Raw genomic sequence first — 111,946 nt, forward strand, 5'->3', positions numbered from 1 at the left:
CGCGACCTGTCCGCCGTGCGTGTGGCCGGCGAAGACGATGTCCGCGCCCTGGGTGACGAACGCGTCCAACACGCGTCGGTACGGAGCGTGGGTGACGCCGATGGACACGGGGGAAGGGCCGCACTCGTCCTCGGACCAGGGGACCTCGGAGCGCATCTCGTCGACGTTCGCGGGCAGCAGGTCGAGTCGGTCCCAGTCGCGGTGCGCGTCCGAGGTGCCGAAGAGCTCGAAGCGCGACCCGCGGACTTCGATGGCGCGTGCATGGTCGTTGAGGTCGAGCCATCCGAGTGACTCGAAGAAGGTCGTCTGCCGGTCCACGTCGAGCCGGGTGGGCTGGGTCTCGGGTCGCATCGAACTCGGGCCGGTCAGGTACTTCGCCGGGTTGCGCGGGGACGGCGCGAAGACGTCGTTCGAGCCGTAGACGAAGGCACCGGGGATGCCACGGAACGGCTCCAGCGCGTACTCGACCGCGGCGTTCGCCGTCTCGTGCCCCAGGTTGTCGCCGGTGTTCACGATGAAGTCCGGCTCGACCAGGCTGAGGTCGCGGATCCACTGCTGCTTGTCCGCCTGCCACGGGGCCATGTGGATGTCGGAGAGGTGGAGCACGGTGACGTCCCGGGAGCCGACGGGCAGGACCGGGACGGTCTCCCACCGGATGCCGAACCGTCGGCGCTCGACCAGTGCGCCCCACGCGGCCGAGGCGACCCCGACCGCGGCACCCGCGGCGAGGACGCCGAGCGTGCCGCGGCCTCGGGTCACTTGCAGCCCTTCGGCGACTTGCCGTTCTTGTTGCCGTAGACCGAGAGGGTGACGGCGGTGTCCTTGCCGACAGCCGTCCCCGGCCCGGGGTTGACGGCGGCGACGAGGCACTCGTTGTCGCCGTTGCCCTTCGGGTAGTCCTTCGAGACCGCCACGTTGGTGAACCCGGCGTCGGCGAGCTCTGACCGGGCGGCGCCGACCTGCTTGCCGGTCACCTCGGGCACGGTCGTCTGCGAGCCGTCGGTGGTGAAGACCGTCACGGTCGACCCCTTGGACAGCTGGGAACCGGCACCCGGTGAGGTCGAGGCCACGGTGCCCGGCGTTCCACCGCCCGCCTGGACGCCGCCGTCGACGTAGGTGAAGCCGGCGTTCGCGAGCGTGGCACGGGCTGCTTCCGCGGACTGCCCCTGCAGGTTCGGCACGGTGATGCTGTTGCCACGGATGGCTGCGGGTGACGGGTCGGCGAACGCTCCACCGGCGTACTGGGTGTTCACGACCGACTGGGCCTGGCGCCACAGTGCGGTACGCGAGCCGGCGTAGGCGCCGTTCGGGCCGTAGATGAAGCGGAGGTTCTGCTTGCCGACCGTGTTGCCCAGCCAGGCTGCCGTGGCGACCTTCGTCGTCGCGCCGACGATCCAGATCTGGTCGGCGTCGTCCGTCGTACCGGTCTTCGCGAACTCGTCGAACCCGTCCGGGGTGCGGCCGCCACCGGCCGTACCGATCGTCAGGACCTTCTTCAGCGCGTAGATCGCGGTCGAGGCGACCTGCGGGTCGACCGCCTGCGTGCACTCCTTGGGCTGGCCGCCGAGCGACTTCCCCTCGGCGTTCGTCACGTTGTCGATGGCGATCGGTCGGCAGAAGTTGCCGTTGTTGGCGATGCCGGCGTACGCGGCCGCCATCGTCAGCGGGGCGATGTAGTTGGTGCCGAGCACGAACGAGGCGTTCGTGCGGACGTCCGACGTGGTCGGCTTCGACGTGTCGTCCGCGTACTCCGTCGAGGTCTCACGCGGCTTCGCCAGGTGCACGCCCAGGCTCTCCGCGGTCTTGCGGATGTCGCAGAAGTCGAGCTTCTGGGCCATCTGCACGTAGGAGTTGTTGATCGAACGGTAGGTGGCGTTCTCGACGGTCATGTTGCCGCCCTCGCCGGGTGCGTCGTTCGACACCGGGTAGGAGACGTTGAGCGGCGCGCCACACTGGGTGAAGTTCGTGAACGTGCGCGGCGTCCCGTTGACGATCTCCTGGAGACCGTGTCCGTTCTGCAGCCAGTTCAACAGGGTGAAGGGCTTGAACGTCGAACCGGTCTGGAAGCCCTCACCGCCGCCGTACTTCTGGTCGACGCTGTAGTTGATCCCGGTGTCCGTGGCGGGAGCACAGGCGTTCGGGTCCGCGCCCTCGGTGCCGCAGCCCGCGAGCTGGTTGTAGTTCTTGTTCTGCACCATCGTCAGCACACGACCGGTGTCGGCCTCGACCGAGTTGAGCACGCCACCCAGTGCGAAGCGCGCCTCGGTGTTCGGCGCGTACGCGTTGATCAGGTCCTTCTGCGCGTTGTTCAGGTCGAGGTTGAGCGTGGTCTGGATCGTGTAGCCACCGTTGCGCCACGCGGCGTCGCGGGCCTTCTGGGTCGCGCCGAGCTGCGACATCTCCTTGACGACCTGCACCGCGTAGTCACAGAAGAACTGCGCGCCGTTGCCCGCGGCGGCCTTGCAGCCCTGCGTCGGGTCGGTCAGGTGCACGTAGTCGGCCGGCTTCGACGCGATGGCCTCGTCGAACTGCTTCTTGTCGATGTGCTTCTGCGCGTACATCGACTTGAGGATGACGTCGCGACGGGCGACGTTGGCGTCGTAGAACTTCGGGTCGGACAGGTTGCGGGTGTTCGGGGACTGCACGATCGCGAGGATCGACGCGCCCTCTGCCGGGGTCAGGTCCGTCGCGCTCTTGCCGAAGTAGTGCTGCGCCGCGGCCTGCACGCCGTAGGTCTGGTCGCCGAAGAACGCGATGTTGAGGTACCCGGTGAGGATGTCCTTCTTGGAGTACTTCTTCGCGAGCCCGATGGCGAGCTTCATCTCCTCGAGCTTGCGGGAGACCGAGACCTTCGTGGCCTCGTTGTAGGCCTTGAGCCGCTCTTCCGGCGTCGGGAGCTCGAGCGCCTGCTGCATCTTGATGTTGCGGACGAGCTGCATGGTGAGCGTCGAACCACCGCCGGAGTCGCCGAGTCCGCCGCCGGCCACCGTGCCCACACCCGCGCGGACGAGCGAGGTCATGTCGACACCGCCGTGCTCCCAGAAGCGCTTGTCCTCGCCGTCGATGGCAGCGTTCTTCAGGTTCTCGCTGATCTGGTCGTACTTCAGTTCCTGGCGGTTCTGGTCGTAGACCGTCGCCAGGTGCACCGGCTTGCCGCCCGAGTAGGCCAGGACCTCGTTGCGCTGGGGCAGGTCACCGAGCTCGATGTACTCCGGCAGGGACTCGAACACACCGATCGTCGAGGTCGTGGTGACACCGGCGACGGCGATGGCCGGCGTGACACCGATCGTGACGAGCAGACCGGCGAGCGCGCTGAAGCCGACGAAACCGATGAAGGCGCCGACTGCGGAGACGGGCTTGGTCCGACGGGCAGACGTCTTCTGGGCAGACATAGGATGCAGCCTAAACGACACCTCGGACTGGAAGGCTGGCAAGGAACCGCATGCGCCGCTGGGAATACCTCACGACTCCGTTGATCATCCACAACACCACTGCCATCCTCAACAACTTCGGGGACGAGGGCTGGGAGCTCGTCCAGGTCGTCACCGGGCCCGAGGGCGGCCTCGTCGCCTACCTGAAGCGTCCGAAGGCCGACGCGTGAGCGTCGCCGACCGCCTCGTCGATCTCGGCCTGACGATCCCGGCGGTCGCCGCCCCGGTCGCCGCGTACGTCCCGGCGGTCGTCTCGGGCCGTCACGTCTTCACGGCGGGTCAACTGCCCTTCGTCGACGGCGCACTCCCGGTCACCGGCAAGGTCGGCGCCACGGTCGACGCCGACACCGCGACGGCGCAGGCACGTCAGGCGGCGCTCAACGGCCTCGCCGCCGTGCAGAGCGTCGTCGGCTCGCTCGACCGGGTGGCGAAGGTCGTGAAGGTGACGGTCTTCGTGGCCTCCGACCCGTCCTTCACCGGGCAGCCCGGGGTCGCCAACGGGGCCTCGCAACTCGTCGGCGACGTGTTCGGCGAGGCCGGTATCCACGCCCGCAGCGCGGTCGGCGTCGCCGTGCTGCCGCTCGACGCCCCCGTCGAGGTGGAGCTGATCGTCGAGCTGACGGACTGAACCACCTGCGGACGTGACCCGTCCGCGGACGGCAGGAGGGCCTCCAGTCCGAGATGGACGGGAGGCCCTCCGCTCGTCGGGCGGTCTACATGAGTTCCGCGATGGTCGCCATGATCGTCGGGTCGGCGAGCGTCGTCGTGTCACCGATGCGGCGGCCCTCGGCCGCGTCGCGGAGCAGGCGCCGCATGATCTTGCCGGAGCGCGTCTTCGGCAGCTCGGGGACGATGACCACCTGGCGCGGTTTCGCGATCGCACCGATCCGCTTGCCGACCCAGTTGCGGAGCTCCGTGGCCGCGGACACGCGGTCGACGCCCTCGGACGCCTCGGTCGTGAGGATGACGAACGCGACGACGGCTTGACCGGTCGTCTCGTCGGCGGCTCCCACGACGGCGGCCTCGGCGACGCCCTCGTGTCCGACCAGGGCCGACTCGATCTCGGCCGTGGACAGGCGGTGCCCGGAGACGTTCATCACGTCGTCGACACGCCCCTGGACCCAGATGTCGCCCTCGCCGTCCAGCCGTGCGCCGTCGCCGGCGAAGTACCGGCCGGGGAACCGGGACCAGTAGGTCTCGACGAACCGGTCGGGGTCGCCCCAGATGCCGCGGGCCATCGCGGGCCACGGTTCGGTGATCGTGAGGTAGCCGCTGCCGCCCGGGTCGACGCGGTGGCCGTCGTCGTCGACGATCTCGGCGACGATGCCGGGCAGCGGCGTCTGTGCCGCGCCGGGCTTGAGCTTCGTGACGCCCGGCAGGGCGGAGATCATGATGCCGCCGGTCTCGGTCTGCCACCACGTGTCGACGATCGGCGTGCGGTCGTGGCCGATGACCTGCCGGTACCACTGCCAGGCCTCGGGGTTGATCGGTTCGCCGACGCTGCCGAGCAGGCGCAGGCTCTCGAGGCTCCGGGCCTCGGGGATCTGGCGCCCGGCCTTCATCGCGGCACGCACCGCGGTCGGGGCCGTGTAGAGGACGGTGACGCCGTAGCTGTCCACGAGGTCCCACCACCGACCGGGCTGCGGCTCGTCCGGGGTGCCCTCGTAGAGGACCTGCGTCACGCCGTTGGCGAGCGGCCCGTAGACGACGTACGTGTGTCCGGTGATCCAGCCGATGTCGGCGGTGCACCAGTACACGTCCTTCTCCGGGTGCATGTCGAAGACGTTCTTGTGCGTGTACGCCGCCTGCGTGAGGTAGCCGCCCGAGGTGTGCACGATGCCCTTGGGCTTCCCGGTCGTGCCCGAGGTGTAGAGGATGAAGAGCGGGGTCTCGGCGGGGAAGGCCTGCGCCTCGTGCTCCGGCTCGGCGGCGGCGAACTCGTCGTGCCACCAGCGGTCCCGTTCGGTCCATGCGACGTCGTTGCCGCCGCGCTGGACGACCAGCACGTGCTCGACGCTCTCGGTGCCCTCGCCCTGCAGGGCCTCGTCGACCGCGGGCTTCAGCGGTGACACGGCGCCGCGACGCCAGCCGCCGTCCGCCGTGACGACGACCTTGGCGCCGGCGTCCTCGATGCGGGCGCGGAGGCTCTCGGCGCTGAAGCCACCGAAGACGACGGAGTGGATCGCGCCGAGACGGGCGATCGCCAGCATGGTGACCACGGCTTCCGGGATGAGCGGCAGGTACACGACCACGCGGTCGCCCTGCCCGACGCCGAGGCCCGCGAGCATGTTCGCCGCGCGCTGCACGTCAGCGGTGAGCTGTGCGTAGGTGATGGTGCGGGTGTCGCCGTTCGCGCCTTCGAAGTGGATGGCGACCCGGTCACCGTTGCCGGCGCGGACGTGCCGGTCGAGGCAGTTCTCGGCGACGTTGAGCTCGCCGTCCGCGAACCAGCGGGCGAACGGGGCGTCGGACCAGTCGAGCGTGCTCGTGAACGGCGTCCGCCACTCGAGCAGCGCCCGGGACTGCTCGGCCCAGAACGCCACGCGATCGGCACTGGCGGCGTCGTGCAGGCCGCTGTCGGCGATCGCGTCCGCGATGAACTCCGGGGACGGCGGGAACGTCGTCTCGGCGGTGTGCTCGCGGGTGTCCTCGGCACGGGTCTGGTCCTGCTGCGGAATCGTCATCGATGTCCTCTCGTCTCGTCCGCCCGGGGCGCGGTCGGACCACCGAGGCAGTCGACGACCGGGCGCCTTCGGAGACTACTCCGAGCGCCACGGTCGTCGAGGTGCCTGTGGACAACTCGGTCACCGGGAGTGCTCGGGTGTCCTCGCGCCCGGCTCTCGGGAGCGCTCCCGCGCAGCAGGAGGGTCGATCCGCGCGCCCGATCGCGTTCTCCGGTCAGAGGTGTCGGCGCATCCCGTTCCTGGGGTACAGTTGTCTGTGCCGGGCTCGTTCCCGGTGGCACCGGTTCAGATTCCCCCCAATCCGCCGGTGTCCTGGCGGCACCCGTTCCCCCCAACAGGTGCCGCCTCTTCTTTTTCCCGTGGTTTCCTCACCTGGCGGTCTGGCCGAGCGTCTGTCCCGGTCCCGCTCGATCCCCGCAGGGACGCGGAAGCATGGACAGAACGGTCCACCGGTGGCGCTCGGCCCGACGTCGTCCGGGATGCATCGACACCGCGCCCGGCCTGGTCCGTGTCCCCCTCTTGGCCGACCGACGGGACGTCTGCGTCGGCCGACTCGCGACGGGGTACGGACCGCGACAACGGGGTACAAAACCTGCACAGGATGCTCGTTCTGCTGCACTTTCCACCTGTCCGCAGGGAGGCCGCGCCACCGTCGACCACGTCCGTACCGTCCTCGACATGCACCGGCATTGCGCACCGTTCCTGCCCGGCACCCCGCGGACCGACCACCATCGCCACGCGGCGTCGCTCATCGACTTCGAGGAGCTCGCGCCCCTCGTCGCGGACGCCCTCGTCACCGACGTGCTCGTCCTCGGCGGGCGGGGCGTCTGGGTGGACCGCGGGACCGGCCTCACCCCCGTCGGCGGACTGGTCCTGTCCGAGCCGCGGGCTCGCGACCTGGCCCGGGCCCTCGTCGCGCGGGGCGGCCGACACATCGACGAGACCACTCCCTGCGCGGACGTCCGACACGGCGACGGCATCCGCGTCCACGCGGTCCTCTCGCCGGTGAGCGTCCTCGGCACGGCGATCTCGATCCGCCTGCCACAGACCCAGCGCCCGACGATCGCCCGGCTCGTCCAGGCCGGGTTCTTCCACCACGTCCCGCGGTCGGTCGTCGACCGTGCCGTGCACGAGCGACGGAACGTCCTGGTCACGGGCGCGACCGGGAGCGGCAAGACCACCCTGCTCGCCGCGATGCTCGCACTGGTCCCACCGGACGAACGGATCATCACGGTGGAGGACGTCGCGGAACTCCGGATCGACCACCCGCACGTCGTCGCCCTCGAAACCCGGCAGGCCAACGCCGAGGGGGCCGGAGCGCTCGGGACGCAGCGACTCCTGCAGGAAGCGCTGCGGATGCGGCCGGACCGGATCGTCGTCGGCGAGTGCCGCGGCCCCGAGATCCGCGAACTCACCTCCGCACTCAACACGGGGCACGACGGGGGAGCGGGGACCGTGCACGCGAACGGGGTGCGTGACGTCGCGAGCCGGCTCGAGGCGCTCGGTGCACTCGCCGGGCTCGGAGCGGAGTCCGTGGCACGACAGGCGGCGAGCGCGTTCGACCTCGTGCTGCACGTCGATCGACGGAACGGCGTGCGACGCCTGGCCGAGGTGGGGTGCTTCGGTGTGGACCGACACGGGCGACTCGAGGTGGTGCCGGTCGAGCCGACCGGGCGGCGGACCTCCGGCGGCTCCGGCGGTCCCGGCCCCCGCTCTGCAGCACACACGGCGGACGGGGCGACGGGCGTCAGCGCCGGCGGCGGAACCGGTGCGGATGCCGCTCCCGGTACCGGCGGCGCGGGCGGCGCTCAGCCGGTGGGTCGGGCTCCGCGTGGCGCGGGCGGGGCGCATCGCCGGACGCGTGGCCGGTGAGACCGCCCGGCCTGCCGGCAGTGCGGCACCTCGGTCCGACCGCACCGCCGCGCCCCGCTCGGACACCCCGGGAGTCGCGTCGGCGGCGCAGCGCTCCGGGTGACCAGGCGCTGGCCACGGCACGGGTGCTCGACCGGGTCGCGGTGCTCGTCGCCGCCGGGGTGCCGCCGCCCCGGGCCCTCCAGCTCGTGGGTCCGGACCCAGGCCCGGACGGGGGCCGACCGGCTGCCGGTGCTGGTGCGGGTCGGGGAGCGGAGGCCGGTCGCGATCCGGATGCGGGTGCTCGTGCCGAGGCCGAGGGGGTGCTCGCCGTCGCATCCCGCACCGGGGCACCCGTGGTCCCGGCGCTCCGGGCGCTCGCCGCGTCGTTGCGGGACCGGGCGGCAGCGGAGCGTGCCGTGCGCACCGCCCTGGCCGGCCCCCGCGCGAGCACCCGGGTCGTCCTGACACTGCCCGTGTTCGGCGTGGTGCTCGGGTGGTCGTGGGGAGTCGACAGCGTCGGGATCCTCGTCCGGACACCCGTCGGATGGGCCTGCCTCACCGCCGCGGTGGTGCTCGTGGCGATCGCCGGACGGTGGTCCCGACACCTCACCGCCGTCGCCGGGGACGGTGGACCTGCGCCGGGGCTGCTCCTGGACGTGTGGGCGGTCGCACTGTCCGGCGGTGGGGCCTGGACCGACGCGGCGGGCACGGTCGATGCCGTCTTCGGCGACCGCGACTGGCCCGGTGACGACCGGCGGCGACTGGAAGCGACGCTCGCGCTGGCGGAACGAGCCGGGGTCCCGGCGGCCGGGCTGCTCCGGGCGGACGCTGCCGACCGGCGCGCGGATGCCGCTGCCGAGGGCCTGGTGCGGGCCGAGCGACTGGCGGTCCGACTGGTCCTGCCGCTCGGGGTGTGCGTGTTGCCGGCGTTCGTCTGCGTCGGCGTGGTGCCCGTGGTGCTCGGCATCCTCTCCTCCACATCCGGGGGGCTCCGCTGATCGGTGCACGGACCGGTGCCGGTGCCCACGGTCAGGCGTCCCCACGGCCGAAGGTGGGGTGGTGGTCACGGCGCGGGACTCGCCGTCAGCGGCCACTCACCAGCAGCGGATCGACCGGTGCACAGAGAGAGAGGAACGAACCATGCAGGAAGGACACCCGGACACGGTTCCGGACCCACGGCGGGCAGCGCTCGCCGATCGGATGCAGCACCGACACCGGGCCTGGCGGTCATCGCTGTCCGCGCGACTGTCGGAGGACCGGGGATCCGCGACGGCCGAGTACGCGGTCGTCATCCTCGCGGCGGTGGCCTTCGCCGGGGTGCTCGTCGCCGTCATGCGGTCGGGCGAGGTGCAGGCGATCCTCACCGACCTGGTCCGGACGGCGCTGACGCCGTGAGCAACCGGTCACGGCAGGGGCCGTCGGAGCGCGGGTCGGTCACGGTCGAGTTCGCCGTGGCGCTGCCGATCGTCGCGGTGGTCCTGGCCGCCGGGATCGCCGGTGTCGTGGCGGTCGATCTGCAGGGGCGGCTGCAGACGGCCACCGCGGTCGCCGCACGGGCTGTCGCACGCGGTGACGACGCGGCAGCACGTCGGGTCCTCGGGCAGGCGGGCGCGGGTCCGATCCGGGTCGAGCGCGCGTCCGGTCTCGTGTGTGTCGAGGTCGGCCGTCCCGCCGGCGGCGGACCGTTCGCGAACGTGGTCCTGCGAGGGAGCAGCTGCGCGGTGGACGAGCTCGATGTGCACGTTCCCTCCTGACGTCGCCCGAGCCCGCGTTCCGGGCCGCGGGGACGGGATCGGTGACCGAGGATCGGCGGCGGTCGTGCTCGTCGCGGTGGTCGCGGTGGTCGTCCTCGTCATCAGCGCGGTCCTCGCGGCGGCCGGTCATCGGTCTGGCGCTGCTCGCGCTCGGGGTGCGGCCGACGCGGCAGCGCTCGCGGCGGCGGCAGCGGCGATCGGTCTCGTGGCCGACGAACCCTGTGCCGCTGCCGGGCGACTCGCCCGTGCTGACGACGTCGTCCTCATCACCTGCGAGATCGACGGGTCGGTCGCTCACGTCGAGGTGTCCGCCGGGTCGGGTCCGGCAGCCGCACGAGCGGTCGCAACCGCCGGTCCAGGGCCCGGATCGGCGGTCGCGGGCCGACGCGCCGGGCGTGTGCCGGCGTTCCAGCCGAGTGCGGCGGACTGGCTCCGGCTCCACCGGCCATCCCCACCGGAGTGTGTATGGTGTGCCTGTCGGCCCGCCGGTCACCGAATTCCCGGTCGACCCGGACGCTTCCACGACGTCCGTCGGCCGATCAGCACCATCGATCAAGGAGACACGTGCCAGGCACGAAGAAGCTCGTGATCGTCGAGAGCCCCGCGAAGGCGAAGACGATCGCGCAATACCTCGGTGACGGATACGAGGTCCAGGCCTCGGTCGGACACATCCGTGACCTCGTCGAGCCCAAGAACCTGCCGGCCGAGCTCAAGAAGGGCTCCCTCGGCAAGTTCTCGGTCGACGTCGACAACGGGTTCGAGCCGTACTACGTCGTCTCCGATGCGAAGAAGAAGACCGTCGCGGACCTCAAGCGTGCGCTCAAGGACGCCGACGAGCTCTACCTCGCAACAGATGAAGACCGCGAAGGCGAAGCCATCGCATGGCACCTCCTCCAGGTGCTGAAGCCCAAGGTCCCCGTCAAGCGCATGGTGTTCCACGAGATCACCAAGGAAGCCATCCAGCGCGCCCAGGAAGCCACGCGCGAGCTCGACACGGCGCTGGTCGATGCCCAGGAGACCCGCCGCATCCTCGACCGTCTCTACGGGTACGAGGTGTCTCCCGTGCTGTGGCGCAAGGTCGGACCGGGCCTCTCCGCCGGTCGCGTGCAGTCCGCTGCCACCCGCCTCGTGGTGGACCGGGAGCGCGAGCGTCTCGCCTTCGTCTCCGCCAACTACTGGGACCTCACGGCACGGTTCGAGAAGTCCGGAGAGGGCGCCTTCACGGCTCGCCTCGCCCGGATCCACGGCAAGCGCGTCGCTTCCGGTCGTGACTTCGACGACCGCGGTCAGACCACCTCCGACGTCGTGCGCCTCGACGAGACGTCGGCGGGCTCACTGTCGGCGGTCCTCGACCGTGCCGGCGACGCCGTCGTCCGCAGTGTCGAGTCGAAGCCGTACACCCGGCGTCCGGCCGCTCCGTTCACCACGTCGACGCTGCAGCAGGAAGCGGCACGCAAGCTCCGTTTCTCGGCTCGCCAGACGATGAGCGTCGCGCAGTCGCTGTACGAGAACGGCCACATCACCTACATGCGTACCGACTCGGCGTCGCTGTCGCAGCAGGCGGTCACCGCGGCCCGCAAGCAGGCGACCGCGCTGTACGGTGCGGACTCGATCCCCGAGAAGCCCCGTTCGTACGCCGGCAAGAGCAAGAACGCGCAGGAGGCCCACGAGGCGATCCGCCCCGCTGGCGACACGTTCAAGACGCCGTCGCAGATGGAGGGTGTCCTCCGCGGCAACGACCTGCGGCTCTACGACCTCATCTGGAAGCGCACCGTCGCATCGCAGATGGCCGACGCCAAGGGCTCGACGGCGTCGGTCGTGCTCGGGATCGCCTCGACCGAGCCGGTCGAGGGTCTCGCGAGCACCGCGACGGGCACCGACGTCGAGTTCACCGCGTCCGGCACCGTCATCACCTTCCGCGGGTTCCTCAACGCCTACGAAGAGGGCCGCGACGAAGAGCGCGCCTCGGGCGACTCCGCGGACGACGCCAAGCTGCCGCAGATGGCGGAGGGTGACCACCTCGGCGTCTCCGACGTGGCGGCGAAGGGCCACGACACCTCCGCTCCGCCGCGCTACACCGAAGCCAGCCTGGTCAAGACCCTCGAAGAGCTCGGGATCGGGCGCCCGTCGACCTACGCCGCCATCCTCTCCACGATCGTGGACCGTGGGTACGTGACACAGCGCGGCACCGCTCTGGTGCCGAACTGGATCGCGTTCAGTGTCGTGCGGCTGCTCGAGGACTACTTCGGTGACCTCGTGCAGTACGACTTCACGGCGGAGATGGAGAACGACCTCGACCGGATCGCCAGCGGTGAGGAAGACCGCGTCGACTGGCTCAAGGAGTTCTACTTCGGCGGTGGCGACCAGCGCGGTCTCCGCACCGTCATCGACAACCTCGGTGAGATCGACGCCCGCGAGATCAACTCGGTCGAGCTCGCGCCGGGGCTGACCCTCCGGATCGGCCGCTACGGCCCCTACATCGAGACCCCGAGCGACGACCCGGAGAAGCCGCGCCGCGTCAACGTGCCCGAGGACATCGCGCCGGACGAGTTGACCCTCGACAAGGCCCGCGAGCTCGTCGAGGCCCCCGTCGTCAGCGACCGCGTGGTCGGCATCAACCCGGAGACCGGGAAAGAGGTCCTCGCGAAGGACGGTCGCTTCGGTCCGTACGTGACTGAGCGCACCCCGGAGCCCGAGCCGACCGTCGACCCGACCACGGGTGAGGTCCTCGCGGCCGAACCCGAGCCGGCCGCAGTCGCCGAAGCAGCGACCAGCACGGCGACGGGCGCGAAGACCGCCACCAAGACCGCCGCCGCGAAGAAGGCCCCAGCCAAGAAGGCAACCGCCAAGAAGGCTGCCGCTCCGAAGGAGCGCACCGCGTCGCTCTTCAAGTCGATGGACCCGGGGTCGGTCGACCTCGAGACCGCGCTGAAGCTCCTGGACCTGCCCCGCACCGTCGGGAAGGACCCGGAGTCGGGCGACGAGATCACGGCGCAGAACGGGCGCTACGGGCCCTACCTCAAGAAGGGCACGGACACCCGGACCCTGCCGAGCGAGGACGCGATCTTCGACGTCGACCTGCCCGGCGCCCTCGAGCTGTTCGCGCAGCCGAAGTACGGCGCCAAGCGTGCGGCGAGTGCAGCGCTCAAGGAGTTCGACGCCGACCCGGTGTCCGGCAAGCCGATCAAGGTCAAGGACGGCCGCTTCGGCCCCTACGTCACCGACGGTGAGACGAACGCGACGATCCCGCGCGGCGAAGAGGTCGAGACAGTCGACTTCGAACGAGCGGTCCAGCTCCTCGCCGACAAGCGTGCGAAGGGCCCGGTCAAGAAGAAGGCACCGGCCCGCCGCGCCCCCGCCAAGAAGAAGTGAGCACGAACGACGCAGTGCACACGGACGACGCAGCGACCACGGCACGCGCAGTGACCGCTGACCACGTCGGCCGCGGCTGGTTCATCACCCTCGAGGGTGGTGACGGCGCCGGCAAGACCACCCAGGCCGAGCGCCTCGAGCAGTGGCTCGGGGCGCACGGTCGTCGGGTCGTCCGGACCCGCGAGCCCGGCGGCACGGACCTCGGGCAGCGCATCCGCGACATCGTCCTGCACGACCGCGGCCACGTCACCCCCCGGGCCGAGGCGCTGCTCTACGCCGCCGACCGCGCGCACCACGTCGAGACGGTCGTCCGTCCGGCTGTGGCCCGCGGCGACGTCGTGCTGCAGGACCGGTACATCGACTCGTCCGTCGCGTACCAGGGCGTTGCCCGCGGCCTCGGTGCCGACCAGATCAGGTCGGTCTCGGACTGGGCTGCCGACGGCATGACGCCGGACCTCACGGTGCTGCTCGACCTCGACGTCAGCACCGGCCGGGCTCGGGTCGCCGCCGCCCGTGGCGACGTGTTCGACCGTCTCGAGTCCGAGGCAGCCGCCTTCCACGAGTCCGTCCGGCAGGCGTTCCTCGCCATGGCGCGCGCCGAGCCGGAGCGGTTCCTCGTGGTGGACGCCGCCGAACCGGCCGACGTCGTGCAGGAGCGGATCCGCTCGGCGGTCGCACGCCTCGTCGGGGTCGGTTGATGCCGCGGGCCGTGACGACCGGGCGGTCGGTGGCACCTGGGAAGATCGTCCCGTGAGCGTGTGGGAAGGCCTGACCGGTCAGGAAGAGTCCGTGGCCGCGCTGCGGAGCGCCGCCGAGTCGACCGACGGTACCGGGGGCATGACGCACTCGTGGCTGATCACCGGGCCTCCCGGTTCCGGCCGGTCGAACGTCGCCGCGGCGTTCGCGGCAGCGCTGGTCGGCAACGGCCCGGACGACGACCACACCCTCCGTCTCATCACTGCCGGCACCCATCCGGACGTCGCCCGGCTCACCACGCAGCGGGTCATCATCACGATCGACGAGATCCGGCAGCTCGTGACGTCGTCGCACTTCTCGCCGTCCGTCGGCCGGTACCGCGTGATGATCGTCGAAGACGCCGACCGGATGACGGAGCGGACCTCGAACCTCCTGCTCAAGGCCCTCGAAGAACCGCCGGAGCGGACGGTCTGGATCCTCTGCGCCCCGAGTGAGGCCGATCTGCTGCCGACCATCCGGTCCCGTGTCCGCTCGGTCCGACTCCGCGTGCCCGGCATCGAGTCCGTCGCGGACCTCATCGTCGCGCGGACCGGTGTCGACCGTGTCCTCGCCACCGACGCTGCCCGCCAGGCGCAGAGCCACATCGGCATGGCCCAGCGTCTCGCGACGAGCGAGGACGCCCGCGACCGACGGCGCCGGACCCTGACCACCGTCCTCGCGATCCGCAGTGTCGGTGACGCGGTGAACGCGGCGGCCGCGCTGTTGGCCGTGGCGGACGAGGACGCGAAGGCGATCACACTCGAACGTGATGCCGAGGAGCGCGACGCCGCACTCCGCTCCCTGGGCGTGCAGCCGGGCGGGACGGTCCCGCCGGCCCTGCGCTCGCAGCTCCGGGTGCTGGAAGAGGACCAGAAGCGCCGGGCGACCCGCAGCCTCCGCGACGGCCTGGACCGCATCCTGGTGGACGTGTCCTCGCTCTACCGCGACCTGCTGCTGCTCGGCCTCGGGGCGCCCACCGAACCGGTGAACCTCGCGATCCGACACGAACTCGACCGGGCGCTGCCCTCGGTGCCACCGGCGGCCGCGCTCGAGGTCCTCGACGCGATCGCCACGGCCCGCCAGCGGATCGGCGCGAACGTCGCCGCGCTCCTGGCACTCGAAGCGCTGCTCGTCACGATCGCCCGGGCCGTCCGCTGACGACGGGGCCACCGAGACGGCCACGGCGGAACCTCGTCGGAGCCTGGTGATCCCGACAGGGTTCTCATGCTGTCCACGATGCTCGGCATGGGAGGATCCCCCCATGACCGACGTCGCACCGGGCCTCCGCGAACGGAAGCGCCGCGCCACCCGCCTGGCGATCCAGCAGGCTGCGCTCCGCATCGCGATCGAGCACGGTCTGTCCGCGGTCACGGTCGACGAGGTCTCGCGGCGCGCGGACGTGTCGCCGCGGACGTTCTTCAACTACTTCCCGAGCAAGGAGCAGGCGATCCTCGGGGACGACCCGACCCTGCCGCAGGGGAAGGACGTCGAGACCTTCGTGGCTGGCGGCCCGTCGGGGGAGTTGCTGGCCGACCTCGGCACACTGCTCGTGCACTCGGCGCACGAGCTCATCGACGAACGTGGCCTCATCGGTGAACGACAGCAGGTCCTCCGGGCGAACCCGGAGCTCTTCAGCCAGCGCATGGCGTCCATGAAGGAGTTCCAGGCCGGGATCCAAACGGTCGTCGAGCAGCGGTTGCGGCGCGAGGACGGGCTGCCCGGATCGGCCGCGTCGGCGCCGTCGGTCGAGGACGACGAGGTCCGACGCCGTGCCCGCCTGGCGTCACTGGTCGGTATGGCGGCGCTGCGGCACGCCTGGTGGGAGTGGTCCGAGTCGGACGCGGACGCGCACCTCGTCGACGAACTCGAACGGTCCTTCGCGGACCTCGGCGCGCTCGTTTCGCGCTCACTCGTCTGATCCTGTACAGTGATTTCTCGTGCCGCTCCGGATCACCGGGGCGTCCGCCGCCTTAGCTCAGTCGGTAGAGCGATTCACTCGTAATGAATAGGTCGTCGGTTCGATTCCGACAGGCGGCTCCGAAGAAAAGCCCCGATCAGACTTAGCGCCAGTCGCAGGTTGATTGAGGCTTTTCGTTTGCCTGGTGCACACAGCAGTGCACACAGCGCGCTCGCCAACGAAAGTCAGTCTCAGCGTCAGCGGTGTCCGGCATCATCCCCGTATGGCCGAGCACCAGTGGGCACCACCCGAGCACCCCGACGTCACCCTGCACCGACCCTTGGGGTTCAGCGCCCAGCTCGCCGGCCCGCTCACCATCATCGATCCGCCGCAGCCGGTATGGGCCGACATCGCGTTCGAGCAGATGCCTGGGAAGCTGCACCTGAAGTGCTTCGCGATCGCCAGCAGCGACGTCGCCGTCCTCGTACAGACCGCATGGCAGGGACGCCGGCAGGAAATCCTCGTCGACCGCGACTACGTGTTCCGTCGGGCACTCGATCCACGCGCCCGCTGATGGCTCGCCGCCGCCGGGACCGGTGGGCGCTCGGCCCCGCGCTCTCCCTGCCAGAAGCGGCGTACGGCGGCCCCGTCTACGACCTACCGACACCGGACCCGGTCCTGGTCTGGTTGCAGTTCCCCGACCGCGCACTCGAGGTTGAGGCGCACGTCGTCGCGTGGACCGACCGGGCCGTCCTCGTCGATTGGGGTTTCGGCCAGGCTGCCGAGTCCGCGTGGGTGTGGCGCGACGCGGTCCGGGCACACCCCCGCGCCCTGCCTCGCCCTGAAGCTAACCGTGCTGCCGCCGGGGTCGGTGGCGCACGGTAGAACTGTTCTTGACAGCCACAACGAGAGGATCACTCATGGCAGATGGAACGATCAACCAGGGAAGCAACGTCACCGTGAAGACCACGGGCGAGAACGGGGTAGTCGTTGCTCCGAGCAGCGGCGGCCCGTACAAGTTCCTCCATGGCGGGAACGACCAGCTGAACATCCCGGTGTTCAGTGTCCTGCTCGGCACCGGTGAGGTGCGCCAGTACACCGGTTCAGCGATCGAGCTTTCCGAGTAGTCCCGCGACGGGCAACGACTACTCGCTGGGCGCGGAGCGCAACGGCTGGACCGACCCACGGCAGAGCGGCCCTCACAGACACGCGAGGCCCCCTCGAACTCCTGATGGAGCCCGAGGGGGTCTCTGCGTTGGAGGTTGCGCCTCAGTCCACGGGTCCGGGATTGCTGGTGCAGAGGATGCGGGCGGCTGGGAAAGCCGGCCGTGAAGCACTGTCCGTGATTGCCAGCACGGTCAGACGCAGCCGGAAGGCTCCTTGGATGCTGAAGGTCTTACTCGCAGTCTGTCCGAGTCCCAGTTCCGTACTGAAGCGCGTGCTTCCATCCGTGCTGACCGAGAGAACCGACCTGCCCCCGGCACTGGAGTCGTCACCGATACCGAACTTTGAGTCGAACGATGAGCAGTGGTAACCGAGGTTCCATTCCGACCAGGAGGTGTTATCTGCTTGGGCGGGTCCGCGGAGGGCAATGGCAGAGTCGTAACGCTTCCCCGCTACCGACACGTTCTGTTCCACGTCCGGATGGCGGATGAAGCTCTCGTCCGACCTGTAGTCCACGATTTCCTGCTCCGTAAGTGGGAACCACTGCGCCACCGTCACTGACTTGAAGGCGCTGGCCTTCTGGACCGTGCTGGTCCCACCGAACCGGAGCGAGTACTTCACCGTCCCAGCGTTCACGTTCACGGGCACCGACGCGGAGAATCGGCTCGCTGCTGACACGCGCGTCGAGATGTTCAGCTTCGACGTCGCACGGCCCCGCGTCACGTACACACTCAGGTATCGCTTCCGGAGACTTGTCGATGTCTTGCCGCCGATGGTGATCTTGCCCCCCTTGACGATCTGGTCGCCGCGCGAGCTTTTCAAGCTGGTGATGCTGATCGACGCTTTGGCTGGTGCGGCTTGCGCCGGCGCGGCGATGCCGACGAGCCCGGCGAACATAAACGCCGTGGCGGTCAGAGTCAGCGCCGCAACGTTGCGGCGTCGGCGGTTCGAGTGCATGGGCATCCTGCTGTCCTTCGGGTGAACGTCAGTGCAGAGCGAGCGCCGCTACACGGCCGCGAGGGCGACTTGGCGACAACGTAGTAGCGGGGTCACAACTTGACAACCCCTCGAAACCGGAGAGCCCGTGCCACGAACGGGGGCCAGCGAAACGATAGCTTCGGGCAACTGGTTCGCTACCGTTGCAGCATGCGATTGTGGGGGATCCTCAGTGCCGTGGCAGCTGCCGGCGTTCTTGTCCTGTCGACTCCGGTGGCAGCGGATGCTGCCTCACTGGATCGTCGGCCCGACATCCCGACTACGCCTGTCTTCGACGCGCCCCAGGGGAACCTGGCCCTCAGCAGTAAGGGTACTGTCACGTTCTCGGGCACCGCGACGCCGAACAGCAAGATCTTCATCGGCACCGGCGATCCTCGCGACGTGCACCTAAAGCGCACGTACGACGACTGCCGGAACGATCTTCCAGTCTCCGGACGGACAATGCAGCCAGAACAAGATGTCTGCCTTGAGGACCTTGTCGCGTCCGGCGAGCTGCCCGCCGATACCAAGACCACTGGTTCGACCATCGTCATGCCGTTCAAGGACCCGAACGTTTGGATTTGGACAGACGACGACGGGCAATTCTCGTTGGCCGCTACTTACACGCCGGGTAGATACACCATGGTTGCCTACGCAGAGAGCTGCAAACAGGTCGACATGACGGCCGGACGGATGCTCGACACTGATTTTACCGGCGAAGCTCCCGCGGGCGTGGGCTATACGTGTAGTCAGTCCGCAGTGACGAAGCCCGCTTCATTCACGCTAGAGCCAGCTGCCACTCGGCCGTCCGTTGCAGCCTCCGCCAGTCCAGCAGCAGCGCTCCCTGCAAGCAAGCAGCAGCAGGAGGGGGAAGCCGACACTCCCTCGGCGGTCCCTGCAATCGCACTGGGGGCTGTCCTTGCGGCTGTCGCTGCCGGAGCCGCCGTGGTCGTTGTCACCCGCCGCCGTAGTAAGGCGAAGGCCACCGTTCAGTAGACCCGTTCTGCAGCTCCAGGCACTTCAAGTGGAGGGGCCCGAACAGGGGAGCGTGAAACCAGCGACGCGTCGGGCATGATGAGCGCATGGGGACATTGACATCTACACATGAGCCGAACCGCGCGCGGAACCTGATGCGAGTCCTGCTCGCACTCTTTGTGGGGTGTGGCGTCGTGTTCGGCACCGCGACCACCGCCCAGGCTGCTGACGGTGTGAAGATGCCGAACGTGGTCGGGGTGTCGGCAAAGACAGTCCGGAACCTGCTGGCGGAAGAGGGCTTCGTCGTGAAGCTCAAGCCCGAAGCGCACGGACCAGTCATCATGCCGTCGCACTGGAAGGTCACGGGCCAGAACGTCAAGGCTGGCGAGCAGATCGAGGTCGGAGACAAGATCAAGCTGACCGTGAAACTCAAGAAGAAGTACGCACCGCAGAGTTCTAAGAAGGCGAGCGCGACGCCTACCGCCGATCCCGAGGTGACCAGCGCCGGCCTCGATCGCGCTCATGCGGGCACCGCGTGTGACCAGTACGGCAAGCAGCAGTACCCGTACGGCTGGAAGGGTCACATGATCCTGGGCGTCATCGCGACGGAGAATCAGGGTGATCACTACTTCTGGAAGTTCGAGGCTGACGTCACGAACGCGTTCAACGCCGAAGCCTCAGCGACCGTGGACTGCACGGTGGGAGGGTCGAATGACAACCCCCAGGTGACTTCATTCGACGTCTACTGAGCACAGGTACGACGAAAGACCCCCTCGAGTTCCCGAAGGAGCCCGAGGGGGTCTTGTTCTGAGTCAGTTAGAGAAGGATCGAACCGTACCGGACCTTCATTGCCGCGCGCACCGAGGCCAGGGCGGACACGTTGAGCGCGGTCGGGTACGCATCGACTTCCAGCACGTCGAGCTGCGAGAAGTTCGCCGGTGTGCCGTTCGCGGCGAGGCGGAGGACGTTCCCGAACACAGCCGTCGCGGCACCAGTCGCGGTGGTGCCGTCGACGGTCATCGTGGCGTTCGTCCCGTCGGCGGTGATGGCGATGAACCGCCACTGGTTCACCGCAGACAGGTTCACGGGCACCGTCGTCCCGCCAGTGAACTGCACGTACGAAGACCCAACGCCGACAGCGGCACCGGTACCAGACGCGAGGAGCCCTGCTGTTCCACGGGAGCGAGCGATCATCACGACGGTGAGTGCGTCACCGGCGGGGATCGCTGCCGTGAGGGTGTTCGCAGAGCCGTCGAACTGCAGGTACTTGATGCCTGACGGGAGCGCCTTCACAGTCGGGCCGCTGGTGCCGGTGAACGGGACGCCGCCGACGTAGTCGGGGACGGTCAGCGCGACGGTGTCGACTGCCGCGGTGACCTCATTCATGATCCAGCGGTGCTTGTACCCGCTGACGCCGGCTCCGTGGCGGAGGATCGGGAGGGTGGTGTCGGTGAGGACGATGGGGGTCTCGGAAATCAGCATCAGGCCTTCTCGGGGAGCGTCTTGTCGGACGTGCCGACCGGGTTCGTGGTGGAGCCGCGTACCCATACGGGGAGCGTGGCGGAGACGGTGGTGTCGCAGTAGGTCGCGATCGGTCCGTCTGCGAGGGCGACGGCGGTCCATGTCGCACCGGAGTCGGTGGAGAGCTCGATGTTGTACGCCGTGACCCGGCAGGGTGGGGCTGCCCATGAGATGTGCACGGCGGAGCCGGAGCGACTGATTGTGAGGGCCTGCGGCGGGACTGGGTTCGCGGCCGCCACGTTGAGGCGAGCTCGGTAGAGGCCGTCACGGGCCATCTCGCGGGCGCGAACGGCTTGCCCCTGCGGCGACCAGTGGATGAGCCCGTTGCCGTACTCGGGCATCCCTGCTGGCCCCCACACGTACGAGGTGCGGGTGACCCGCCGGGGGGTGTCGAGGAGGGCGAGGTTGATGGCCGTCGTGCTCACGCTGTTGTTGGCGATCGTCTCCGGGACCATGCTGCCGATGATGAACGGCAGGTCGGCGACGCCGAGGTCGATGCGGGCCTGGCCGATCAGGTCGTCGAGCTTCGCCGCGTACTGCGTCTGACTCATCGGCCCGCGGTCGCTCTCACCCTGGGACCAGAGCGCACCGATCAGACGTGCTCCCGAACCGGCCGCGGCGAGAGCCACTTTCGTCCAGGCGATCATGTTCGCGTAGTGGTTCGTGGGGTCGCTGGTGAGCGTGCGATCCCACGTGCCCTGAGCCGCGTTCCCGGTGTACGTGTAGCCGGGCGGTGGCGGGTTGATGGACGTCGTCGTGAAGCCGGTCGATCCCATCGCGCACGGGACAATCAGGAGCCGCCGGCCGGAGACGTTCTTCACGTACTCACGGGCGAACTCGTTCCCGATCCACTGCACGTCCGTCGCGGGAACGACCCCGATCGAGGCGGCGGCTGCGTTCCACTGCAACACCCGCTGGTCCACGTCGGAGACGATCACGGGAAGCGAGGACCGTTTCGTCGCGTTCGACTGCCCGGCGACGATGAGGACGTCGATCGGCAGCCCGCCGACCCCGGTGCCCATCCGCGCGGACCACCCGTCGAGGACGTCCTGCGGGACGTGCCCGGTCATGTCGAGGCGGAGCTCCCCAACACGTCCGTTCGCATCACGGATTGCGGCCCAGGACAAATCGCTATTCACGACGTCATGGATGAACGAGCCAGCGTCGCCCGTCTGCACACCCCGCGGGAAGATGTGACGGCCGTCCAGCCCAATCGCGTGGTGAACGCGCTGGTTGACGTCGCGTTCTGCGAAGACCCAGTCCGCGTCCCGATCGCTCGGCTGCTCAGTGCCAACCGGGTTTCCGTCCTTGCCTGCGTCACCCTTCGGCCCGGGCAGGCCAACCACCTTCGCGGCCGCTCCTCCTTCCGGGGTAGAGGGGTCGCCGAGGTTGGCGGCGATTCGTTCACGGATGGTGCCAGCGAGCTGGCCGGTCTCGGAGTCAGCGGAGACGAGTTTCGGAGTACCCATGAGGTGGCCTTTCAGGCGTGTGCCGGGTCAGCGTCCGGCTGGTCAGTGTTCAGTCCTTCGCGGATCTGCGCGATGCCGGCAGCATCGAAGGTGCCGTCGAGGTCGTCTTCGGCAAGGAGGTCACGGATGTGGTCGTCGACAGCGGGTGGTTCGACGGCGTGACCCCACTGGGCGCGGACCGCACGGATGTACTCGCGGAACGCCTGTCGGAGACTGCGGAGCGTTCGGACGAGTTGCCCGTACCCACGCTCGAGCGCTTCGATGCGGGCGACGTACGGCTCGATCGCCTTCTTGACCGCTTCGTCAATGCGGGCCTGCGTGTACTTATCGAGCTCGATCGCCTGGTCGAACTGCGTCGTCTTCGTGGATTCCCGAGTGCGGGCTTCCTCGACCCGGCTGGAACGTTTCGACGCCCACGTGGCGAACAGTCCGGCGATGATCGCGACAGCGACCGGGCCGACGTAGGGCAGCCAGTCCTTCACTTCCACTGGTGCACCACCCTGTCTCGTGCGATGTCGCTCACACGCCATGCCGGAACGACAGCCATCGCGAGGATCGCGAAGCCGACACCGCCGCGGCCCAGGTCCCCGCCGACTGCACCGGCGAGGAACACGGACACGGCGTACAGCATCAGCAGCCCGAGGAGTAGGCACTTTCCGCAGAACTCCATGCGCCACAGCAGGGCGGGGAACGCGATGCCGACGAGGCACACGAGAGCTGTGACGGAGAGAGTCAGGCCGAACGACTGGGCGTACCCCTCACCGAACGAGTCACGGAGGGCGGGGATGCCGCCTGCATACCCGAACACTCCGAACCCGATGCAGAAGACGTCGAAAAGGGGCAGCCCGACGCGGAGCAGCCACCGCACGCGTTCGTCTTCGGCGTCCACTCCGGTCGGACCCCAGATGGATGCGGCGAACAACCGCTTGGACAGTTGGATGAGTCGCATCCGAGCCTCCTGGGGTTCAGCTGTGCGGCTGGTCGGTGATCTGCGGCGGCGACACTTCACCGATCTGCTTCGCTGCCGCCTGCCGTTCCGCCGCTGACTTCGGCACCGAGCCGAGACCGATCTTCGTCAGCCATTCGTTCACGGTCGGGATCGCCATGACGCGGGACAAGCCAGCCGCAACCGCCGTCACGACAGCCGCTGCAGAGACGAGCCACAGGTACACCTTCCCGTCGACCGGCAGTCCGAGCGCCGCGATGATCGTGGGCAGCACTCCGGCGAACGTGAGGAACGCGGGGATGCCGACCTGCACGATGGTGCGGAGGACTCGCTGGGTAGCGAACCAAATGGGTTCGACGCTGATGTTGGTCTTCTCGTGGTCAGCCATCACTTCTCCTTCACGGGGATGCCGAGCTTCTTGGCGATCGCGCGGATGGTGATCAGCGCTTCCTTGAGTCGGGAGTCACCTGCGGTCAGGGCACGGATGCCGATGACGGTCTCCTGAAGCCGCGTCTGGTCGGAACCCGAACCGGTGAGTTCGCTCTTGATGAAATTCATGTCTGACTGCAGCGAACCGACCGCGCGTGCGACGTCGGCAAGCTGCTGAGCCTGCGTGGGAGTCATGTCTTCCTCTTCCTCGTGGATGATGGCGTTGTAGACGTTGATGTCCGGGTACGGCGGGAAGTGGGGCGGCTTGGTGTCGCCTTCGATGTGCCACGGTTCCGGGGTGATGAAGAACCGTCCGGTCCACGTGAACCCGCGCAGTTCGCACTGCTCGTGAAGCCACGCAAATTCGTCACCGGTCAGTGCACGGTTGTGGCCGTTCGCCGTCGTCACGCCCGCATCGATCGCGTTGCCATGCGTGGCCTCGTCATGCCGTGACGTGTACGGGAACGCTGCAACCGGGTAGCCGGTGCGGAGGTAGTTGGCGTACAACTCCTGCTGACGTGCCCGTGTGCGCCGCCCCTCGTTGGGCGTGAGACGGTCGCCGTCCTGGCCGAACTTCGCGGCGTAGTCGCGTGTCAGTGACAGCCACTGCGATGCGATCGACGGGGAGTTGACGTACTGCATCTGCCCGAACAAGTCCGGGTAGGACGAAGGGCCAATCGGATACCAGGCCACGTGTGGCCTCCTTCAACGACGAAGAGCCGCCCCAGTGGGGACGGCTCGGAAATGGATGGTGCGGCGATTACTGGCCGGGTACGAACTGCACCTGGTCAAGCGATGGACGCGATCCGACTGGCGCGGACACGAGCCCGTTGGGCATGACGGTGACCGTCGTCATCTGCCCGGTCGCGAAGTCGTTGTCCGTGACTCCGAAGCGGAGCATTTCGAGCGGGCGGTAGCCCTGCGGGAGGGTGAACATGCCGACCGCGTTGCCGGGGGTCTGGGCGAATCCGGAGAGCACGACGAAGCCGTTGAAGAAGCGGTAGCGAGGTGGGCGTCCGGCGGTGCCGGCCCCCCATCCGTTCAGCAGGTTCGCGATGTTGCGGCCGGTGTCTCCGAGGACGACTGCGCCACTGACCGGGTCGCGGATCTCGCTCGAGTAGAGGGTGCCGATCAGTGCCGCCGCGGTCTGCATCTTGACCGTCGATGGCCCACTGCCGGGGTTGATGATCGTGGAGTCGCCGATGAAGACGCCGCCGCTGTTGAAGCTGATGCCGTTCTGCCGAGCCGACGCTCCGGATGGCGGGACGGAACCAGCAGCGATGCCCCGCATGTCGCCAGCGATGTTGTTGTCGTCGTCGTAGAAGTAGATCCGGCCGCGGCCGGTCTCGTCCTTCCGGATCTCGACCCGGGTGCCGGTGAGGGCTGTACGCACGACAGCAGCAATGATGTCCTTCGCCTGAACGACGTTCGCGAAGAGGTAGTCGATGACCGCCTGCTTCATCGTCGCGCCCTCGGTCACGAACAGGTTCTCGACGTTGACGGTTTGCAGATTCGCTGTCGCCGCCGCGATCTTGATGGCGACGAGATCGGCGATCGAAGCATCACCTGCGGTCAGCTTCGCGACGTCCACGTACGCCAGGACCTCGGACGCGATCTTCCGAGGGGTCCAGACCGGTGCGTCGTCAGTACCCGTCTGCTGCCACTGCCCGACGATGTTCTCGTCCTCGTTCACCTGGAACCATGTCGACCCGGGCGGTGCGGTGCCCTGCGGCTCGGACGCCGAGAACAGGATGAGTGAACCGCCAGCACCAACCACAACGGTGTCGATCTTGTCCGACAGCCCCTGCAGTTGCAGACCGAACGCTTCGCTGATGCGCTGCTGCGCATCCTCGAGCTCTTCCGCCTTGAGCGTGAGGGTGAGGTCCGCGTCAGCAAATCGTGCGTCGAGGTCGTCGCTGTCGGCGGACGCCATCGCCGTCAGGTCGGACGTGGACTCGTCGGCGTCAGCCGAGTCGTCCTGCAAGTCCGGTACAGCATCGTTCGTGATGGCGGCTTCGGCGATGATGTCGCCGGCCGCGAGCCCGTCCGTGTCGTCAGAGTCGCCCACGGTTGACGAGGACAGCTGCGACGAAGAGCCAAGCGTTTGCAGCAAGCGCTCGAGCTGGTACACCGCAGCGGCAAGGTCAGCGTACGAAGTCACTCCGTCAGCCCCTTTCCGTAGGTGAACGAATCAGTGCGCGCGAGCGTGAGGTCGGACGTACCGTCGAGGTTGTCGGTGATACCGAGGATCCGGTGCCACAGCTGGAACTTCCCGAAGTGCGGCACCTGACCCTCGACGTAGATGTCGTCGCCGAAGGAGTACGAACCGCGTGGACTGTTCGGGTGGTCCGCGACGGTGATCTGCTTCACCTCGAACGGCTGCTGCCGGGCGGTGAGTTCAGCGCGGAGCTTCACGTCCATGTTGTGGTTCGACTTCACGTCCTTCGCCTGGAACGTCGCCACACGCCGCAGTCGGCCGTCACGCTTACCGATCGCACGGCGGATCGCGCCGGCACCCTCACCAGCACCGATGCCGTACACGGCGTTCGCGAACTCGTCACCCTCCGCCTCGGGTACGAGTGACTTCGTGATGTTCACGCCCTGCTGGAACGTCGGAGCGCCGTCACCGTCGAGCCGCCGACCGAGACGCGGGTAAGCGATCACGATCCGCGTCGCCGGCAGGTCGCCATCCCAGTAGACGTCCTCGTGCCAGTCGAACTGTCCCGCCTTCGCGAGCTCGTCGATGCGCTGGCCACAGTCAGATGCCTCCCACGGGAGGATCGTGTACGCGCCGCCGTCGTTCTGCTCACGCTGCGTTGCGAGCCGCTTCTCCTGGTTCGCGGCGTCCTTCGCCTTCTTCTTGGCTGCGACGACGACAGCCTGCCGATCGACGTCCTTCTGCTGGTAGTTGACCTCGCGGCGTTGCAGGAGCTTCGCCAGTGCGGCGCGGTTCAGCGCGTTCTGTGCGTCGTCGATGGCGGGCTGGTTCTTGGGCTTGATCTTCTTCGCGGCGATCAGCGCGTCGTTGGCGGCCGTCCGTGCTGCGCTGAGTGCGGTGTAGTCCTTGCGGGACGCTGCGACGACCGCGCGGAGCTTCTTGAGCGTGCCCTTCTCGGTCGTGTAATCCTGCGCGGCGGCGTTGTAAGCCTTGGTGGCGTCGTTCTTCCGCTCCGTAGAGTGGGAGCCGAGCCGGACAGGAGTCGTCCCGAGAACGGTGACGCCGAGGTCGGCGTCGGGGAACGATTGAACGTGCGCCCACAGCTTCCGGACGACGTCAGCCGGGTCGACCTCTGCCGCGTAGTAGGCAGAACCCGAGTACGGGATGCCGTGCGGGTATGTCGCGACCGACGCGAGTTCAACGGTTCCACCGGTGATCTTGATCACGATGCCGCGGAACCGGAGGGTGCCCGCTTCCTGCACAGTGACGACGGAACCCCACTCCTGCAGCAGGGGCAGCCCGTCAGACGCGGTCTGCACTGCGGCGGACAGGTCCATCGTCAGCGTTACCGACCCGACCGCTGACAGCTGCCGGGTGATTGGGCCGGCACTCAGACCGGTCGCGTCGTAGGTGAGGACGTCGCCGGTCGCGGCACGCTGGACGATGAACTGCTGCGTCATGCGGGCCTCGAGACGAACTGAATCTGCGCGTTGTAGTACGTCGAGTCGACGGTGAACAGGTTGCCCGTCCCGGACGAGCGGAGGCCCTGGACTCGAAGCGTCTGTGTCGTTCCCTTGACCGAAGACGGCAGCTTCAACTCACCAGCCGCGACCACCTCAGCCCGCGACTTTTGTCCCGGGTCGGGGTAGTTGTACGAGTACGTCCCGAACGGGTACAGGTCGGATCCGCTACCGAGGACGAGTCGGATCTGACCGCCAACCTGCCCGGCTGTCTGCCCACCCTGGAATTCCAGGCGGGCGATCATGTGCGTCGCCTGCTTCGGGATGTCGATCGCGTACGAGTTGTCCGGCCAGAACGCGAAGCCCGAACCGGTGAGATTGGAACCCCCCGATGCGGGTGCCCCCTGCAGCATGATGCTTCCACTGGACCAGGGGTTCATCAGCTTCCGCAGGTCGGTGATCATCGCGGATGTCACCGTGCCAGTCGACTTTGGTAGGTCGATGCGTGCCAGTGCCAGACCAGACGTTCCCTCCTGTCCCGGAACGTCGCTGATGTCTCGAGCCGTTGAAGGAACACCGACGAGAACGTCAAAACGCGTGTACGGACCGTTGGCCGGATCTGCCGGTGCCTGCGCGTTCCCATCCACATACGGGTTGTCGACTCGCACGATCACCATGTCGGATCGCCCCGACGATGAACCGGTTGCAGCAATCAATACGGAAGGGTCCGTGTTCTTGTTCTGAACCGTGTATGCCTCCTGCGTGGCGAGCGCGTTGAGGATGGAGGCAGCTCCGGACCCGACCTTCACTGCCGCTCCCGGAACGTCGAGCGCGGCCACCTTGAGGTCCCGCGGGTCCACGATGCCCTCGTTGCCGTTCGCAGCGAGGTACGCGAGGAGGCGTGCGACGTTGGGGCCGTGCTCCGCGTCCGGGCCACCGATAAACCAGGGCACACCATCGAGAGCCATAAGGGCTACCTTTCTTCAGGGAGTGGGGTAGACGGATCGCCACGACATGACAGCTGCGGGGCTGCCTGTCGACGCCGATCCAGAAAGCGTCAGAGTGTGCGCCCCCGGTGAAAGAGCGCCCGCCTCGAGAAGGTCAGACGAGCGCGCGAGAGCGGCGATCTGGGTACCGTTGCGGAGGACGCTGCGCATGCCGGGACGGGTGTCGATTGTCAGCGTTTCGTCGTAGCGCAGCGACACAGGCGAGGCGAACCGGAACGCGCCAGCGACAGTCACTACCGGGTTCGTGATCTGACCGTGGATGGTGATGATCGGCCAAGCCGGAAGTTCCCCGTCAACGATGAAGGTGTTGCTTTGCAAGCTCGACCCGCGTGCCACTAGCGGCGACTTCAAGCCGTGCGTGAGAACGTTCCGAGCGGTGCCGTACAGACCTGTACCGCTGGCGCTTTCTCGGAACTCAGCTGTGGAGTAGAGACCAGAGCCAACGGGGTCCTCTGCCACTGCGGCGGGATCGAACAACCCGGAGCCAGGCGGCGTCTCCACCAGCTTGTACGCCTGCGTGTATGGCGTCAGGACTAAACCGCCGCCCTGCGACAGCCCGAGCGGGACTCGGAGAGTCTGCTCGGGTCCGTACCAGAGGTCGTTCTGCGTCGCGAAGTCCGCTGTGATGCCGACAGCGCCGGCATCATCCGGGTAGAACGTCGGGGTGATCCGACGAGGCCGACCAAACGTCGACCGCCCCGATGGGGCAGTCAGCGTCGCGGTCGCGCCCGGCGTCCGGCGGATCGAGTCAGCCCGCCACACCCGCCGGAACGCAGCATGAAGGGCGTTCGCCTCAGCATCGGTCTCACCGACTGCAGTGAGACCGAACGCGATGGTCTGACCAGACGTCGAGTCGATGCCGAACAAGGAGCCGTCGACTCCCGGCAGGTCAGAGTCCTGGTTGTCCCGGTTCGGGTCCCCGATCTCCGGAGCGACCGCGAACGGATACCGGGTGGACTGCGGGCCGAACAGGATGGTCCCGTCCGTCCCGCAGTCCAGCTGCCAAGCACCTGTCATCGTCTTCCCCCTCGGCGAAGTGTCCGTAACGTGTGCATCGTCTGGTCAAGGTCCTGCCGAACATCGCCGCTCGAGACGAATGACAGCGCCCCGACCAGAGGTGCTTCTTGCACCGCTCGGCCACCACCGGACAGTGCGTCCGTGATCTGCGGCGTCAGCGGCACTACGGCCTCGTCGTAGCGGCCCTCGCCGAGGTTGGCGAGAATGCCACCGGGTCGGCGGCTGACGACTCCACCGAGCGCCATCTGCGGTACTGCGCCGCCCTTGAACTCGAAGTGCCAGGGCTCCCGCTGTGAGAAACCGAGTCCGGTGTTCGCCCAGCCGTACTTCGCGCCGTTCGCGCGGAGCCACGCCTGACCGCCGGCAACATCCGCGGCCCGACCGAGGCCGTGCACGGATGTGCCGATCGGTGCAGCGAGGTTCCCGCCTGCCTTGAACAGCGACCAGCGGTACGCCTGCGCCTTGAGGTCGCGGTAGCCCTCCGTGAGCCGGAGGATGCCGCCGGACGCCTTGTTCGCGGCGTTCCATGCAGCTGCCGCGGCCTTCGTGAGCAGCCCACCAGTCGGTCCGACGCCAGAGCCCGGCGCGAAGCCGGACGCCTTGCCGAGGACGCTGGACGGAAGGTTCCCGTTCGCGCCGTTGCCGCCGAAGGGGTTCAGGCCGCCGAGGTCGCCGATGCTCTGCAGCTTCGAGACGACGCTGTCGAGCACCTTCCGTCCGACACCCTTCGCCATGTCGACCATCGCTCCGCCGCCGGGGATCTTCGACATCAGGCCGTTGGCGAGCTTGCCGAGGGTCCGTATCGGGTCGGAGATCACCGAGGCGGCGGTCCCTGCGGCGTCCTGCGCCCAGTTCCACGCCTTCCCGGCCTTGCTGGCGAGCCAGTCCCACGCGCCGGTCGCGGCACCGACGATGCCGCCCTTCGCGAAGCCGCCGGAGAGCAGCGACGCGAAGCCGACACCGCGACGGCCCGCGGCGTTCGCTGCGAGGAACGCCGCGCGGTCCGCAGCGGTCCGCAGCCCTTCGGAGACGAGCACGCCTTCGCCGCGGCGCATCGGCACGAGCTGGTCGTCGCCGCTGCTCATGCGCGATGCGCCGGGCAGGATGCCGCCGCCCGCAAAGCCCTTTGGCAGGGACACCGTCGGGAGGTGGTCGGTGTGGAAGACGTCGGCGAGCTTGTTGAAGTTGCCGATGATGCCGTCGCGGATGACGGTCTCGACGATGAACTTGATCGGGGCCTTCACGACCGATTTCACGGCGTCCCACGCCTTGCCGATGCCGTCCTTCATGGCCTCGAACGCGGCAGGGAGGACGACCCGGGCGACGTTGACGATCTTGTCGAAGACGGGCTTGAGCCAGCCCTGCCAGACTGCGCGGACGACGGTGCCGATCGCGTCGAACACGGGCTTGACCGCGGCCGAGTACAGCCAGGAGAAGGCGGGGCCGAGGGTGACGCGTAGGAACGACGAGACGGCGGAGAAGATCAGCGACGCCCGCGACCACCAGCCGCTGATCCTGTCGCCGATCCACCCGAAGACGGGCGAGATCACGCCGGACCAGAGCCACGTGAAGACCGCGCCAAGGGTGCCGCGGACGAAGCCGACCACGATGCCGAACACGGCCTGTGCCGTCGTCCACCAGGACGAGATGCGGGCACCGATCCACCCGAAGACGGGCGAGATCACGCCGGTCCACAGCCAGAGGAATCCGGGGCCGACGACCTGCGTGAGGATCGCGCCGATCAGCTGGAAGATCGGGGAGATCCAGGCTGACCAGAGGTAGCCGACAGCGTTCCCGATCGCGGTGAGGGGTGGGGAGATGTAGTCCCGCCAGAGCGAGACGAACCAGCCGCCGACGGTCTGCGCCCCGATGACGATGCCGTCGAATGCGGGCTTGATGGCGTTCTGCCACAGCCACGTGAAGCCGGCACCGACCGCGGACACCGCGGACTGGATTGCAGCGAAGGCGGTCTGCACGATGCCCTGCCCGAGCTTCGTCTGCGTGAAGAACCACAGCAGGCCGGCGACGAGCGCGCCGACGATCGTAATGATGATCCCGATCGGACCGAGGGCGAACTTCACGGCGGAGCCGAAGACCCGGAGTGCTCCGGCACCGATGAGGGTGGCGATCGTTCCGACCTTCGTCGCACCGGTCGCGATGCGCTGCGCGAGGCTCTGGCGGACGAGCGCCGACGCGTTCTGGTTCGTGGCGCTGGTGTTGACCGCGGTCGCGGCGGACGACACGGTCATGCCTCGAGCGGTGGCGTACTCGAGGCGGGCGGCTGCGAGGCGCATCGCGTTGCGTCGGATCTGAGCGGGCAGTGCCAGGAGCTCCGCGGTGCGCAGGGCGATCGACGCGGCTGCGGTCGCTCGGGTGGCGAGGGTCCACGCGACGTAGCCGGCGACGATCAGGGGCATGAACTTGATGAGGGTGTCGACGTGGTCGGCGAGGAAGCCGAGGACGCCGGCGAGGACCGTGATACCGCCAGCGGCGAGCTCGGCGGTCGCGCCGCCGATCTTCGGCAGCTGCTGCCCGAAGGCAGAGACCGCGGGCCCGAGATCGACGATCGAGTTCTTGACGGCGTCCAGCGCGCCGGGTGCGTCACCGGCGCGGAGGGTGGCGATGAAGCCGCCGATCGCGTCACGTGCGCCGAGCACGAAGCTGACGAAGGCGGAGTCCTCCTGGATGCCGAATGCCGAGGAGAGCTTGCCGGAGAAGTCGCCCTTGACGACGAGGTCGTAGAGACCGGAGACCCCGCCGAGGATCTTGGCGAAGTCGACCTTGTCGATGTACCCGGCGAGGGCGGTCATCCCGACGTTGAGCTTGTTCGACAGCGTCTCGGCGTAGGGGGCGAGGGCCGCCTGTGCGCGGTCGATCCCGTTCGCCGTGCTGGTGAACAGCTGCGGTGCGGCCGCGACGCCGCCGGCGAGGAACATCGCTCCGACGCGGCCGAGGGCTGCGCCGACGTTCGCCCACGCACCGCGGACGGTCTTGCCGGACGCGAGGGCCGCGCCGCCGATGTTCTCCTGGATGACCTTGCGGAAGGTGGCGGCGTCGACCTTGCCGTCCGTGACCATCTTCGACAGGCCGTCGGCGGAGACGCCGTACTCCTTCTGCAGCCACTGGAAGATCGGGATGCCGCGGTCGGCCAGCTGGTTGAGGTTGTCGGTGTAGACCTTGCCGCTGGTGGTGGTCTTGTTGATGATCGAGCCCATCTCGTCGAGCGAGACTCCGGCGATGGTGGCCGCATCGGCGGTGAGCTTGAGGTACTTCGTCAGGGACTGGCCGGGCTTGATGCCGGCGGCGACGGCGTTCGAGGCGACGCCGGCGGCGTCACCGAGGCCGAAGGCGGTACCGCGGACGGACTGCAGAGCGCTGTCCATGATCTTCGCGATGCCGGCGGTTGAGGTCTTGAGGCCGGTGAGCTTGCCCTTGGCGTCGTCGATGTCGAGGAGCCGGGAGAGGCCCTTCTTCGCGGCGACGCCGGCGATGGTCGCACCGATGGCCGCGACGCCGCCGCCGATGATGGCGGTCGACTTCGCGGCCATCGACCCGACCGACTTGAGGAAGCCGGGCGACATCTTCTGCCCGACCGAGACTCCGAGTGCCCCGGGGTTGATCTGACGCTCGATGGCGCGGCCAGCCCCGCGCGCCTGGGGCACCACGGAGACGTACGCGATCGCAGACTCAGTCGACATGCGTCAGTCCCTCCTTGTTCCTTCGCAGCACCTCCCGAGCAGCTGCAGGGGAGAGATCGGTCTTGCCGAGACGGTTGGTGTTGGCGTCTCGCCAGGGGCGGGGGTAGGGCTTCGGCCGGGGGCTGCCCTTGGTCCACTTGGAGGCGGCGAACTGGTCGATCGAGTCCGCGGCCTGGATCCACTCGCGGCTGACGGGGAAGTCCCACCCGTTGCGTGCCGCGAAGAGCACCGAGGAGGTGTCACGGGTGGCGACACGCAGAAGGCGGTCGACCTTCACGTGGTCGACCGCCTTCTGGCGCTGCTCGTCGGTGTAGCTCTCGTCGTCGCCGATGTCGTCGCTGTCGATGCCGAGCTTGTGGAGCTCCCACGCCAGTTCGTCGGGGTAGGACTCCGCTAGTTCCCGGAGTCCTTCGATTCCCCCAGGCCCACGTGCTCCGACCAGTGCTCGAAGACGACGTCGAGGTCAGCGAGGTCGATGACGGCCTTGAACGACTCGGGGATGACGGCGGCGTAGAAGGCGTCCATCAGCGCGACGCCGAGGTCCTGCTGCCACTGTTCCTGCACGTCCTTGGCCGGGTTCTTCGGCTTCTTGTTCTGCGCCTGGATCGTCAGGATCTCGGGCGGGATGCGTCCGGGGAGCGTGTACTCGTTGCCGTCGTACTCGACGAGGAGCGGCGGGCGGCTCTTCGCCTTGATCTGCAGCGCGCGGACGGCGGTGGTCTCGGTCATGCGGTTCTCCTGGCTCGGTTGAGAGTGCTCGGGTGAGGTGGGTGGTGTGCCGGGGCCCGAGCGCCCCGGCACACCGGTCGGTCACTTCGCGGGCGTGGTCGCCTTGGAAGCGGTCTTCGGGGCCGGCGTCGGGTCGACGTCGGCGGTCGAGGCCGGCGCGGACGGCGTGGACGGCGCGCTGGCGGGCGGGGTGACCTGGACGTCGGGGCCGGTGATGCGGACCCAGTAGTTCTTGTCCAGCACCTCGCGCTGCTCGGCGGTGACTTCCCGGATCTCGTCGGTGTGCACGTGGCGGACGAAGACCTTCTGCGAGTCGGTCATGATCAGGCCCCCGCGGTGGTGTCGAGGGACCCGTACCACTTGACGGCCGAGTAGGTCTCACCGGTCTCGTCGTCGGTGATCTCGTAGCTCTGGACGGTGACCTCGTAGCCGATGGCCTCGCCGTTGGCGTAGACCTGGTCGCCGACCTCGGTGATCTCGCCGTCCGGGATGTCGACGCGGATCAGGTCGTCCTCGTCGATGATGTCGACGGCGAACATGCGACGGCCGCCGGTCTTCGACGGGTTGATCTTGATCGAGCCGTTGGCTGCGACCTTCCCGCCGTAGTAGAGCTCGATGTTCTCCTTCTTGGTCTCGAGGAGGATGAACTGGTACTTCATCGAGGACTCGGTGACGACCTCGCGGACGAGGGCACCGTTCTGCCAGGCGCGGATCTGGTTCGTCGATCGGTCGCGGGTCTCGGTGACGCCGCCATCGCCGATGTAGCCGTGGTCGATGTAGCCGGTGAGGGCGCTGGTCGCGCTGCTGGGCCGCGTGACGGTCTTCGGGGCGCTGTACACCGCGCCCGTGACCGCTACGCGGACGTTCTCTGCTTCGAGGGACACGTGGGCCCTTCCTTCCAGTTGTGGTGTGGTGGGCGTGTGCCCCGGGGTCCCTGCTCGGCGGGAGGAATGCGAGAAGCCCCGCCGGTCGGCAGGGCTTCGGGTGTGGGCGGCTCAGAGGCTGCGGCCGCGGTGCTGCAGTTCGAGCTCGGCGGTCTGCTTGTAGAAGCCGTCCGGCGCGGGGTCGGGGTTCGGGCCGCCGTTCACCTCGAGGTGGGTGATGGGCCGGCCGTCGACCATGCCGCCCGGCCCGCGGGAGGCGACGAGCGCGAGGACGAGGTTCGTGAGGTCGACCGTGGTGCCCTCGTCGTCGGTGACGACGTCGACGGTGACGTAGGAGGTGCGGAGCGTGTTGCCGGTGCCGCCGCCGGGGCTGGTGGTGAGGACGACGGATCGGCGGCTCTTGGCAGGCTGCCGGTTGGAGACGTCGACCCCGGCGGCGTACGCCTCGGTGCGGGTCTGCAGCAGTTCGTCGAGGCGTCCGATGAGGTGAGCGAGGTAGTCGCCGTAGACGATGCCGTGCACGGGGCCTCCTAGCGGGGCTGGGCGTTGCTGAGGACCGCCCGCATGGCGGCGACGAGGCGGGCGCGCTCCCACACCTCGGCCTCGATGCGCAGGCGGACGCGGGAGTTCGAGGTGCCGACGCCGGTGCGGATCGCGGTGACGGTCGCGCCGGGGATCTGGGCGGCGATGTCGTCGGCGAGGGGGCGCAGCTGGTCCTCGATGCCCTTGGATGCGAGGACCGCGCCGAAACCGCGGCGGTTGAGGACGACCCGGGACTTAGGCACTGACGGACTCCGATCGGGACAGCTGCACGACCGCCCCGGGGTTCCAGCCAGAGAGCCCGGCCGACCAGTCCGCCTCGTTGCCGAGGACCCGGTAGCGGATGCCGCGGACGGTGATCTCGTCGGCGGCGGCGACACCGATCGGGGTTGGTAGGTAGAGGGTGATGCGGGTGTTGGCTGTGTCCTCGGCGGTGCCTGTGACCTCGTCGCCGAGGTTCGGGGCGACGAGGACGCCGTCGAGGTCGTCGTCCGCGTCCTCGAGGATGGGCTTGTTGTAGCGGTCGCGCTTGCCGGTGTCGGTGCGGTGGTGCCAGGTGACGGTCTCGCCGGTCATCAGTACCCGCCCTGCACGATCAGGCCGTAGGACGTCACCCGGTACGACTGCGCGGTCCGGAGGTCGTCGGGAGCGAGCCGCGGGGACGCGCCCTGCGCCCACGATGCGTACGTCTCCTGGACGCTGAACGGGCCGCGGGTCTCGCCGCGCTGGGTGACGCCGGCGCGGGCCCGGGGGTCGGCCTCGAGCAGCTGCGCGACGATGCCTGCGACCGTGAGGCGGACGAGGTCGGGGATCTCGTCATAGCCGTGCTCGTAGTCGACCACGACGAAGGTGCCGGTCTGCGCCGGGACCTCGAGGCGCTGCCCGAGGAAGGTGAAGCGGTCGCCGGGCTCGCCGTCGACGCTCACGATGCTCTGCACGGGCCGCTGGGGCAGCGTGACCGCGCCGGCGGTCACCCGGAGCCGGTTGGTGGACCGGCCCCGGGTGAACTGCTGGCGGGCTGCGAGGCGGAAGAGCTCGGACACCTTGAGGAGGTGCCCGGGTGCCTGCTTCGTCTCGGAGGGGGTGAGGTCACGGCCGAGGGCGTCGGAGACGTCGGTGGACTTCGCCAGTGCGTTGTCGGCCATGACCTCACTCCTCTCAGGACGCCGCGGGGGCGGTGGTGCTGAACGTGACCTTGATCGCGCGGACGAACTGCAGCGTCGGCTTGTCGTTCGCGTCGAGGACGAGCGAGCCGTCCGCGTTCGTCTTCGGGTCCGTGACGACGGAGCCGCCAGCGAAGGCGTGGACGATCGACCGGTCCCGGAGGTGGTCGCTGTCGTAGTCCCACAGCTGCGTCACGGCGAGGCCGTTGCCGGCCGCGACACCGCCGCCCTTGGCGACACCGTTCGGGACCACCGGGGCCACGACGACCCAGGCGATCGCCGACTCGTGCACGAAGTACGACGCGGTCGGGTCGAGCTCGTCCATCTCGACGATGGTGAACCCGCCGAGCCGGCCGACGACGCCCTCGCGCAGCGCCTCGGGCAGCCCCGAGGTGTCGACGTCGAGCAGCTTCTCGGTCGATGCGATCGCCTCGGAGACGTCCGCACCGACGAGCCAGTACCGGCCGGTGACCGGGACGTGCGCCTTCTGGAACAGCTTCCGGGCGCGGATCGCGACCTTGCGCGGGTCGGACTCGACCGGGTCGGCGGAGTTCGGGTTGAACTTCACCGAGTTGACGAACGTCGCGCCCGTGAGCGTCGAGACGACCACGGCGGCGACGGCGTCGCCGACCGCGGCGACCTGCGGGGACTGGACGTCGCGGACGTAGTCGACCTCGTCCAGCGTCTCCTCTTCCGGGGAGAGCGCGACGGCGCTGTAGATGTGCCGGTCCAGGGTGACCTGGATCTTGGTGTTGACGAGTCGGTCGATGACGATCGCGTCGTCGCCGCGCCACTCCTTCTCACGGGCGACGAGCACGGCCGGGCGCTTGATGCCGACGGTGTCGCCCTCCGCGCCGCGGAAGTCCGCGACGCCGAGTTTCGTGGTGAAGAGCCCGGGGGCCTTGATGGTCTTCCGGAGCAGAGCCAGCGCGGTTGCCGCGAGCTTCGTGCCCTTGTTGAAGATGTTGTTGTCCGCCACGGTTCCTCCTTGGTTGTGTGTTGTGGCCGCTTGGGGTTCGTGGCGAACGCCAGCGGGGGTTACCTGGCGGTTGCTGCCGCCACGACGTCGTCGACCGACATCTCGCCTTCACCGATCGGCTTCCCGGTGCTGCCCTGGCCGTCAGCGGACGGCGCGGCGGGCGGGGCCGGGACGAGTGCGAGCAGTTCGTCGGCGTGTGCCTCGAGCTCTTCGCGAGTCGAACCGCGGAGAGCGGATGCGCTGATCTTCCGATCGGCGAACTTCTTCTCCTCGGCCACCTCGTCGCGGAGCTTCGCAGCGGCTTCCTTGGCCTCGCGTTCCGCGTTGACCTTCTCCGCCGCCTCGGCGCGCGCCTGCAACTTCTCGAGCTCCGACTTCGTCGCTTCTTCGTGCTCGTCGAACTTCTTCGCCTTGTCGGCGTTCGACTTGGCCTGCTCCTCGTTCTTGCGGGAAAGGGCCTTCCACTTCTCGGCGTCGGCAAGTGCCTCTCGGAGCGCCTTCTGCTCCGGCGTTTCGCCGGGCTGGGTCTCGTCGGGCTTCTCGGGTTCTGGCATCGGTATCTCCCGTTTCGGGTGGGTGGTTTGACCGTTTCGGTCACTCCCCGCGGGTGCGGGGAAGTCAGTTGAGCGCTGCGATGTCCGCGGCGCTGGTGAACTTGTCGGACCGCCACGCGAGGGTGGGGCCGAGCTCGCCGTGGTCGTTGACGACGACGAGGTCCGTGAAGTCGCTGAGCGGCTTGCCGGCGGCGGACGTCTTGCCGAGGCCGAGGTCTCGCGCGCCGCGGTCGGTGCCGCCGAGCTTCTGGTCGATGAGCGCATGGGTGCGCTCGAGCAGGTCGGGGTCGAGGATCGTGGCCGGCCCGTCGGCCTCCTTGACGGGCTGCACGCCGCAGTCGCAGCCCGGGTGGATGGGCATGAGCGTCGACTTGGAGTACTTCTGCGTCGAAGCGATCGCGCACAGGGCGCAGTTCTCGAGGCCGGTCAGGACCCGGCGGTAGCCGTAGAACCCTGACTGCTCGAGCGCGCGCTGCGCCTGCCGGTTCTTCGCCTGCTGCAGTTCGGTCGAGACGATGCTGATCAACCGGTCGAGCCCGTACGCCACGGCCGCGTCGAACGGAGAACCGTTCGAGAGCGCCGTGTACAGGGTGACCGCGCCGCGGCGGTAGACGTCGGCCGAGGGGGTGCCCCGGTAGCCGAGGATCGCGTCACGGTCGACCGTCGCACCGGCGCTGGTGCCGGCGGCAAGGGCCGCCTGCCCGATGTAGGCGTTGGTCAGCGTCGCGGTGGCGATCTGGCCGGCCTGCACCTGCGGGAGGATCTGCGAGATCAGCCGGTCGATGTCGGCGTCGCGGTACGACGGCGACGCGTCCCACCGGGCGGCGGTGAGCGCGAGGGTCCGGTCTCGGATCTGCTTCGTCGTCGTCTGGTGGGCCGCGGTCAGCTGGTCAAGCGTTGCCAGCGCCACCGGCTGCTCCGATCAGGGTTGCGGCGAGCAGCTGGTCGGTGGCGGCGTCAGCTTCGTCCTGCGCGATCTCGTCCGGCGACATGCCCATGATGTTCTGCTTGATCCACCGGGCCGACATGCCGGCGTCCTTCGCCTGCTTCGCGGCCAGCGTCTTCTCCGTGAAGGAGACGTGCTCTGGCGGCAGCCACAGCAGTTCGACCGTCTCGCCGTCGTCGATGCCGAGCGCGCGGAGAGCGTCGAGGATCGAGCCCTCCATCGGCGCGGTGGCGCGCGCGATGCGGTCCTTCGCCTTCTGGATCTCGCCCTCCTTCGCGTTCGCCGCGCCCTCCGCGGACTGGTTCTCGCCCGAGGGGATGAAGACCGAGATCGGGGTGCGGGTGACGCCGGCGAAGTCGCGGGCGTCAGCCTTCTCACCCTCGAGCAGCGGACGGATGTCGGTCTGCTCGGACTCCCACACGTCGATGCCCTCGGGCAGGTCCCAGAGCGCGCCGGGGGCGGGCTCGAGGATCTTCGCCCAGTCGATCGAGTTGCCGTCTTCGTCCTCGGCGGGCAGTCCGCCCTTCATGGCTCGCTGCTTGAACGCTTGCATCGCCGTGACGACGAGGCGCTGCAGCTTGCCGAGATTCGCTCGGTCGATGACGTCGGTGTGCGTCTCGAACTCGGCGACGCTGTCCTTGTTCTCGAGGACGAACACCGGCACGCCGCCGGCGTACGTCTCGGCGGGACCGAGCTCGTCCCAGTCCCCGTCCACCAGGGGACGCGGCGTGCCGTTCTCGTTCGTGGAGTTGCGGACGAACTGCTGGCGGATGCCGGGCAGCCACACGAGCGCGTGGTCGAGGCCGGTGTCCGGGTCGCGCCATGCCTTGAGGGCCGCGCGGGCACGCCAGGGCTGCGTCGGGTCGGGGGCGGTGATGACCTGCTCGGGCATCTCGGAGGTGATGATCGGAGCGCCGTTGCGGACACCGGTGATGAGGTAGCCGACGCTCGTGGTCAGCATGTTCGAGATCGCGTCCGCGAAGACGACGTCGAGGCGGTTGTCGCGCCAGACGCGGCGCGCAGCGAGGACGCCCGGGCTGGTCATCGACGTCCCGACCCGGACCCCGTTCGGCACCATGCGGCCGCCCAGCGACTCGCAGGTGAGGCCGCCGTAGTTCGTGCGGGCTTTCTTCTGGAAGGCGACCCACGTCGCCCTCGTGTTCTTGCCCATCTCGGGCAGGGGCGCGTTCCCGTTGGCGTACGACCGGTTCTTCGCGATGCGCTTCTGGCGGGCGTCGAGACGCTTCGCCAGGATCGGGAGCCATTCGGCGGGTGTGGTAGCCACAGGACCCCTCTCAGTAGATGCGGCGGGCGGCGGTCTTCTTCTTCGTGAGCTTCGCGCCGAGCGCGTCGATGCCTGCCGCGTAGGCGAACATCGCGCCCCAGGCGGCGTCGATCTTCGAACCGTCCGGGTCGTGTTCCGGCTTCATCAGCACGTACCCGGACCGGCGGCGGTCGCGGCGTGCGTTGATGAAGTGGGAGGTGAGCTCGGGCGAGCCGTCGTAGGTGATCGACTCCTTGCCGGCGGAGATCGCCGACTCGAGTTGGTCGAACGTGCCCGTCGTCCGGGCGAGGTCCTTCTGTCGCCATCGGATGGGCTCGTCGCGGGACATCCGGACCTTGAACCGCTTCGCGTACTCGGCCTCCCACGTCTTCACGTGCCCGGCCCAGCCCGCGGACGGGTCCGCGTAGAACCCGACGACGTTGTAGTCCTTGAACGCCTGCCGGACGGCCGCCTCGATCTCGAGGACGGGCGGACGCCAGCCCTCGCCCTTCGGCCCGTCGGGCTGCTCCCACACGCCGATCTGGAAGAGGTGCTTCTGCGTGACGGAGTAGCCGATCAGGACCGTCGAGTCGGCGGTGCCCTTGCCGGGCTTGCGTCCCTCCGAGCCGTCGAAGCCGAGGGTCACGGGCTCGGTTTTCGAGATGACCTTCTCGAGATCCTGGATCGCGCGGAGCTCGGGCTGCGAGACGAACGAGTTCGTCGCGTGGGTGATCTGGTTGAGGAAGTCGGCGCGGAGCACCTGCGGGTCGTTCGAGGTGTCGAGGAACGCCAGCGCCTGCCGCTCGATCGGGGCCCACCCGGGCTCGCACGGCGGCTCGTGGATGACGCAGCCGTCGGGGTGGTCCGAACTGTCCCCGTACGCGTACCGGAGGCCGGCGATCAGGGACTCGCGGTCCGCCGGGTCCGTGTCGGCCGGCGCTTCGCGGTGGTCGTACAGGATCTGCCGCGCGGCAGCGAGGTCGGGGTACTTCCCGGACTCGATCAGGTCCCAGTCGCGCGCGGACGCCTCGGCGACCGAGTTCTCACCCGGGGTGAACGCGTTCGGGGACTCGATCGTGATCCCGGACGCCTTCGTCGAGTTGTTGCGGATGTTCTGCGCGAGGCGGAGACCGCCGTTGCCCTTCACCCACTCTTCGGTCTGGTCCATGATCGCGGCGACCTGGCCGGGGAGGCCCTTGATGGACCGACCGGACGAGGTGCGCGGCTCGATCTTGCCGCCGGGGATCCCGATGAACGTGTCCATCGGGTCGACGTCGAACTCGTTCACGAGCGCGTCGAGGCGGGCCATCTCGAGCATCGGTGCCCACGTGTTCTGCACCTGGTCGTCCGAGGTCGCAGTGACCGGGACGTTGATGATCGTCTTGAGGTCAGACCAGGGCCGGGCGACCGGCTGACCGTCGGCGTCCCAGCCGTCGGGCACGACCTCGAACAGCGCTTCGCTGATACCGATCGCGCCGAGGTTCGGGGACTTGCCCCAGCCTCGGGGGCGCTGGATGATGGCGCGCGTCTTGATGCGCTTGCAGGTGAGCGGGTCGATCTCGTAGAGACGAATCAGGAACTCAAGCTGCTCGCGCGTGACGAAGTACTCCAAGTACTCGGCCATCTGGTCGGCGACATGGAAGCCGAGCGTCGGGAACGTCTCGCCATCGAGCGGTCGCCACGGCATCAGTCCGCCGTCGCTTCCGGGGGTAGTGCGATGCCGCCGAAGCGGTCACGTGAGCTCGTGCGGCGGGCCGTGGTCTTCGTCTCCGCCTCCTCGGCCTGCGCGAATGTGATCCGAAGCCGCGCGCGGTCCTCCGGGGTCGCGCCGAACTTCGCCGTGCGGAGCCGGAGCTCGGCGGCGAGCTTGATGTCGCCGTTCCAGTAGCGCGCGTGTATGAGCGCGGTGTCGCGCAGCTCCGACCAGTCGGTCGCGGTGAAGTCGAGCGAGAGGGGCGACGTCGCCCACATGTCCCACCACTCGCGGGTGATGGCCGGCCACCGGAACTCGCGGAGACCGCCGTCCTCCTCGACGGAGATAGTCGGCAGCTCGGGCTGCGGCACGACAGCGCGCGGCAGGATCCGAACGACAGCCGGCTCTGCGTTACGCCGAGCGCGCTTGCTCGAATCCTTCGGTGCGGGTCCTCGTCCAGACATGACGCACCTCTTTCCGATCGACGGCATCAACACCGGCCCGGAACACTCAGGGTGGCGGTGCCTTCTGCAAAGCGGTAGGAAGGTGAACGACAATCACGTCCCGACAAAGGAGTACGACCGTGGTCGATGACAGCGACATCAACGAGTACCGGACCATCACCGGTGTCGAGCAGGAGAATCTCATTGTCGAGGGCGGGCAGCAGTTGACCTTGCTCGGGACCGCTCATGGCTCTGTGCATGTTCGCGAAGGCGGGCGTCTTTACCTCGGGGGCGTGGAGGCAGGCGCGCTCTCCGTGGATCTCGGCGGTGAAGCCGTGATACGCGGGCGACTGGATGGCGGGATCGCCCACAACGACGGGGACATCCTGGTCGCGGAGGGCGCTTTCATCGGTGATCTCGTCATGGGAGCCAGCGGTCTTGAGCACCCCCGGTCGGGCACGACCTATACGGTGACGGACAAAACGCCCGTCCACCGCGTAGCTGGAGTTGGCCGTTCCATCACTCTCGCCTGATCTGCGAGTTTGCGTCAGGAGTTGAGATCTCCAGACCCGTACAGGGCTGGAGCCACAGCACCTCTACGACCGGACGCGCCCCCGGGGGAGGGGGTGGTGGGGGTGGTGCTGTGCACTCGCGTGCGGCTCGTTGATGGTTCGGGTGTCTACCTGAGTCCGGGGTGCTTCTCGCGGGGCTTACGGGCCGACGGGACGCGGGTGAAGCGTCGTGCTTCGAGTGCTTCGCGTGCGGTCTTCTTGTCGTGATGCCATGAGCACAACCATTGAAGGTTCGAGAGTGCGTGGTTGTCGCCGTGCACGATGTGGTCGCAGTCCGTGCCGACCTCGACGCATCGTGTGCCGTCGCGCATCGTCGCTTGGCATCGTCCGCCGGCTCGGTCGCGCACTGTGTCGCGTCGTTCGTCCCAGTCGCGCGGCAGTCGTTGCTTGCGCGTGCTGCCTGACCACTGCTCACCCACGTCGTGCTCCTGCCATCAGCGCTCGTCGTCGACCTGCCATGCGTACAGCGGCGCACCCTCGCCGTCGTAGCCGATGGGCTCGAGCGAGGTGCGGCTGTTCACCCTGGTGCGGTGCGCGCAGTCAGGGTCTGGGAAGCGTGGGACGGGTAGCCGGGTGGGGACTCCGGCTTGCAGGGGGTCCGGGTATCCGGGTGCAACGGGGGCCCCGGCGGTCATGGTCGGGCCTACTCCCGGGTGGGCTGCTCGGCCGCGAGGAATGCGACGGTGCCGTCCGTGAACATCACGTCGACTCCGGTCACTTCACCGAATGCACGCTTGATGTCGATGCGGTCGAGTTTGGTGGTGGGCTCGTAGGCGTGCGCGATGAGTAGTGCGCGGAGGTCACTGAGGTTCACGGCCAGCTTCCATGTCGTCGGCTTGAGTGGTTCAAGGATGAAGTCAGCACTGCTCAGACGTCTCCAGCGCAACACACGGCTAGGCTCGTAAGGTGATCACGACTCTCGCTGCGGAGAGCCTCGACGGGGAATCCTTCGAGGCCCGCGTAATCTCGCCGGACGAAGGACCTCAGATCATCGCCGTCAAGCAGACAACGGTGAAGAGTGGCTTGGAGAGCTACCTAGGCTTCGACCTGATGCTCGATCCGTCAGGCGTCCAGGTCCAAGCCCCGTCTGGGGCGGTCGGATTCCAGATGCGACTCGAGTTCCAGTCGATGGGGAAACGCCGAATGAGCTCGGATGGCGTGACGTTCTACGACGGGGACGTCATCCCGCTGTGGCTTCAGCTGCGAACCGAGATACCAGCGCAGGTGCCGTTCGAGGACGTCTCCATTGAACTGTGGCTGTCTGAGTAGAGAGCGCCCCGGCAGATTCGAACTGCCGACCATCGAGGTAGAAGCTCGTTGCTCTTCCGCTGAGCTAGGGGCGCGTGGTGCCCGACAAGTTGTCGGCGGTGGAGGAGATGATGCAGCCCATCCCTCTAACGAAAGGCGTTACTCATGGCTGCTGATGGCTTCAAGGTTCAGGCGAAGGCTTACGACACCGAAATCAAGCTCTTGGCTCAGATCGACAAGGCGATCGAGGATGGGTGGCCGACTCAGCAGATCCAAGACCTCGCGCTGGCCTATCGCTACGTCTTGGGTGGGAACCAGCCGGGCGCGGTCGTCATCAAGAAGTAGATCCTGACGATCACTAACGCAGCATGCCCGCCGGGGAATCTCCTAGCGGGCATGCGGTGTCACGAAAAGTATAACGCCATCAGTGCCTGGGTTTGTCAAGTCAGTAACGGCAAGTTGTAACTGACAGACCGGGATGGGCCGCCGATAGCTCCCGAGGAACCTAGGGGGACAGATGGACTTGGATGGAACGGCCGCCATCGGCGGTGTGGTACTCGCGGCAATATCCGCGGCGGCGAGTGGGATCGTGGGCCGGGGACGCATGCGTCGGATGGAACGCCTTGTCGACGTGATGACGAAGCTCGAGAAGGATTCGGACGAGCAGAAGATCGTGCTCGGTATGGTCCTGGACCACGCAAGGAGCATGGACTACAGGCAGCGAGGGCCGCGTAGTGGCTTCCAGGTGGTCGTGGCCTGGATCGCGCAAGCCATCGGGTGGCTTTGCGCCTTCGTCGGGTACATCTCCCTCTACCTGCTGCTGGTGCCAGTCCTCTTCCCTGAGCCTTCGAAAGATGGTTCCGAGTCGAACCCCTGGTACAACATCATCGTGCTCGCGCTCCTAGCGCTCCTGTTCATCCTGGGCGGTGTGTGGGTGCGCAACGGGACGAAAAAGACTCGCGGCGACTGGATCGTTCAGCATTCGCCGGAGGCAACTACGCCGTGATCGACGAGGGGCACCCCGCGGACGACCCTGCTCCGCGGGGTGCCCCTCGTTCAGTCGGGCTCATGAGTTGATGCGTGTCGGACCTTGCCAGCGACCGTGCCCTCGAACAGGGGGAACCCGGTCGGCGTGCGGTACTTCTTCATCAGCCTGGCCTGGACCTTCTCAGCCTTCTGCTGCTCCTTCGCTGCGAGCAGCCGGCGGTGGATCTCGTCGGTGTACTCGTCCTGCGTCCACTGGTCCGAGCACTCGACGCAGAGGACACGTGCGCCCTCAGGCGGGAGGAACACCTGCTTGCCCTTCTCCGTCCAGGTCTTCACCTCGGTGAACGGGTACAGCGCCACCCGGCCGCTGCACCCACCGACGCGGCAGCTGAGGTTCGACCAGTGCGGGGTCGCGTTCACCGGGTAGCGCGCGGCTGCCTGGTGAATCTCGTTGAGCTCGGCGGTGAAGTAGTCGACGTCGTCGGGCTGTCGGCGGAAGATCTCCTCGAGGTGAATGAGCAGCCACTTCGACATCATCGACACGTCGTAGCGGGCGTCCGCAGGTGACGAGGCGAGTGGGAGCCCGACGACGGTGCCAGACCGCGCACGCCACGCCCGCTTCGCCGGCCCAGGGGCCTGCACCTTGAGCGTCCCGCCCCAGAACATCGTCGCTCGGACGAGCAGGCCGTAGATCTCGTTCGCGTCGTTGAACGCTCCCTCATTGAACGGCAGCGGGGGTTCGACGCGCTTCGATCGGACGGTGTCGTCTGCGCCTGGCTTCGTCTTGATCGGGATGAGCGCGACCATGTGTTCGATCAGGTCGGCTGCCTGCCGCAGCGCGTCCCGCGCGTTCTCGTATTTTGTGGTGATGTCCGTCACGGTGGCTCCTTCATGGTGGTCTGTGTCGATTGGTTAGGCGGGCATCCAGGGCATTTCGCCCTGGATTCCGCGGCGGAGGTGGGTGGGCCAGTTGCGTTCGTCTCGATCTCCGCGCCAGCGAACGACGGCGACCATGGATGGGTCGTCCTCGAGTGCGCGGAGACCGAGACCGAACTCGGGCCAGCCGAGGAGTGCGGCGGACCCTCGAGGGCGGAGGTCGCGCTCGCCACCGAGAGACTTGCCGTGGCCGGCGTGGGCCTCCATGAGCATCGCGACGCCGCGCTCGCGGAAGCTGTCGAGGGCGACGATGAGCAGGGCTGCGTCGTCGTCGCTGTTGATGGCCTGGCTGACGAGCTTGTAGAGCGGCCCGATGAGGAGGACGTCGGGCTGGTGCTGGTCGAGGAGACGGTGCACCTGGTCGACGTCGGCTTGCCTGGTGAGGTCGAGGCGGACGCCGGCGGATACGAGCGTTTGCTCTCCCGGGTCCGCGGTTCCGAAGGTGCGCGCCATGCGGGTGACGTAGCGCGCGTTCCGGGACCATTGCACGACGCTGTTCTCCGCGTCGATGGCGAGGACTCGGCAGGGCTGGATCTGCTGCATGTGGTTGAACGGATGCACACCGGCGGCCGCCGCGATTGCGAGTTGCCGGGTGAAGTAGCTCTTCCCCGATCCCTCACTGCCGGTGAGCACGAGACGGTCGCGCCGCTCGAGCAGTCCCGGCACGAGCCAGTCCTGTGTGTCCTCGACGGCCAGGACTTCCGTCAGGGTCATCGGCCGCAGTACCGCGGCTCCGACCGCTGACCGTCGCCGGCGCACCTCGTCCTTCACGTCGAGGCGCATCAACTCGTACGCGACCTGCTCCTCGAACATCGCATCGATAGGCGGCGGTTCCTCGTCCGGCCCCGGGTCGCCATCCGGATCCGTCTCGGGAGCTGGTGGCACGTACTCGCGGAACTGCTGCCAGGCATGACCGGCCGCGATGTGGTCGGCCGCGTCCTTCCCGACCCGCGGCTCGACGATCGAGACGGCCGCTTTGCCCTGCAGCAGGTCGCGGACGAGGAGTGCGTGCTTGAGGCCGGGCTCGTCCATGTCGCGGACGACGATGACCCGGCGGCCGTGCAGTGGCGTCAGGTCGAACATCCCGACCTTGCCCGCCCCCATCGCGGCGCAGACCGCGATGAGTCCGATCGACTCGAGCGCGTGGACGTCCTTCTCGCCTTCCGTGAACCAGACCGGGTCTGCGTTCCCGACGCGTTCGACCCGGTACAGGTCGACGCCCTTCGTGTTCCCCGACTGCCGGAACTGCTTGAGCGGTGAGCGATGCACCACTCGGCCGTCGCGGTACTTGTACTCGACGCCCTTCCTCGGTTCGTCGAACAGGTCCGGCATCGTCAAGCCGAGCTCGGCGAGAACGTCGGCGGTCGGGTCCGAGTGGGACCAGATCAGCGTCTGACCTTCCATGCTTTTGATCGACACGGACCGGTCCTTGGCGGAGTGCCCCGGGGCCTGCGCGTCCGCGGCGTCCGAGCCGCGCATCGAGACCTGCAGCCCCTTGCTGTGGAAGGCGTCAATGACGCGGTCGAAGCTAACCCTGCCCATCGGTCTCCTTCCCGACACGGCCGTACTCCTCGTACGTGTACGTGCCGGTCATCAGTGCATTGAGTTCGTGCAGCCGGGCGGCCTCCCGCTCTGCATGCTCGGCTCGCATCACCGCGTCATCCCGCTGCCGGCGCAGATCACGTCGCGTCGTCAAAGGGACACATCCGTGACGGCGGAGGGCCCCGCGCCGAGTTCGTAGTCCTGCTCGATGCAGTCGACCGCCCACCGCTGCCCGAGCGGCGGTGCCGGGTGGGGTCCGCGGAGCTCGCGCTCCTTCGCCCGCTCGATGCGCCACTGCTCGATGATGTGGCCGGGCTCGAGGTACACCCCGGGCCGGTTCCGCCGGTGGGCGGTGAGTGCCCGCTCGGCGGCGTCGAATGGGACGTCGCCGACGACCATGTGCCAGGCGTTGACGATGGCCGGGTCGATGGTGCGGTGGTCAATTGCCGAAGCGACTGTGAGCAGCTTCGAGACTTCGGTCTTGTTCACGCTGTTCCTCCTGTTCGAAGTAGCGGACGACGTCGAGGTTGTTCGCGTACGCGGGTGTCTTCCGGGCGTTGTCGGTCCGGGCTTCGGCGAGCGGGTCGTTCCAGCCCTTGCCGCTGAGCCAGGTCTTGAGGTATGGCACGTATCGCGAGGGAGTTCCTGCGGCGACATGTGCATCCCCGTGGGCGATGATCGCGGCCGTCAGGTCGAGGTCGGGGTGCTGCCTCCGGATGGTCTGCCACTGCTGCAGCGCTCGCGCCTTGTCGTTCTTCCGAGGCCAGTGCGACCACGCGTTCTCGAACGCAGATGGGTAGATGCGCTTATCTGGTGATTCCTCTGGTGATTCATTACTGGAGGATTCATAAGCGCGGTCATCCTGACCGGTTGAGCGCGTCGTGATTGACCGGTTGGGCGAATCAGATTGACCTGTAGTCAATCTGACCGGTTGTGCGCCGAGGGCCAACCGGTAGCGGTCACTGGTGCGGGTCCCGTCTGCTCGCACACGACGCGCGCGGACAATCAGACCGTCCTGCTCGAGCTCGCTCAGCGCCCGCCGCACGGTGCTCACGGCGACGCTCGTCATCTCGGCCAGACGTTCCTGTCCGGGGTAGCAGGAGTTGTACTCGTCGGCCATGTCGGCGAGCGCGAGGAGGACGAGCTTCCGCGTTCCCGGGAGCTTGAGCTCCCACGCCCAGGAGGTTGCCTTGTGAGCCATCGGCTACAGCACCTCCTTGCGGGCCTCGTTCGCGAGGAACTTCCGAACCTGTCGGGCGGCGGCGAGGATCGCGGCCCCGAACTGTTCGAGATCGTTGATGCTCGTGAGAGTTGAGTTGGCGTAGGGCTCGGATGCCGAGACGGTGATGAGGTACGGGCCGACGTGCGTGACGGATTCGTGGTGCTCATCGACTACGTCGGTACGGCTGACATCGACGTCGAAAGTGGGGAGCTCGCTGCTGCCCTGTGAGGGAGCACCGGGGAACTGGACGCGCGCGATGGTGCCATAGTGATCGATCACCGCACGCTCGCGGCCGTCGATGGTGGTCGTCGCGCGTTCGGAGATACGGGACCAGGCCGGGCCCGTGATGGCGCTCATCGCGTCACCACTGCGGGCTTGCCGTTGAGCGTCGCCGCGTAGGCGGACGCCTCTCGGTATGCGGCAGTGAAGGCGAGGAAGGCGCTTGCAGCGAGCGCAGTGTCGTCGGACACTTCGGCGTAGACGACCCACTCGGCGTCCTGCCCGTCGAAACGCTCGACGGTGAGCACCCACCCCTCGCCGCGCCTCTCGTCGGCGTGGTGGTGGACGGGAGTTCCGGTGATGCCGTCCATGCGGTCGATGTGCTTCGTGTTGTCGCAGCCCATAACGGGGCATGGCCGCGGACGGTCCTTCATGAGGCGGAGGATGGCTTCCGTCACCTTCGCTACGTAGCTACGGGTCGGGTCGAACAAACCGTCCTCGACTTTGGCGAGGTAGGCGGTCGACGTGCCAGTCATCGCAGCGACGAGGGGCTGTGAGGCACCGCTGGTGGTGCGGAGGGTCTTGAGGTGGGCTCCAGTCCCACGAGGTGCGGTCTTCATGCGGTCGCCTCCTGCGGCTCGCGGTGGAACGTGGCGGTGAAGGTGAGGGTCGCCGTGTCTGGCTTGATGCCGTCGAGGATGTAGGTGCCGACGACTGTGAACATGAACCGGCCCGGGTCGTCTTCGTCGTCATATCCCCACTGGTGGCCGGATTCCGGGTGGAGGCCGAGGTGGTCCAGCTGGTCGGGGTTGATGCGGTCGGCCGTGAGACGGTCGGGAAAGCGGTCGTTGTGCGGTTCCTGGCGGAGGACCATCACGTATCTGTCACCGATGATCGGCGGGATGCTCGTGTGGTGGCGGACGCCGCTGTTGACCCACGTCATGGCGAGTTCTAGAACATCGGTGCCGTACTTCGCGACGATGTCTTTGCTTGTGTCGGTGGACTGTGGGAGGGTGCTTGTTGTCAAGGTTCTGCTCCTTCGGGAGAGTGAAGGCCGGTGTTCCAGCACCGGCCTTCGACGTTGTTGGTGCGAGGCAGGACGTATTGCTCGTGCCATGCGGTTGAAGTGCTTGGTTCCCGCCGTGTGGTGATCGCTTGGCCCGGTACAGGCACCCCGGCGCGCGGGGCCATCTACGGCGGTCTTGCCGGGGCGAGGCGACGGGTTGCCCAGCGACGGGTGCCGTTTACGCCTCGCGGTGTTGCTCACGCTGTTCAGTTCTCAAGGTGCGGATGCGGCGACGGCGTACTCGTCAGAGCCGTTTCGTGGCGCGCCGGCCAGCGCCCTCCGTGTGGCGCGTGGTTCGGAAGAAGGGGGAGCGGCTAGGAGCGCTCGGGGAGATTGGCTGCGTGGCGGTCGAGGTCCTCCTTACGGAACTTGACCCTCTTGGTGTCGCCGACAGGTATCAGTTCACCCTTCGCACGGAGCTCATCGATGTCGCGGAGCGAGCAGCTGAGGTAATACGCGGCCAGTTCGCGGGTGAAGAGTGCAGGCGCGAACTCGATTCGCGGGTTCAAATGGGCACCTGGTCAGCAGGGCTTCCGCTGACGAGCCGTTCGTTCTTCGCGGGGCGGGGCGAGGCGTCGACCTGAGCAGCCGCGGCGGTGCCAGGTAGTCCCACCACGGACTGGTTAGAGCGAGGGCTAGAAAACTGGGTGTCCAGCCACGCTGCGAGCTGGTCGGCGTCCCACATGAGGCGGCCGCCGATCTTCGCATGCGGGGGTGCTGTCCGCCGCTGGATCATCCAGCGAAGCTGCGACGGCTTCTTGCGCAACGCTTCGGCCGTTTCGTTAAGCGTCAACAATCGGCGTAGGAGGGGAGTCTCGAGTGCGGATCTCGTAACAGGCATACGGCCCCTTTCGGCGAGGTTGCTGCTGTGCAACCCCTTGCGAGAACAACACTACACGATCATGCGCATCTCGCAATAGGATGTGACTGTGCAAAACAGCGATGAGCAGACCCTCGAGCAGAGGTTCGGCCAGATGGTCTATGAGACCCGACGCGTGCTCCGGGTGAGTCAGAAGGACTTGGCCGCCAACCTCGAACAGCTCGGGCTACACCTCGATGCGTCGGCCATCTCCCGTATAGAGAAGGGGACTCGCGCGCTCCGGCTGAGCGAAGCAGCGACGATCGCCAGCACTCTTGGCTTCGCCCTCGCGGACGTCGAGGCACCATCTGACCCTGCAGAGATCTTTGCCATCAGGTCCAAAATGGTTGAGAACGGCGTTGCAGCGGCGGAGGAGGGGATGCGGGCGTTTGTTGAGGGGCTCGAGGAGATGTCCTGGCTGATCGATCGAGCGCCTCACGTTCTCGCCGCACTCGGGGGTGACGGTCTTGATGCGCCTACTTCCTTCGTGTCGTACATCGAATGGCTGACGGCACGTTGGCTCCGTGACGGCCCGAGTGGGTTCGTTGAACTCCTGGGACCAGAAGTCGAGGCAGCACGAACAATGCTGACTGTCATGGCGTCCAGCATCGTTCGAGAGCCGGGCCGCATCCGGCTCCCAGCTCGGGACTAGCGGCACTCAGCCATGGCTGTCAGCTAGCTTCGCTACGGCTTCAGCCGGTGACTAACTGCTGAGCCACGCGCTCCATCGCTTCTTGCATCGTCGACTGCGCCGCACCTGAGCGGTAGCGCCGAGTCATAGCCACGGAGGAGTGGCCGATGAGTTCCATCGCGACGACCTCCGGCACACCGGCCGCATAGAGGAGATCGACCGCAAGGTGACGTGCATCGTGTAGTCGCACCTGCTCGACGCCAGCGCAATCGAGAAGGGCGTGCCAGGCCTTGTTGTCTTTTGAGGGGTCGACAGGCTTGCCCGTGAGGTCTTGGGTTGCCCCTCTGCGAACAGCGGCGTCGGTCCACAAGAGGCCGTGGGGATTCGGCTCTTGGCGTGCAGCTTCGATGCGCAGTTCGACAAGAGAGCGGAGCTCGCCTACGAGTGGAACTCGGCGGTGGCCAGCTGCTGACTTCGGCCGCGTGAGCCAGAAGCCACCGGTCAGGTGGCGGCACTCGTAGTCGGCGGGGGCTACGAGCTTGCGGTCGGGGCAGTCGGTCCCGCGCGCACTTCCGCACGCACCAGCGCAGCCATGCGACCAGGTGAGGCGTTGTAGTTGCCACGACAGGTCAAGCACATCGGACACGCGGTCGAGCTCGACCCCGAGAAGTTCGCCCTGTCGCGCGCCTGTGAAGATCGCGGCGGCCCAACGGGACTCGAGGCGGTCACCCTTGCACGCGTTCAGCACTGCTCGGGCGTCGCTAGGCGAAAGCACTTGGAGCTTGGGTTTGTTCTTGCGAGGGGCTTTGGTGAGGGCAGCGACATCCCGGTAGGTGTACCCATCACGATGTGCTTGCTTCAACGCGATCGCTAGGACGCGGTGGCCTTGCAGCACGGTCGACTCGCCGAGGCCTGCCTCGCGCATGTACTGATGGAACGCACGAACGTGCGGCGGTTGCACGTCGGTCAGCTTCATCGACCCAATCGAGGGATCAACGTAACGGAGGACGAAGTTGCGGTAGCTCTCGGCAGTGCGAGGTCGGACGTCTCGGTCGACAATTTCGTGGAGCCAGTACCGCAGCCACGCAGACAGGCTGCCGCTTGGGAGCAGGGGCGGGGGCTCGGGTAGATCGCGTGGGATCGGCGGCGGGGGAGTGAGTTCGGCGCGCTGCAATCGGAGGATTGCGAGCTTGCGGACCGCAGTGTCGTAGTCGTGGGACCGTTCGACCCGACGGTGCCGACGCCCGTCGTCGCTTGGGAACCCGAGCGCTACCTGCCAATACTGGAGCGGCTTGCTCTCATCGGCGGGCACCCTGCAGATGGACCCGGTGCCCCTGGTGCGTCGCATGACCACCAGTCAACGCTTCTACGCCCTTGCTTGCCAGAGCTTCCGCGGTGACGCGGTGGGCGTAGTCGCCCTCCGGGTAGCGGTCACGGGGCGCACTTTCGGCGAGACAGCGGGGCACTTCTATCGGTCATGCCCATCGCCAGCGCGTGCACTGATCGACGAGATCGTTCGGGTCGATCCAACGCGACGAGTCCGCCGGCGCGTAGAACGTGTGCACACTGCTCGGGTTGTCAGCGCTCAAGCGCCACTTCGCCTGCTCGCCGTCCGCGTACTCGAAGATGTACTCCTGCTCCAGCTGGAACGGCAGATCGTCGTAGTCATCGAGCTTGTGCCACTCGCCAGCATCTGCCCGAGTATCGCCAAGGGCGAGCAGGGCGTAGGCGATCGCCGCGAGTCCTGGTTGATTCGTCTCGGCAGCCTGAGCGAATCGGGCGGCCCGTGACTTGTAGTCGGACATGCCTTGAGGTCTAGCACGCTGAGCCCTTGTGGGGGAGACGCTTGTGCAACCGCTCCCAATCTGCAACGTGTGACGTCCTGGGGGCATGAAAAAGCCCCGCCGGCATCCGGCGGGGCTTCGAGTATTGCAACGGTTCGGACCGTTGGCCCTAGCTGCCTGCGATCGTCTCCTTGGGGTCGGCCTCAATGCGCGTGGTGATGACCGCATTTGCGCGTTCTTCTACTTCCTCCAGCGTAAGAGGAAGCCGCAATAGAGGAATGCCCATGCGCATTGTAGCTTCCATGATTCGCTCCCTGTGGCGAGCGAAAGTGTGCTCCATCGCGAATCGCCCAAGTTCGTCCGACAATTCATCCGGCAGGGGGTCGGGCGCGTCCAATTCCATGGTGACGACGTACTCGCTGAGGACGTTGCAGTAAGCATCGTCCTCATCGTCACCTTCGCCCCGAACCGAAACTTCGGCCTTCGTGCCCACGACCGCAATTCCCTCCTGGGTACGGTCCACTTCTGAGATAGCCAGGTTCACACGTGCGACAGGCCGCTTGCTTGAGATAGCAGGGCCGCGCGCAGCGCTGTATTCGGTCATGAACAAATCCACAAGCTTGAATTGGTGTTCAGCCAAGGATCTCGGCCTTCCGACTCGACGTACCAACGTGCTTCCCCTTAGCGGCTTCGCCGAGGCGGTATGTATTGATGAAGCGGCTGGCTCGGGGCTCGCCGCTGTGGCGCATCCCTTCGAGGCTCCACGAGGTCCCGGTGTAGCGAGGAGGTTCTATTGCTTCGACCTCGAAGTCCGTAACCCTGCGGTCCCATTCGATGGTGCTGACGCCGTGCGACGAGGCACCTATTTGCTCGAAGTGATCGATCGCAAGGATGCCAGGAGGGGAGGGCAGGGTTGTAGCAGAAGCAGCAGTCAGCGAGATCCGTGCAGATCGGCCGAGGACGCTTAAGTAGCGAATGAAGGACTCAAACCGAAGTGGGTCGTCTCCTTCTAGCACCCTCACGACGCGGTCTACAGGCACGCCCAAAGCCTCCGCAACGGCAGAGTGGTTGATGTTGTCGAGCCCATCAACTGCTTCCTGCAGGAGCTCTTCGATTCGCAATTGAGCCTCGGCGACCGCAAGCTCCGCACGCCCTCGTGGGTCAGCTTCGATCTGTTCGACGAATGTCAGGTCGTCATGCTGCTCTGTCATAGCTGAGGTCCTCCTCCTTGACTACTATGGAGACCTGGATGTCTTGCGGGTCCGTGCGTTCGCCGGTTTTGCCGAAGCAGTGCCCTAGGCGTAGCTGCTGCTCAAAATCGGGGAACTTCCACATCGGGTCGTCTGGGCCTCGGTGTGCATTCTCGATATCGTCGATCTTCGAGCGAGTAACGCAAGAACCCGAGCCGTCAGTGTCCCAAAATGTGACACGCTTGCTTGCCCGTTTGAACTCCCAGACGCCTTCTTCGAGGACGTTCACCTGTGCGGCTCGACGCGGTTTCCCGTCATCGGCGAAGTTTCGAATGATCTGGACGAGCATGGCTCGGTCGCCGGGTTGCGCCTCGTCCGGCCAGCCAGCCGAAGCTGCATGGTCCGGGTCGTCACGCCAGTCGCCCCTCCGCAGATCAGCGAGGAACTCCTCAGCGGGTTTTGTTCCGTCCGCCCGGACGCCGTAGAACACACGGTGCACCCTGCCCAACACGAACGGGCTGCGGGCTACCACGCGCGTCCCCACCACACACACATACGTTGAGTATGCACGACGTCGTCTGGGAGAGCCAACGCTGGGTGCGTCCTCGAATCAGGTCACAGTAGGTGCCTCGTCCCGGTCAAGGGAGAAATGAGAACCAAGCTTCGTCATCGCGTCGCGAGCCGCGGTCGAGGAGACGTGCTGGTATCGACGGGTGACGGCCTCGGACTGGTGGCCCACGATCTCGCCGATGATCTTCGCGTCGACGCCGAGTTCCATGAGGACGGTCGCGGTCGTGTGACGTGCCCAGTGGGTCGTCGGCACCGGCGACCCGGGCGCGAGGTGCTCTTCGGCGATCACCCCGGCCTCGAACAGAAGGTCCCGCCAGGTCTGCTCGTCCTCGCCCCACAGGTACGGCTCGCCGTTCGGCTTCCGCCAGACGAGACCGTAGGGGTTGGGGCGACCGGCTGTGCTGACCAGGTACCGGCGGAGGGCTTCGGCGAGCGCCGGCATGAGCGGCACGTAGCGCGGCTTCCCGGACTTTGGTCGGATCAGGCAGAGGCGGCCGTTGAGCTGCTCGTACTCGAATCCGTCTGGGATGCGGAGGCGGCGAGCGCTGCAGGAGCCGGCGCGGTTCTTCCCGCACTTCCACCCGCCGTCGGTGTCCTCCCCGCAGCCGTGCTCGAAGGGCACCTCGGACAGCGCCCACTCGACGCCGAGCGTGGGTGTCTCGGAGTCGAGGTCCAGTGAGGCGAGCCGCGCGCCGAGGCGCTCGCCCTGGCGGAGGCCGCCGAGCAGGGCAACCCACCACCGCGTGCCGTCGTCGTGCTCGGCAGCGACCTGCAGCACGCTCAGCGCCGCCTCGGTGCTCAGCGCGCCACGGTTTGATGCGGCCTGTGCGGGCGCGTCGACGTCCTCGCAGACGTTCCGCGCCGCGATCCCCTCGACCCGGGCGGACTCGAGCATGAGGGACAGCACCTGGAACGCCTTCCGCGACGTCGATGAGGACCGTCCGGCGTCGGCCACGGCCTTCGTCATGATCCGGACGTCAGAGGGCTTGAGGAACGCGACTTTCTTCGCGCCGATGGTGGGGACGATCCAGTTCCGCGTCACGGACTCGTAGGACAGCAGCGTGTTCGGCTTGAGGTTCGGCTTGCCGACAGTCTCGAGCCAGTGCGTCGCCCACTGCTCCACGACGGTCTTCGTGTCGAGAGCGGTGCCGTGCTGCTTGATCTGATCCTTGATCGCGTCGAGCTTGCGGCGAGCGCCCTCCTTCGTCTTCGACGTGACAACCCGTTGCCGACGGCGGCCGTCTGGGTGGAAGCCGTCGTCGATTACTGCCCGCCAGAGCTTGCCCCCACGGATCGCGTAGAGCGCCCCGTCCCCCGAATCCCGCTTCCTCGGCACTGCATCCTCCTGGTACACACATCAGTACACACACTCAACCGCAACCATATGTTTGCGGTTGGCGCGTCCGATGGTAGCCCGATCCCCGTCTTTCCGGGGAAGTAGGGCGCTCCCACGGCGCGCGCCGCAGAGCCCAGTCTACTGCTCCTATTCACTCGTAATGAATAGGTCGTCGGTTCGATTCCGACAGGCGGCTCCGAAACCCCCTCGTTCCTGTCGGAACGAGGGGGTTCTGCGTTCGGTGACACGACGGACGAGCAACCGGGCGCGGACCACGCCGGCTCCGCCCGGGAGGCCCCTCACCGGCACTCGTGGACACGCGCCTCCCATGGACGCAGCACTCCGGCGACCGGCGCCTCGCCGAGGTTCCCCAGCACGAACGCCCCGACGCGTTTCCCGACCGTGTCCGGCAGCTCGAGGTCCGACGACGACAGGTTCGCGACGACGACGAGCGGTGACTCGTCCGCGTCGGCCGACTCCCGCGTGAACGCCCAGAGTGTCGGGTGCTCGGCCTCCAGGAGCGTGAACGTCCCGAGCCGCACGGTGCGGGAGCGGTGTCGCAGCTCGATGAGCCGCCGGTGGTGCTCGTACACCGACCGGTCGCCCGCGGCCCGGTCGCCCGCGACCGTGATCCGTGGCCAGCCCTGCCCCATCCCGATCCAGGGTCCGGCGGTGGAGAACCCGCCGGCGGGTCCGCTGTCGTCCCAGGGGATCGGCGTCCGGGCGTTGTCGCGGCTGCGGAAGGCGAGGGCCTCGAGCGCCTCGGACTCGGACATGCCGCGGCCGACGGCACCGCGGAACCAGTTCAGGGACTCGATGTCCCGGTACTCGTCGATGCTGGTGAAGCCGGCGTTGACCATGCCGATCTCGTCGCCCTGGTACACGTACGGGGTACCGCGGTGCAGGTGCAGCACGGTGGCGAGGAGCGTGGCGGACTCGTACCGGAAGGCGAAGGGGTCCCACGCCCCGGCCCCGAACCGGGACACCGGCCGCGGCTGGTCGTGGTTCGACAGGTACAGCGAGTTCCACCCGCGGTCCTCGAGCCCGGTCTGCCACCGTGCCAGTGAGTGCTTGAGCGTCGGCAGGTCGGTCGCGCTGCGGGTGAACTTGGACGACGGGGCGTGGTCGAGTCCGACGTGCTCGAACTGGAACACCATGTCGAGTTCGTGTCGTTCCGGGTCGGTGAAGAGCTGCGCGTCCTCGACGGTGACGCCGGGCATCTCGCCGACGGTGAGCAGGGCCTCCCGGCCGGCGAACACACGCTCGTGCATCTCCTGCAGGTGGTCGTGGATGCGCGGTTGCATGACGTACGCGTCGCTGTCGCCGGAGAGGGCGTCGCCGTCCTTGGCGATGTGGTTGATGACGTCCATCCGGAAGCCGTCGACACCGCGGTCCAGCCAGCGGTTCATCATGTCGTACACCGCGGCGCGGAGGTCCGGGTTGTCCCAGTTCAGGTCCGGCTGCTGGGGCGTGAACATGTGCAGGTAGTACTGACCGGTGCCGGGGTGCCAGGACCAGGCCGGCCCACCGAACGCTGCGCGCCACCCGTTCGGTTCGTGGCCGTCGACCGGTTCGCGCCAGATGTACCAGTCGTGCTTGGGGCAGGTGCGGGACTGCAGCGCGGCGCGGAACCAGGGGTGCTGGTCGCTGGAGTGGTTGACGACCAGGTCCATGACGAGCTTCATGCCGCGCTGGTGCACCTCGACCAGCAGGGCGTCGAACTCGTCGATCGTGCCGAACAGCGGGTCGATGTCCTCGTAGTCGGCGATGTCGTAACCGTTGTCGGCCTGGGGCGACCGGTACACCGGCGACAGCCAGACGACGTCGACGCCGAGGTCGGCGATGTGGTCGAGGTGCTGCCGGAGGCCCGCGAGGTCACCGATGCCGTCCCCGTTCCCGTCGGCGAAGCTGCGCTGGTACACCTGGTAGACGACGGCTCCCGTCCACCACGGTTCCGGTCCGGTCACGGCGCCTCCTCGCGTCGGGTGCGCGCCCCCGGCGCGCATGCCCAGCAGTGTCGGGACGGGAGGCTCGACATCCGTCGCGTGTCGAGCCTCCGGTCCGCCGACTGGTGACCCGCACGGTACGCCTCCTGCCCTGGCGACCGGTGCACGGGACGAGCTGTGGACGGACGGGATCGTCCACAGGGGCCCGATCCGGTCGCGTCCCGGACGGACGCGGCTGGTAGACACGGGGCATGGCCATCCGATGGGGAGTACTCGGGACCGGCGGCATCGCCCGGTCCTTCGTCCGCGACTGCAGTGCCGCGGGGGTGGTGTTCAGCGCCGTCGGCTCGCGGACGGACGAGTCCGCGCGGGCCTTCGCCGACGAACACGACATCCCTCGTGCACACGGGGACTACGCGGCCCTGGTGGCCGATGACGGGGTGGACGCGGTGTACGTCGCGACCCCGCACTCCCGTCACGCCGAGGACGCCCTGCTCGCGATCGCGGCGGGCAAGCACGTCCTGGTCGAGAAGGCCTTCACGATCACGGCAGCCGAGGCGCGCCGCGTCCGTGATGCTGCGCGCGACCGCGGTGTCCTCGTGATGGAGGCGATGTGGACCCGCTTCCTGCCGCAGACCGCGATGATCCGACGCGTCCTCGCCGAGGGCCGCATCGGCACGCCTCGGCTGGTCCAGGCGACGCACCACCAGGCGCTGCCGACCGACCCCCGCCACCGTCTCAACGACCCGGCCCTCGGCGGTGGTGCGTTGCTCGACCTCGGTGTGTACCCGGTGTCCTTCGCGGTGGACGTCCTCGGCGTCCCGACCGCGATCGCGGCCTCCGGCACCCTGAGCGACCAGGGCGTCGACACGCAGATGGGGATCGTGTTGACGCACCCGGGTGGTGCGCAGTCGACCGTGCACTTCGCCCTCGACCTCCGCAGCCCGAACAGCGCGTCCATCATCGGCACCGAGGGCCGCATCGACCTCGATCCGACGTGGTGCACGCCGACGACCTGGCGCATCCGAGCCGCCGACGGCACCGTGGTGGAGGAGTTCGACGGGCGAGAGGAACTCGCCGGCTACAACCACGAGGCACGGGGGTTCGAGGCGGCGATCTCCGCCGGCGTCCCCGCGGACAGCACGACGCACATCGACCACACCGTCGCCGTCATGGACGTGATGGACGAGGCCCGACGGCAGGTCGGCGTCCGGTACGCGGCCGACTGAGGTCTGGAGGCTCGGACCCGCGTCTCGTAGGATCGCCTGGATGTCCGAGCAGTCACCCCAGCCGCCCACCGGCGGCCCCGTCCACCGTTCCGTGGCTGCCCTGCGCGCCTCCGTCCGCCGGAGGCCCGTGCCGTGGGGGGTCGGCGGGCTCGTCGTCGTCCTCGCCGTCGCCTCCGGCGGCGTGGTGGCGGTGAACGCCGCGACCGCAGACCAGCCGAGCGCGACGGGCTCGGCCAGCGCCTCCCGGACGCCCCTCGCCACCCGGACACCGACGTCGTCCCCGACGGCCACCGCCACGCCGACGCCGACGGCGAGGGCCGAGCGGACGCCCACCCCGACGCCGACACCGACACCGACCGCGGACGCTGCGGCGCGGACCTGCTCCGTCGCCGGCGCTGCGTCGGCGAGCGGCCTCGGCCGGTTCGAGGGGTACGTGATGAACGCGGCCACCGGCGAGGAACTGTTCTCCCGCGACGGCGGCACGCCCGCCCAGACCGGCAGCGTCATGAAGACCCTGACGAGTGCGACCGCTCTGGCCGTCCTCGGTGCCGGGCACACGATCCCGACGACGGTCACGGACGAGGGTGGCGGCACGATCGCGCTCGTCGGACACGGCGACGCGACCCTCTCGGCCGGCAACGGCACGGTCTACCCGGGGGCGCCGACCCTGCCGCAGCTCGCGCAGCAGGTGAAGGCCCGACTCGGCGACACGCCGGTCACGACGATCGTCGCCGACGGCACCTGGTGGAGTGCGGCGGACGCCTGGGACCCGACCTGGCCCGTCAGCGAGCGGACCATCGGCTACCAGCCGAACGTCACCGCGCTGATGGTCGACGGGGACCGGGCGAACCCGGCGGCGGCGACCTCCCCACGGTCCGAGGACCCGATCGGTCGTGCCGGGGACGCCTTCCGGACGGCCCTCGCGAACGCGGGCGTCGTCGGGGCGTCGACCGCGCAGGTCACGCAGCGTGCGACCACCTCGCAGGACACGATCGCGCAGGTGCAGTCGCAGCCGGTGTCGACGCTGATCGGGCAGATGATCCCCAATTCGGACAACACCCTGGCCGAGATGCTCGCGCGGGTCTCGTCGAAGGAGTCCGGGGCCGGTGGCACCGCGGCCTCGCTGACGAGCGTCTACAGCAGCGCCCTCCGCGGATACGGCGTCGATCCGTCGGGCATCCGCATCGTCGACGGTTCCGGCGAGAGCGCGTCGAACGCGGTGTCACCGGCGTTCGTGGCGCACCTCATGGTCCCGGTGACGCGGGGCGACAAGGGCCTCGGCACGCTCGCGCAGGTGCTGCCGGTCGCCGGGGTGTCCGGCACCCTCTCCAGCCGGTTCACGGGGGCGAACGCCGACGCCCGCGGCAAGGTGCACGCGAAGACCGGGTGGATCGACAGTGCGAACACCCTCGGCGGCTACATCGACGCCGCCGACGGCACGAAGCTGACGTTCGCGTTCTACGCCATCGGGTCGCCGCGCGCCGCGGCGCTCCCGGCCCTCGACGCCGTCACGGCGGCCGTCTACCGGTGCGGAGGCTCGCTCACCGGCTCCTGACCCGGCGGGTGTTGGATGGGGGCATGGCCAGGGCACTGCTCATCACCGACGTCCAGAACGACTTCACCGAGGGCGGCGCGCTCGCGGTCGACGGGGGAGCGGCACTCGCCGAGCGGATCACCGCGTTCCTCCGTCGGCATGCCGACGAGTACGACGTCGTCGTCGCCTCCCGCGACTGGCACGACGCCACCGGGGACAACGGCGGACACTTCGCCGGTCCCGACGGACCGGACTTCCGAACGACCTGGCCGGCGCACTGCGTCGCCGGCACGCCCGGTGCCGAGTACCACCCGGCGCTCGACCTGTCCTTCGTCGACGTCCACGTCCGCAAGGGGCAGGGTGAGCCGGCGTACTCGGCGTTCGAGGGCACGACCGACGCGGGCGCGGACCTCGTCGACGTCTTCTTCGACCGCGAGGTGCACGCCGTCGACATCGTCGGGATCGCCACGGACCACTGCGTCCGGGCGTCCGCGCTCGACGGGGTGCACGCGGGGCTCGATGTCTTCGTGTACGAGGACCTCGTGGTGGGCATCGACCAGACCAGCAGCGAGGCTGCGCTCGAGGAGGTCCGCGACGAAGGCGGGCACACCGGGCGCAGCGACATGGACGAGGGGCGTCAGCGCCCGGGAGGAGCGGTCCTGTGACCGACCAGACCACCACCAGCACGACCACCACCAGCACGACCACCACGGTCGGTGATGCGCACGTCACCGTCGCCGACGTCCCCACCGGCCTGTTCATCGGCGGCGCCTGGCGTCCCGCGAGCGGTGGCGCGACCTTCGACGTCCGCGACCCCTCCACGGGTGCGGTGCTCGCGAGTGTCGCGGACGCCACGCCGGAGGACGGCATCGCCGCACTCGACGCCGCCGTCGCCGCGCAGGACGACTGGGCAGCGACCGCGCCCCGCCGTCGCTCGGACCTGCTCCGGCGGACCTTCGACCTCGTGCACGAGCACGCGGACGACATCGCCGCGGTCATGACGCTCGAGATGGGCAAGCCGCTGGCGGAGTCCCGCGGTGAGGTCGTGTACGGCGCCGAGTTCCTCCGGTGGTTCTCGGAGGAGGCCGTCCGGATCGGCGGTGACTACCGGACGAATCCCGAGGGCACCGGCCGGGGCATCGTCCTCAAGCGCCCGGTGGGCCCGGTGTACGCGATCACGCCGTGGAACTTCCCGCTCGCGATGGCGACCCGGAAGATCGCGCCCGCCCTGGCCGCCGGCTGCACCGTGGTCCTGAAGCCCGCCGACCTCACCCCGCTGACCACGCTGTACCTGGTGGAGCTGTTCCGCCAGGCTGGGCTGCCGGACGGTGTGCTCAACGTGGTGCCGGCCTCCGACGCGAAGGCGCTGTCCGCGCCGGTGATCGCGGACCGCCGCCTCCGCAAGCTGACCTTCACGGGTTCGACCCCGGTCGGTTCGGCGCTGCTCAAGCAGGCGGCGGACAACGTGCTGAAGACGAGCATGGAACTCGGGGGGAACGCCCCGCTCCTGGTGTTCGACGACGCCGACCTCGACCTCGCGGTGGACGCGGCGATGCAGGCGAAGTTCCGCAACGTCGGCGAGGCCTGCACGGCGGCGAACCGCTTCTTCGTGCAGGAGGGCATCGCCGACGCCTTCACGGCGGCCCTGTCCGAGCGGATCGACGCGCTGCGCATCGGTCGCGGCACCGAGGACGGCACGGACATCGGGCCGCTCATCGACTCCCGTGCAGTCGACAAGGCCGCCGGGCTCGTGGACGACGCCGTCGCGCGCGGTGCCCGGCTGGTGTCCGGTGGCCAGCGGGTCGACCGTGAGGGCACCTTCTACGCGCCGACGCTGCTGGACGACGTGCAGCCCGGTTCGGACATCCTGACCACCGAGATCTTCGGTCCGGTCGTCTCGATCACGCGCTTCGCGACCGAGGAAGAGGGCATCCGGCTCGCCAACGACACCGAGTACGGCCTCGTCGCCTACGCGTTCACCGAGGACATGCGCCGTGGGCAGCGGTTGGCGGAGCGGCTGGAGACGGGCATGCTCGGCTGGAACACGGGCGTCGTGTCGAACGCGGCGTTCCCGTTCGGCGGTGTCAAGGCCTCCGGTCTGGGACGAGAGGGCTCTCACGAGGGTCTCGAGGAGTACCTCGAGACGGTCTACGTGCTGACCCCGGACCCCTTCGCCGCCTGACCCTCCCGCAAAACGCAACGTGGGCGGCACCACGCAACGGAGTACCGCTGCGAGGAACCGCCCACGTTGCGTTTTGCGGGGGAGGACCTCAGACCAGGAGCTGGTGCTTCGCCAGGTCGCGGTAGAGGGGCGTGCTCTGGACGAGCTCGGAGTGCGTGCCGACGCCGACGACCCGACCGTGCTCGAGCACGACGATCACGTCGGAGTCGACCACGGTGGACAGACGGTGGGCGATGACGAGCAGTGTGCGGTCCTCGGCGACCGCGTCGATCGCCAGACGCATCTTCTGCTCGTTGACGCCGTCGAGCGAGGACGTCGACTCGTCGAGCAGGAGGATCGGGGGAGCGGCGAGCAGGGCCCTGGCGATGGCCAGGCGCTGGCGTTCACCACCGGAGAGCATCACGCCGTCCTCACCGACCTGCGCGTCGAGGCCGCGGGGGTCGCGGTGCAGCACGTCGCCGAGGTTCACGGCCTCGAGCACCCGGACGCACTCCGACTCGGACGCGTCGGGCGAGCCGAGCAGCAGGTTCGCGCGGATCGTGCCGGCGAGCACCGGCGCGTCCTGTTCGACGTACCCGATCTGTGCGCGGAGTTCGCCGCGGTCGAGCCCGCGGACGTCCAGCCCCCCGAGCCGGATGACGCCGTCGGTCGGGTCGTAGAACCGTTCGATGAGCGCCAGCGTGGTCGACTTGCCGGCACCGGACGGACCGACCAGGGCCACTCGGGCGCCGCGCGGGACGCTGAACGACACGTCCTGCAGGACGACCTGGTCGTCACCGGTGCCGACGGTCGGGGCGTCCGCACCGACCGCCCCGGCACCGGCCGCACCGTCCGTGCCCACGGCGTCCGACGACGCCGCGTACCGGAAGGTGACGTGCTCGAACGTGATGGCGTCGTCGGTGGCGATGGCAGCCGCCGGTCGGACCGCGTCGTCGTCCTGGTCCTCGGTCGGCAGGTGCAGGACCTCTTCGATACGACCGAGCGCGCCGAGCGCCTGCGCCACGGCGACGACTGCGCCGAGGGCCTGACCGAGCGGCATGATCATCATGAAGAGCAGCAGGATGAACGTGATGAGGGTGGCGATGGTGATCGTCCCAGCCGCGACCTGCGCACCACCGATGCCGAGCACGGCGATGAACGCGACCTGCATGACGATGCTCGCGACCGGCACGACGAACGCGGACATCCGGGCGATGACGAGGCCACGCTGGTAGGCCTCGGTCGCGTGCTGGTCGACCTCGGTGACCTCTCGTGCGGTGGCCCCGGCGGCACGGATGGTGCGGACGGCGCCGATGCCGCGCTCGACGGCGGCGGTGAGGTCGCCGACCTTCTCCTGCGCGGCCTTCGAGGCGACCCGGATGCGCCGGCTGAGGCCACCGACGACGACCACCGCGACGATGACGATGACGATGACCACGACGAGCAGCAGCGGGTCGATGATCGCCATCGCGATCACGGCACCGGTGAAGGTGAGCGCGCCGCCGATGGACTCGATGAGCCCCTGCGTCAGGACCGCCCGGAGGAGGGTGGTGTCGCTGCCGACGCGGGACACCAGGTCACCGGTCCGTCGGACGTCGAACTCCGAGATCGGCAGGTTGAGGATCCGCGCGATGAGCTTGCGTCGGGTGGAGAGCACGACGCCCTCGCCGGCCCGCTGCAGCAGGAAGTGCTGGACGCCGTTGAGGACGCCGGCGACGAGCACGAGGACGACGAGCGCCCACACGAGCGTGGACATGCCGGTGCCCTGCTGGACGGCGGTCACGACCTGGTTGACGAGCAGGGGCTGCGCCAGGGACGCGCCGGCCCCGAGGATGCTCAGCACGATGATGACGACCATCGCCGGCTTGTTCTCGAACAGGTAGGACAGCAGGCGGCCGAAGGTGGCGCGGGGCCCGTCGGTCTTCTTCGGGCGTGCGAACGGGTTGCTCATCGTGCGTCGATTCTCTCACCGCGGGACCGACAGACGGACGGGAGGCTCCCCACCGGTCCGTGGGGGAGCCTCCCGTCCGTCAGGTGCCCCGTTACGGGGCGACGCGTTCCGCGGCCGGCTGGTCGTCGGTGGCGTCCGCGAGGTCGCTCCCGCGGGTCTCGCGGACGAGGAACAGCGCGACGAGCGTGACGACCGCCGCGATGGTCAGGTACAGCCCGACGAGGAAGATGTTCCCGTCCGGCTGCCACAGCTTGAGGGCGATCGTCGGCGCGAGCGACGCCCCCAGGATCGACGCGACGTTGTAGGCCAGGGCAGAGCCGGTGTAGCGGACGTTCGTCGGGAACAGCTCCGGCAGCAGCGCACCCATCGGACCGAAGGTGAGCCCCATCAGCGACAGCCCGACGATGAGGAAGGTCACCACCGTGATCGGACCGTGCGCGGCCGCGAACCAGAACTGGAACGTCAGGCCGAAGAGCGCGATGCCGATGGTCGTCGGGATGAGCGTGCGACGACGTCCGAACCGGTCGGCGAGCAGACCGGCGATCGGGGTGCAGATGCCGAAGAACACGACGCCGATCATGAGCAGCGACAGGAACTCACCGCGGGAGTAGCCGAGGCCGATCTTCGGGACGAGCTTCGAGGCGGTGTCGCCCGCGGTGCCGTAGTTCAACGTGAAGGTCGTCATGAAGTAGAAGAGCACGTAGGTGGCGACCATGCCGAACGTGCCGACGATGATCGCGCGCCACGAGGTGCGGAACACGCGGCCCAGCGGGACCTTCGCGACCGAACCGGACTCCTGGACGCCGCGGAACACCGTGGACTCGACCAGGCGGAAGCGCACGTAGAGGCCGATGAGGACGAGGACCGAGGACACCAGGAACGGGATGCGCCAGCCCCACGCCTGGAAGTCCGCGTTCGGGGTGCCGTCGGCGCCGGCGGGCAGTGCGGCGTTGATGATGATGAACAGGCCGTTGGCGAGCAGGAAGCCGATCGGGGCGCCGAGCTGCGGCATCGAGCCGAACACGCCGCGCTTGCCCTCGGGGGCGTTCTCGGTCGCGAGCAGGGCCGCGCCGGACCACTCGCCACCGAGGCCGACGCCCTGGGCGAAGCGGAGCACGGCGAGGAGCACGGGTGCGAGGACCCCGACCGAACCGAAGGTCGGCAGGCAGCCGATGAGGAACGTCGCGGTGCCCATCACGAGCAGGGAGGCGACGAGGGTGGTCTTCCGGCCGACACGGTCACCGAAGTGGCCGAACAGGACCGACCCGACCGGCCGGGCGAAGAACGCCAGCGCGAACGTGACGAACGAGGACAGCTGCGATGCCGTCGGGTCCTCGTTCGGGAAGAAGAGCGTGGGGAAGACGAGGACGGCTGCGGTCGCGTAGACGTAGAAGTCGTAGAACTCGATGGAGGTGCCGACGAGGCTGGCGATGACGACGCGCGAGCGCGGGTTCGTCTTCGGAGCGGGCGTCGTGGTGGCCGGTGCGGCGGACATGCGTGGGAGGACCTTCGAGGTGCGCGCGCGTTCGAGGAGCGCTGCGGGACCGGACGGCGGACTGACGATGCGGTTCGCGCGGGGTGGCGCGGACACCGGATCGGGTGCGTTCGGAGGTGGTGGTCCCGCTCGTGACGGGGTCCTCAGTGTACGACGGATGTCGGGAAGCTGCGAATCGGCCCCGAGCTGCCCGTCAGTCCGCCCGGTCGGTCAGTTGCTCGCGCCGGTGCCGAGGTGCGACGGCAGGGTGTGCCCCATGCGGTCGCGCTTGGTGTCGAGGTACCCGGCGTTCTGCGCGGAGACGCCGACGACGAGCGGCACGAGCGAGTCCACCGTGATGCCGTGCTCGATGAGCTGCCGGCGCTTCTCGGGGTTGTTCGAGAGCAGTCGCACGCGCGTGATGCCGAGGTCGGCGAGGATGCCGGCGGCGCCGCCGTACTCACGGGAGTCGGCGGGCAGCCCCAGCGCCAGGTTCGCGTCGAGCGTGTCGAGACCGTCCTCTTGCAGGCGGTAGGCCTTGAGCTTGTTGATCAGGCCGATGCCGCGACCCTCGTGACCCCGCAGGTACACGACGACCCCGCCCTCGGCGGCGATCGTGTCGAGTGCTGCGTCGAGCTGCGGGCCGCACTCGCACTTCAGCGACCCGAAGGCCTCACCGGTCAGGCACTCCGAGTGCACGCGGACGAGCGCGCCGTCCGAGGGCGCCTGGCCGTCGGGCGTCTTCGCGATCACGGCGACGTGCTCCGCGCTCGTCACGAGGTCCCGGTAGGCACGCATCTCGAACAGGCCGTGGGTGGTGGGGACGTTCGTGGACACCTCGAACGAGACCGGGCTCCCCGGGGTGGCGGAGGTCAGTGCGTCGGTCATGTGGTGCTCCGGTCGGTGGGGGCCCCGTCGACCACGCCGTCGGGCCGCTGCGGGACCGTGCGGGCGCGGACCAGCAGGTCGGGGCCGAGGCTGGACGTTGACAGTACACGCAACATCCGCGCAGCGTGGATACTTCCCACCCCGATGTCGCCGAGCGCGACGCGGGGGCCGCCGAGCAGGACCGGGGCCAGGTAGACGAGCAGTTCGTCGGCGAGTCCGGCGGCGATGAACGCCGACGCGACGGTCGGTCCGCCCTCGACGAGGACGCTGTGCACCCCGCGCGCGCGGAGCGACCGGAGGGCCGCGTCGAGGTCGTGCCCGGGGATGGTGACGACGCCACGGGGGTGTCGGTGCAGGGCCGCGTCCGCCGGCAGGGCGCGGTCGCCGAGGACGACCGGCAGCGGCTGGTCGGCGAGGAACTCACCGGCGTCGCCACGCGCGGTCAGGCTCGGGTCGTCGGCGAGGGCCGTCCCGGTGCCGACGAGGACCGCGTCGTGTGCGGCGCGCTGCTCGTGCACGTGCTGCCGGGCGGCTGCGCCGGTGATCCACTGGCTCGTGCCGTCGGCCGCTGCCGCTCGACCGTCGAGGCTGGCCGCCCACTTCACGGTCACCCACGGGCGTCCGAGTCGGACGGAGAGCAGCCACCGTTCGAGGAACGCCTCGGCCTGGTCGGCGAGCACGCCCGACACGACCTGGACCCCGGTGGCGCGCAAGCGTTCGGCGCCACCGTGGGCGGCGGGACCGGGGTCGTCGACGGCGTACACGACCCGCGCGACGCCGGCCTCGATGAGGGCGACGGAGCACGGCCCGGTCCGCCCGACGTGGTCGCACGGTTCGAGGGTGACCACCGCGGTCGCTCCGCGGAGTCGCGCCGGGTCGACCTTCCGCATCGCGTCGACCTCGGCGTGTGGGGTGCCCGCACCGCGGTGCCAGCCCTCGCCGAGGACGTCGCCGTCGGGGGAGAGCACGACGGCGCCGACCCGGGCGTGGTCGCCGACGGCCGGGCCCCGGGCCGCGAGTTCGAGGGCCCGGCGCATCGCGCGGACCTCGACGTCGCTGGCGGGCAGGCCGTGCGGCTCCGGGGTCGTGTCGGGTGCGGTGTGGCTCACGGAGCGAGACTACCGGCGGTCCCCGACGTCGATCCGGGAGGCCAGGGCAGGTCGGACGCGGGCGTCCCGTCCGCGCGCCGCAGGGCCTTCCACGCCGGGGCCGGTGAGCCGTCGCGGTTCGGCACGAGGGCGTCGCCGCTGCCGGTGTAGGTGAAGCCGGCACGACGGGCGACCGCGGCCGACGCGGTGTTGCCGACGTAGCACTCCCAGTACACGTCCGGGGCGCCCTGCGCGAACGCCCAGTCGACGACGAGCCCGACGGCCTCGGACACGAGCCCCGTCCCACGGGCGGCCGGCGCCAGCCAGAACCCGAGGTCCCGGCGGGCGGTCCGGTAGCTGATCACACCGTCGAGCCAGGTCGATCCCTGCCGACGGATCGCCCAGGTGTACTCGCGGTCCGAGGCCCACCCGGGGCCGACGAGCGCGTCGACGAAGCCCTGTGCGTCCTGCGTCCGGTAGGGCTGGGGGATCGTCGTCCAGCGGGCGATCTCCGGGTCCTGGCAGGCCTCGGTGATCGCCGTCGTGTCGGCCCGGGTCGGCATGTCGAGCCGGACCCGAGCCGACTCGAGGGTGACGGGGAGCACGGTCGGTCAGCGAGCGCGCGGCACGAAGCCGATCGCGTCGTACACGCGGGCGAGCGTGGCCTGGGCGATCGACTCGGCCCGGTCGGCCCCGACCGCGAGCAGGCGGTCGAGCTCGGCCGGGTCGTCGAGGAGCTCCAGCGTGCGGGCGCGCACCGGTTCGAGCTCGGCGACGACCGCGTCGGCCACCTCGCCCTTGAGGTCGCCGTAGCCCTTGCCGACGAACGAGGCCTCGAGCTCGGCGACCGGCGTGCGCGTGAATGCCGAGAGGATCGCCAGGAGGTTCGTGACGCCGGGCTTGGCGGCCCGGTCGGCGCGGATCTCCCGCTCGGTGTCGGTGACGGCCGACCGGATCTTCTTGGCCGTGCGCTTCGGGTCGTCGAGCAGGCGGATGAGGCCACTGTCGGACGCCGCCGACTTGCTCATCTTGCTCGTGGGGTCCTGCAGGTCGTAGATGCGCGCTGTCTCGGCACCGATCCGTGCCTCCGGCACGACGAACGTGTCGCCGAACCGCGAGTTGAAGCGGCCGGCGAGGTCGCGCGTGAGTTCGACGTGCTGGCGCTGGTCGTCGCCGACGGGGACGACCGCCGTGTCGTAGAGCAGGATGTCGGCGGCCATCAGGACCGGGTACGTGAAGAGCCCGACCGAGGCGGCCTCGGCGCCCTGACGCGCGGACTTGTCCTTGAACTGGGTCATCCGGCTGGCCTCACCGAAGCCGGTCAGGGTGTTCAGCACCCAGGCGAGCTCGGCGTGCGCGGGGACGTGCGACTGCACGAACAGCGTCGACCGCGACGGGTCGATGCCGGACGCGATGTACTGCGCCGCCGTGGCACGCGTGCTGGCTCGGAGCTCGGCGGGGTCCTGCGGGGAGGTGATCGCGTGCATGTCGACCACGCAGTAGATCGCGTCGTGGTCGTCCTGCAGGTCGCGCCACTGCATCAGCGCGCCGATGTAGTTGCCGAGGTGGAGGGACCCGGCCGACGGCTGGATACCGGAGAAGATGCGCGTGCTGGTCATGCGGGAGTCCTGGTGCTCGTGAGCGAGTGGGGGATCAGAGTTCGTAGTCGACGACCACGGGGGCGTGGTCGGACCATCGCTGGTCGTAGGCGGCTGCACGGTCGACCGTGTACGAGGTCACCGTCGCGGCGAGCTCCGGCGTCGCGACCTGGTAGTCGATGCGCCAGCCGGAGTCGTTGTCGAAGGCCTGCCCGCGCCAGGACCACCACGTGTACGGTCCGTCGACGTCGCCGGCCTGCGCTCGGCCGACGTCGACCCAGCCGAGACCGGGTCCGGTGCTGCCGTCGGCGGCCTCGACCGGTTCGCCGTCGGCGCCGAAGAAGCGGCTGAAGTAGGCACGCTCGCGCGGCAGGAAGCCCGCACGCTTGACGTTGCCCTTCCAGTTCTTGATGTCGCGCTGGTCGTGTCCGACGTTGAGGTCACCGACCACCACGGCGAGCGGGTTGTGCGCGCGGAGGGCGGGCAGTCGCTCGGTCATGGCGTCGAGGAACTTCCACTTCTCGTCCTGCTTCGGGGTGTCGACCTCGCCCGAGTGCACGTACGTGGAGACGACCGTGACGGTGCGTCCGCCGATCTCGTAGTCGGCCTCGATCCAGCGGCCGGCGGAGTCGAAGTCCTCGGCGCCGAGCTCGACACGGTGCAGGTGCGCCCGGTGGCGGGAGGCGATTGCCACCCCGGCGCGGCCCTTCGCCGACGCGGGGTCGTGCACGACGTCCCACTCGTCGCCGAGCAGACCGGTCAGGTCCTCGGTCGAGGCACGGACCTCTTGCAGGGCGAGCACGTCGACGTCGCGGTCGGCGAGCCAGTCGCCCATCCCCTTCCGGAACGCGGCACGGATGCCGTTGACGTTGACGGTCGCGAGGCGCAGGCGTGTCATGCCGACCAGCTTATCGGCGGCGTCCGACGGCCCGGACGACGGACGGGAGGCCCGGTGCCAGCTGGCACCGGGCCTCCCGTCCGGAGGGTGGTCGCGTGCAGGACGCGACCTGCGCGATCAGGCCGCGTCGTGGTCCGTCTGCAGGAAGTCGACCAGGCTGTCCGCGGTGGTCTCGGCGTCGTCGCCGGACACCGTCAGCGTGACCTGGTCGCCGTTCTCGACGCCGAGGCCGAGGAGGCCGAGGATGCTGCCGGCGTTGGCCGACTTCTCGCCCTTGGCGATGGTGACCTGGTGGCCGGACGCGGTGACGGTCTGGACGAACAGCGACGCGGGTCGTGCGTGCAGGCCGGATGCGCTGGCGACGGTGACGGTGCGGGTGGCTTCGGACATCGATGGACTCCTGTCGATGGGTGGTGCGCTCATGGTAGCGAGCGCCTGTCGGGTGGTTCTGCGGTTCTGCGGATCAGTGGTTCAGTCGCGTCCGGGCCAGAAGACCTCGGTGCCGGCGGCCTCGACCTCGCGCACCAGGTCCAGGTTGACACCCGGGTCGGTGATGATCGTGTCGATCGCGGCGAGCGGGGCGACGCGGCCGAACTCCTCGCGGCCGAACTTGGTGTGGTCGGCGAGCAGGATGCTCCGGCGCGCGGACTTGATCATGGCGCTCTTCACGGCGGCCTCGGCCATGTTGTGCGTCGTCAGCCCACGCTCCGGGGTGATCCCGTTGATGCTGACGAAGGCGACGTCGACGCTCACCATGCCGATGAGCTGGTGGGTCCAGGTGCCGACGCCCGCGAGCGAGTCGCTCCGGATGTTGCCGCCGAGCAGGTGCAGGTCGATGCCCGGGCGGTTCGCCACGGCCATCGCCACCGGCAGCGAGTGCGTGACGACGGTGAGGCCACGGTCGGTCGGCAGCATCTCGGCCAGGCAGATCGTCGAGGTGCCGGCGTCGATCATCACCGAGCCGTTCTCCGGCAGCTCGGCGAGGGCCGCTTCGGCGATCACCATCTTCTCGGTCTGGTTGATGCCGCCGCGGTCGCCGACGCCCGGGTGCAGGGTGATCCGTTCGACCGGGATGGCGCCGCCGTGGGCACGACGGACGAGGCCCCGGCGCTCCAGGCTCGTCAGGTCACGGCGGATGGTCTCCGGCGTGACGGCGAGCAGTTCGGCGAGGTCCTTGACGTCGACCCGTCCGTGGGCGCGCGCCTGTTCGACGATGCGCTGGTGGCGTTCTGGTGCGTACATCGGGCCTCATCTGGTCGAGCGGGTCGCTCGGGTCGGGCTGTGCGTCCGGGCTGTGCGTCCGGTCGGCGACGGGCATGTGGAGCGGAACGGACATGCTCGGGCACGATCCGACCGGGAAGCCCGCCGCGGTCCTGGACGGCAAACGCAAACGGGCATCTGTTTCTGCATTTTTATCCCCGGATGTGTTTGTTTGTCAACGCGACGCGATGTATGGTGCTCGAGAGCCGTCCGGTCGCAGCACGCGCCGGACACAGCACCGCCCCCGAACCACCCACCGCTGCTGCGCGTGAGATGAAGGAGTCTCCCCATGTCCGATCTGCTCGGAACCGGCGTCGGCCGCGGCGTTGCCCACGGCCCCGTGCTCCGGATGGCGGACCCGCTGGGAGCCCCCTCGAGCGCACCGCTCGAAGGCTCGGCCGACGACGCCAAGCAGGCCGTGCACACCGCGCTCGCCGCGGTCGCCGAGGACCTCAACAAGCGCGGACAGCTCGCCGGCGGTGACGCCCAGGCCGTGCTCGAGGCCCAGGCGCTGATGGCCCAGGACCCGACCCTCCTCGACGACGTGCACGCCCGGATCGACGGCGGCACCAACGCCGAGCGCGCCGTGCACGAGGCGTTCGCCCAGTTCCGCGACCTGCTCGTCGGCATGGGCGGCTACATGGGGGAGCGTGCCGCCGACCTCGACGACGTCGCCCAGCGCATCGTCGCGAAGCTCCGCGGCGTCCCGGCTCCGGGCGTCCCCGAGTCGGAGACCCCCTTCGTGCTCGTCGCCCGCGACCTCGCGCCGGCCGACACCGCACTGCTCGACCTCGACAAGGTTCTGGCCCTCGTCACCCGTGACGGCGGACCGACCTCGCACACCGCGATCCTCGCCCGCGCCAAGGGCATCACCGCGATCGTCGGCGTCACCGGTGCGGACGACCTCGCCGAAGGCCAGCACGTGGTCGTCGACGCCGGTGCCGGCACCGTCGTCACCGAGCCGAGCGACGAGCTCGTCGCCGACGTCGAACAGCGCATCGCCGACCGCCGTGCCGCAGCCGCCGCACCGCTGACCGCAGGTGCCCTGGCCGACGGGCACGTCGTGCCGCTGCTCGCGAACCTCGGCAGCCCGGCCGACGCCCAGGCCGCCGTCGACCTCGGGGCCGAGGGCGTCGGACTGTTCCGGACCGAGTTCCTGTTCCTCGACTCGCCCACCGCCCCGACCGTCGCGTCGCAGCAGGCGTCGTACGAGCAGCTGCTCGCCGCCTTCCCCGGCAAGAAGGTCGTCGTGCGGGCGCTGGACGCCGGCGCCGACAAGCCCCTGCCCTTCCTCACCGACAAGGACGAGGAGAACCCGGCGCTCGGCCGTCGCGGACTCCGCGCGCTCCGGAACCACGAGCAGGTCCTCCGCGACCAGCTCACCGCGCTCGCCCAGGCCGACGCCGCGACCGAGGCCGACCTCTGGGTGATGGCCCCGATGGTCGCCGACGCCGAGGAGACCGAGTACTTCGTCGACCTCGCCCGCGAACTCGGGATCCGCACCGCCGGCGTGATGGCCGAGGTGCCGTCCCTGGCGCTGATGGCCGAGCAGGTCCTGCGCTCCGCCGACTTCGTGTCCATCGGCACGAACGACCTGACCCAGTACACGATGGCCGCCGACCGCATGCTCGGCACCGTCGCGCACTACCAGGACCCCTGGCACCCCGCTGTCCTCCGCCTCGTCGCCCAGCTCGGCGCGGCCGGAGCGGACGCCGGCAAGGCGGTCGGCATCTGCGGTGAGGCCGCGGCCGACCCGCTGCTCGCCGTCGTCCTCGTCGGCCTCGGCGCCACCACCCTCTCGATGACCCCCGCGGCCCTCGCCGACGTGCGTGCCGAACTCGGCAAGCACACCCTCGACGAGGCCCGCGAGATGGCCCAGGCAGCACTCGCCGCGAGCACGGCAGCGACCGCCAAGTCCGCTGCCGCCGCGGTGCACGCCGTCTGAGCCCGCACCACGCCCCACAGCACCCCACCCGATCCCTGCAGCAGCACCCCACACAGAGAGTCAACGCACATGACAACGTCGTCCGTTGCAGCGCCAGACACCCGCGACAAGTCGCGGGGTGGCGCTCGCGTCGCCGTCCAGAAGTTCGGCACGTTCCTGTCCGGCATGGTCATGCCCAACATCGCGATCTTCATCGCGTGGGGCATCATCACGGCCTTCTTCATCGAGACCGGTTGGACGCCCGTCGGCGTCCTCGGTGGCTTCGGTGAGACCGCCGGGGTGGCCAACCCCGGGCTCGTCGGTCCGATCCTGACCTACCTCATCCCGCTCGCGATCGCGATCCAGGGTGGCCGGATGGTCTACGAGACCCGCGGCGCGGTCGTCGGGTCGATCATGACCATGGGCGTCATCGTCGGGGCCAGCGGCACCACGATGATCCTCGGCGCCATGATCTGTGGTCCGCTCGGTGCGTACCTCATCAAGCAGATCGACAAGATCTGGGACGGCAAGATCAAGCCCGGCTTCGAGATGCTCGTCAACAACTACGCGGCCGGCATCCTCGGCTTCGCACTCGCGATGGTCGGGTTCTTCTGGCTCGCCCCGCTGTTCAAGCTCATCGCCGAGGGCCTCGGCGACGCCGTGAACTTCCTCGTGCAGCACTCGCTCCTCCCGCTCGCCAGCGTCATCATCGAGCCCGCGAAGGTGTTCTTCCTCAACAACGCGATCAACCACGGCGTGCTCGACCAGCTCGGTGCGCAGCAGGTCCAGGAGTCCGGCAAGTCGATCCTGTTCCTCCTCGAGGCGAACCCCGGCCCCGGCCTCGGCATCCTGCTGGCCTTCACCTTCTTCGGTGTCGGTATCGCGCGTTCGACCGCTCCCGGCGCGATCATCATCCAGTTCCTCGGCGGCATCCACGAGATCTACTTCCCGTACGTGCTGCAGAAGCCGATCCTGTTCATCGCCGTCATCCTCGGTGGTGCGACCGGTGTCGCGACGAACGTCGCCTTCCACTCCGGCCTCGTCGCCCCGGCCTCGCCGGGATCGATCTTCGCGGTGCTCGGTGCAACGGCGAAGGACAGCTTCCTCGGTGTCATCCTCTCGGTGGTGCTGTCGGCGGCCGTCTCCTTCGCGGTGGCGTCGTTCTTCCTCATCGCGACCCGCAAGCGTGACCTGGCCTCCGGCAACGGTGGCGACATGAGCGCCGCGATGGCGAAGCTCCAGCAGAACAAGGGCCGCGACGTGAACTCCGCGACCTCGGGCCTGCTCGGCAACAACTCCCCGGCCAACGAGGAAGAGGCCGAGGCCTCCCTCGGGGGCGTCGGTTCGGCCAGCACCACCACGGCGACGCGCGTCGAGAACGTCGTCTTCGCCTGCGACGCCGGCATGGGCTCGAGCGCCATGGGTGCGAGCGTCCTGCGGAACAAGATCAAGAAGGCTGGTATCGAGGGTGTCACGGTCGTCAACAAGGCGATCGCGAACCTCTCGGGTGACGAGGACCTCATCATCACCCAGGAGGAGCTCACGGACCGCGCGAAGCAGAAGAACCCGAACGCACAGCACGTGTCGGTCGGCAACTTCATGAACGCTCCGCAGTACGACCAGGTCGTCGACCAGCTCAAGAACCAGTAAGACAAGAGCACGATGGGGGAGGGGACGGGCGACCGTCCCCTCTTCCGCCGTCCACCACGAACAAGGAGAACCCGTATGCCCGTCCTGCAGGAGAGCCAGATCCGCATCCACACCGAGGACGCTGCGCCGACCAAGTCGGAGGCGATGAAGGAGGCGGCTGCGATCCTCCAGGAGGTCGGCGCGGTCACCGCGGACTACTACCCCGCCATGCTCGAGCGCGAGAAGAGCGTCTCGACCTACATGGGCAACTACCTGGCGATCCCGCACGGCACGAACGACGCGAAGGACGCCATCAAGGCCTCCGCGCTCTCCTTCGTCCGCTACGCCACCCCGATCGACTGGGACGGCAACGACGTCCGCTTCGTGGTCGGCATCGCGGGCGTCAACAACGAGCACCTCGACATCCTCAGCAAGATCGCGATCGTGTTCTCCGACGAGGACCAGGTCCAGGCACTGACGGACGCCCCCGACGTGGCCGCGATCCTCGCGATCCTCGGTGAGGTCAACGAGTGAGCACCGCCGTCCACTTCGGCGCCGGCAACATCGGCCGCGGCTTCGTCGGTCTGCTGCTCCACCAGGCCGGGTACGAGGTCGTCTTCGCCGACGTCGCCGCGCCGCTCATCGACGCCCTGGCCGCCGCTGAGTTGTACACCGTGCACGAGGTCGGGGCCGGCGCCCAGGACCACGTCGTCACCGGGTTCCGTGCCGTCAACAGCGCCCAGGACGAGGCCGGCGTCGTCGCCGAGATCGCGACCGCCGACATCGTCACCTGCGCCGTCGGACCGACCGTCCTGAAGTTCATCGCCCCCGTCATCGCGAAGGGGCTGCAGCAGCGATCCGTCGACGCCGCCCCGCTCGCCGTGATGGCGTGTGAGAACGCGATCAACGCCACCGACCGCCTCCGCGAGTTCATCGTGGACGCGCTGCCGGAGGACGAGCGCGAGGAAGCCCTCGCGAAGGCCGTCTTCGCGAACACCGCGGTCGACCGCATCGTGCCGGCGCAGGCACCGGGCGGCGGCCTGGACGTCACCGTCGAGACCTACTTCGAGTGGGCCATCGACCGCACGCCGTTCCACGGAGCGGAGCCGGAACTGCCGGGCGCGCACTACGTCGACGGACTCGCCGCCTCGATCGAGCGCAAGCTCTTCACGGTGAACACCGGACACGCCACCGTCGCGTACCACGGGTTCCTCGCCGGTGCCGACAAGATCTCCGACGCCGTCGCGATGCCGGCCGTCCGCTCGGCGCTCGAAGCCGTGCTCGCCGAGACGAGCGACCTGCTCGTCCGTCGCCACGAGCTCGACCCGGAGGTGCACCGCGCCTACGTGGCGGCGATCATCGCCCGCTTCGAGAACGTGCACCTGCCCGACACGGTCACCCGCGTCGGCCGTCAGCCGCTGCGGAAGCTCTCCCGCGACGAGCGGTTCGTCTCGCCGGCCGCGGCGCTGGCGGAGAACGGCTCCGAGCCGACCGCACTGCTCGACGCGATGGGCGCCGCCCTCCGGTTCGACGTCGCCGACGACGAGCAGAGCGTCGAACTGCAGGCGCTGCTGCGCTCGGACCGCTCGGACGCCGACATCGCGTCCGAGATCACCGGTCTCGGTGGCGAGCACCCGCTGCACGCGTCGTTCACCGGTCGGGTCGGCGCGGCACGCGCCTGACGTTGACCACCTGACGGACGGGAGGCCCGGTACCAGCTGGTACCGGGCCTCCCGTCCGTCTCGGCGTCCGTCCCCCGCCGGCTCGACGCCGCGATCGTGGCCGCGAGTACCGTCGCGGGCATGACGAAGCAGTGGGTGGCGCCGCGTCCCGGCGGCAGTGACGTGTTCGAACTGGTCGACGTCGAGGTGCCGGCCCCCGGTCCCGGCGAGGTGACGGTGCGCGTCCGTGCCGCTGGCATGAACCCGGCCGATGCGAAGCACACCAGGCATGGCGACCCGGCGGACTTCCCCGTGCCGATCGGGTACGAGCTCGCCGGCGTCGTCAGCGCCGTCGGACCCGACACGGGCATCGCCTCCGGGCCGGTCGCGGTGGGGGACGAGGTCCTGGCGTTCCGTGTCTCCGGCGGCTGGACCGAGGAGATCACCCTGCCGGCCGCGGACGTGTTCGCGAAGCCCGGGTCCCTCGGGTTCGCGGAGGCCGCGAACCTGCTGCTCGTCGGCACCACGGCGGCGGACCTGATCCGCGTCACCGACGTCCAGGCCGGGGACACCGTCCTCGTGCACGGCGCCTCCGGCGCGGTCGGCGTCAGCCTGCTGCAGCAGCTCCACGCGCTCGGCGCACGGGTGATCGGCACCGCATCCTCGGCGAACGCCGACACCGTCCGGCGTTTCGGGGGGACCTGGGTCGCCTACGGCGACGGACTGGAGGCCCGTGTGCGTGAGCTCGCCGCCTCCGGTGTCGACGTGGCCCTGGACTGCGTGGGGTCCGACGAAGCCGTCGACGTCTCCCTCGCGCTCGTCGCGGACCGCGGTCGGATCGCCACCATCGCCGCGTTCGGTCGGGCACCGGACGCCGGCATCACCGCGATCGGTGGCACGCAGCCGGACAGCGCGGCCTTCCGGGACTCGGTGCGGGCACGCCTCATCGAACTCGCGGCCCGCGGGGAGCTCGTCGTGCCGGTCGCCCGGACGTTCCCGCTGACCGAGGCCCCCGCGGCCCTCGAACTCCTCGAGTCGGGGCACCCGGGTGGGAAGATCGCGCTGCTGCCCTGAGGTCGCAGCCCACCGGGACACCGCCGCACCAGGCCGCGCGGGGTGTCGGACCGGCGCTGCGGCTGCCACACTGGGTCCAACGCGCGGGGTCGGCGCGGGGGAGCAGGACGGTGGGACGCAGGTCCCGGCGGTTCCGCGCCGCCGTCGCGGTCGCCGTGAGCACATCGACCCTGCACCCCGGAAGGAACCGCCGTGAGCGACCAGTACCCCCAGGACCCGTACGCGAAGCGACCGGGCGACGAGCCCGACCCGGCGCAGGGGTCGCCGTACGGGCAGCAGCCGCAGCAGTCGCCGTACGGACAGCAGCCGCCGCAGCAGTCGCCGTACGGGCAGCCCTCGGGGCAGCCGGACCCCTACGGTCAGCAGCAGCAGCCCGGCCAGTACGGTCAGCAGCCGGGCCAGTACGGTCAGCAGCCGGGCCAGTACGGTCAGCAGCCTGGCCAGTACGGCCAGCAGCCGGGCCAGTTCGCCTCGCAGCAGCCGTCCGGGCAGCAGCCGGTCACGCAGGGTGAGCCGCCGCTCTGGGCACCCTGGTACGGCATCCCGTTCCCGAAGGCCTTCACGCGGTTCTGGAAGAAGTACGTGCGCTTCGACGGTCGCGCCAGCCGCAGTGAGTTCTGGTTCTGGGCTCTCTGGTGGGCGATCGGGAACATCGCGACGAACCTGATCGATTCCGCCATCGGGGGCAGCGACTCGAACGTCGTCGGCGGACTCTGGGCGCTCGCGACGCTCGTCGGGTTCATCGCACTCACCGTGCGGCGCCTGCACGACGTGAACTTCTCGGGCCTGCTCGCCCTGCTGTTCATCATCCCGCCGATCGGCGTGCTCTTCGCGATCGTGATCGGCTGCATCCCGTCGGTCCGCGAGGGCGCCCGCTTCGACCAGCCGCACCGCGGCTGACCGACCACGTCGCCCGCCCGTTCCGACGGGACCCCTCGGTCGGGGGCCGTCGTGGTCGTCCCGGCGCCCGGCGTTCCTGGTTGACTCAGACCCGAGCAGTACTCGACACCAGGGAGACACCGTGAGCGACAACCCGCAGCAGCCGTACGGCACCCCGGACGGCCAGCCGGCCCAGTACGGGCAGCAGCAGTACGGCCAGCAGCAGTACGGCCAGCAGAACCAGTACGGCCAGCAGCCGCAGGGCTCCGGCCAGCCGGTGCCGACCGGGCCGAACGGCGAGCCGCCCCTCTGGGCGCCGTGGTACGGCATCTCGTTCCCGAACGCGATCAAGCGCTTCTTCACGAAGTACGTGCGCTTCGACGGACGTGCCAGCCGGAGCGAGTTCTGGTGGTGGTACCTCGCCAGCTTCATCGTCTTCGCCGTGCTCTGGACCCTGGTCGGTGTCGGGTTCGCCATGTCCGAGCGGCAGACGGTCAGCACCAGCTCCAGCGTCACGTCGATCATGACGTCGCCGTCGCCCCTGTACCTCATCGCCTACTCGATCGTGGGGCTCTTCTCGCTCGCGATCCTGCTGCCGTCGCTCGCGCTGGCGTGGCGACGACTGCACGACGGGAACTTCGCCGGGCCGTTCTACCTGCTCGTCCTCATCCCCGTCGTCGGGCCGATCATCGTGCTGGTGCTGTTCCTGATGCCCTCGAAGCCCGAGGGGCAGCGGTTCGACCGCCCCGAGCGCGGCTGACGCACTGCGGACGACGAAGCCCTCCTGCCCCGGTCGGGGAGGAGGGCTTCGTCGTGTCCGCCAGGCCTGCTCAGACCACGCGGACCCGGGCCAGCGACCCGTCGACGACCAGGTCACGGACGGTCGACGTCGGGTTCGCGATCTCGAAGCGGAGCGCACCGCCCGGCTGGTCGAACCACGGCCGGACGAAGCGGACCGTGACGAGGAACGGACGCTCGACGACGTACCGGTGGATCTCGGGGGAGGCGGCCGTGTGCGGCGGCAGCGAACGTGCCGGCAGCGGCGTCTCGATCGGGTGCAGCAGGTACCCGTCCGGTCCGCCGATGCGGTCCACGGGCACGCCGGCCGGGATCTGGATCGTCAGGCTGGCGTCACCGGTCGCGGCGACCTGCTGCGCGAGCTGCGGGTACGTCGACGCAGACCGGTCCCGCATCTGGTCGAGGTCGGGCCGTCGGATCTCCCGCGCGTCCGGGAACGGTCGGTTCAGGAAGCGTCGGAGCATCTCGACCGCATCGGCTTCGTCGCGGGCGGTCGCCAGGCGGCGGGCGGTGCCGTAGTCGACGACCTCGAGCGCGAAGGAGCCGGCGTCGGCCGGGACGATGCGCAGTGCGCCCTCCACCGGCGGCTCGTGGAGCGTCTCACCGGGGAGCTGCACGTACCGGACCGTGTAGCCGAGCTGATCGAGGATGGGGCGGGTGTCCGCGAACGTCATGAGCGGGAGCCTAGCGCGCCCGCCCATGACGTTGCTGTCGGCATCGGCGTGCTACGCCCGGCCGCGCATGACGGCCTGCTTGACCTCGGAGATCGCCTTCGTCACCTGGATGCCACGGGGGCAGGCGTCGGTGCAGTTGAAGGTCGTGCGGCAGCGCCAGACGCCCTCCTTGTCGTTGAGGATGTCGAGACGCACATCGGCCGCGTCGTCGCGGGAGTCGAAGATGAAGCGGTGCGCGTTGACGATCGCGGCCGGGCCGAAGTACTGCCCGTCCGTCCAGAACACCGGGCACGACGAGGTGCACGCGGCGCAGAGGATGCACTTGGTGGTGTCGTCGAAGCGGGCGCGGTCGGCCACCGACTGGATGCGCTCCTTGCCCTTCTCCGGCGCCGACTTCGGCTGCAGGAACGGCTGGACCTCGCGGAACGACTTGAAGAAGGGCTCCATGTCGACGATGAGGTCCTTCTCGAGCGGCAGGCCCTTGATCGCCTCGACGTAGATCGGCTTCGAGATGTCGAGGTCCTTGATCAGCGTCTTGCATGCCAGGCGGTTGCGGCCGTTGATGCGCATGGCATCGGACCCGCAGACGCCGTGCGCGCAGGAGCGACGGAAGGTCAGCGACCCGTCCTGCTCCCACTTGATCTTGTGCAGCGCGTCGAGGATGCGGTCGGTCGGCAGCATCATGACGTCGAAGTCCTGCCAGCGCGGCTCGTCGTCCACGTCCGGGTCGAACCGGCGGACGATCACCGTGACGGAGAACGATCCGGGAGGGGCGTCCTGCACGGTGTCGGTGCGGGGCGCGTCGGAGACCAGGGTGTCGGTCATCTCAGTACTTCCTCTCCATCGGCTGGTACCGGGTGATGACGACCGGCTTCCAGTCGAGCGTGATGTGGTCGTCGGCGAGGGACGAGTGCGGGTCACCGGTCAGGTACGCCATGGTGTGCTGCATGTAGTTCTCGTCGTCGCGCTTCGGGTAGTCGTCCCGCATGTGGCCGCCGCGGGACTCCTTGCGGTTCCGCGCGGAGTAGACGACGACCTCGGCCAGGTCGAGCAGGAACCCGAGCTCGACCGCCTCGAGCAGGTCCGTGTTGAACCGCTTGCCCTTGTCCTGCACCGAGACCTGCATGAAGCGGTTGCGGAGCGTGTGGATCGTCTCGGTGACCCGGGCGAGGGACTCGTCCGTGCGGAACACCTGCGCGTTCTTGTCCATCTCCTCCTGCAGCTCCTTGCGGAGGACGGAGACGCGTTCGGTCCCGGTGGAGGCGCGGAGCTGCTCGAGCATGCCACGCACGTTCGCGGCGGGGTCCTCGGGCAGCGGCAGGAACTCGGCCGTCTGGACGTACTCGGCGGCGTTGTTGCCCGACCGCTTGCCGAACACGTTGATGTCGAGCAGCGAGTTCGTGCCGAGGCGGTTCGAGCCGTGCACCGAGACGCAGGCGCACTCGCCGGCGGCGTAGAGGCCCGGGACGACGGTGTCGTTGTCGGAGAGGACCTCGGCCTTGACGTTCGTCGGGATGCCGCCCATGGCGTAGTGCGCGGTCGGCATCACCGGCACCGGCTCGACGACCGGGTCGACCCCGAGGTAGGTGCGGGCGAACTCGGTGATGTCCGGCAGCTTCGTCTCGAGCACCTCGGCACCGAGGTGCGTGCAGTCGAGCAGCACGTAGTCCTTGTTCGGACCGGCACCGCGGCCCTCGGCCACCTCCTGCACCATGCAGCGCGCGACGATGTCACGCGGGGCGAGGTCCTTGATGGTCGGCGCGTAGCGCTCCATGAACCGCTCGCCCGAGGCGTTGCGGAGGATCGCGCCCTCACCGCGGGCACCCTCGGTCAGGAGGATGCCGAGGCCCGCGAGTCCGGTCGGGTGGAACTGGAAGAACTCCATGTCCTCGAGCGGCAGGCCGGTGCGCCAGACGATGCCGACGCCGTCGCCGGTGAGGGTGTGGGCGTTCGAGGTGGTCTTGTACATCTTGCCGAAGCCACCGGTGGCGAAGACCATCGCCTTGGCGTGGAACACGTGCAGCTCGCCCGTGGAGAGCTCGAACGCGACGACGCCGGCCGGCTGCTTGCGGGTGACGCCGTCGTCGCCCACTACGTCGACCATGATGAGGTCGAGTGCGTAGAACTCGTTGAAGAAGTTCACGCCGAGCTTCACGCAGTTCTGGAACAGCGTCTGCAGGATCATGTGCCCGGTGCGGTCGGCTGCGTAGCAGGCACGGCGGACCGGGGCCTTGCCGTGGTCGCGGGTGTGGCCGCCGAAGCGACGCTGGTCGATCTTGCCCTCGGGCGTGCGGTTGAACGGCAGGCCCATGTTCTCGAGGTCGATGACCGCGTCGATGGCCTCCTTCGCCAGGATCTCGGCGGCGTCCTGGTCGACCAGGTAGTCGCCGCCCTTGATGGTGTCGAAGGTGTGCCACTCCCACGAGTCCTCTTCGACGTTCGCGAGCGCTGCCGCCATGCCGCCCTGCGCCGCGCCGGTGTGGGACCGGGTCGGGTAGAGCTTCGAGATGACGGCGGTGTTCGCCTTCGGGCCGGCTTCGATGGCGGCCCGCATACCGGCGCCTCCTGCGCCGATGATGACGATGTCGAACTGGTGGTGGTGCACGGTGATGTCGGTCACAGGGGTCTTTCGATCAGGAGGCGGAGCGGGCGAGAGCGTGTGGTCGGCGTGCGGTGACGCCGACGTCGGGCTACTGCGCCGGGCAGAACGAGGGGAGGTCCGCGGCGGCAGCGCCGGCGGGGCACGGGTCGAACGTCCAGCACACGAGCGTGCCGAGGACGATCAGGAGCACGCAGGCGGCGAGCACGGCCACGAGCAGGGTCTTGCGGACCCCCGGCTTCGCGACGTAGTCGTTGATGATCGTGCGCATGCCGTTCGAGCCGTGGATCAGCGCGAGCCAGAGCATCAGCGTGTCCCAGATCTGCCAGAACGGGCTCGCCCACTTGCCGGCGACGAAGGCGAAGTCGATCTGCTTGACGCCCTCGCCGGCGACCATGTTGACGAACAGGTGCCCGAAGATGAGGACGACGAGCAGGACGCCCGACGCGCGCATGTAGATCCAGCCCCACTTCTCCCAGTTGGTGGTGCGGCGGGCGGCGTCGGCGCTGCGGGGCGGTGCGATGGTCTCGGTGGTCATGACGGCCCTCGGTTCAGTTGAAGTCGGCGACGAGGTTCATGAGCTGGCGCGGCAGGAAGCCCGCGATCGCCACCGCCCAGAGCACGAGGACGACCCAGAACATGGCCCGCTGGTACTTCGGGCCCTTCGACCAGAAGTCGATGAGGATGATCCGCAGCCCGTTGAAGGCGTGGAACACGATGGCGGCCACGAGGGCGATCTCACCGAGGTTCATCAGTGGCGTCTTGTACGTGCCGATGACCGCGTTGTAGGCCTCGGGCGAGAGCCGCACCAGTGCCGTGTCGAGGATGTGCACGAGCAGGAAGAAGTAGATCGCCACGCCGGTGATCCGGTGCAGCACCCACGACCACATCCCGACGGAGCCGCGGTACAGCGTGCCCTGCGGGGCGCGCGTCCGAGGTGCGTCGATCGACGTACCGTCGATGGTCACCTGCGGGGTGGCTGTCGCCGTCCCGCCTGCGGTCTGCTCGGCCATGAGCTCGCCTTCCCGTAGGGCCGGCGCACCGATCGGCGCGCCGTTGCCGTCGTGTTCGTGTGGAACGACACCATCCTACGTCCGAGCACCGACCTTCTCGTGCCACCCGGCGCGGGCGGTGCGGGTCGCGGCTGGCGGCGCGCCGATCGTCCGTGCGGTCTCGTGGTGCGCGAGCAGTTCGTCTCCGACGGACTCCCACGTCGTGCCCTCCACCCGGAGCCGTCCGGCCGAGCCCATCCGCTCGGCGAGGCCACGGTCCGCGTGCAGCCGGGCCACCGCCGACCGGAGGGCCAGGGGTGCGTCCGGGTCGTAGAGCTCGCCGTCGAGGCCCGGAGCGACCAGGTCGAGCGGGCCTCCGGAGGCCGGAGCCACCACCGGGAGGCCGGCCGCGTGCGCCTCCTGCAGGGTCTGACCGAAGGTCTCCGCGGCACCCGTGTGCACGAAGACGTCGAGCATCGCGTACGCGTCCGCCAGCGCGTCACCGCGGAGTGGTCCGGTGAAGGTCACGTCCAGGTGGCGCAGGCGCCGCTCGAGGAGCGCCCGGGAGGGACCCCCTCCGGCGACCACGACCCGGATGCCCGGCATGCCGCCGAGCTCCGCGAGCCGTTCGACCTCCTTCTCCGGTGCCAGCCGGCCGACGTACCCGACGATGGTCTCGCCGCGCGGGGCGGTCCGTCGGCGCAGGGCCCGGACGTGGGCGGAGGACCGGCGGTCCGGGTGGAAGAGGGTCGTGTCGACACCACGACCCCATCGGGCCACCCGTGGGACGCCCTCCTCGGCGAGCATCGCGGCCGTCGCGGACGACGGTGCCAGCGTCAGCGACGCTCCGGCGTGGATGCGCCCGAGGACCCGGCGGACGAGCGGAGCCGCCGCGGACAGGCCGTTCCGTCGTGCGAACCCGGCCACGTCGGTCTGGAAGACGGCGACGGAGGGGATGCCGAGCCTCCCGGCCGCCGTGATCGCGCGCCCACCCAGCAGGAACGGACTGGCGGCGTGCAGCACGTCGGCGCCGGAGGCGGCGAGGATCGTGTCGAGCACCGGGTGGGGGAGTGCGACCGGGAACTGCCGGTAGGCGACCGCCGGGATCCGGTGCACGTCGAACCCGAGGTACCGCTCCTGCTCGGACCGTGACCGCCAGGCCGCGAGACCCGGCGTGTCCGGGGCGATGACGACCGCGCGGTGGCCGCGACGTCGCAGGTGTTCGAGCACCGCGATGACGCTCGTGGTGACGCCGTTGAGGGTGGGCAGGAAGCTCTCGGTCACGACGGCGACGGTCCTGGGGGACCCGGCGCCTCGCTCCACGCTGCGTGCGTTCATGGCACGGCCCATGCTCAGGCCGGCTCGTGACCGACCGGGGGGAAGGACGTGAACGCGGCGCGCGCGGGGGGTGAACAGACCGTGCGCGGCCCCTGTGCACGTCCACGACACGTCCAGGTGGTGTGCAGCTGGTGCACCGGGCCGCCGGTACGGTGGGCGCGTGACGGACGCACTCGACGACTTCTACGCGATCATCCCCGCCGGCGGCATCGGATCGCGCCTGTGGCCGCTGTCCCGCGCCGACGCCCCCAAGTTCCTGCACGACCTGACCGGGTCCGGCTCGTCGCTGCTCCGGCAGACGTGGGACCGTCTCGAGCCGCTGGCCGGACCGGACCGCATCATGGTCGTCACCGGTCGCGCGCACCGCGTCGCCGTCGAGTCGCAGCTGCCCGGCGTCGCAGACCACAACATCGTGCTCGAGAGCGAGCCCAAGGACTCGACCGCGGCGATCGGCCTCGCGGCCGCGATCCTGCACCGTCGCGAGCCCGACGTCGTGATCGGCTCGTTCGCCGCCGACCACGTGATCGGGGACGCCCGCGGCTTCCGCCGGTCCGTCCGCGAAGCCGTCGCCGCCGCCCGGGCCGGGTACATCACGACGATCGGCATCACGCCCTCCGAGCCGGCGATCGGCTTCGGGTACATCCACGCCGCCGACGAGTCGCTCGGTGCCGAGGGCGCCACCACCGCGCATGCCGTCCGCTCCTTCGTCGAGAAGCCCGACCTCAAGACGGCGAAGAAGTACGTCGCCAACGGGTCGTACCTCTGGAACGCGGGCATGTTCATCAGTCGGGCCGACGTGCTCCTCGCGGAGATCGGCCGCACCGAGCCCGAGCTGCTCGCCGGCATCGAGGAGCTCGCCGCCGCCTGGGACACATCGGCACGCGGGGCCGTCGTCGACCGCATCTGGCCGACGCTGAAGAAGATCGCGATCGACTACACCGTCGCCGAACCGGCAGCGGCCGCGGGCCGGATGGCGGTCGTGCCGGGCGACTTCGACTGGGACGACGTGGGCGACTTCGCCTCGCTCGCGAAGCTGCAGTCCGGCGGCCGGAAGAACAACCTCGCCGTGCTCGGCGACAACGCCCGCATCCTGGCCGATTCGGCGAGCGGCATCGTCGTGTCGCAGAGCAACCGGCTCATCTCGCTCATCGGGGTCGAGGACATCGTCGTCGTCGACACCCCGGACGCGTTGCTCGTCACGACCAGTGCGAACGCGCAGCGGGTCAAGGGCGTGGTGGACGCGCTGAAGGTCAGCGGGCGCGACGACGTGCTCTGAGGAGCGAGGTGCGGCGAACCTGCACGATCCTCCAGGCCGGAGCGCGGCTGTAGCGCTCCATCACAAAACCCCGCGAACTGGGGCCACGCCGGGGTCGGTGCGTTTCCGGCGCGTTTCGGCGCGGTCGCGATCGCGTAACCGATGCCGGAGGGCCTCCGGACGGGTCCTGTACCGCCCGGCCGGTCGTGTACTGTCCTCACGATCGCCCGGTGCGCAGTGACTCCGGGCCGACTCCCGATCTCCCCGGAGGAACCCCCGTGTCATCTCGTACCCGCCGCGTCGCCATGAGCGGCCTCGCGCTCGTCGGCACCGTCGCCGTGCTCGCCGGCTGCGCATCCGCACCGTCCGACTCGACCTCGTCCAAGAAGTCCGACTTCCTGCCCTGCATGGTCTCCGACGCCGGTGGCTTCGACGACAAGTCGTTCAACCAGCTCGGCTTCGAGGGTCTGAAGGACGCCTCGGCCGACATCGGCGCGGAGCCGAAGACGGCCGAGTCCAAGGACGCCACCGTCTACGACTCGAACATCCAGCAGCTCGTCAACCAGAACTGCAACCTCATCGTCACGGTCGGGTTCAACCTCGCCGCCTCGACGAAGAAGCAGGCCGCGGCGAACCCCGACACCGACTTCGCGATCATCGACGACAACTCGATCAACGCGAAGAACGTCAAGCCGATCACGTTCGACACCTCGCAGGCGGCGTTCCTCGCCGGCTACGCGGCCGCGTCCTACTCGAAGTCCGGCACCGTCGGCACCTTCGGCGGCATGCAGATCCCGACCGTCACCATCTTCATGGACGGCTTCGCGGACGGCGTCGAGTACTACAACGAGCAGAAGAAGAAGGACGTCAAGGTCGTCGGCTGGGACGTCAAGAGCCAGAAGGGCTCCTTCACCGGCGGTTTCGAGGCCGGCACCCAGGCGAAGTCGGTCGCGCAGTCGCTGCTCGACCAGGACGCCGACGTGATCCTGCCCGTCGGTGGCCCGATCTACCAGTCGGCCGCCGAGGCCATCAAGGACGCCGACAACGGCTCCGTCCTCATCGGCGCGGACAGCGACCTCTACGAGGCCGACCCCCGCTACAAGGACATCGCCTTCACCTCGATCGAGAAGGGCATGAAGCCCGCGACGAAGGACGTCGTCGAGCAGGCCGCCAAGGGCGACTTCTCGAAGACCCCGTACGTCGGCACGCTGGAGAACGACGGCGTCGGGATCGCGCCGTTCCACGACTACGAGTCCAAGGTCGACTCGGGTCTGCAGGGTGAGCTCGACAAGATCAAGGCCGGCATCATCGACGGCTCGGTCAAGGTCGACACCGAGGCATCCGTCAAGTAGTCCGACGAACGCGGGCGGGGGAGCACTCCTCCGCCCGCGTTCTCGCGCGCACGGGGACCGTTGCGCGCCCGAGACAGAAATAGACTCACCGACATGAAGCTCGAACTCCGCGGCATCACGAAGCGGTTCGGCAGCCTGGTCGCCAACGACCACATCTCGATCACCGTCGAACCGGGCGAGGTGCACTGTCTCCTCGGCGAGAACGGTGCGGGCAAGTCGACCCTGATGAACGTCCTCTACGGCATGTACCAGGCCGACGAGGGCGAGATCCTGCTCGACGACGTCGTCCAGCACTTCGACGGCCCGGGCGACGCCATGCGCTCCGGCATCGGCATGGTGCACCAGCACTTCATGCTCGTCCCCGTCTTCACCGTGGCCGAGAACGTCATGCTCGGGCAGGAGGAGACCGCGTTCGGCGGCCGCCTCGACCTCGCCGGCGCCCGTAAGCGCGTCCGCGAGATCTCCGAGCGCTTCGGGTTCGACGTGGACCCCGACGCCCGGGTCGAGGACCTGCCGGTCGGCGTGCAGCAGCGCGTCGAGATCATCAAGGCGCTGTCCCGCGACGCCTCCGTGCTGGTGTTCGACGAGCCGACGGCCGTGCTCACCCCGCAGGAGACCGACGAGCTGATGGGCATCATGCGCCAGCTCCGCGAAGCGGGCACCGCCATCGTCTTCATCACCCACAAGCTCCGCGAGGTGCGCGAGGTCGCCGACCGCATCACCGTGATCCGGCTCGGCACGGTCGTCGGCGAAGCGTCGCCCACCGCGTCGAACAGCGAGCTCGCGGCACTGATGGTCGGTCGCAGCGTCGAACTCGTCGTCGACAAGGCCCCCGCCACCCCGGGCGAAGCAGCCCTGGTCGTCGAGGGCCTCACCGTCACCGACCCCGCCGGCCTCGTGCTGGTCGACGACGTCTCGTTCACCGTCCGTCGGGGCGAGGTGCTGGCCATCGCGGGCGTGCAGGGCAACGGCCAGACCGAACTCACCGAGGCGATCATGGGTCTCGAGCCGGTGCGCTCGGGGCGCATCACCCTCGACGGCCGTGAGGTCACCGGGCGCAGCGTCAAGCAGATCCTGGACGCCGGCGTCGGGTTCGTCCCCGAGGACCGCAAGGAAGACGGCCTGGTCGGTGAGTTCACGATCGCCGAGAACCTCATGCTCGACCGCGCCGACGCCGCCGAGTTCGTCCGCGCCGGCACCATCCGGGCCGCCGAGCGGGACGCCTTCGCCGACGAGAAGATCGCCGAGTTCGACATCCGGACGCCCGGCCGCACCACGGCCGCCGGTCGGCTCTCCGGCGGCAACCAGCAGAAGATCGTCCTGGCCCGCGAGCTCAGCCGCCCGCTGCGGCTCTTCGTCGCCGCGCAGCCCACGCGCGGCATCGACGTCGGCTCGATCGAGTTCGTCCACAAGCGCATCGTCGAGACCCGCGACAGCGGCGTCCCGGTGATCGTCGTCTCCACCGAGCTCGACGAAGTCGTCGCGCTCGCCGACCGGATCGCCGTGATGTACCGCGGCGCCATCGTCGGCATCGTCCCCGCGTCCACACCCCGGGACGTCCTCGGACTCATGATGGCGGGCGAACTGCCCGCAGGAACGGAGCTCGCCGCGTGAGCGACCCCACGCCGCAGCACGACGGCACCACGCCGTCGGACCGCACCACACCCACCGACCCGACCACGGGCCTCCCGGCCGATGCGACGCCCCCCGTCGACGACCGCCTGCAGGAGGTCACCGGGGCACCGCACCTGATGACCGACTCGGCCACGGACAGCGAGCGCCGTGAGGGCCGCTGGAGCGACGCGCTCCGGAGCGTCGTGAACGGCTCGGTCCTGACCACCGTCCTCGCGGTCGTCCTGGCCCTCATCGCCAGCGGTGTCCTCATCGCCCTCACCGACAAGGACGTCCAGGCCGCAGCCGGGTACTTCTTCGCCCGTCCGCTCGACACGCTCCGTGCGGTCGGTACGGCGATCGGCGGCTCGTACTCGTCGCTGTTCCAAGGCTCGGTCGTGAACTTCGGGGCGCCGTCCTTCGCGACCGCGATCGCCCCGATCACCCGCTCGGTCGACTACGCCGTGCCGCTCATCGCCGCCGGTCTCGGCGTCGCGGTCGCGTTCCGCACCGGCCTGTTCAACATCGGCGGTCAGGGACAGGTCCTGATGGCCGCAGCGGCCGCCGGCTGGGTCGGGTTCTCGTTCGACCTGCCCGCGATCGTGCACATCCCGCTCACGATCCTGGCCGGCATCGTCGGCGGTGCGGTCTGGGCGGGCATCGTCGGACTCGTCAAGGCCCGCACCGGCGCCAACGAGGTCGTCCTGACGATCATGCTCAACTACGTCGCGCTGTACCTGGTGAGCTTCATGCTCCGCACCCCGGGCCTGCTGCAGGCCGGTGGCAGCCCGAACCCGATCTCGCCCGCGACTCGTGACTCCGCGGTCCTGCCGTCGCTGTTCGGTTCCCGGTTCGGCATCGACGTCGGGTTCCTCGTCGCGCTGGGCGCGGTTGTCGTCGTGTGGTGGCTGATGAACAAGTCGTCGCTCGGCTTCCGCTTCCGCACGGTGGGCGAGAACCCCCGCGCGGCACGCGTCGCCGGCATGAGCGTCCCGATGCTCACCATCTGGGTGATGGTCATCTCCGGTGCCCTCATCGGCATCGCCGGCGCGTACCAGGTCGAGGGTGCCGTCACGACGGGCTTCACCTCGGGCATCGACGCGGGCATCGGGTTCGACGCGATCACCGTCGCGCTGCTCGGCCGCTCGAAGCCGTGGGGCACCTTCTGGGCGGCGATCCTGTTCGGCGTGCTGAAGAACGGCGGCTACGCCATGCAGGCCGCCAACGGCATCCCGATCGACATCGTCGGCGTCATCCAGGCCCTCATCGTCCTGTTCATCGCGGCCCCGCCGCTCGTCCGCGCGGTCTTCCGGATCCCGCAGCCGGGCGCACGTCGTCGCACCCGTAAGCACTCCGAGCGGAAGGCGGTCGCCGCGTGAGCACCCTCAGCCCCACCGCGGTCCCGGCGACACCCGTCGCGGACCGAGCGGTCGAGACCACCCGCAGCTGGAAGGCACCGATCGCGTTCGCCGTGTTCACGGTGCTCGCCGCCGTGCTCTTCCTCGGCGTCCGTCGTGGCGGCACGACCACGTTCCGTCTGGCGAACGCCGGCGACTTCGTGCAGCTGCCGGACGTCGGACTGCCGTCGCTGGCGACCGGTGTCGTCGTCGTCGTGCTGCTCGCGCTCGGCACCGCCGTCGCCTTCTTCCTCGTCGGGCGGTTCCGTCCGGTGCCGCTGTGGGTGACGAGTGTGTTCGCGGTCGTGTTCGTCGTCGGGTTCCTCACCTGGGCGGCCGCCGGCAAGACGATCCCGCTGCCGGGCCTGCTCGTCGGTGCGATCGGCCTCAGCGTCCCGCTGGTCTTCGGTGCCCTCGGCGGAGTCATCTCCGAGCGCGTCGGTGTCGTGAACATCGCCATCGAGGGACAGTTCCTCGCCGGTGCGTTCACCTCCGCGCTCATCGCCTCGCTGACCGGGTCCGCCTGGGTCGGGCTGATCGGTGCCCTCGTCGCCGGTGTGCTCGTGTCGTTCGTCCTCGCGGCGTTCAGCATCAAGTACCTCGTCGACCAGGTGATCGTCGGCGTCGTCATCAACGCGTTCATCTCCGGGCTCACCGGCTTCCTGTACTCGCAGGTGCTCTCGCCGTCCGAGACGACGCTGAACATCGGGATCCGGTTCCCGAAGATCGAGATCCCGGTCCTGCACCAGATCCCGGTGATCGGCCCGGTGTTCTTCGAGCAGACCGTCATCGTCTACCTGGCGTACATCGCGGTCGCGGTCGTCACCTTCGCGCTGTTCAAGACCCGCTGGGGCCTGCGCCTCCGCGCGGTCGGCGAGCACCCGGAGGCCGCCGACACCGTCGGCATCAACGTCACCGGCACGCGGTTCTGGAACGTCTCGCTCGCCGGAGCGATCGCCGGTCTCGGTGGTGCCTACTTCACGCTCGACGCGGTCGGTCCGTTCACGAAGGACATGACGGCGGGCGCGGGCTACATCGCGCTGGCCGCGGTCATCTTCGGGCGCTGGGACCCGATCAAGGCGACGCTCGCCGCCCTGCTGTTCGGGTTCGCGTCGAACCTGCAGAACACGCTCGGGGCGATCAACTCGCCGGTGCCCAGCGAGTTCCTGCTGATGCTGCCGTACGTCGTGACGATCTTCGCCGTCGCCGGCCTGGTCGGACAGTCGCGGGGCCCGGCGGCGTCCGGCAAGCCGTACATCAAGAACTAGCCGGGAGGCACGCCCCATGACCGACACGAACGCTGCGGACCGCGACCAGGTCGCGGACGCTACCGCCTGGACGGACCCGGCCAGGAGCCTCCCGTCCGATCCGGACGCCGCGATCGACGGGACCGTCGACGTCGACTGGACCGCCCTGCGGGAGGCCGCGACCACCGCGATGGGCCGCGCCTACGTGCCGTACTCGTCCTTCCCGGTGGGCGCCGCGGCGCTCACCGACGACGGCCGGATCGTCTCCGGCTGCAACGTCGAGAACGCCTCCTACGGGGTGACGCTGTGCGCCGAGTGCTCGCTCGTGTCGCAGCTGTTCATGACCGGCGGCGGCAAGCTCGTCGCGTTCACCTGCGTCGACGGCGACGGGGCGACCCTGATGCCGTGCGGGCGCTGCCGCCAGCTGCTGTTCGAGCACTCCACCGAGGGCATGCTCCTCGAGACCGTCTCGGGCATCCGCACCATCGACGAGGTCCTGCCGGACGCCTTCGGGCCCCGCACCCTCGCCACCTACCACCAGGAGCACTGACCATGGCCGTCGAGCCGTTCGACACCGTCGACCTCATCCGCACGAAGCGCTCGAGCGGCACGCTGTCCACCGCCGAGATCGACTGGCTCGTCGACGCGTACACGCGCGGCTACGTCGGCGACGAGCAGATGGCCGCGCTCGCGATGGCGATCTTCCTCAACGGCATGGAGCGTCGCGAGATCCGTGACCTCACGCTCGCGATGATCGCCTCGGGGGAGCGGATGTCGTTCGGCTCGCTCGGCAAGACCACGGTGGACAAGCACTCGACCGGTGGCGTCGGCGACAAGATCACCCTGCCGCTCGCACCGCTGGTCGCCACGTTCGGTGTCGCGGTGCCGCAGCTGTCCGGCCGCGGGCTCGGCCACACCGGCGGCACGCTCGACAAGCTCGAGTCGATCCCCGGCTGGCAGGCGGCGATCTCGAACGAGCGCATGACCGAGATCCTCTCCGACGTCGGCGCCGTCATCTGCGCGGCCGGCTCGGGTCTGGCCCCCGCCGACAAGAAGCTCTACGCACTCCGTGACATCACCGGCACGGTCGAGTGCATCCCGCTCATCGCGTCGAGCATCATGTCGAAGAAGATCGCCGAGGGCACGGCGGCGCTCGTCCTCGACGTGAAGTTCGGCTCGGGCGCGTTCATGGCGGACTTCGAGCAGTCGAAGCTCCTGGCGCAGACGATGGTCGACCTCGGCAAGGACGCCGGGGTCGCGACCTCGGCACTCCTCACCGACATGGAGGTCCCGCTCGGCCTGACGATCGGCAACGCCCTCGAGGTCCGTGAGTCCGTCGAGGTGCTCGCCGGCGGCGGACCCGCCGACGTCGTGTCGCTCACCGTGTCCCTCGCCGAGGAGATGCTGCGCCTGGCCGGGATCACCGACGCCGACCCGGCCGCGGCCCTCGCCGACGGCCGCGCGATGGACACCTGGCGCCGGATGATCGAGGCGCAGGGCGGCGACGCCGCGGCCACGCTGCCGGTCGCCGCGGAGACGCACGTCGTCACCGCCACCGAGTCCGGTGTGCTCGCCACCCAGGAGGCACTGCCGTTCGGCATCGCGGCCTGGCGCCTCGGCGCCGGTCGGGCCCGGGCGCAGGACCCCGTGCAGGCGGGTGCCGGCATCGAACTGCACGTCAGGCCCGGTGACGCGGTCACTGCCGGGCAGCCGCTCTGGACGCTGCACACCGACGAGCCCGACCGCTTCGAGCGGGCGCTCGAGTCGCTCGAGGGTGCCTGGTCGATCGGCGACTCCGCGCCGGACCGCGGGCCCATCGTGCGCGAGCGGATCCAGTAGGCGTCGTCCGCCCCACGCTCGGACCGGAGGCTCCCCACACGACGTGTGGGGAGCCTCCGGTGCGTGGTCCACGGGTCCGTCGACCCGCCCAGCGGGGGTCGGTGACCACCGGTAGCCTTGTGCCCATGAGCGACGCCGCCCCCATCTACCGCCTGCCCGACGCCGGAGCGGTCATCAACGACCTGCCCAAGGTCTCGCTGCACGACCACCTGGACGGCGGCCTCCGCCCCGCGACGATCATCGAGCTCGCCGCGGCCGACGGCGTCGAGCTGCCGACCACCGACCCGACCGAGCTCGCCGCGTGGTTCGCCGACCAGTCGAACTCCGGGTCCCTGGTGGAGTACCTCAAGACGTTCGACGTCACCACGGCCGTCATGCAGACCGCAGCCGGGCTCACCCGTGTCGCGAAGGAGTTCGTCGAGGACCTCGTCGCCGACGGCGTCGTCTACGGCGAGATCCGCTGGGCGCCGGAGCAGCACCTGCAGCGCGGTCTGACCCTCGATCAGACGGTGGAAGCCGTGCAGGCCGGCGTCGAAGAAGCGGTCGACGCCGCGGGCGGGTCCATCCGGATCGGGCAACTCGTGACCGCCATGCGCCACGCCGACCGCTCGATGGAGATCGCCGAGCTGGCCGTCCGCCACCGCGACCACGGCGTCGTCGGGTTCGACATCGCCGGTGCCGAAGCCGGGTTCCCCGCGTCGAACCACAGGGCGGCGTTCGGCTACCTGGCCTCCGAGCTGTTCCCCGTCACGGTCCACGCCGGTGAAGCGGACGGCCTGGCGTCGATCCGCTCGGCGCTCGTCGACGGACGTGCGCTGCGTCTCGGGCACGGCGTCCGCGTGTTCGAGGACGTCGCCCTGACCGACGGCGGCGACGGCTCGATGCTCGCCACCCTCGGCGAGGTCGCGTCCTGGGTCCGCGACCGCGAGATCCCGCTCGAGGTCTCGCCGTCGTCGAACCTGCAGACCGGCGCCATCGCCGCGTGGGGCGACGACCTGGCCGACCACCCGATCGACGTCCTGTACCAGCTCGGCTTCCGGGTCACGGTCAACACCGACAACCGCCTGATGAGCAACACCTCGCTGTCGAAGGAGCTCGCACTCCTCGCCGGCACGTTCGGCTACGACCTCGACGACCTCGCCGCGTTCCAGATCAACGCCGCGCTCGGGTCCTTCCTGCCCCTGGAGGACCGCGAGGAGATCATCGCCGCGATCACCGCCGGGTACGCGGAGGCCTGACCCGATGGGGCTGCCGCCGCTGCCGGACCCGGCCGTCGTCCTCGGGGCGCCCGCGTCGTCGTGGCGCGAGGCGCTGCGGACGGTCGGCGGCGCCCTGGTCGCCTCCGGGGCCACCACCGACGCCTACACCGACGCCATCATCGCCATGGTCGAGGAACACGGGGCCTACATCGTCATCTCGCCTGGCCTCGCGTTCGCGCACGCCCGGCCGGGGTCGAGCGTGCTGCACGACGGGCTCGCCGTGGTGACGCTCGCCGGACCGGTGGCGTTCGGCCACCCGCACAACGACCCGGTCTCGGTGGTGCTCGGCCTCGCCGTGGCCGAGGTCGGGACGCACCTCGAGTCGATCGGTGCGATCGCGAACCTGTTCAACGACCCGACGGTCACCAGCCGGCTGGCCGAGGCCACCAGCGCCGACCAGATCCGGAGCATCATGGGAGTGGGCACCACGTGAAGATCGTGACCATCTGCGGCGCCGGCATCGGTGCCAGTGCGATCCTCAAGGTGAACGCCGAGAAGGCTCTGGCGGCGCTCGGGCTGACGGCCGAGGTCGTCGCAGCCGACGTCGCCTCGGTGCGCGACGTCTCCGACGACGCCAACGTGATCCTGACGAGCCAGGAGTTCGTCGAGGCGATCGGGACGACCTACGCCGAGGTCATCGTGATCCGGAACCACTTCGACCAGAGCGAGATCACGGCGGCGGTGGAGAAGGCGCTGGGCTGACCGGCTGCCCGGTACGATCGGCGCATGTCCAGCACCGAGAACCCCCTGAACGAACCTGCCGTCGACCCGTTCGACGTCGCCCGTGACGCCGCCGCAGTCATCGCGGACCGGTCCGGCATCGAACGGCACGACGTCGCGCTGACGCTCGGCTCCGGCTGGGGCAAGGCCGCCGACCTCCTCGGTGAGACCGTCTCCGAGATCCCCGCAGCGGACGTCCCCGGCTTCAGCGCCTCGGCCGTCCCCGGGCACTCCGGCACGGTGCGGTCGATCCGTCTCGCCGACGGCCGGCACGCACTCGTCATCGGTGCGCGGACGCACTACTACGAGGGCCACGGCGTCCGTCGTGTCGTGCACAGCGTCCGCACCGCAGCCGCGACCGGCGCCTCGGTCATGGTCCTGACGAACGGTGCCGGTGGCATCAAGGAGACCTGGACGCCCGGCACCCCGGTGCTGATCAGCGACCACATCAACCTGACGGCCGACAGCCCGCTCGAGGGTGCGACGTTCATCGACCTGACCGACCTGTACTCGGCGCGGCTCCGTGCGGTCGCGAAGACCGTCGACCCGTCCCTCGACGAAGGCGTGTACACCCAGTTCCGCGGGCCGCACTACGAGACCCCGGCCGAGGTCCAGATGGCCAAGGCGATCGGCGGCCACATCGTCGGCATGTCGACCGCGCTCGAAGCGATCGCCGCGCGCCAGGCCGGCATGGAGATCCTCGGCTTCTCGCTCATCACGAACCTGGCCGCCGGCATCCAGAAGACGCCCCTGTCGCACACCGAGGTGCTCGAGGCCGGCAAGCAGGCCGAGCCGGTCATCGCCGACCTGCTCGCCCGCGTGGTGGCGGCACTGTGAGCGTCGTCGACACCGCCAGGACCTGGATCGAGCAGGACCCCGACGCCGAGACGCGCGCGGAACTGCAGCGGCTCGTCGACACGGGTGACACCGCGGAACTCGACGCCCGCTTCGCCGGACGGCTGCAGTTCGGCACCGCTGGGCTCCGCGCCGAACTCGGTGCCGGACCCCTGCGGATGAACCGTGTCGTCGTGACGCAGGCCGCCGCCGGGCTCGCGCACTTCCTCATCGACTCCGGCCGTGACCGCAGCGTCGTCATCGGGTACGACGGCCGCGTCAACTCGGACGTCTTCGCACGGGACTCCGCCGAGGTGATGCGGGGCCTCGGCCTCGACGTCACGCTGCTGCCCTCGGCGCTGCCCACGCCGCTCGTCGCGTTCGCGGTGCGGCACCTCGGCGTCGGTGCTGGCGTCATGGTGACCGCCAGCCACAACCCGCCGCGGGACAACGGCTACAAGGTGTACCTCGGCGGTGACGACGAGGGCTCGCAGATCGTGCCGCCCGTCGACGGTGCGATCGCCGCGGCCATCGACGTCGTCGCGGCCGGCGACATCCGCTCGCTCGATCGCCGGACGGACTACACCGTCGCCGATGCGTCGCTCGTCCAGGCGTACGTGGACGCGACGATCGCGACGGTGCCGGCCCCGCGCCTCCCGGTCGACGCGCAGCCGTCCGTCGTCTACACGGCCATGCACGGCGTCGGGTGGGAGACCGCACGCGCGGTCTTCACGCAGGCCGGGTTCCGCGAGCCGGCCGTCGTGCCGGAGCAGATCGAGCCCGACGGTGCGTTCCCGACCGTTTCGTTCCCGAACCCGGAGGAGCCGGGCGCGATGGACCTGGCGATCGCCCGCGGTGTCGCGGTCGGCGCCGACCTGGTGATCGCGAACGACCCGGACGCCGACCGCCTTGCGCTCGCGATCCCGGACGGCTCCGGCTCGTACCGCCGGTTGGCCGGCAACGAGGTCGGGTGGCTCCTGGGTTGGCGCGCCGCCGCACGTGCGGCCGACGCCGGGCTCACCGGAGTGCTCGCCGCGTCGATCGTCAGCTCGCCGGCCCTCGCCCGCGTGGCCGAGCAGTACGGACTCGGACACCGGGACACGCTCACCGGCTTCAAGTGGGTGTCCCGCGTGCCGGACCTGCTCTTCGGCTACGAGGAGGCGCTCGGGTACCTCGTTGACCCGCAGGTGATCCGCGACAAGGACGGCATCTCCGCCGCACTGGAGCTGCTGTCGCTCGCGACCGAGCTCGCGGCGGACGGCCGGACCATCGCGGACCAGCTCGACGCCTTCGCCGAGCGCTTCGGAGCCTTCGCGTCCGGGCAGGTCGCCACCCGCGTGGACGACCTGTCGCGCATCGGCGAGATCATGGCGGCGCTGCGGGCCTCGACACCGACCGAACTCGACGGTGTCGCGGTCGAGTCGGTGACGGACTTCCTCGACGGGGTCGAGGGCTTCCCACCGTCGGACATCCTGCGCTTCGACCTCGATGGCGGCGCGCGCGTCATCATCCGCCCCAGCGGGACCGAGCCGAAGGTGAAGGTCTACATCGACACCGTCGCGGCGACCTCCGCCGAGGCCGCCGCCCTGGCCGACCGCCTGGCCGCGTCCGTCCGTCCGCTCGTCTCGTAGGGCGCGCCCGCAAAACACCGGTGTTCGTCAGACACGCCGCGGATTGCCGCGATGTGTTCGACGAACACCGGTGTTTTGCTTTCCCTGCACTCCGCGTCGGCGAGAGCGACTGTCCACAGGTGCGGGAAGGTGGGGCTCGCTGGGTCCGCCGAAACTGCGACGGTTCGGCATGGCCGAACTCGTAGTCCTCGCCGTTGATCCTGCTGACCCGGACCCCGCGCACCGTCGGCGGCTCATCGACGAAGCACGGCGCGGCAGAGTTGTCCGACTCATCGCGGGTCGGTACGTCCTCACGTCCGAGTTCGAGGCCGCGTCCGAGCACGAGCGCCACCGCGCTCGGATCCGAGCAGTCCTCCCATGGGCCTCCGAGCGACTCGTCGTCTCCCACGAGTCGGCTGTGGCGCTCCACGGACTCCCGTGGTTGGGGACCTTCCCGGACAGCGTGACGGTCACCGATCCGATCCGGACCGACGGGCAGCGTCGGGCGCACCTCCAGAAGGCGGGGGGCGCCGGACGGGACCTGCAGGAGACGCGCGTGCAGGGCCTCCCGGTCACCTCACTCGTGGTGACCGGGGTCGACGTCGCGCTCCGCAGCCCCTTCGCGGCAGCAGTCGTCGTGCTCGACGCGCTCATGGCTCGGGGGGTACAGCGGCAGGCGCTGCTCGATGAACTGCGCAGCCGGACTCCTCCACCGCGGTCGCGGACCCGAGCGCGGCGGGCCATCGAGTTCGCGGATGGTGCGGCGGGATCGCCAGGCGAGTCCGTCTGTCGCCTGCGGATGGCCGAACTCGGGTTCCCGGCGCCGGTCCTCCAGCAGGAGTTCGCCGACGAACGGGGCAGGATCGGCTTCGTCGACTTCTGGTTCCCGGAGCAGGGCGTGATCGTGGAGTTCGACGGTTTCGTGAAGTACCGGGATCCGGCCCTCCGTGAGGGGCGGAACCCGGAGGAGGTGGTCATCGCCGAGAAGCTCCGCGAGGACCGATTACGGGCTCGACCACGAGTCCGGACGCTCGTCCGCGTGGTGTGGGCCGACGTCCAGGACGACGATCGTCTGTCCCGCGCCCTCACGGGTGCCGGCCTGCCGCGTGGCTCTTGACGGCGAAACACCGGTGTTCGTCAGTCACACCGCGAACAAGCGCGGCGTTTCAGACGAACACCGGTGTTTTGCGAGAGACCTACGCGAGCTCGAGCAGGACGTGGCCGGACGAGACGGTCTGGCCGACGGGGGCGTTCAGCCCGGTGACGACGCCGTCCTTGTGCGCCTGGACGGGCTGCTCCATCTTCATGGCCTCGAGGACGACGAGCAGGTCGCCCTTCACCACGGTGTCACCCTCGGCGACCGCCAGCTTGACGACGGTGGCCTGCATCGGCGACGCGACCGACGAGCCCGAGGCAGCACGGCCGCCCTTGACGCCGGAGGACCGACGCTTCGGGGGAGCGGACGGCCCCGACGGACGACGGGCACCGCCGGCACCACCACCGACGACGGCGGGCATGGTCACCTCGATGCGCTTGCCCTGCACCTCGACGACGACCGTGTCGCGGGAGGCCGGGGCGGGCAGCTCCTCCGGGGATCCGCTCCACGCCGGGATGTCGTTGACGAAGTCCGTCTCGATCCACTGCGTGTAGATGCTGAACGGCTCGTCGTCGGACGTCGCGAACGCGGGGTCCGCGACGACCGCCCGGTGGAACGGGATGACGGTCGGCAGCCCCGCGACCTCGAACTCGGCCAGGGCACGACGTGAGCGCTCGAGTGCCTCCGCACGCGTCGAACCGGTCACGATGAGCTTCGCGAGCATGGAGTCGAACGAGCCGGACACGACGTCGCCGGAGACCACGCCCGAGTCGACGCGGACGCCGGGGCCGGACGGGGCGTTGAAGACGTGCACGGGGCCCGGCGCCGGGAAGAAGTTGCGGCCCGGGTCCTCGCCGTTGATACGGAACTCGAACGAGTGACCGCGCGGGGTCGGGTCCTCGTAGTCGAGCGTGCCGCCCTCGGCGATGCGGAACTGCTCGCGCACGAGGTCGATGCCGGTGACCTCTTCGGACACGCAGTGCTCCACCTGCAGCCGGGTGTTGACCTCGAGGAACGAGACCGTGCCGTCGGCGCCGATGAGGAACTCACAGGTGCCGGCACCGACGTAGCCGACCTCGCGGAGGATGGCCTTCGACGACTCGTAGAGCAGGGTCTGCTGCGCTTCGGTGAGGTACGGCGCCGGTGCTTCCTCGACGAGCTTCTGGTGGCGACGCTGCAGCGAGCAGTCGCGCGTGGAGACGACGACGACGTTGCCGTGCTCGTCCGCGAGGCACTGGGTCTCGACGTGGCGCGGCTTGTCGAGGTACTTCTCGACGAAGCACTCGCCGCGCCCGAAGGCGGCGATGGCCTCACGGGTCGCGGACTCGAACAGCTCCTCGATCTGCGACCGGTCGCGGACGACCTTGAGGCCGCGACCACCGCCACCGAATGCGGCCTTGATCGCGACGGGCAGTCCGACCTCGTCGGCGAACGCGACGACCTCGGAGACGTCCTGCACCGGCTCGATCGTGCCGGGGGCGAGGGGTGCGCCGACCTTCTCGGCCACGTGCCGCGCCGAGACCTTGTCGCCGAGGCGTTCGATCGACTCGGGCGACGGGCCGATCCAGACGAGCCCGGCGTCGATGACGGCACGGGCGAAGTCGGCGTTCTCGGCGAGGAACCCGTACCCGGGGTGCACGGCGTCGGCGCCGGAACGTCGGGCGACCGAGATGATCTTCTCGATGACCAGGTAGGTGTCGGCGCTCGTGGTGCCGTTCAGCGCGTAGGCCTCGTCGGCGAGGCGGGCGTGCAGGGCGTCACGGTCCTGGTCGGCGTAGACCGCGACCGATGCCTTGCCCGCGTCGCGGGCCGCTCGGATGATGCGGACGGCGATCTCGCCGCGGTTCGCGATGAGGACCTTGCTGATGCGGGGCATGGAACATCAGCGTATTCGTGTGCCGGGGTCGTGTTTTGACCGCCATCCACAAGAATCACCACCGGCTGCAGGTGGATGTCTACAGCACGGCGCGAGGTCTACTGCGCCCAGAGGTCGTGCCAGGCGATCCCGAACCCGCGCAGGAGCATCGAGCGGAGCACGGGCAGCGACAGGCCGACGACCGCGGAGGGCGCGCCGTCGATGCGGGTGATGAACGCAGCGGCGCGCCCGTCGATCGTGAACGCGCCGGCGACCTCGAGCGGCTCGCCCGTCGCCACGTACGCGTCGATCTCCGCGGGCGTCATGTCGTCGGCGAAGGTCAGCACGGCGCTGTCCACGGCGACGACCCGGTCACCGTCGACCACGAGCGCCGACCCGCCGGGCGCGACCGCGCCGAGTGTGACCGCGGCCACGGGGCGGACGGGAGGCTCGTCACCGGCCCGCACCGCGCCTCCCGGTCCGCCGCGCCGGTCCACGATGCAGTGCCCGCTCCACAGTGTCCCGCCGCCCGCGGCGAGCATCTGCCGCCAACGCTCCCGCGCGACCTCCGGGTCGTGCGGCTTGCCGTACAGGACCCCGTCGACCTCGAAGGCCGAGTCCCCGCCGAAGACGATGCCGTCGAGCTCGGCGCCGTCCGCGTCCGCCCGCTCGACCAGGCCGTCCGCGACCGCCGACGCCTTCGCCACCGCGAGCAGCGACACGAGCTCCGGACCGGTGAGCTCACGACCGATTCGGTCTCGCTCGGCCGCGGCCACGGCGTCCTCGTCGACCCCCGGGGAGACGAGCACCGGATCGATCCCGGACTGCGCCAACAGGGCGCGACGGGCGGGGGAGGTGCTCGCGAGGTACAGACGCATGGGAACATCGAACCATGGGTGAATCCGTCGGCACACTGCTCGAACTCGACGTCACCGGGATCGCCCACGGCGGCATCTCGGTGGCACGGCACGAGGGGCGCGTGGTGTTCGTCACGGACGCGATCCCCGGGGAGCGGGTCGTGGCCCGGGTGACGGAGGACCGGAAGAAGTCGTTCTGGCGCGCCGACACGGTGCAGGTCCTCGAACCGAGCGAGCACCGCGTGGACCACGTCTGGCCCGAGGCCGGCCTCGACCGCGACCCCGCAGTCCGCCCGGGTGGTGCCGAGTTCGGGCACATCGCCCTCGCCCACCAGCGGACCCTGAAGCGCGACGTCCTCGTCGACTCGTTCTCGCGGTTCGGACGCATCGACCTGGACGCCGTCCTCGGCGCGCCCGTCGTGGTGGAGCCCGCTCCCGGTGACGACGACGCGAACGGCCTCGGCTGGCGCACCCGGATCCGCCTGCACGTCGACGCCGACGGCACGCCCGGCCCGTTCGCCGCACGCTCGCACACCGTGGTGCCGGTCACCTCGCTCCCGCTGGCGACCGCCACCGTGCAGGGCTCAGCGCCGCTCGGCCGCGGATCGATGCCCGGCGCCGAGGTCGTCGACGTCCTCAGCCCGAGCGGATCCGGCGGCGCCCGCCTGGTCATCGACGCCCAGCGCCCCACCGTCGTGCAGGAGGTCGTCGGCGACCGGACGTTCGCGGTCGACGACGACGGCTTCTGGCAGGTGCACCGCCAGGCCCCCGCCGTCCTCACGGCGGCCGTGCAGGACCTCGTCGACCATGACCGGCTCGACCCGGAGGGCCAGCACCTCGACCTCTACGGCGGTGTCGGGCTCCTCGCCGCGGCGCTCGCCGACGTCGTCGGGCCCCGTGCCCGCGTGACGAGCGTCGAGAGCGCGACCCGTGCGACCGAGCACGCGCTCGAGAACCTGTCCGAGTGGATCGGTGCCCGTGCCGAGACCGGCCGTGTCGACCGGTGGCTCTCCCGCACCGTCGAGTCGGCCTCCCGTCCGGAGCGTGAGCGTTTCCGCGCCGGCACGATCGTGCTCGACCCGCCGCGTTCCGGCGCCGGTCGTGACGTCGTCGTGTCGATCGCGGCGCTGCAGCCGGCCCAGGTCGTCTACGTCGCCTGCGACCCGGTCGCGCTGGCCCGTGACGTCGCCACGTTCGCCGATCTCGGCTACCGCCTGGAGGCCCTCCGCGCCTTCGACCTCTTCCCGCACACCCACCACCTGGAGGCCGTGGCGCGCCTGGTGCCGGTCGCCTGAGCTCCGATGCGTGGTCGGCCCCTGACGGGTTCCGTGCCGGGGTACGAAGCTGAGGCTGACCTGGGTATCCTTGGAGTCGACGGCAACCGGGATCAGGGCCCGGTGCGTCGTCGGAACGAGAGGCAACCGTGGCAGACACCACCAGCACATCGACCGGCACGACAGGGACTGCCGGTACCGAGACACGGCCGGTCCGGGTCGCCATCGTCGACGACCACGAGTCGGTCCGACTGGGCATCCAGGCCGCGTGTCAGAACGAGGGGTTCGAGGTGGTCCTCACCGCCGCGAGCGTCCCGGAGTACATCGCCCAGCTCGGCGGTCGAGAGGTCGACGTCGTCGTCCTCGACCTGTCGTTGGGCGACGGCTCGACCGTGACCGAGAACGTCAAGGGCGTGCAGGGCACCGGCTCCGCCGTGCTCGTGCACAGCATCGCCGACCGCGTCGCGAACGTCCGCGAGGCACTGGCAGCAGGGGCTGCCGGCGTCATCCCGAAGTCGTCCGCGACGAAGACCGTGATGGCCGCCGTCGCGACGGTGGCACGGGGCGACGTGCTCAACAACCTCGAGTGGGCGAGCGCCATCGACGCCGACCGGGACTTCGCGAAGGCCCAGCTCGGTCGCCGCGAGCGCGAGATCCTGCACCTGTACGCATCGGGTCTGCCGCTGAAGCTCGCGGCACAGCAGCTCGGCATCGGCTACTCGACCGCACGTGAGTACCTGGACCGCATCCGGGTGAAGTACGTCGAGGTCGGTCGCCCCGCACCCACCAAGGTCGACCTGCTCCGTCGGGCCGTCGAGGACGGGATCCTGCCGGGTCTCGACTCGGGCATCGACCCCGACGGCGATGGTCGCTGACGCCTGGCGCGCCGGACGGTCCTCGTGACCACCGACGCATCGGCGGACGCCGGGCCGGCAGCGGCCCGGCGTCCGTCGTCCCCGGGAGCCGCCGCTCCGACGGGGGCCGGCCACGTCCGTGGCCATGAATGGGTCGACCCGTCGCGCTCCGTACGGGCCACGATCACTCAGGCTTCCCTCGACCGGGCGTTCACGATCCTGATGGCCATCGCCGCGATCGGGTTCGGCGCGGCGAACATCCCCGGGCTCCTCAAGCAGTTGCCCTCGCTCGACCCGTTCTGGGCGCCGGCGACGGCGATCGGGATGGCGCTCTCGCTCGTCGCGGTCGGGGTGTCGGCGATCGTGCAGCGGTGGTCCCAGGCAGCGCAGATCGTCTGCGCGTTGCTGTTCCTGGTCGCGCTCGTGACCTTCCCGTTGACGGTCCGCGAAGCACTGCCCGTGAACCAACCGCCGTGGCCGTGGTGGCTCTGCAACGTCGGCACGATCGCGGCGTCGCTGAGCTTCGCCACGTGGCGCGCCGCCGTGTACAACGCCCTCGTGCCGATCATCTACGTCGTGCTGCGGCTCTCGCCGGCCGGTGGCGCGGTCGGCGTCCAGCGGGCGCTCCTCGACGGTGCCTACACGGCCGTCCTCGGTATCGCGGCACTGATCCTCATCGTGGTGCTCCGGCGTGCTGCTGCCGCGGTCGATGTGGCCCAGGCCACCGCGGTGCGCCGGTACTCCCGGGCGATCCGCGAGCACGCGACGGAGGTCGAGCGTGTCCAGGTCGACGCCATCGTGCACGACAGCGTGCTGACCACGTTGCTCTCGGCCGCGCGCGCCGACACCCCCGACGCGAAGACCCTCGCGGCCCGGATGGCCCGGAACGCCATCGACCACCTCGCGGCTGCGGCCGCCGACGGGCCGGGGGAGGACCAGCTCGTGCCGTTCGACGTCCTGCGTGACCGCATCGTCGCCTCCGTGACGTCGCTCGGCGCCCCGGTGCAGGTCCGCAGCGTGCCCACGGCCGGTCCCTCGCTGCCGTTCTCGGCGGCGGACGCGCTCGCCTCGGCGCCACTGCAGGCGGCGGTGAACAGCGTCCAGCACGCCGGCGACGACGTCACCCGGTGGGTCACGATCGCCGCCGACGGTCCGTCCGTGCAGGTCGAGGTCGCCGACGACGGCACCGGGTTCGACGCGCACGCCGTCCCGGCCGAACGACTCGGTGTGCGTCGGTCGATCATCGAGCGGATGGCCGCGGCCGACGGTGAGGCCGACCTCCGGACCGCACCCGGTTCCGGCACCCGGATCGTCCTCCGGTGGCCGGCACTCGGCGCCGACGACGTGTCCGGTGCCGGTCCGGGCGACCAGCGGGAGGCACGCGCATGAGGGCCTCCGTCCCCGCCGGTGTCGCCATCGGCCTGGCCGCACTCTTCTCGCTGCTCCACCTGGTGCTCGCCGCCACGACGCTGCCGGGCACGTCGGCCGCCGCCGCTCCGGTCATCGCCTGCATGGTCCTCTACGCCGCCGCGACCGCGCTCGCGCTCTTCGTCCGTGGTCCGGTCCTGCCGGTCTGGGTGGCGTGGTTCGCGCTCGCCACCGCGGTCGTGATGCCCCTGGTGTGTTCGACCGTCGTCGACCTGCGGGTGGCACCGACGTACTCGACGTGGTGGATCGCCGCCGTGGGGACCCTGATGGTCGTGCTGGCCGTCCGGCAGCGCGGGCGGTTCGCCTGGGTCGGGGTCGCCTTCTGCACGGTGCACTCCGTCGCCTGGGCTGGCCTCGGGGCGCTGGGCGAGCTCGGCGCGCTCGGCAACGTGATCTGGCTGTCGGTGGCGACCGGGTTCGCGATCGCGATGAGCCACGCGAACCGGATCACCCGTGACTTCGTCCGCGCGGAGCAGGAGACCGTCGACTGGCAGGCGGCGCAGGACGCACACGTGTCGGAGCGCCAGGTCCGGCTCGGCCAGACGACCCGCATGGCGCTGCCGATGCTCCAGCGCATCATCGACACCTGCGGCGGTCTCGACGAGGACGAGCGTGCGGAGAGCCTGCACCTGGAGCAGGCGATCCGCGACGAGATCCGGGGCCGCTCGCTGCTGTCCGACGACGTCCGGGCAGAGGTGATGCGTCTGCGCCGTCGGGGAGCGGTCGTGCAGCTGCACGACGACGGGGGGTTGGACGACCTCGAGACCGTCGAGCAGGAGCGTGTGCACGCGGAGCTCGCCGACGCACTCCGGCGTGCGTACGAGGCGGACGCCGACAACGTGATCGTCCGGACCGTGCCGGACAACGCCGACTCCGCCGTGACGGTCGTCGGCCTGCGCCTGGACGCGGCGGAGAGCGAGTCCGCGGCGCTCGGAGCGGCGGACGACGACGAGGAGGACGACGGGAACTCCGTCGCACTGTGGCTCGAGATCGACCGGTACGCCGCACAGGCCTGACCGCACGGGCCTGACCGCACGGGCCTGACCGCACAGGCCTGACCGCACAGGCCTGACCGCATGAGCCTGACCGAGCGGGCGGACGCGATGTCGACGGACACCCCGGAAACGGGGAACGGGCCGGTCGGAGCTACCGACCGGCCCGTTCGCGACCCGAGTCAGAGCGACAACCCGAATATCGCCCTGACTCGTCTCGGCGGTGGCTTCGTACCCTAGTCGGCCACCGACCGGCGATGCACTTCAACGAAGAACACCGAACACCGACAATGATGCCAACAGCACCAGGGGGTGTCAGTCGTCATTTCGGGGGACAATTCGGCCGATCTGGGACCGATCCCCGTCTGTGCGACCCCCGAGTGAGGGGAGACCGAACGGTGCGTCCGCAGCGTGGTGACGTCGACACCGGTCGGTATCGAACGGGGTACAGCTCGGAGCCCGGGTGTGACCGGTGGCGGATGCGGGCCGGGTCAGCGGAGTGACCGGCTCCACGAGCCCTGGTGGAGCGGTTCCCGCATGCCCCGCGCCGACCGCGTCCAGCCGTCGCGCGGTGCGGTCTCCGCCTGTGCGCGTCCGGCCGCGGCGGCCTCGTCGGCCTGGCGCTGCAGGACCGCGACGACCGCGGCCAGTTCCTCCGGGGACGGGTCGCCGCCCACGACCCGCACGTCCGCGACGGACGCGGACGCGGAGGCGGAGCCGTCGGCCGGACCTGCGGCAGCGTGGCGCGGGCTCACAGGGGGATGTTCCCGTGCTTCTTCGGCGGCAGGCTGGCACGCTTGCCGCGCAGTGCCCGCAGCGCCTTGATCACCGCGACCCGGGTGGCGTGCGGCTGGATGATGCCGTCGAGTTCGCCACGTTCGGCCGCCAGGTACGGCGACGCGACGTTGTAGGTGTACTCGTTGGCGAGCTTCGTGCGGACCGCGGCGACGTCCTCGCCGGCTTCCTCCGCACGCTTGATCTCGCTGCGGTACAGGATGTTCACGGCACCCTGGCCGCCCATGACCGCGATCTCGGCCGTCGGCCACGCGAGGTTGATGTCCGCGCCGAGCTGCTTCGAGCCCATCACGATGTACGCGCCGCCGTAGGCCTTGCGGGTGATGACGGTCACGAGCGGGACGGTGGCCTCGGCGTAGGCGTAGAGCAGCTTCGCGCCACGGCGGATCACACCGGTCCACTCCTGGTCGGTGCCGGGGAGGTACCCCGGCACGTCGACGAGCGTCAGGATCGGGATCCCGAAGGCGTCGCAGAAGCGGACGAAGCGCGCGGCCTTCTCGCCGGCGTCGATGTTCAGCGTGCCGGCCATGGCCTGCGGCTGGTTCGCGATGATGCCGACCGTGCGGCCCTCGACCCGACCGAAGCCGATCATGATGTTCGGCGCGAAGAGCGGCTGCACCTCGAGGAACTCGGCGTCGTCGACGACGTGCTCGATGACCTGGGTGACGTCGTACGGCTGGTTCGTGGAGTCCGGGATGACGACGTCGAGCTCGCGGTCGGCGTCGGTCGTCTCGAGCTCCGGTGCGACGTCGTACGTCGGCGGGTCGGACAGGTTGTTGTCCGGCAGGAAACCGATGAGCGAGCGCGCGTAGTCGAGCGCGTCGGTCTCGTCCTCGGCCAGGTAGTGCGCGACACCGGAGACCGCGTTGTGGGTCTGCGCGCCGCCGAGCTCCTCGAAGCCGACGTCCTCGCCCGTGACGGTCTTGATGACGTCGGGGCCGGTGACGAACATGTGGCTGGTCTTGTCGACCATGATCACGAAGTCGGTGAGGGCGGGGGAGTAGACGGCGCCACCCGCGGCCGGGCCCATCACGATCGAGATCTGCGGGATGACGCCGGAGGCCGCGGTGTTGAGGCGGAAGATCTCGCCGTACTTGCCGAGCGCGACCACGCCCTCCTGGATGCGTGCGCCGCCGGAGTCGAGGATGCCGATGATCGGCACGCCCGTCTTCAACGCGTGCTGCATCACCTTGACGATCTTCTCGCCGGCCACCTCGCCGAGCGACCCGCCGAAGACCGTGAAGTCCTGCGCGTAGACGGCGACCTGGCGGCCGTGGATCGTGCCGTGGCCGGTGACGACCGCGTCGCCGTACGGACGCTTCGACTCCATGCCGAAGGCGTGGGTGCGGTGGCGGACGAACTCGTCGAGCTCCACGAAGGAGTTCTCGTCGAGCAGCTGCTCGATGCGCTCGCGGGCCGTCATCTTGCCCTTGGCGTGCTGCTTCGCGATCGCGGACTCGCCTGCGGCGGTCACGGCTTCGTGGTACCGGTCGCGGAGGTCAGCCAGACGGCCGGCGGTCGTCGAGAGATCGGGGGTGTCTCCTGTGGTCACCCGCTCACCCTACCGGCGGTCCGGGACGCGTCCGTTGGGGGACCCCCACGGTTCCGGGCCGTAGGTTTGCGTGCATGTCCACACCGGTCGCCCCCGAACTCGCCTCCGCTCGCGCCGCCGTCGAGGCCGCCGGCGCGACGATGACGGTGCTGCCGACGACCGGGTCGACGAACGCCGACCTGCTCCAGGAGGCGCCGGACCTGGCTTCCGGCAGCGTCGTCGTGACCCTCGACCAGACCGCCGGACGGGGACGGCTCGACCGTTCCTGGGTGGCCCCGGCCGGTGAGACCCTCGCAGCCAGCGTGCTCGTGCGCGCCGACCTCGACCCGCGTGACCGGGGGTGGCTGCCGCTCGTCGCCGGCGCCGCCGTCCGCGACGCCGTCGTCGACGCGCTCGCGGGCATCGACGCAGATGCGGACGCCGACACCGCTCGTCGGGTCCTCGTGAAGTGGCCGAACGACGTCCTCGTCGACGGCCGCAAGGTGAGCGGTGTGCTCTGCCAGGTCGCCGCCGACGGGTCCGTCGTCGTCGGCGTGGGCGTGAACCTCACCATCCCGGCGGCCGAGCTGCCGACCCCGACCGCGACCTCCCTGCTCGTCGCGGGCGCCACCGGACCGGCCACGACGCTCGCCGACACCGTCCTGACGGGCCTGTGGACGGGCCTCCGGGAGGCCGTGGCCGGGCTGGTCGCCGGCGGTGCGGCCGCCGACGCGGTCCGGTCCCACGTCCGCGCCGTGTGCGGGACCGTCGGCCAACGCGTGCGGCTCGAGCTGCCGGACGGGTCCACGGTCGAAGCCGATGCGACCGGCGTCGACGACGACGGCCGGATCACGATCCGGGACCGGACCGGCGCCTCCAGGGGCGTCGCGGTGGGGGACGTCACCCACCTGCGGTATGCATGAGCCCATGACGGACGAGCCTGCCCCCGAGCTCGTCGTCGCCCGGCTCCGGCCGCATGCCCGGCGGCTCGTCCGCCCCGCCGTGTTCGTCATCGTCGTCGCGGCCGCCGGCGGGTTCGGGTTCGGGGTCTTCCGGGCGGAGCTCGCCTGGCTCAACGTGGTGGTCGCGGTCCTCGTCGTCGTGCTCGTCCTGCTCGGCGGGGTGGTGCCGCTGCTGCGCTGGATGTCCGAGCGGTACGTCGTCACGACCCGTCGGCTCGTCGTCTCGCACGGTCTCGGCACACGGACCCGGCGGGAGCTCCTGCACTCCCGGGGGTACGACGTCACCGTGCGGCGGCAGGGCGCGCAGGGTCTCTTCCGGTCCGGGGACGTGCTCGTGTTCCCCGGCGACGACCCGGCCCTCGTGCTCGGCGACGTCCCGCACGCGGACCTCGTCGTCGCGGTGCTGCACGACCTCGTCGAGGCGCACGAAGCCCGCCGCCGGCACCGGGAGCCCGACTGGGACGACATCGTCCGTGGCACCTCGCGGCACGACCGCTAGCCGTCCTGCGGGGAACCGCGCGGGTTCTTGCGGTTCACCGTCACCACCATCGGGCGACGAGCCGGTACCGTCATCCCGTGCGTATCTCTGTCATCGGCTGCGGTTACCTCGGTGCCGTCCACGCCGCCTCCATGGCCAAGCTCGGGCACGACGTCGTCGCGGTGGACGTCGACCCGGGGAAGATCGAACGACTCGCGGCGGGCGAAGCCCCGTTCTTCGAGCCCGGTCTGCCCGAGATCCTGACCGAGGCACTCGCCTCCGGCCGGATCCGGTTCACGACCGACATGGCGGAGGTCGCGGGTTCCCGCGTCCACTTCGTCGCCGTCGGCACCCCGCAGGGTCCGACCGGTGCCGCTGACCTCAAGTACGTCGACGCCGCCGTCGCCTCGCTCACCGAGCACCTGTCCGCCGGCGACTTCGTTGTCGGCAAGTCGACCGTCCCGGTCGGCACCGCGGCCCGTCTGGCCGAGGGCGTCAGCGCTGCGGTCCCCGGTGCGACGCTCGTCTGGAACCCCGAGTTCCTCCGCGAGGGCTTCGCCGTGCAGGACACCATCGCGCCGGACCGCCTGGTCTACGGCGTCCCGGCCGGGCCCGAGGGCGAAGCGGCCGTCGCCGCCCTCGACGAGGTCTACGCCGTCGCGCTCGCCGAGCAGACCCCCCGACTCGTCGTCGACCTGGCGACCGCGGAACTCGTGAAGGTCAGCGCGAACGCCTTCCTCGCGACGAAGATCTCCTTCATCAACGCCATGGCCGAGATCGCGGAGGTCGTCGGTGCCGACGTGACGGCGCTCGCCGACGCCATCGGGCACGACGCCCGCATCGGTCGCAAGTTCCTCAACGCCGGACTCGGTTTCGGCGGTGGGTGCCTGCCGAAGGACATCCGGGCGTTCCAGGCGCGTGCGGACGAACTCGGGGTCGGCGAGTCGCTCGCGTTCCTCGCCGACGTCGACGCCATCAACCTGCGTCGTCGGGCCCACGTCGTCGACCTCGCCACCACGGCACTCGGCGGCGACGTCACCGGCAAGCGCGTCGCGGTCCTCGGGCTGGCGTTCAAGCCGAACTCCGACGACGTCCGGGACTCCCCGTCGCTCGACATCGCGGCCCGTCTGCACGAGCAGGGCGCCGTCGTCGCCGCGTACGACCCGGAGGCGACGGGCACCGCCGGTCGTCTGCACCCGGAG

116 protein-coding genes, 3 tRNA genes and 1 pseudogene (2 of these 120 cut by a window edge) are annotated in these 111,946 nt (G+C 69.4%); 54 read left to right on the forward strand and 66 right to left on the reverse strand.

Going from position 1 to position 111,946, the window contains the following annotated elements; genetic code table 11:
* A protein-coding gene (locus E9228_RS13620; RefSeq protein WP_166781080.1) for a metallophosphoesterase crosses the window boundary here: on the reverse strand, window positions 1-759 show its 5' portion. The gene continues 195 nt to the left of window position 1, outside the view; 759 of the gene's 954 nt are visible here — the first part of the coding sequence; its start codon is at window positions 757-759; its stop codon lies off the left edge, out of view.
* On the reverse strand, window positions 756-3,392 hold the full coding sequence (locus E9228_RS13625; protein ID WP_166781081.1) for a transglycosylase domain-containing protein: 2,637 nt from the start codon (window positions 3,390-3,392) through the stop codon (window positions 756-758). Before E9228_RS13625 ends, E9228_RS13620 begins: the two co-directional genes overlap by 4 nt.
* 50 nt (window positions 3,393-3,442) lie before the next feature.
* Between E9228_RS13625 and sp36 the strand changes: the two genes are divergently transcribed.
* Both sp36 and E9228_RS13635 read left to right on the forward strand, forming a co-directional pair.
* Window positions 3,443-3,601 (forward strand): Sp36 family protein, encoded by a 159-nt coding sequence (sp36, locus tag E9228_RS13630; RefSeq protein WP_166781082.1) that lies wholly within the window; start codon window positions 3,443-3,445, stop codon window positions 3,599-3,601.
* Complete coding sequence (locus E9228_RS13635) at window positions 3,598-4,059, forward strand: Atu1372/SO_1960 family protein (RefSeq protein ID WP_166781083.1); 462 nt, start codon at window positions 3,598-3,600, stop codon at window positions 4,057-4,059. The genes sp36 and E9228_RS13635 overlap by 4 nt, the downstream gene beginning before the upstream one ends.
* Before the next feature lie 85 nt (window positions 4,060-4,144).
* On the opposite strand, the gene acs is transcribed toward E9228_RS13635, so the two are convergent.
* Window positions 4,145-6,115, reverse strand: a complete 1,971-nt coding sequence (acs, locus tag E9228_RS13640) for an acetate--CoA ligase (protein WP_208386170.1) — start codon at window positions 6,113-6,115, stop codon at window positions 4,145-4,147.
* Between the two features lie 678 nt (window positions 6,116-6,793).
* Between acs and E9228_RS13645 the strand changes: the two genes are divergently transcribed.
* From E9228_RS13645 to E9228_RS13705, 13 genes are all read left to right on the forward strand, one after another.
* Complete coding sequence (locus E9228_RS13645; RefSeq protein WP_166781084.1) at window positions 6,794-7,987, forward strand: TadA family conjugal transfer-associated ATPase; 1,194 nt, start codon at window positions 6,794-6,796, stop codon at window positions 7,985-7,987.
* Between the two features lie 302 nt (window positions 7,988-8,289).
* On the forward strand, window positions 8,290-8,967 hold the full coding sequence (locus E9228_RS13650; RefSeq protein ID WP_482156224.1) for a type II secretion system F family protein: 678 nt from the start codon (window positions 8,290-8,292) through the stop codon (window positions 8,965-8,967).
* Between the two features lie 202 nt (window positions 8,968-9,169).
* The gene (locus E9228_RS13655; RefSeq protein ID WP_252728302.1) at window positions 9,170-9,364 is read left to right on the forward strand and encodes a DUF4244 domain-containing protein; all 195 of its coding nucleotides are present in this window, start codon (window positions 9,170-9,172) and stop codon (window positions 9,362-9,364) included.
* Entirely contained in the window at window positions 9,361-9,723 is a 363-nt protein-coding gene (locus E9228_RS13660) for a TadE/TadG family type IV pilus assembly protein (RefSeq protein ID WP_166781087.1), read from the forward strand. Before E9228_RS13655 ends, E9228_RS13660 begins: the two co-directional genes overlap by 4 nt.
* A complete protein-coding gene (locus tag E9228_RS17695; protein ID WP_166781088.1) occupies window positions 9,704-10,312 on the forward strand; it encodes an Rv3654c family TadE-like protein in 609 nt (202 codons plus the stop codon). The genes E9228_RS13660 and E9228_RS17695 overlap by 20 nt, the downstream gene beginning before the upstream one ends.
* Window positions 10,288-13,095, forward strand: coding sequence for a type I DNA topoisomerase (gene topA / locus E9228_RS13670; RefSeq protein ID WP_166781089.1), 2,808 nt, complete (start codon window positions 10,288-10,290; stop codon window positions 13,093-13,095). Before E9228_RS17695 ends, topA begins: the two co-directional genes overlap by 25 nt.
* A 50-nt stretch (window positions 13,096-13,145) precedes the next feature.
* Complete coding sequence (gene tmk / locus E9228_RS13675) at window positions 13,146-13,793, forward strand: dTMP kinase (RefSeq protein WP_166781338.1); 648 nt, start codon at window positions 13,146-13,148, stop codon at window positions 13,791-13,793.
* Between the two features lie 52 nt (window positions 13,794-13,845).
* A complete protein-coding gene (locus E9228_RS13680; protein ID WP_166781090.1) occupies window positions 13,846-14,988 on the forward strand; it encodes a DNA polymerase III subunit delta' in 1,143 nt (380 codons plus the stop codon).
* A 103-nt stretch (window positions 14,989-15,091) separates the two neighbouring features.
* On the forward strand, window positions 15,092-15,748 hold the full coding sequence (locus E9228_RS13685; protein WP_166781091.1) for a TetR/AcrR family transcriptional regulator: 657 nt from the start codon (window positions 15,092-15,094) through the stop codon (window positions 15,746-15,748).
* 46 nt (window positions 15,749-15,794) lie between these two features.
* Window positions 15,795-15,867: transfer RNA gene (locus E9228_RS13690), tRNA-Thr, on the forward strand.
* A gap of 143 nt (window positions 15,868-16,010) precedes the next feature.
* Window positions 16,011-16,301: a hypothetical protein gene (locus tag E9228_RS13695; protein WP_166781092.1), complete on the forward strand. Its 291-nt coding sequence runs from the start codon at window positions 16,011-16,013 to the stop codon at window positions 16,299-16,301.
* On the forward strand, window positions 16,301-16,612 hold the full coding sequence (locus E9228_RS13700) for a hypothetical protein (protein ID WP_166781093.1): 312 nt from the start codon (window positions 16,301-16,303) through the stop codon (window positions 16,610-16,612). The genes E9228_RS13695 and E9228_RS13700 overlap by 1 nt, the downstream gene beginning before the upstream one ends.
* 35 nt (window positions 16,613-16,647) lie before the next feature.
* Complete coding sequence (locus E9228_RS13705; RefSeq protein ID WP_166781094.1) at window positions 16,648-16,854, forward strand: hypothetical protein; 207 nt, start codon at window positions 16,648-16,650, stop codon at window positions 16,852-16,854.
* Window positions 16,855-16,996: 142 nt separating this feature from the next.
* Here the strand turns inward: E9228_RS13705 and E9228_RS13710 are convergent, their stop codons facing one another.
* Entirely contained in the window at window positions 16,997-17,848 is an 852-nt protein-coding gene (locus tag E9228_RS13710; RefSeq protein ID WP_166781095.1) for an NPCBM/NEW2 domain-containing protein, read from the reverse strand.
* Between the two features lie 189 nt (window positions 17,849-18,037).
* On the opposite strand from E9228_RS13710, the gene E9228_RS13715 reads away from it, so the two are divergent.
* Both E9228_RS13715 and E9228_RS13720 read left to right on the forward strand, forming a co-directional pair.
* On the forward strand, window positions 18,038-18,862 hold the full coding sequence (locus E9228_RS13715; RefSeq protein WP_166781096.1) for a hypothetical protein: 825 nt from the start codon (window positions 18,038-18,040) through the stop codon (window positions 18,860-18,862).
* A gap of 86 nt (window positions 18,863-18,948) precedes the next feature.
* The gene (locus E9228_RS13720) at window positions 18,949-19,590 is read left to right on the forward strand and encodes a PASTA domain-containing protein (protein WP_166781097.1); all 642 of its coding nucleotides are present in this window, start codon (window positions 18,949-18,951) and stop codon (window positions 19,588-19,590) included.
* 67 nt (window positions 19,591-19,657) lie between these two features.
* On the opposite strand, the gene E9228_RS13725 is transcribed toward E9228_RS13720, so the two are convergent.
* The 25 genes from E9228_RS13725 to E9228_RS13845 all read right to left on the reverse strand — a co-directional run bounded on the left by E9228_RS13725 (window position 19,658) and on the right by E9228_RS13845 (window position 41,789).
* Window positions 19,658-20,323, reverse strand: a complete 666-nt coding sequence (locus E9228_RS13725) for a hypothetical protein (RefSeq protein ID WP_166781098.1) — start codon at window positions 20,321-20,323, stop codon at window positions 19,658-19,660.
* On the reverse strand, window positions 20,323-21,432 hold the full coding sequence (locus E9228_RS13730) for a sialate O-acetylesterase (RefSeq protein ID WP_166781099.1): 1,110 nt from the start codon (window positions 21,430-21,432) through the stop codon (window positions 20,323-20,325). The genes E9228_RS13725 and E9228_RS13730 overlap by 1 nt, the downstream gene beginning before the upstream one ends.
* Window positions 21,433-21,842: 410 nt before the next feature.
* Entirely contained in the window at window positions 21,843-22,319 is a 477-nt protein-coding gene (locus tag E9228_RS13735; protein WP_166781100.1) for a hypothetical protein, read from the reverse strand.
* A complete protein-coding gene (locus E9228_RS13740; RefSeq protein WP_166781101.1) occupies window positions 22,310-22,780 on the reverse strand; it encodes a hypothetical protein in 471 nt (156 codons plus the stop codon). Before E9228_RS13740 ends, E9228_RS13735 begins: the two co-directional genes overlap by 10 nt.
* Before the next feature lie 16 nt (window positions 22,781-22,796).
* Window positions 22,797-23,165 carry a hypothetical protein gene (locus E9228_RS13745; RefSeq protein WP_166780851.1) on the reverse strand — a complete coding sequence of 123 codons (369 nt, stop codon included), beginning with the start codon at window positions 23,163-23,165 and terminating at the stop codon, window positions 22,797-22,799.
* Entirely contained in the window at window positions 23,165-23,899 is a 735-nt protein-coding gene (locus tag E9228_RS13750) for a M15 family metallopeptidase (protein WP_166781102.1), read from the reverse strand. Before E9228_RS13750 ends, E9228_RS13745 begins: the two co-directional genes overlap by 1 nt.
* 67 nt (window positions 23,900-23,966) lie before the next feature.
* The gene (locus E9228_RS13755) at window positions 23,967-25,337 is read right to left on the reverse strand and encodes a hypothetical protein (protein ID WP_166781103.1); all 1,371 of its coding nucleotides are present in this window, start codon (window positions 25,335-25,337) and stop codon (window positions 23,967-23,969) included.
* A gap of 26 nt (window positions 25,338-25,363) precedes the next feature.
* Window positions 25,364-26,824, reverse strand: a complete 1,461-nt coding sequence (locus E9228_RS13760; protein WP_166781104.1) for a hypothetical protein — start codon at window positions 26,822-26,824, stop codon at window positions 25,364-25,366.
* On the reverse strand, window positions 26,821-27,792 hold the full coding sequence (locus tag E9228_RS13765; protein ID WP_166781105.1) for a hypothetical protein: 972 nt from the start codon (window positions 27,790-27,792) through the stop codon (window positions 26,821-26,823). Before E9228_RS13765 ends, E9228_RS13760 begins: the two co-directional genes overlap by 4 nt.
* Window positions 27,793-27,807: 15 nt before the next feature.
* Entirely contained in the window at window positions 27,808-28,848 is a 1,041-nt protein-coding gene (locus tag E9228_RS13770) for a hypothetical protein (protein ID WP_166781106.1), read from the reverse strand.
* A complete protein-coding gene (locus E9228_RS13775; protein ID WP_166781107.1) occupies window positions 28,845-32,546 on the reverse strand; it encodes a tape measure protein in 3,702 nt (1,233 codons plus the stop codon). The genes E9228_RS13770 and E9228_RS13775 overlap by 4 nt, the downstream gene beginning before the upstream one ends.
* On the reverse strand, window positions 32,536-32,823 hold the full coding sequence (locus E9228_RS13780) for a hypothetical protein (protein WP_166781108.1): 288 nt from the start codon (window positions 32,821-32,823) through the stop codon (window positions 32,536-32,538). The genes E9228_RS13775 and E9228_RS13780 overlap by 11 nt, the downstream gene beginning before the upstream one ends.
* Window positions 32,824-32,939: 116 nt before the next feature.
* Complete coding sequence (locus E9228_RS13785; protein ID WP_166781109.1) at window positions 32,940-33,275, reverse strand: hypothetical protein; 336 nt, start codon at window positions 33,273-33,275, stop codon at window positions 32,940-32,942.
* Window positions 33,276-33,356: 81 nt separating this feature from the next.
* Window positions 33,357-33,596, reverse strand: coding sequence for a hypothetical protein (locus E9228_RS13790; RefSeq protein WP_166781110.1), 240 nt, complete (start codon window positions 33,594-33,596; stop codon window positions 33,357-33,359).
* A gap of 2 nt (window positions 33,597-33,598) precedes the next feature.
* Window positions 33,599-34,159, reverse strand: coding sequence for a phage tail tube protein (locus E9228_RS13795; protein WP_166781111.1), 561 nt, complete (start codon window positions 34,157-34,159; stop codon window positions 33,599-33,601).
* Between the two features lie 111 nt (window positions 34,160-34,270).
* Window positions 34,271-34,681, reverse strand: coding sequence for a hypothetical protein (locus tag E9228_RS13800; protein ID WP_166781112.1), 411 nt, complete (start codon window positions 34,679-34,681; stop codon window positions 34,271-34,273).
* An 8-nt stretch (window positions 34,682-34,689) separates the two neighbouring features.
* On the reverse strand, window positions 34,690-34,944 hold the full coding sequence (locus tag E9228_RS13805; RefSeq protein WP_166781113.1) for a hypothetical protein: 255 nt from the start codon (window positions 34,942-34,944) through the stop codon (window positions 34,690-34,692).
* The gene (locus E9228_RS13810) at window positions 34,937-35,275 is read right to left on the reverse strand and encodes a hypothetical protein (protein WP_166781114.1); all 339 of its coding nucleotides are present in this window, start codon (window positions 35,273-35,275) and stop codon (window positions 34,937-34,939) included. The genes E9228_RS13805 and E9228_RS13810 overlap by 8 nt, the downstream gene beginning before the upstream one ends.
* A complete protein-coding gene (locus tag E9228_RS13815; RefSeq protein ID WP_166781115.1) occupies window positions 35,275-35,844 on the reverse strand; it encodes a hypothetical protein in 570 nt (189 codons plus the stop codon). Before E9228_RS13815 ends, E9228_RS13810 begins: the two co-directional genes overlap by 1 nt.
* 13 nt (window positions 35,845-35,857) lie before the next feature.
* Entirely contained in the window at window positions 35,858-36,841 is a 984-nt protein-coding gene (locus E9228_RS13820; RefSeq protein ID WP_166781116.1) for a major capsid protein, read from the reverse strand.
* A 59-nt stretch (window positions 36,842-36,900) separates the two neighbouring features.
* Complete coding sequence (locus E9228_RS13825; protein WP_166781117.1) at window positions 36,901-37,395, reverse strand: hypothetical protein; 495 nt, start codon at window positions 37,393-37,395, stop codon at window positions 36,901-36,903.
* Between the two features lie 64 nt (window positions 37,396-37,459).
* Window positions 37,460-38,305 (reverse strand): VG15 protein, encoded by an 846-nt coding sequence (locus E9228_RS13830; RefSeq protein ID WP_166781118.1) that lies wholly within the window; start codon window positions 38,303-38,305, stop codon window positions 37,460-37,462.
* Window positions 38,286-39,626 carry a phage portal protein gene (locus E9228_RS13835; RefSeq protein ID WP_166781119.1) on the reverse strand — a complete coding sequence of 447 codons (1,341 nt, stop codon included), beginning with the start codon at window positions 39,624-39,626 and terminating at the stop codon, window positions 38,286-38,288. The genes E9228_RS13830 and E9228_RS13835 overlap by 20 nt, the downstream gene beginning before the upstream one ends.
* Window positions 39,627-39,636: 10 nt before the next feature.
* On the reverse strand, window positions 39,637-41,292 hold the full coding sequence (locus E9228_RS13840) for a terminase (protein ID WP_166781120.1): 1,656 nt from the start codon (window positions 41,290-41,292) through the stop codon (window positions 39,637-39,639).
* Window positions 41,292-41,789 (reverse strand): phage terminase small subunit, encoded by a 498-nt coding sequence (locus E9228_RS13845; protein WP_482156225.1) that lies wholly within the window; start codon window positions 41,787-41,789, stop codon window positions 41,292-41,294. The genes E9228_RS13840 and E9228_RS13845 overlap by 1 nt, the downstream gene beginning before the upstream one ends.
* Before the next feature lie 92 nt (window positions 41,790-41,881).
* Between E9228_RS13845 and E9228_RS13850 the strand changes: the two genes are divergently transcribed.
* On the forward strand, window positions 41,882-42,274 hold the full coding sequence (locus tag E9228_RS13850; protein WP_166781122.1) for a hypothetical protein: 393 nt from the start codon (window positions 41,882-41,884) through the stop codon (window positions 42,272-42,274).
* Window positions 42,275-42,956: 682 nt separating this feature from the next.
* Here E9228_RS13850 and E9228_RS13855 read toward each other — a convergent pair.
* Entirely contained in the window at window positions 42,957-43,127 is a 171-nt protein-coding gene (locus E9228_RS13855; RefSeq protein WP_166781123.1) for a hypothetical protein, read from the reverse strand.
* A gap of 92 nt (window positions 43,128-43,219) precedes the next feature.
* Between E9228_RS13855 and E9228_RS13860 the strand changes: the two genes are divergently transcribed.
* On the forward strand, window positions 43,220-43,582 hold the full coding sequence (locus E9228_RS13860; RefSeq protein WP_166781124.1) for a hypothetical protein: 363 nt from the start codon (window positions 43,220-43,222) through the stop codon (window positions 43,580-43,582).
* A 2-nt stretch (window positions 43,583-43,584) separates the two neighbouring features.
* On the opposite strand, the gene E9228_RS13865 is transcribed toward E9228_RS13860, so the two are convergent.
* Window positions 43,585-43,656, reverse strand: a tRNA-Arg gene (locus E9228_RS13865).
* A 70-nt stretch (window positions 43,657-43,726) separates the two neighbouring features.
* Between E9228_RS13865 and E9228_RS13870 the strand changes: the two genes are divergently transcribed.
* The gene (locus tag E9228_RS13870; RefSeq protein WP_166781125.1) at window positions 43,727-43,906 is read left to right on the forward strand and encodes a hypothetical protein; all 180 of its coding nucleotides are present in this window, start codon (window positions 43,727-43,729) and stop codon (window positions 43,904-43,906) included.
* A gap of 172 nt (window positions 43,907-44,078) precedes the next feature.
* On the forward strand, window positions 44,079-44,567 hold the full coding sequence (locus E9228_RS13875; RefSeq protein WP_166781126.1) for a hypothetical protein: 489 nt from the start codon (window positions 44,079-44,081) through the stop codon (window positions 44,565-44,567).
* Between the two features lie 50 nt (window positions 44,568-44,617).
* On the opposite strand, the gene E9228_RS13880 is transcribed toward E9228_RS13875, so the two are convergent.
* From E9228_RS13880 to E9228_RS13915, 9 genes are all read right to left on the reverse strand, one after another.
* Window positions 44,618-45,427: a hypothetical protein gene (locus E9228_RS13880; protein ID WP_166781127.1), complete on the reverse strand. Its 810-nt coding sequence runs from the start codon at window positions 45,425-45,427 to the stop codon at window positions 44,618-44,620.
* A gap of 33 nt (window positions 45,428-45,460) precedes the next feature.
* Entirely contained in the window at window positions 45,461-47,026 is a 1,566-nt protein-coding gene (locus E9228_RS13885) for an AAA family ATPase (protein ID WP_166781128.1), read from the reverse strand.
* The gene (locus E9228_RS17405; RefSeq protein WP_289845999.1) at window positions 47,013-47,135 is read right to left on the reverse strand and encodes a hypothetical protein; all 123 of its coding nucleotides are present in this window, start codon (window positions 47,133-47,135) and stop codon (window positions 47,013-47,015) included. The genes E9228_RS13885 and E9228_RS17405 overlap by 14 nt, the downstream gene beginning before the upstream one ends.
* Window positions 47,136-47,176: 41 nt before the next feature.
* The gene (locus E9228_RS13890) at window positions 47,177-47,515 is read right to left on the reverse strand and encodes a hypothetical protein (RefSeq protein ID WP_166781129.1); all 339 of its coding nucleotides are present in this window, start codon (window positions 47,513-47,515) and stop codon (window positions 47,177-47,179) included.
* Entirely contained in the window at window positions 47,466-48,227 is a 762-nt protein-coding gene (locus E9228_RS13895; protein ID WP_166781130.1) for a helix-turn-helix domain-containing protein, read from the reverse strand. The genes E9228_RS13890 and E9228_RS13895 overlap by 50 nt, the downstream gene beginning before the upstream one ends.
* Before the next feature lie 3 nt (window positions 48,228-48,230).
* Entirely contained in the window at window positions 48,231-48,605 is a 375-nt protein-coding gene (locus E9228_RS13900; protein WP_166781131.1) for a hypothetical protein, read from the reverse strand.
* On the reverse strand, window positions 48,602-49,087 hold the full coding sequence (locus E9228_RS13905) for a helix-turn-helix domain-containing protein (RefSeq protein WP_166781132.1): 486 nt from the start codon (window positions 49,085-49,087) through the stop codon (window positions 48,602-48,604). Before E9228_RS13905 ends, E9228_RS13900 begins: the two co-directional genes overlap by 4 nt.
* Window positions 49,084-49,494 carry a hypothetical protein gene (locus E9228_RS13910; protein WP_166781133.1) on the reverse strand — a complete coding sequence of 137 codons (411 nt, stop codon included), beginning with the start codon at window positions 49,492-49,494 and terminating at the stop codon, window positions 49,084-49,086. The genes E9228_RS13905 and E9228_RS13910 overlap by 4 nt, the downstream gene beginning before the upstream one ends.
* Before the next feature lie 544 nt (window positions 49,495-50,038).
* Window positions 50,039-50,374: a helix-turn-helix transcriptional regulator gene (locus E9228_RS13915; protein WP_166781134.1), complete on the reverse strand. Its 336-nt coding sequence runs from the start codon at window positions 50,372-50,374 to the stop codon at window positions 50,039-50,041.
* A gap of 88 nt (window positions 50,375-50,462) precedes the next feature.
* Here E9228_RS13915 and E9228_RS13920 point away from each other — a divergent pair, with 88 nt between their 5' ends.
* The gene (locus tag E9228_RS13920) at window positions 50,463-51,044 is read left to right on the forward strand and encodes a helix-turn-helix domain-containing protein (protein ID WP_166781135.1); all 582 of its coding nucleotides are present in this window, start codon (window positions 50,463-50,465) and stop codon (window positions 51,042-51,044) included.
* A gap of 40 nt (window positions 51,045-51,084) precedes the next feature.
* Here E9228_RS13920 and E9228_RS13925 read toward each other — a convergent pair whose 3' ends face one another.
* From E9228_RS13925 to E9228_RS13950, 6 genes are all read right to left on the reverse strand, one after another.
* Entirely contained in the window at window positions 51,085-52,371 is a 1,287-nt protein-coding gene (locus E9228_RS13925) for a tyrosine-type recombinase/integrase (protein ID WP_289846000.1), read from the reverse strand.
* 127 nt (window positions 52,372-52,498) lie between these two features.
* On the reverse strand, window positions 52,499-52,828 hold the full coding sequence (locus E9228_RS13930; RefSeq protein ID WP_166781137.1) for a hypothetical protein: 330 nt from the start codon (window positions 52,826-52,828) through the stop codon (window positions 52,499-52,501).
* A gap of 148 nt (window positions 52,829-52,976) precedes the next feature.
* Window positions 52,977-53,411 carry a hypothetical protein gene (locus tag E9228_RS13935; RefSeq protein WP_166781138.1) on the reverse strand — a complete coding sequence of 145 codons (435 nt, stop codon included), beginning with the start codon at window positions 53,409-53,411 and terminating at the stop codon, window positions 52,977-52,979.
* A gap of 28 nt (window positions 53,412-53,439) precedes the next feature.
* Entirely contained in the window at window positions 53,440-54,018 is a 579-nt protein-coding gene (locus E9228_RS13940) for a hypothetical protein (RefSeq protein ID WP_166781139.1), read from the reverse strand.
* Window positions 54,002-54,487: a hypothetical protein gene (locus E9228_RS13945; protein ID WP_166781140.1), complete on the reverse strand. Its 486-nt coding sequence runs from the start codon at window positions 54,485-54,487 to the stop codon at window positions 54,002-54,004. The genes E9228_RS13940 and E9228_RS13945 overlap by 17 nt, the downstream gene beginning before the upstream one ends.
* A gap of 120 nt (window positions 54,488-54,607) precedes the next feature.
* Window positions 54,608-55,903, reverse strand: a complete 1,296-nt coding sequence (locus E9228_RS13950; RefSeq protein WP_166781141.1) for a tyrosine-type recombinase/integrase — start codon at window positions 55,901-55,903, stop codon at window positions 54,608-54,610.
* A gap of 123 nt (window positions 55,904-56,026) precedes the next feature.
* Here E9228_RS13950 and E9228_RS13955 point away from each other — a divergent pair.
* Window positions 56,027-56,099: transfer RNA gene (locus tag E9228_RS13955), tRNA-Thr, on the forward strand.
* 103 nt (window positions 56,100-56,202) lie between these two features.
* Here the strand turns inward: E9228_RS13955 and E9228_RS13960 are convergent.
* The gene (locus E9228_RS13960; protein ID WP_166781142.1) at window positions 56,203-57,909 is read right to left on the reverse strand and encodes a glycoside hydrolase family 13 protein; all 1,707 of its coding nucleotides are present in this window, start codon (window positions 57,907-57,909) and stop codon (window positions 56,203-56,205) included.
* 191 nt (window positions 57,910-58,100) lie between these two features.
* Between E9228_RS13960 and E9228_RS13965 the strand changes: the two genes are divergently transcribed.
* Genes E9228_RS13965 through E9228_RS13980 form a run of 4 tightly spaced genes read left to right on the forward strand, consistent with a single transcriptional unit; the run spans window position 58,101 to window position 62,794 of the window.
* Window positions 58,101-59,078 carry a Gfo/Idh/MocA family protein gene (locus tag E9228_RS13965; RefSeq protein ID WP_166781143.1) on the forward strand — a complete coding sequence of 326 codons (978 nt, stop codon included), beginning with the start codon at window positions 58,101-58,103 and terminating at the stop codon, window positions 59,076-59,078.
* A 40-nt stretch (window positions 59,079-59,118) separates the two neighbouring features.
* Window positions 59,119-60,633: a D-alanyl-D-alanine carboxypeptidase/D-alanyl-D-alanine endopeptidase gene (gene dacB / locus E9228_RS13970; protein ID WP_166781144.1), complete on the forward strand. Its 1,515-nt coding sequence runs from the start codon at window positions 59,119-59,121 to the stop codon at window positions 60,631-60,633.
* Between the two features lie 23 nt (window positions 60,634-60,656).
* Window positions 60,657-61,277: an isochorismatase family protein gene (locus E9228_RS13975; protein WP_166781145.1), complete on the forward strand. Its 621-nt coding sequence runs from the start codon at window positions 60,657-60,659 to the stop codon at window positions 61,275-61,277.
* Window positions 61,274-62,794, forward strand: a complete 1,521-nt coding sequence (locus E9228_RS13980; protein WP_166781146.1) for an NAD-dependent succinate-semialdehyde dehydrogenase — start codon at window positions 61,274-61,276, stop codon at window positions 62,792-62,794. Before E9228_RS13975 ends, E9228_RS13980 begins: the two co-directional genes overlap by 4 nt.
* Before the next feature lie 88 nt (window positions 62,795-62,882).
* Here the strand turns inward: E9228_RS13980 and E9228_RS13985 are convergent, their stop codons facing one another.
* The 9 genes and pseudogenes from E9228_RS13985 to E9228_RS14025 all read right to left on the reverse strand — a co-directional run bounded on the left by E9228_RS13985 (window position 62,883) and on the right by E9228_RS14025 (window position 71,912).
* Complete coding sequence (locus E9228_RS13985; protein WP_166781147.1) at window positions 62,883-64,724, reverse strand: ABC transporter ATP-binding protein; 1,842 nt, start codon at window positions 64,722-64,724, stop codon at window positions 62,883-62,885.
* 91 nt (window positions 64,725-64,815) lie between these two features.
* A complete protein-coding gene (locus tag E9228_RS13990; protein ID WP_166781148.1) occupies window positions 64,816-66,219 on the reverse strand; it encodes an MFS transporter in 1,404 nt (467 codons plus the stop codon).
* 210 nt (window positions 66,220-66,429) lie between these two features.
* Window positions 66,430-67,095, reverse strand: a pseudogene (gene ribA, locus E9228_RS13995) (GTP cyclohydrolase II); the annotation flags it as partial.
* A complete protein-coding gene (ribD, locus tag E9228_RS14000) occupies window positions 67,083-68,123 on the reverse strand; it encodes a bifunctional diaminohydroxyphosphoribosylaminopyrimidine deaminase/5-amino-6-(5-phosphoribosylamino)uracil reductase RibD (protein WP_166781339.1) in 1,041 nt (346 codons plus the stop codon). The gene ribD and the pseudogene ribA, both read right to left, overlap by 13 nt.
* A 68-nt stretch (window positions 68,124-68,191) precedes the next feature.
* On the reverse strand, window positions 68,192-68,779 hold the full coding sequence (locus tag E9228_RS14005) for a GNAT family N-acetyltransferase (RefSeq protein ID WP_166781150.1): 588 nt from the start codon (window positions 68,777-68,779) through the stop codon (window positions 68,192-68,194).
* Between the two features lie 6 nt (window positions 68,780-68,785).
* Complete coding sequence (gene trpS, locus E9228_RS14010; protein ID WP_166781151.1) at window positions 68,786-69,793, reverse strand: tryptophan--tRNA ligase; 1,008 nt, start codon at window positions 69,791-69,793, stop codon at window positions 68,786-68,788.
* A gap of 34 nt (window positions 69,794-69,827) precedes the next feature.
* Window positions 69,828-70,670, reverse strand: a complete 843-nt coding sequence (locus E9228_RS14015) for an exodeoxyribonuclease III (protein WP_166781152.1) — start codon at window positions 70,668-70,670, stop codon at window positions 69,828-69,830.
* Window positions 70,671-70,787: 117 nt separating this feature from the next.
* Window positions 70,788-71,060: an HPr family phosphocarrier protein gene (locus E9228_RS14020; protein ID WP_111074289.1), complete on the reverse strand. Its 273-nt coding sequence runs from the start codon at window positions 71,058-71,060 to the stop codon at window positions 70,788-70,790.
* 81 nt (window positions 71,061-71,141) lie between these two features.
* Window positions 71,142-71,912, reverse strand: a complete 771-nt coding sequence (locus tag E9228_RS14025; RefSeq protein WP_110902695.1) for a DeoR/GlpR family DNA-binding transcription regulator — start codon at window positions 71,910-71,912, stop codon at window positions 71,142-71,144.
* A gap of 307 nt (window positions 71,913-72,219) precedes the next feature.
* On the opposite strand from E9228_RS14025, the gene ptsP reads away from it, so the two are divergent.
* From ptsP to E9228_RS14060, 7 genes are all read left to right on the forward strand, one after another.
* On the forward strand, window positions 72,220-73,875 hold the full coding sequence (ptsP, locus tag E9228_RS14030; RefSeq protein WP_166781153.1) for a phosphoenolpyruvate--protein phosphotransferase: 1,656 nt from the start codon (window positions 72,220-72,222) through the stop codon (window positions 73,873-73,875).
* A 69-nt stretch (window positions 73,876-73,944) separates the two neighbouring features.
* On the forward strand, window positions 73,945-75,504 hold the full coding sequence (locus E9228_RS14035) for a PTS mannitol transporter subunit IIBC (RefSeq protein WP_166781154.1): 1,560 nt from the start codon (window positions 73,945-73,947) through the stop codon (window positions 75,502-75,504).
* A 75-nt stretch (window positions 75,505-75,579) separates the two neighbouring features.
* Window positions 75,580-76,017 carry a PTS mannitol transporter subunit IIA gene (locus E9228_RS14040; RefSeq protein WP_166781155.1) on the forward strand — a complete coding sequence of 146 codons (438 nt, stop codon included), beginning with the start codon at window positions 75,580-75,582 and terminating at the stop codon, window positions 76,015-76,017.
* Window positions 76,014-77,165, forward strand: a complete 1,152-nt coding sequence (locus E9228_RS14045) for a mannitol-1-phosphate 5-dehydrogenase (RefSeq protein WP_166781156.1) — start codon at window positions 76,014-76,016, stop codon at window positions 77,163-77,165. Before E9228_RS14040 ends, E9228_RS14045 begins: the two co-directional genes overlap by 4 nt.
* Before the next feature lie 120 nt (window positions 77,166-77,285).
* The gene (locus E9228_RS14050; RefSeq protein ID WP_166781157.1) at window positions 77,286-78,218 is read left to right on the forward strand and encodes a quinone oxidoreductase family protein; all 933 of its coding nucleotides are present in this window, start codon (window positions 77,286-77,288) and stop codon (window positions 78,216-78,218) included.
* 192 nt (window positions 78,219-78,410) lie between these two features.
* Window positions 78,411-79,118 (forward strand): DUF805 domain-containing protein, encoded by a 708-nt coding sequence (locus E9228_RS17635; protein WP_341849896.1) that lies wholly within the window; start codon window positions 78,411-78,413, stop codon window positions 79,116-79,118.
* A gap of 121 nt (window positions 79,119-79,239) precedes the next feature.
* Window positions 79,240-79,857, forward strand: coding sequence for a DUF805 domain-containing protein (locus E9228_RS14060; RefSeq protein ID WP_341849897.1), 618 nt, complete (start codon window positions 79,240-79,242; stop codon window positions 79,855-79,857).
* Between the two features lie 70 nt (window positions 79,858-79,927).
* Here the strand turns inward: E9228_RS14060 and E9228_RS14065 are convergent, their stop codons facing one another.
* The 6 genes from E9228_RS14065 to E9228_RS14090 all read right to left on the reverse strand — a co-directional run bounded on the left by E9228_RS14065 (window position 79,928) and on the right by E9228_RS14090 (window position 85,444).
* Window positions 79,928-80,569 (reverse strand): TNT domain-containing protein, encoded by a 642-nt coding sequence (locus E9228_RS14065; RefSeq protein ID WP_166781158.1) that lies wholly within the window; start codon window positions 80,567-80,569, stop codon window positions 79,928-79,930.
* Window positions 80,570-80,620: 51 nt separating this feature from the next.
* A complete protein-coding gene (locus E9228_RS14070; protein ID WP_110902701.1) occupies window positions 80,621-81,394 on the reverse strand; it encodes a succinate dehydrogenase iron-sulfur subunit in 774 nt (257 codons plus the stop codon).
* A 1-nt stretch (window position 81,395) separates the two neighbouring features.
* Window positions 81,396-83,189, reverse strand: a complete 1,794-nt coding sequence (sdhA, locus tag E9228_RS14075; protein WP_111044343.1) for a succinate dehydrogenase flavoprotein subunit — start codon at window positions 83,187-83,189, stop codon at window positions 81,396-81,398.
* Window positions 83,190-83,259: 70 nt separating this feature from the next.
* Window positions 83,260-83,706 carry a succinate dehydrogenase, hydrophobic membrane anchor protein gene (sdhD, locus tag E9228_RS14080; protein ID WP_111074280.1) on the reverse strand — a complete coding sequence of 149 codons (447 nt, stop codon included), beginning with the start codon at window positions 83,704-83,706 and terminating at the stop codon, window positions 83,260-83,262.
* A 13-nt stretch (window positions 83,707-83,719) separates the two neighbouring features.
* A complete protein-coding gene (sdhC, locus tag E9228_RS14085) occupies window positions 83,720-84,181 on the reverse strand; it encodes a succinate dehydrogenase, cytochrome b556 subunit (RefSeq protein WP_111074279.1) in 462 nt (153 codons plus the stop codon).
* A gap of 75 nt (window positions 84,182-84,256) precedes the next feature.
* Window positions 84,257-85,444, reverse strand: a complete 1,188-nt coding sequence (locus tag E9228_RS14090; protein WP_341849898.1) for a glycosyltransferase family 4 protein — start codon at window positions 85,442-85,444, stop codon at window positions 84,257-84,259.
* A gap of 214 nt (window positions 85,445-85,658) precedes the next feature.
* Here E9228_RS14090 and E9228_RS14095 point away from each other — a divergent pair, with 214 nt between their 5' ends.
* From E9228_RS14095 to E9228_RS14155, 13 genes are all read left to right on the forward strand, one after another.
* The gene (locus tag E9228_RS14095; RefSeq protein WP_166781160.1) at window positions 85,659-86,774 is read left to right on the forward strand and encodes a sugar phosphate nucleotidyltransferase; all 1,116 of its coding nucleotides are present in this window, start codon (window positions 85,659-85,661) and stop codon (window positions 86,772-86,774) included.
* A 257-nt stretch (window positions 86,775-87,031) separates the two neighbouring features.
* Window positions 87,032-88,105 carry a BMP family ABC transporter substrate-binding protein gene (locus E9228_RS14100; RefSeq protein WP_166781161.1) on the forward strand — a complete coding sequence of 358 codons (1,074 nt, stop codon included), beginning with the start codon at window positions 87,032-87,034 and terminating at the stop codon, window positions 88,103-88,105.
* 93 nt (window positions 88,106-88,198) lie between these two features.
* Entirely contained in the window at window positions 88,199-89,719 is a 1,521-nt protein-coding gene (locus tag E9228_RS14105) for an ABC transporter ATP-binding protein (protein WP_166781162.1), read from the forward strand.
* A complete protein-coding gene (locus E9228_RS14110) occupies window positions 89,716-91,095 on the forward strand; it encodes an ABC transporter permease (RefSeq protein WP_425248381.1) in 1,380 nt (459 codons plus the stop codon). The genes E9228_RS14105 and E9228_RS14110 overlap by 4 nt, the downstream gene beginning before the upstream one ends.
* A complete protein-coding gene (locus E9228_RS14115; RefSeq protein WP_166781163.1) occupies window positions 91,092-92,381 on the forward strand; it encodes an ABC transporter permease subunit in 1,290 nt (429 codons plus the stop codon). The genes E9228_RS14110 and E9228_RS14115 overlap by 4 nt, the downstream gene beginning before the upstream one ends.
* Before the next feature lie 16 nt (window positions 92,382-92,397).
* Window positions 92,398-92,910 carry a cytidine deaminase gene (locus E9228_RS14120; protein ID WP_166781164.1) on the forward strand — a complete coding sequence of 171 codons (513 nt, stop codon included), beginning with the start codon at window positions 92,398-92,400 and terminating at the stop codon, window positions 92,908-92,910.
* A gap of 2 nt (window positions 92,911-92,912) precedes the next feature.
* The gene (locus tag E9228_RS14125; protein ID WP_166781165.1) at window positions 92,913-94,199 is read left to right on the forward strand and encodes a thymidine phosphorylase; all 1,287 of its coding nucleotides are present in this window, start codon (window positions 92,913-92,915) and stop codon (window positions 94,197-94,199) included.
* A gap of 125 nt (window positions 94,200-94,324) precedes the next feature.
* Window positions 94,325-95,437: an adenosine deaminase gene (locus E9228_RS14130; protein ID WP_166781166.1), complete on the forward strand. Its 1,113-nt coding sequence runs from the start codon at window positions 94,325-94,327 to the stop codon at window positions 95,435-95,437.
* Window positions 95,438-95,441: 4 nt separating this feature from the next.
* Window positions 95,442-95,891 carry a PTS sugar transporter subunit IIA gene (locus E9228_RS14135; protein ID WP_166781167.1) on the forward strand — a complete coding sequence of 150 codons (450 nt, stop codon included), beginning with the start codon at window positions 95,442-95,444 and terminating at the stop codon, window positions 95,889-95,891.
* Window positions 95,888-96,160 carry a PTS sugar transporter subunit IIB gene (locus E9228_RS14140; protein ID WP_111074264.1) on the forward strand — a complete coding sequence of 91 codons (273 nt, stop codon included), beginning with the start codon at window positions 95,888-95,890 and terminating at the stop codon, window positions 96,158-96,160. Before E9228_RS14135 ends, E9228_RS14140 begins: the two co-directional genes overlap by 4 nt.
* 24 nt (window positions 96,161-96,184) lie before the next feature.
* Window positions 96,185-97,015 carry a purine-nucleoside phosphorylase gene (locus E9228_RS14145; RefSeq protein WP_166781168.1) on the forward strand — a complete coding sequence of 277 codons (831 nt, stop codon included), beginning with the start codon at window positions 96,185-96,187 and terminating at the stop codon, window positions 97,013-97,015.
* Window positions 97,012-98,643, forward strand: a complete 1,632-nt coding sequence (locus tag E9228_RS14150) for a phosphohexomutase domain-containing protein (protein WP_166781169.1) — start codon at window positions 97,012-97,014, stop codon at window positions 98,641-98,643. Before E9228_RS14145 ends, E9228_RS14150 begins: the two co-directional genes overlap by 4 nt.
* 169 nt (window positions 98,644-98,812) lie before the next feature.
* Entirely contained in the window at window positions 98,813-99,739 is a 927-nt protein-coding gene (locus tag E9228_RS14155) for a hypothetical protein (protein ID WP_166781170.1), read from the forward strand.
* A gap of 79 nt (window positions 99,740-99,818) precedes the next feature.
* Here the strand turns inward: E9228_RS14155 and E9228_RS14160 are convergent, their stop codons facing one another.
* The gene (locus E9228_RS14160; protein ID WP_166781171.1) at window positions 99,819-101,594 is read right to left on the reverse strand and encodes an acetyl/propionyl/methylcrotonyl-CoA carboxylase subunit alpha; all 1,776 of its coding nucleotides are present in this window, start codon (window positions 101,592-101,594) and stop codon (window positions 99,819-99,821) included.
* Window positions 101,595-101,692: 98 nt separating this feature from the next.
* Window positions 101,693-102,451 carry a Maf family protein gene (locus E9228_RS14165; protein ID WP_166781172.1) on the reverse strand — a complete coding sequence of 253 codons (759 nt, stop codon included), beginning with the start codon at window positions 102,449-102,451 and terminating at the stop codon, window positions 101,693-101,695.
* Between the two features lie 14 nt (window positions 102,452-102,465).
* Between E9228_RS14165 and E9228_RS14170 the strand changes: the two genes are divergently transcribed.
* The 4 genes from E9228_RS14170 (at window position 102,466) to E9228_RS14185 (ending at window position 107,002) form a co-directional block, all read left to right on the forward strand.
* Window positions 102,466-103,725, forward strand: a complete 1,260-nt coding sequence (locus E9228_RS14170; RefSeq protein ID WP_166781173.1) for a class I SAM-dependent RNA methyltransferase — start codon at window positions 102,466-102,468, stop codon at window positions 103,723-103,725.
* 128 nt (window positions 103,726-103,853) lie between these two features.
* Entirely contained in the window at window positions 103,854-104,579 is a 726-nt protein-coding gene (locus E9228_RS14175) for a response regulator transcription factor (protein WP_425248382.1), read from the forward strand.
* 201 nt (window positions 104,580-104,780) lie between these two features.
* Complete coding sequence (locus tag E9228_RS14180) at window positions 104,781-105,947, forward strand: sensor histidine kinase (RefSeq protein ID WP_166781174.1); 1,167 nt, start codon at window positions 104,781-104,783, stop codon at window positions 105,945-105,947.
* Entirely contained in the window at window positions 105,944-107,002 is a 1,059-nt protein-coding gene (locus E9228_RS14185) for a hypothetical protein (protein ID WP_166781175.1), read from the forward strand. The genes E9228_RS14180 and E9228_RS14185 overlap by 4 nt, the downstream gene beginning before the upstream one ends.
* A gap of 467 nt (window positions 107,003-107,469) precedes the next feature.
* Here E9228_RS14185 and E9228_RS17175 read toward each other — a convergent pair whose 3' ends face one another.
* Window positions 107,470-107,733: an acyl-CoA carboxylase epsilon subunit gene (locus E9228_RS17175; protein WP_166781176.1), complete on the reverse strand. Its 264-nt coding sequence runs from the start codon at window positions 107,731-107,733 to the stop codon at window positions 107,470-107,472.
* Window positions 107,730-109,325 carry a carboxyl transferase domain-containing protein gene (locus E9228_RS14195; RefSeq protein WP_166781177.1) on the reverse strand — a complete coding sequence of 532 codons (1,596 nt, stop codon included), beginning with the start codon at window positions 109,323-109,325 and terminating at the stop codon, window positions 107,730-107,732. Before E9228_RS14195 ends, E9228_RS17175 begins: the two co-directional genes overlap by 4 nt.
* Before the next feature lie 74 nt (window positions 109,326-109,399).
* Here E9228_RS14195 and E9228_RS14200 point away from each other — a divergent pair, with 74 nt between their 5' ends.
* The 3 genes from E9228_RS14200 to E9228_RS14210 all read left to right on the forward strand — a co-directional run.
* Window positions 109,400-110,227 carry a biotin--[acetyl-CoA-carboxylase] ligase gene (locus E9228_RS14200; RefSeq protein WP_166781178.1) on the forward strand — a complete coding sequence of 276 codons (828 nt, stop codon included), beginning with the start codon at window positions 109,400-109,402 and terminating at the stop codon, window positions 110,225-110,227.
* 4 nt (window positions 110,228-110,231) lie between these two features.
* Window positions 110,232-110,765: a PH domain-containing protein gene (locus E9228_RS14205; protein WP_166781179.1), complete on the forward strand. Its 534-nt coding sequence runs from the start codon at window positions 110,232-110,234 to the stop codon at window positions 110,763-110,765.
* A gap of 77 nt (window positions 110,766-110,842) precedes the next feature.
* Window positions 110,843-111,946 carry the 5' portion of a nucleotide sugar dehydrogenase gene (locus E9228_RS14210; RefSeq protein WP_166781180.1) on the forward strand. The gene runs 204 nt beyond the window's last position, so only the first 1,104 of its 1,308 coding nucleotides appear in the window; its start codon is at window positions 110,843-110,845; its stop codon lies beyond the right edge, outside the window.

It is taken from the genome of Curtobacterium salicis (assembly GCF_011759505.1).
GTDB lineage: Bacteria > Actinomycetota > Actinomycetes > Actinomycetales > Microbacteriaceae > Curtobacterium > Curtobacterium salicis.

Excerpts from the sequence above, each read along its gene's own strand:
- E9228_RS13625 (WP_166781081.1), bottom strand. The coding sequence starts at position 3,392 with ATGTCTGCCCAGAAGACGTCTGCCCGTCGGACCAAGCCCGTCTCCGCA.
- sp36 (WP_166781082.1), top strand. The coding sequence starts at position 3,443 with ATGCGCCGCTGGGAATACCTCACGACTCCGTTGATCATCCACAACACC.
- acs (WP_208386170.1), bottom strand. The coding sequence starts at position 6,115 with ATGACGATTCCGCAGCAGGACCAGACCCGTGCCGAGGACACCCGCGAG.
- E9228_RS13645 (WP_166781084.1), top strand. The coding sequence starts at position 6,794 with ATGCACCGGCATTGCGCACCGTTCCTGCCCGGCACCCCGCGGACCGAC.
- E9228_RS13655 (WP_252728302.1), top strand. The coding sequence starts at position 9,170 with ATGCAGCACCGACACCGGGCCTGGCGGTCATCGCTGTCCGCGCGACTG.
- E9228_RS17695 (WP_166781088.1), top strand. The coding sequence starts at position 9,704 with ATGTGCACGTTCCCTCCTGACGTCGCCCGAGCCCGCGTTCCGGGCCGC.
- E9228_RS13685 (WP_166781091.1), top strand. The coding sequence starts at position 15,092 with ATGACCGACGTCGCACCGGGCCTCCGCGAACGGAAGCGCCGCGCCACC.
- E9228_RS13695 (WP_166781092.1), top strand. The coding sequence starts at position 16,011 with ATGGCCGAGCACCAGTGGGCACCACCCGAGCACCCCGACGTCACCCTG.
- E9228_RS13700 (WP_166781093.1), top strand. The coding sequence starts at position 16,301 with ATGGCTCGCCGCCGCCGGGACCGGTGGGCGCTCGGCCCCGCGCTCTCC.
- E9228_RS13705 (WP_166781094.1), top strand. The coding sequence starts at position 16,648 with ATGGCAGATGGAACGATCAACCAGGGAAGCAACGTCACCGTGAAGACC.
- E9228_RS13710 (WP_166781095.1), bottom strand. The coding sequence starts at position 17,848 with ATGCACTCGAACCGCCGACGCCGCAACGTTGCGGCGCTGACTCTGACC.
- E9228_RS13715 (WP_166781096.1), top strand. The coding sequence starts at position 18,038 with ATGCGATTGTGGGGGATCCTCAGTGCCGTGGCAGCTGCCGGCGTTCTT.
- E9228_RS13720 (WP_166781097.1), top strand. The coding sequence starts at position 18,949 with ATGGGGACATTGACATCTACACATGAGCCGAACCGCGCGCGGAACCTG.
- E9228_RS13725 (WP_166781098.1), bottom strand. The coding sequence starts at position 20,323 with ATGCTGATTTCCGAGACCCCCATCGTCCTCACCGACACCACCCTCCCG.
- E9228_RS13730 (WP_166781099.1), bottom strand. The coding sequence starts at position 21,432 with ATGACCGGGCACGTCCCGCAGGACGTCCTCGACGGGTGGTCCGCGCGG.
- E9228_RS13740 (WP_166781101.1), bottom strand. The coding sequence starts at position 22,780 with ATGCGACTCATCCAACTGTCCAAGCGGTTGTTCGCCGCATCCATCTGG.
- E9228_RS13745 (WP_166780851.1), bottom strand. The coding sequence starts at position 23,165 with ATGGCTGACCACGAGAAGACCAACATCAGCGTCGAACCCATTTGGTTC.
- E9228_RS13760 (WP_166781104.1), bottom strand. The coding sequence starts at position 26,824 with ATGACGCAGCAGTTCATCGTCCAGCGTGCCGCGACCGGCGACGTCCTC.
- E9228_RS13765 (WP_166781105.1), bottom strand. The coding sequence starts at position 27,792 with ATGGCTCTCGATGGTGTGCCCTGGTTTATCGGTGGCCCGGACGCGGAG.
- E9228_RS13770 (WP_166781106.1), bottom strand. The coding sequence starts at position 28,848 with ATGACAGGTGCTTGGCAGCTGGACTGCGGGACGGACGGGACCATCCTG.
- E9228_RS13775 (WP_166781107.1), bottom strand. The coding sequence starts at position 32,546 with ATGTCGACTGAGTCTGCGATCGCGTACGTCTCCGTGGTGCCCCAGGCG.
- E9228_RS13785 (WP_166781109.1), bottom strand. The coding sequence starts at position 33,275 with ATGACCGAGACCACCGCCGTCCGCGCGCTGCAGATCAAGGCGAAGAGC.
- E9228_RS13790 (WP_166781110.1), bottom strand. The coding sequence starts at position 33,596 with ATGACCGACTCGCAGAAGGTCTTCGTCCGCCACGTGCACACCGACGAG.
- E9228_RS13810 (WP_166781114.1), bottom strand. The coding sequence starts at position 35,275 with ATGACCGGCGAGACCGTCACCTGGCACCACCGCACCGACACCGGCAAG.
- E9228_RS13815 (WP_166781115.1), bottom strand. The coding sequence starts at position 35,844 with ATGGCCGACAACGCACTGGCGAAGTCCACCGACGTCTCCGACGCCCTC.
- E9228_RS13825 (WP_166781117.1), bottom strand. The coding sequence starts at position 37,395 with ATGCCAGAACCCGAGAAGCCCGACGAGACCCAGCCCGGCGAAACGCCG.
- E9228_RS13840 (WP_166781120.1), bottom strand. The coding sequence starts at position 41,292 with ATGCCGTGGCGACCGCTCGATGGCGAGACGTTCCCGACGCTCGGCTTC.
- E9228_RS13845 (WP_482156225.1), bottom strand. The coding sequence starts at position 41,789 with ATGCCGTCGATCGGAAAGAGGTGCGTCATGTCTGGACGAGGACCCGCA.
- E9228_RS13870 (WP_166781125.1), top strand. The coding sequence starts at position 43,727 with ATGGCTGCTGATGGCTTCAAGGTTCAGGCGAAGGCTTACGACACCGAA.
- E9228_RS13875 (WP_166781126.1), top strand. The coding sequence starts at position 44,079 with ATGGACTTGGATGGAACGGCCGCCATCGGCGGTGTGGTACTCGCGGCA.
- E9228_RS13885 (WP_166781128.1), bottom strand. The coding sequence starts at position 47,026 with ATGGGCAGGGTTAGCTTCGACCGCGTCATTGACGCCTTCCACAGCAAG.
- E9228_RS17405 (WP_289845999.1), bottom strand. The coding sequence starts at position 47,135 with ATGCGAGCCGAGCATGCAGAGCGGGAGGCCGCCCGGCTGCACGAACTC.
- E9228_RS13895 (WP_166781130.1), bottom strand. The coding sequence starts at position 48,227 with ATGGCTCACAAGGCAACCTCCTGGGCGTGGGAGCTCAAGCTCCCGGGA.
- E9228_RS13900 (WP_166781131.1), bottom strand. The coding sequence starts at position 48,605 with ATGAGCGCCATCACGGGCCCGGCCTGGTCCCGTATCTCCGAACGCGCG.
- E9228_RS13905 (WP_166781132.1), bottom strand. The coding sequence starts at position 49,087 with ATGAAGACCGCACCTCGTGGGACTGGAGCCCACCTCAAGACCCTCCGC.
- E9228_RS13915 (WP_166781134.1), bottom strand. The coding sequence starts at position 50,374 with ATGCCTGTTACGAGATCCGCACTCGAGACTCCCCTCCTACGCCGATTG.
- E9228_RS13925 (WP_289846000.1), bottom strand. The coding sequence starts at position 52,371 with ATGCGACGCACCAGGGGCACCGGGTCCATCTGCAGGGTGCCCGCCGAT.
- E9228_RS13930 (WP_166781137.1), bottom strand. The coding sequence starts at position 52,828 with ATGTCCGACTACAAGTCACGGGCCGCCCGATTCGCTCAGGCTGCCGAG.
- E9228_RS13935 (WP_166781138.1), bottom strand. The coding sequence starts at position 53,411 with ATGACCGAATACAGCGCTGCGCGCGGCCCTGCTATCTCAAGCAAGCGG.
- E9228_RS13940 (WP_166781139.1), bottom strand. The coding sequence starts at position 54,018 with ATGACAGAGCAGCATGACGACCTGACATTCGTCGAACAGATCGAAGCT.
- E9228_RS13960 (WP_166781142.1), bottom strand. The coding sequence starts at position 57,909 with ATGCGCGCCGGGGGCGCGCACCCGACGCGAGGAGGCGCCGTGACCGGA.
- E9228_RS13965 (WP_166781143.1), top strand. The coding sequence starts at position 58,101 with ATGGCCATCCGATGGGGAGTACTCGGGACCGGCGGCATCGCCCGGTCC.
- dacB (WP_166781144.1), top strand. The coding sequence starts at position 59,119 with ATGTCCGAGCAGTCACCCCAGCCGCCCACCGGCGGCCCCGTCCACCGT.
- E9228_RS13975 (WP_166781145.1), top strand. The coding sequence starts at position 60,657 with ATGGCCAGGGCACTGCTCATCACCGACGTCCAGAACGACTTCACCGAG.
- E9228_RS13985 (WP_166781147.1), bottom strand. The coding sequence starts at position 64,724 with ATGAGCAACCCGTTCGCACGCCCGAAGAAGACCGACGGGCCCCGCGCC.
- E9228_RS13990 (WP_166781148.1), bottom strand. The coding sequence starts at position 66,219 with ATGTCCGCCGCACCGGCCACCACGACGCCCGCTCCGAAGACGAACCCG.
- ribD (WP_166781339.1), bottom strand. The coding sequence starts at position 68,123 with ATGCGCCGGGCCCTCGAACTCGCGGCCCGGGGCCCGGCCGTCGGCGAC.
- trpS (WP_166781151.1), bottom strand. The coding sequence starts at position 69,793 with ATGACCAGCACGCGCATCTTCTCCGGTATCCAGCCGTCGGCCGGGTCC.
- E9228_RS14015 (WP_166781152.1), bottom strand. The coding sequence starts at position 70,670 with ATGACACGCCTGCGCCTCGCGACCGTCAACGTCAACGGCATCCGTGCC.
- E9228_RS14020 (WP_111074289.1), bottom strand. The coding sequence starts at position 71,060 with ATGTCCGAAGCCACCCGCACCGTCACCGTCGCCAGCGCATCCGGCCTG.
- E9228_RS14025 (WP_110902695.1), bottom strand. The coding sequence starts at position 71,912 with ATGTACGCACCAGAACGCCACCAGCGCATCGTCGAACAGGCGCGCGCC.
- ptsP (WP_166781153.1), top strand. The coding sequence starts at position 72,220 with ATGTCCGATCTGCTCGGAACCGGCGTCGGCCGCGGCGTTGCCCACGGC.
- E9228_RS14035 (WP_166781154.1), top strand. The coding sequence starts at position 73,945 with ATGACAACGTCGTCCGTTGCAGCGCCAGACACCCGCGACAAGTCGCGG.
- E9228_RS14040 (WP_166781155.1), top strand. The coding sequence starts at position 75,580 with ATGCCCGTCCTGCAGGAGAGCCAGATCCGCATCCACACCGAGGACGCT.
- E9228_RS14050 (WP_166781157.1), top strand. The coding sequence starts at position 77,286 with ATGACGAAGCAGTGGGTGGCGCCGCGTCCCGGCGGCAGTGACGTGTTC.
- E9228_RS14065 (WP_166781158.1), bottom strand. The coding sequence starts at position 80,569 with ATGACGTTCGCGGACACCCGCCCCATCCTCGATCAGCTCGGCTACACG.
- E9228_RS14070 (WP_110902701.1), bottom strand. The coding sequence starts at position 81,394 with ATGACCGACACCCTGGTCTCCGACGCGCCCCGCACCGACACCGTGCAG.
- sdhD (WP_111074280.1), bottom strand. The coding sequence starts at position 83,706 with ATGACCACCGAGACCATCGCACCGCCCCGCAGCGCCGACGCCGCCCGC.
- sdhC (WP_111074279.1), bottom strand. The coding sequence starts at position 84,181 with ATGGCCGAGCAGACCGCAGGCGGGACGGCGACAGCCACCCCGCAGGTG.
- E9228_RS14105 (WP_166781162.1), top strand. The coding sequence starts at position 88,199 with ATGAAGCTCGAACTCCGCGGCATCACGAAGCGGTTCGGCAGCCTGGTC.
- E9228_RS14120 (WP_166781164.1), top strand. The coding sequence starts at position 92,398 with ATGACCGACACGAACGCTGCGGACCGCGACCAGGTCGCGGACGCTACC.
- E9228_RS14125 (WP_166781165.1), top strand. The coding sequence starts at position 92,913 with ATGGCCGTCGAGCCGTTCGACACCGTCGACCTCATCCGCACGAAGCGC.
- E9228_RS14130 (WP_166781166.1), top strand. The coding sequence starts at position 94,325 with ATGAGCGACGCCGCCCCCATCTACCGCCTGCCCGACGCCGGAGCGGTC.
- E9228_RS14135 (WP_166781167.1), top strand. The coding sequence starts at position 95,442 with ATGGGGCTGCCGCCGCTGCCGGACCCGGCCGTCGTCCTCGGGGCGCCC.
- E9228_RS14145 (WP_166781168.1), top strand. The coding sequence starts at position 96,185 with ATGTCCAGCACCGAGAACCCCCTGAACGAACCTGCCGTCGACCCGTTC.
- E9228_RS14155 (WP_166781170.1), top strand. The coding sequence starts at position 98,813 with ATGGCCGAACTCGTAGTCCTCGCCGTTGATCCTGCTGACCCGGACCCC.
- E9228_RS14160 (WP_166781171.1), bottom strand. The coding sequence starts at position 101,594 with ATGCCCCGCATCAGCAAGGTCCTCATCGCGAACCGCGGCGAGATCGCC.
- E9228_RS14165 (WP_166781172.1), bottom strand. The coding sequence starts at position 102,451 with ATGCGTCTGTACCTCGCGAGCACCTCCCCCGCCCGTCGCGCCCTGTTG.
- E9228_RS14170 (WP_166781173.1), top strand. The coding sequence starts at position 102,466 with ATGGGTGAATCCGTCGGCACACTGCTCGAACTCGACGTCACCGGGATC.
- E9228_RS14180 (WP_166781174.1), top strand. The coding sequence starts at position 104,781 with ATGGCCATCGCCGCGATCGGGTTCGGCGCGGCGAACATCCCCGGGCTC.
- E9228_RS14185 (WP_166781175.1), top strand. The coding sequence starts at position 105,944 with ATGAGGGCCTCCGTCCCCGCCGGTGTCGCCATCGGCCTGGCCGCACTC.
- E9228_RS14200 (WP_166781178.1), top strand. The coding sequence starts at position 109,400 with ATGTCCACACCGGTCGCCCCCGAACTCGCCTCCGCTCGCGCCGCCGTC.
- E9228_RS14205 (WP_166781179.1), top strand. The coding sequence starts at position 110,232 with ATGACGGACGAGCCTGCCCCCGAGCTCGTCGTCGCCCGGCTCCGGCCG.